97 protein-coding genes, 1 pseudogene and 1 riboswitch (1 of these 99 only partly in view) are annotated in these 115,343 nt (G+C 71.7%); of the genes and pseudogenes, 42 read left to right on the forward strand and 56 right to left on the reverse strand.

The genetic code is table 11. The annotated features are described in order from the left end of the window. Positions 1-67 precede the first annotated feature (67 nt). The 3 genes from AC5WRT_RS03220 to AC5WRT_RS03230 all read left to right on the forward strand — a co-directional run bounded on the left by AC5WRT_RS03220 (position 68) and on the right by AC5WRT_RS03230 (position 3,327). Positions 68-505 carry a gamma-glutamylcyclotransferase family protein gene (locus AC5WRT_RS03220; RefSeq protein ID WP_393858931.1) on the forward strand — a complete coding sequence of 146 codons (438 nt, stop codon included), beginning with the start codon at positions 68-70 and terminating at the stop codon, positions 503-505. A 105-nt stretch (positions 506-610) separates the two neighbouring features. Continuing rightward, positions 611-1,435 (forward strand): purine-nucleoside phosphorylase, encoded by an 825-nt coding sequence (locus AC5WRT_RS03225; RefSeq protein WP_496094605.1) that lies wholly within the window; start codon positions 611-613, stop codon positions 1,433-1,435. Between the two features lie 260 nt (positions 1,436-1,695). Next, positions 1,696-3,327, forward strand: a complete 1,632-nt coding sequence (locus AC5WRT_RS03230; RefSeq protein WP_496099905.1) for a phospho-sugar mutase — start codon at positions 1,696-1,698, stop codon at positions 3,325-3,327. A gap of 200 nt (positions 3,328-3,527) precedes the next feature. Here AC5WRT_RS03230 and AC5WRT_RS03235 read toward each other — a convergent pair whose 3' ends face one another. Next, positions 3,528-4,241: a PH domain-containing protein gene (locus AC5WRT_RS03235; protein ID WP_496094607.1), complete on the reverse strand. Its 714-nt coding sequence runs from the start codon at positions 4,239-4,241 to the stop codon at positions 3,528-3,530. A 170-nt stretch (positions 4,242-4,411) separates the two neighbouring features. Between AC5WRT_RS03235 and deoC the strand changes: the two genes are divergently transcribed. The 3 genes from deoC to AC5WRT_RS03250 are packed head-to-tail and all read left to right on the forward strand — an operon-like array spanning position 4,412 to position 7,715. Next, positions 4,412-5,401, forward strand: a complete 990-nt coding sequence (gene deoC, locus AC5WRT_RS03240; RefSeq protein WP_496094608.1) for a deoxyribose-phosphate aldolase — start codon at positions 4,412-4,414, stop codon at positions 5,399-5,401. Positions 5,402-5,407: 6 nt separating this feature from the next. After that, positions 5,408-6,838: an aldehyde dehydrogenase family protein gene (locus AC5WRT_RS03245; protein ID WP_496094609.1), complete on the forward strand. Its 1,431-nt coding sequence runs from the start codon at positions 5,408-5,410 to the stop codon at positions 6,836-6,838. Then, complete coding sequence (locus AC5WRT_RS03250) at positions 6,831-7,715, forward strand: aldehyde dehydrogenase family protein (RefSeq protein ID WP_496094610.1); 885 nt, start codon at positions 6,831-6,833, stop codon at positions 7,713-7,715. Before AC5WRT_RS03245 ends, AC5WRT_RS03250 begins: the two co-directional genes overlap by 8 nt. A 104-nt stretch (positions 7,716-7,819) precedes the next feature. Here the strand turns inward: AC5WRT_RS03250 and AC5WRT_RS03255 are convergent, their stop codons facing one another. Then, positions 7,820-8,221, reverse strand: coding sequence for a hypothetical protein (locus AC5WRT_RS03255; RefSeq protein ID WP_496094611.1), 402 nt, complete (start codon positions 8,219-8,221; stop codon positions 7,820-7,822). A 128-nt stretch (positions 8,222-8,349) separates the two neighbouring features. Here AC5WRT_RS03255 and AC5WRT_RS03260 point away from each other — a divergent pair, with 128 nt between their 5' ends. Then, complete coding sequence (locus AC5WRT_RS03260; RefSeq protein WP_496094612.1) at positions 8,350-8,985, forward strand: uridine kinase family protein; 636 nt, start codon at positions 8,350-8,352, stop codon at positions 8,983-8,985. Positions 8,986-9,120: 135 nt separating this feature from the next. On the opposite strand, the gene AC5WRT_RS03265 is transcribed toward AC5WRT_RS03260, so the two are convergent. Then, positions 9,121-9,903 (reverse strand): SigE family RNA polymerase sigma factor, encoded by a 783-nt coding sequence (locus tag AC5WRT_RS03265; RefSeq protein ID WP_496099906.1) that lies wholly within the window; start codon positions 9,901-9,903, stop codon positions 9,121-9,123. Between the two features lie 242 nt (positions 9,904-10,145). On the opposite strand from AC5WRT_RS03265, the gene afsQ1 reads away from it, so the two are divergent. From afsQ1 to AC5WRT_RS03290, 5 genes are all read left to right on the forward strand, one after another. Continuing rightward, complete coding sequence (gene afsQ1, locus AC5WRT_RS03270; RefSeq protein WP_106980762.1) at positions 10,146-10,823, forward strand: two-component system response regulator AfsQ1; 678 nt, start codon at positions 10,146-10,148, stop codon at positions 10,821-10,823. Continuing rightward, a complete protein-coding gene (locus tag AC5WRT_RS03275) occupies positions 10,820-12,412 on the forward strand; it encodes a sensor histidine kinase (RefSeq protein WP_496094614.1) in 1,593 nt (530 codons plus the stop codon). The genes afsQ1 and AC5WRT_RS03275 overlap by 4 nt, the downstream gene beginning before the upstream one ends. Further along, positions 12,409-13,026: a hypothetical protein gene (locus AC5WRT_RS03280; protein ID WP_496094615.1), complete on the forward strand. Its 618-nt coding sequence runs from the start codon at positions 12,409-12,411 to the stop codon at positions 13,024-13,026. The genes AC5WRT_RS03275 and AC5WRT_RS03280 overlap by 4 nt, the downstream gene beginning before the upstream one ends. Positions 13,027-13,101: 75 nt before the next feature. Beyond that, positions 13,102-13,668, forward strand: a complete 567-nt coding sequence (locus AC5WRT_RS03285; protein WP_496094616.1) for a VanZ family protein — start codon at positions 13,102-13,104, stop codon at positions 13,666-13,668. Positions 13,669-13,789: 121 nt separating this feature from the next. Further along, positions 13,790-13,990 (forward strand): PspC domain-containing protein, encoded by a 201-nt coding sequence (locus AC5WRT_RS03290; RefSeq protein ID WP_496094617.1) that lies wholly within the window; start codon positions 13,790-13,792, stop codon positions 13,988-13,990. A gap of 91 nt (positions 13,991-14,081) precedes the next feature. Here AC5WRT_RS03290 and AC5WRT_RS03295 read toward each other — a convergent pair whose 3' ends face one another. Continuing rightward, positions 14,082-14,450, reverse strand: a complete 369-nt coding sequence (locus tag AC5WRT_RS03295) for an ATP-binding protein (protein WP_496094618.1) — start codon at positions 14,448-14,450, stop codon at positions 14,082-14,084. A gap of 156 nt (positions 14,451-14,606) precedes the next feature. Continuing rightward, positions 14,607-15,794: an adenosine deaminase gene (locus AC5WRT_RS03300; RefSeq protein WP_496094619.1), complete on the reverse strand. Its 1,188-nt coding sequence runs from the start codon at positions 15,792-15,794 to the stop codon at positions 14,607-14,609. 145 nt (positions 15,795-15,939) lie between these two features. On the opposite strand from AC5WRT_RS03300, the gene AC5WRT_RS03305 reads away from it, so the two are divergent. Continuing rightward, complete coding sequence (locus tag AC5WRT_RS03305) at positions 15,940-16,701, forward strand: prolyl oligopeptidase family serine peptidase (protein WP_496094620.1); 762 nt, start codon at positions 15,940-15,942, stop codon at positions 16,699-16,701. 16 nt (positions 16,702-16,717) lie between these two features. Here the strand turns inward: AC5WRT_RS03305 and AC5WRT_RS03310 are convergent, their stop codons facing one another. After that, complete coding sequence (locus AC5WRT_RS03310; protein WP_496094621.1) at positions 16,718-17,680, reverse strand: LysR family transcriptional regulator; 963 nt, start codon at positions 17,678-17,680, stop codon at positions 16,718-16,720. A 63-nt stretch (positions 17,681-17,743) separates the two neighbouring features. On the opposite strand from AC5WRT_RS03310, the gene AC5WRT_RS03315 reads away from it, so the two are divergent. Together AC5WRT_RS03315 and AC5WRT_RS03320 are read left to right on the forward strand one after the other, a co-directional pair. Then, positions 17,744-19,024: an MFS transporter gene (locus AC5WRT_RS03315; protein WP_496099907.1), complete on the forward strand. Its 1,281-nt coding sequence runs from the start codon at positions 17,744-17,746 to the stop codon at positions 19,022-19,024. 121 nt (positions 19,025-19,145) lie between these two features. Continuing rightward, positions 19,146-20,156, forward strand: a complete 1,011-nt coding sequence (locus AC5WRT_RS03320) for a sigma-70 family RNA polymerase sigma factor (protein WP_496099908.1) — start codon at positions 19,146-19,148, stop codon at positions 20,154-20,156. Here the strand turns inward: AC5WRT_RS03320 and AC5WRT_RS03325 are convergent. The 8 genes from AC5WRT_RS03325 to AC5WRT_RS03360 form a co-directional block, all read right to left on the reverse strand. Further along, a complete protein-coding gene (locus tag AC5WRT_RS03325) occupies positions 20,040-20,423 on the reverse strand; it encodes an STAS domain-containing protein (protein ID WP_496094624.1) in 384 nt (127 codons plus the stop codon). The two genes, AC5WRT_RS03320 and AC5WRT_RS03325, sit on opposite strands and share 117 nt — an antisense overlap. Before the next feature lie 34 nt (positions 20,424-20,457). After that, entirely contained in the window at positions 20,458-21,738 is a 1,281-nt protein-coding gene (locus tag AC5WRT_RS03330) for a thymidine phosphorylase (RefSeq protein ID WP_496099909.1), read from the reverse strand. A 75-nt stretch (positions 21,739-21,813) separates the two neighbouring features. Then, on the reverse strand, positions 21,814-22,218 hold the full coding sequence (locus tag AC5WRT_RS03335; RefSeq protein WP_496094626.1) for a cytidine deaminase: 405 nt from the start codon (positions 22,216-22,218) through the stop codon (positions 21,814-21,816). Continuing rightward, a complete protein-coding gene (locus AC5WRT_RS03340) occupies positions 22,215-23,501 on the reverse strand; it encodes an ABC transporter permease (protein WP_496094627.1) in 1,287 nt (428 codons plus the stop codon). Before AC5WRT_RS03340 ends, AC5WRT_RS03335 begins: the two co-directional genes overlap by 4 nt. Continuing rightward, the gene (locus AC5WRT_RS03345) at positions 23,501-24,628 is read right to left on the reverse strand and encodes an ABC transporter permease (protein ID WP_496094628.1); all 1,128 of its coding nucleotides are present in this window, start codon (positions 24,626-24,628) and stop codon (positions 23,501-23,503) included. The genes AC5WRT_RS03340 and AC5WRT_RS03345 overlap by 1 nt, the downstream gene beginning before the upstream one ends. Continuing rightward, positions 24,625-26,151, reverse strand: a complete 1,527-nt coding sequence (locus AC5WRT_RS03350) for an ABC transporter ATP-binding protein (protein WP_496099941.1) — start codon at positions 26,149-26,151, stop codon at positions 24,625-24,627. The genes AC5WRT_RS03345 and AC5WRT_RS03350 overlap by 4 nt, the downstream gene beginning before the upstream one ends. 235 nt (positions 26,152-26,386) lie before the next feature. Beyond that, complete coding sequence (locus AC5WRT_RS03355) at positions 26,387-27,445, reverse strand: BMP family lipoprotein (protein WP_496094629.1); 1,059 nt, start codon at positions 27,443-27,445, stop codon at positions 26,387-26,389. A gap of 319 nt (positions 27,446-27,764) precedes the next feature. Next, positions 27,765-29,000, reverse strand: a complete 1,236-nt coding sequence (locus AC5WRT_RS03360) for an amidohydrolase (protein ID WP_496094651.1) — start codon at positions 28,998-29,000, stop codon at positions 27,765-27,767. Positions 29,001-29,235: 235 nt separating this feature from the next. Here AC5WRT_RS03360 and AC5WRT_RS03365 point away from each other — a divergent pair, with 235 nt between their 5' ends. Then, the gene (locus tag AC5WRT_RS03365; RefSeq protein WP_496094630.1) at positions 29,236-29,925 is read left to right on the forward strand and encodes a class I SAM-dependent DNA methyltransferase; all 690 of its coding nucleotides are present in this window, start codon (positions 29,236-29,238) and stop codon (positions 29,923-29,925) included. Between the two features lie 91 nt (positions 29,926-30,016). On the opposite strand, the gene AC5WRT_RS03370 is transcribed toward AC5WRT_RS03365, so the two are convergent. The 4 genes from AC5WRT_RS03370 to AC5WRT_RS03385 are packed head-to-tail and all read right to left on the reverse strand — an operon-like array spanning position 30,017 to position 34,746. Next, complete coding sequence (locus AC5WRT_RS03370; protein ID WP_496094631.1) at positions 30,017-31,183, reverse strand: hypothetical protein; 1,167 nt, start codon at positions 31,181-31,183, stop codon at positions 30,017-30,019. A gap of 38 nt (positions 31,184-31,221) precedes the next feature. Further along, a complete protein-coding gene (locus AC5WRT_RS03375; RefSeq protein WP_496094632.1) occupies positions 31,222-32,160 on the reverse strand; it encodes an N-acetylneuraminate synthase family protein in 939 nt (312 codons plus the stop codon). Positions 32,161-32,173: 13 nt separating this feature from the next. Further along, positions 32,174-33,403 (reverse strand): cytidylyltransferase domain-containing protein, encoded by a 1,230-nt coding sequence (locus AC5WRT_RS03380; protein WP_496094633.1) that lies wholly within the window; start codon positions 33,401-33,403, stop codon positions 32,174-32,176. 17 nt (positions 33,404-33,420) lie between these two features. Continuing rightward, a complete protein-coding gene (locus AC5WRT_RS03385) occupies positions 33,421-34,746 on the reverse strand; it encodes a DUF6716 putative glycosyltransferase (RefSeq protein ID WP_496094634.1) in 1,326 nt (441 codons plus the stop codon). Positions 34,747-34,944: 198 nt separating this feature from the next. Here AC5WRT_RS03385 and AC5WRT_RS03390 point away from each other — a divergent pair, with 198 nt between their 5' ends. From AC5WRT_RS03390 to AC5WRT_RS03400, 3 genes are all read left to right on the forward strand, one after another. Beyond that, positions 34,945-35,922, forward strand: a complete 978-nt coding sequence (locus tag AC5WRT_RS03390; protein ID WP_496094635.1) for a glycosyltransferase family 2 protein — start codon at positions 34,945-34,947, stop codon at positions 35,920-35,922. Further along, positions 35,919-37,253 (forward strand): alpha-2,8-polysialyltransferase family protein, encoded by a 1,335-nt coding sequence (locus AC5WRT_RS03395; protein ID WP_496094636.1) that lies wholly within the window; start codon positions 35,919-35,921, stop codon positions 37,251-37,253. The genes AC5WRT_RS03390 and AC5WRT_RS03395 overlap by 4 nt, the downstream gene beginning before the upstream one ends. A gap of 386 nt (positions 37,254-37,639) precedes the next feature. After that, positions 37,640-38,794, forward strand: a complete 1,155-nt coding sequence (locus tag AC5WRT_RS03400) for an acyltransferase family protein (protein WP_496099910.1) — start codon at positions 37,640-37,642, stop codon at positions 38,792-38,794. Between the two features lie 113 nt (positions 38,795-38,907). On the opposite strand, the gene leuE is transcribed toward AC5WRT_RS03400, so the two are convergent. Together leuE and AC5WRT_RS03410 are read right to left on the reverse strand one after the other, a co-directional pair. Continuing rightward, positions 38,908-39,558: a leucine efflux protein LeuE gene (gene leuE / locus AC5WRT_RS03405; protein WP_496094638.1), complete on the reverse strand. Its 651-nt coding sequence runs from the start codon at positions 39,556-39,558 to the stop codon at positions 38,908-38,910. A gap of 137 nt (positions 39,559-39,695) precedes the next feature. Further along, positions 39,696-41,276: an acyl-CoA mutase large subunit family protein gene (locus tag AC5WRT_RS03410; RefSeq protein WP_496094639.1), complete on the reverse strand. Its 1,581-nt coding sequence runs from the start codon at positions 41,274-41,276 to the stop codon at positions 39,696-39,698. Positions 41,277-41,354: 78 nt separating this feature from the next. On the opposite strand from AC5WRT_RS03410, the gene AC5WRT_RS03415 reads away from it, so the two are divergent. Beyond that, the gene (locus AC5WRT_RS03415) at positions 41,355-42,170 is read left to right on the forward strand and encodes a L,D-transpeptidase family protein (RefSeq protein WP_496094640.1); all 816 of its coding nucleotides are present in this window, start codon (positions 41,355-41,357) and stop codon (positions 42,168-42,170) included. Positions 42,171-42,787: 617 nt separating this feature from the next. Here the strand turns inward: AC5WRT_RS03415 and AC5WRT_RS03420 are convergent. The 6 genes from AC5WRT_RS03420 to AC5WRT_RS03445 form a co-directional block, all read right to left on the reverse strand. After that, complete coding sequence (locus tag AC5WRT_RS03420) at positions 42,788-43,873, reverse strand: hypothetical protein (protein ID WP_496092900.1); 1,086 nt, start codon at positions 43,871-43,873, stop codon at positions 42,788-42,790. After that, positions 43,873-44,535 carry an RNA polymerase sigma factor gene (locus AC5WRT_RS03425; protein ID WP_496092901.1) on the reverse strand — a complete coding sequence of 221 codons (663 nt, stop codon included), beginning with the start codon at positions 44,533-44,535 and terminating at the stop codon, positions 43,873-43,875. The genes AC5WRT_RS03420 and AC5WRT_RS03425 overlap by 1 nt, the downstream gene beginning before the upstream one ends. A gap of 570 nt (positions 44,536-45,105) precedes the next feature. Beyond that, a complete protein-coding gene (locus AC5WRT_RS03430) occupies positions 45,106-45,735 on the reverse strand; it encodes an RNA polymerase sigma factor (RefSeq protein ID WP_496092902.1) in 630 nt (209 codons plus the stop codon). A 445-nt stretch (positions 45,736-46,180) separates the two neighbouring features. Continuing rightward, entirely contained in the window at positions 46,181-46,567 is a 387-nt protein-coding gene (locus AC5WRT_RS03435; protein WP_496092903.1) for a hypothetical protein, read from the reverse strand. A 207-nt stretch (positions 46,568-46,774) separates the two neighbouring features. Then, a complete protein-coding gene (locus tag AC5WRT_RS03440) occupies positions 46,775-47,326 on the reverse strand; it encodes a hypothetical protein (RefSeq protein WP_496092904.1) in 552 nt (183 codons plus the stop codon). Positions 47,327-47,417: 91 nt separating this feature from the next. After that, entirely contained in the window at positions 47,418-49,076 is a 1,659-nt protein-coding gene (locus AC5WRT_RS03445) for a beta-N-acetylhexosaminidase (protein WP_496092905.1), read from the reverse strand. A gap of 154 nt (positions 49,077-49,230) precedes the next feature. Here AC5WRT_RS03445 and AC5WRT_RS03450 point away from each other — a divergent pair, with 154 nt between their 5' ends. The 7 genes from AC5WRT_RS03450 (at position 49,231) to AC5WRT_RS03480 (ending at position 54,734) form a co-directional block, all read left to right on the forward strand. Beyond that, positions 49,231-49,803, forward strand: a complete 573-nt coding sequence (locus AC5WRT_RS03450) for a 2-oxo-4-hydroxy-4-carboxy-5-ureidoimidazoline decarboxylase (RefSeq protein ID WP_496092906.1) — start codon at positions 49,231-49,233, stop codon at positions 49,801-49,803. Between the two features lie 194 nt (positions 49,804-49,997). Continuing rightward, a complete protein-coding gene (gene sdhC, locus AC5WRT_RS03455) occupies positions 49,998-50,378 on the forward strand; it encodes a succinate dehydrogenase, cytochrome b556 subunit (protein ID WP_496092907.1) in 381 nt (126 codons plus the stop codon). 5 nt (positions 50,379-50,383) lie between these two features. Further along, positions 50,384-50,866, forward strand: coding sequence for a succinate dehydrogenase hydrophobic membrane anchor subunit (locus AC5WRT_RS03460; RefSeq protein ID WP_496092908.1), 483 nt, complete (start codon positions 50,384-50,386; stop codon positions 50,864-50,866). 19 nt (positions 50,867-50,885) lie between these two features. Beyond that, a complete protein-coding gene (gene sdhA / locus AC5WRT_RS03465; protein WP_496092909.1) occupies positions 50,886-52,640 on the forward strand; it encodes a succinate dehydrogenase flavoprotein subunit in 1,755 nt (584 codons plus the stop codon). Then, a complete protein-coding gene (locus AC5WRT_RS03470) occupies positions 52,640-53,419 on the forward strand; it encodes a succinate dehydrogenase iron-sulfur subunit (RefSeq protein ID WP_496092910.1) in 780 nt (259 codons plus the stop codon). The genes sdhA and AC5WRT_RS03470 overlap by 1 nt, the downstream gene beginning before the upstream one ends. A 103-nt stretch (positions 53,420-53,522) precedes the next feature. Further along, positions 53,523-53,933 carry a VOC family protein gene (locus tag AC5WRT_RS03475; protein ID WP_496092911.1) on the forward strand — a complete coding sequence of 137 codons (411 nt, stop codon included), beginning with the start codon at positions 53,523-53,525 and terminating at the stop codon, positions 53,931-53,933. 39 nt (positions 53,934-53,972) lie between these two features. Beyond that, a complete protein-coding gene (locus AC5WRT_RS03480; RefSeq protein WP_496092912.1) occupies positions 53,973-54,734 on the forward strand; it encodes a TetR/AcrR family transcriptional regulator in 762 nt (253 codons plus the stop codon). Here AC5WRT_RS03480 and AC5WRT_RS03485 read toward each other — a convergent pair whose 3' ends face one another. Further along, a complete protein-coding gene (locus tag AC5WRT_RS03485) occupies positions 54,735-56,294 on the reverse strand; it encodes an ABC transporter substrate-binding protein (protein ID WP_496092913.1) in 1,560 nt (519 codons plus the stop codon). Between the two features lie 211 nt (positions 56,295-56,505). Then, positions 56,506-56,745, reverse strand: coding sequence for an SCO4848 family membrane protein (locus AC5WRT_RS03490; RefSeq protein WP_361982437.1), 240 nt, complete (start codon positions 56,743-56,745; stop codon positions 56,506-56,508). Between the two features lie 172 nt (positions 56,746-56,917). On the opposite strand from AC5WRT_RS03490, the gene AC5WRT_RS03495 reads away from it, so the two are divergent. After that, positions 56,918-58,138, forward strand: a complete 1,221-nt coding sequence (locus AC5WRT_RS03495; protein ID WP_496092914.1) for a D-alanyl-D-alanine carboxypeptidase family protein — start codon at positions 56,918-56,920, stop codon at positions 58,136-58,138. Here the strand turns inward: AC5WRT_RS03495 and AC5WRT_RS03500 are convergent. Beyond that, positions 58,086-59,009 carry a YihY/virulence factor BrkB family protein gene (locus tag AC5WRT_RS03500; protein WP_496092915.1) on the reverse strand — a complete coding sequence of 308 codons (924 nt, stop codon included), beginning with the start codon at positions 59,007-59,009 and terminating at the stop codon, positions 58,086-58,088. The genes AC5WRT_RS03495 and AC5WRT_RS03500 overlap by 53 nt on opposite strands. 148 nt (positions 59,010-59,157) lie before the next feature. On the opposite strand from AC5WRT_RS03500, the gene dprE2 reads away from it, so the two are divergent. Continuing rightward, positions 59,158-59,892 carry a decaprenylphospho-beta-D-erythro-pentofuranosid-2-ulose 2-reductase gene (gene dprE2 / locus AC5WRT_RS03505; RefSeq protein ID WP_496092916.1) on the forward strand — a complete coding sequence of 245 codons (735 nt, stop codon included), beginning with the start codon at positions 59,158-59,160 and terminating at the stop codon, positions 59,890-59,892. Positions 59,893-59,916: 24 nt separating this feature from the next. On the opposite strand, the gene AC5WRT_RS03510 is transcribed toward dprE2, so the two are convergent. The 3 genes from AC5WRT_RS03510 to AC5WRT_RS03520 all read right to left on the reverse strand — a co-directional run bounded on the left by AC5WRT_RS03510 (position 59,917) and on the right by AC5WRT_RS03520 (position 63,201). Next, complete coding sequence (locus AC5WRT_RS03510; RefSeq protein ID WP_496092917.1) at positions 59,917-60,492, reverse strand: 2'-5' RNA ligase family protein; 576 nt, start codon at positions 60,490-60,492, stop codon at positions 59,917-59,919. A gap of 182 nt (positions 60,493-60,674) precedes the next feature. Next, on the reverse strand, positions 60,675-61,688 hold the full coding sequence (gene trpS / locus AC5WRT_RS03515; RefSeq protein WP_496092918.1) for a tryptophan--tRNA ligase: 1,014 nt from the start codon (positions 61,686-61,688) through the stop codon (positions 60,675-60,677). 67 nt (positions 61,689-61,755) lie between these two features. Beyond that, positions 61,756-63,201 carry a glycine hydroxymethyltransferase gene (locus AC5WRT_RS03520; RefSeq protein ID WP_496092919.1) on the reverse strand — a complete coding sequence of 482 codons (1,446 nt, stop codon included), beginning with the start codon at positions 63,199-63,201 and terminating at the stop codon, positions 61,756-61,758. A gap of 32 nt (positions 63,202-63,233) precedes the next feature. Then, positions 63,234-63,322: riboswitch (ZMP/ZTP riboswitch) on the reverse strand. Positions 63,323-63,415: 93 nt separating this feature from the next. Between AC5WRT_RS03520 and rocD the strand changes: the two genes are divergently transcribed. Then, positions 63,416-64,621, forward strand: a complete 1,206-nt coding sequence (gene rocD, locus AC5WRT_RS03525) for an ornithine--oxo-acid transaminase (RefSeq protein WP_496092920.1) — start codon at positions 63,416-63,418, stop codon at positions 64,619-64,621. A gap of 197 nt (positions 64,622-64,818) precedes the next feature. Here the strand turns inward: rocD and AC5WRT_RS03530 are convergent, their stop codons facing one another. Further along, complete coding sequence (locus tag AC5WRT_RS03530; RefSeq protein WP_496099911.1) at positions 64,819-65,163, reverse strand: hypothetical protein; 345 nt, start codon at positions 65,161-65,163, stop codon at positions 64,819-64,821. A 141-nt stretch (positions 65,164-65,304) separates the two neighbouring features. On the opposite strand from AC5WRT_RS03530, the gene AC5WRT_RS03535 reads away from it, so the two are divergent. After that, complete coding sequence (locus AC5WRT_RS03535) at positions 65,305-66,135, forward strand: DMT family transporter (RefSeq protein ID WP_496093077.1); 831 nt, start codon at positions 65,305-65,307, stop codon at positions 66,133-66,135. Positions 66,136-66,297: 162 nt separating this feature from the next. Here AC5WRT_RS03535 and AC5WRT_RS03540 read toward each other — a convergent pair whose 3' ends face one another. Beyond that, entirely contained in the window at positions 66,298-66,762 is a 465-nt protein-coding gene (locus tag AC5WRT_RS03540; RefSeq protein ID WP_496099912.1) for a hypothetical protein, read from the reverse strand. Positions 66,763-66,770: 8 nt separating this feature from the next. Then, positions 66,771-68,192, reverse strand: coding sequence for a MocR-like pyridoxine biosynthesis transcription factor PdxR (gene pdxR / locus AC5WRT_RS03545; RefSeq protein WP_496092923.1), 1,422 nt, complete (start codon positions 68,190-68,192; stop codon positions 66,771-66,773). Between the two features lie 47 nt (positions 68,193-68,239). Between pdxR and AC5WRT_RS03550 the strand changes: the two genes are divergently transcribed. From AC5WRT_RS03550 to AC5WRT_RS03560, 3 genes are read left to right on the forward strand one after another with little or no spacing between them, the layout of a single operon-like run. Beyond that, entirely contained in the window at positions 68,240-68,743 is a 504-nt protein-coding gene (locus tag AC5WRT_RS03550) for a carboxymuconolactone decarboxylase family protein (RefSeq protein ID WP_496092924.1), read from the forward strand. Further along, positions 68,740-69,183 (forward strand): carboxymuconolactone decarboxylase family protein, encoded by a 444-nt coding sequence (locus tag AC5WRT_RS03555; RefSeq protein WP_496092925.1) that lies wholly within the window; start codon positions 68,740-68,742, stop codon positions 69,181-69,183. The genes AC5WRT_RS03550 and AC5WRT_RS03555 overlap by 4 nt, the downstream gene beginning before the upstream one ends. After that, positions 69,180-69,902: an isocitrate lyase/PEP mutase family protein gene (locus AC5WRT_RS03560; protein ID WP_496099913.1), complete on the forward strand. Its 723-nt coding sequence runs from the start codon at positions 69,180-69,182 to the stop codon at positions 69,900-69,902. The genes AC5WRT_RS03555 and AC5WRT_RS03560 overlap by 4 nt, the downstream gene beginning before the upstream one ends. Before the next feature lie 28 nt (positions 69,903-69,930). Here AC5WRT_RS03560 and AC5WRT_RS03565 read toward each other — a convergent pair whose 3' ends face one another. From AC5WRT_RS03565 to AC5WRT_RS03585, 5 genes are read right to left on the reverse strand one after another with little or no spacing between them, the layout of a single operon-like run. Then, positions 69,931-70,887 carry an ABC transporter substrate-binding protein gene (locus AC5WRT_RS03565; RefSeq protein WP_496092927.1) on the reverse strand — a complete coding sequence of 319 codons (957 nt, stop codon included), beginning with the start codon at positions 70,885-70,887 and terminating at the stop codon, positions 69,931-69,933. A gap of 1 nt (position 70,888) precedes the next feature. Beyond that, positions 70,889-72,835, reverse strand: coding sequence for an ABC transporter permease (locus tag AC5WRT_RS03570; protein ID WP_496092928.1), 1,947 nt, complete (start codon positions 72,833-72,835; stop codon positions 70,889-70,891). Beyond that, the gene (locus AC5WRT_RS03575) at positions 72,835-74,034 is read right to left on the reverse strand and encodes a quaternary amine ABC transporter ATP-binding protein (protein ID WP_496092929.1); all 1,200 of its coding nucleotides are present in this window, start codon (positions 74,032-74,034) and stop codon (positions 72,835-72,837) included. Before AC5WRT_RS03575 ends, AC5WRT_RS03570 begins: the two co-directional genes overlap by 1 nt. Beyond that, entirely contained in the window at positions 74,031-75,563 is a 1,533-nt protein-coding gene (locus AC5WRT_RS03580; RefSeq protein ID WP_496092930.1) for a GMC family oxidoreductase, read from the reverse strand. The genes AC5WRT_RS03575 and AC5WRT_RS03580 overlap by 4 nt, the downstream gene beginning before the upstream one ends. Before the next feature lie 43 nt (positions 75,564-75,606). Further along, positions 75,607-77,127: an aldehyde dehydrogenase family protein gene (locus tag AC5WRT_RS03585; protein WP_496092931.1), complete on the reverse strand. Its 1,521-nt coding sequence runs from the start codon at positions 77,125-77,127 to the stop codon at positions 75,607-75,609. A gap of 477 nt (positions 77,128-77,604) precedes the next feature. On the opposite strand from AC5WRT_RS03585, the gene AC5WRT_RS03590 reads away from it, so the two are divergent. Both AC5WRT_RS03590 and AC5WRT_RS03595 read left to right on the forward strand, forming a co-directional pair. After that, positions 77,605-78,267, forward strand: coding sequence for a DUF2637 domain-containing protein (locus AC5WRT_RS03590; RefSeq protein WP_496092932.1), 663 nt, complete (start codon positions 77,605-77,607; stop codon positions 78,265-78,267). A gap of 34 nt (positions 78,268-78,301) precedes the next feature. Then, positions 78,302-78,406 (forward strand): annotated as a pseudogene (locus AC5WRT_RS03595) (GNAT family N-acetyltransferase); the annotation flags it as partial. 489 nt (positions 78,407-78,895) lie between these two features. On the opposite strand, the gene AC5WRT_RS03600 reads toward AC5WRT_RS03595, so the two are convergent. The 4 genes from AC5WRT_RS03600 to AC5WRT_RS03615 all read right to left on the reverse strand — a co-directional run bounded on the left by AC5WRT_RS03600 (position 78,896) and on the right by AC5WRT_RS03615 (position 83,370). Continuing rightward, a complete protein-coding gene (locus tag AC5WRT_RS03600; RefSeq protein WP_496092933.1) occupies positions 78,896-79,885 on the reverse strand; it encodes a malate dehydrogenase in 990 nt (329 codons plus the stop codon). Between the two features lie 346 nt (positions 79,886-80,231). Then, entirely contained in the window at positions 80,232-81,608 is a 1,377-nt protein-coding gene (locus AC5WRT_RS03605; protein ID WP_496092934.1) for a helix-turn-helix domain-containing protein, read from the reverse strand. Between the two features lie 453 nt (positions 81,609-82,061). Next, entirely contained in the window at positions 82,062-82,526 is a 465-nt protein-coding gene (locus AC5WRT_RS03610) for a DUF3017 domain-containing protein (RefSeq protein ID WP_496092935.1), read from the reverse strand. After that, positions 82,516-83,370 (reverse strand): bifunctional methylenetetrahydrofolate dehydrogenase/methenyltetrahydrofolate cyclohydrolase, encoded by an 855-nt coding sequence (locus tag AC5WRT_RS03615; RefSeq protein WP_496092936.1) that lies wholly within the window; start codon positions 83,368-83,370, stop codon positions 82,516-82,518. Before AC5WRT_RS03615 ends, AC5WRT_RS03610 begins: the two co-directional genes overlap by 11 nt. A 260-nt stretch (positions 83,371-83,630) precedes the next feature. Between AC5WRT_RS03615 and AC5WRT_RS03620 the strand changes: the two genes are divergently transcribed. The 4 genes from AC5WRT_RS03620 (at position 83,631) to AC5WRT_RS03635 (ending at position 87,237) form a co-directional block, all read left to right on the forward strand. Continuing rightward, the gene (locus AC5WRT_RS03620; protein WP_496092937.1) at positions 83,631-84,197 is read left to right on the forward strand and encodes a hypothetical protein; all 567 of its coding nucleotides are present in this window, start codon (positions 83,631-83,633) and stop codon (positions 84,195-84,197) included. A 150-nt stretch (positions 84,198-84,347) separates the two neighbouring features. Beyond that, positions 84,348-85,106: an FHA domain-containing protein gene (locus AC5WRT_RS03625; RefSeq protein ID WP_496092938.1), complete on the forward strand. Its 759-nt coding sequence runs from the start codon at positions 84,348-84,350 to the stop codon at positions 85,104-85,106. Continuing rightward, entirely contained in the window at positions 85,103-86,635 is a 1,533-nt protein-coding gene (locus AC5WRT_RS03630; protein ID WP_496092939.1) for a protein kinase domain-containing protein, read from the forward strand. Before AC5WRT_RS03625 ends, AC5WRT_RS03630 begins: the two co-directional genes overlap by 4 nt. 122 nt (positions 86,636-86,757) lie before the next feature. Beyond that, entirely contained in the window at positions 86,758-87,237 is a 480-nt protein-coding gene (locus AC5WRT_RS03635; protein WP_496092940.1) for a hypothetical protein, read from the forward strand. Here the strand turns inward: AC5WRT_RS03635 and AC5WRT_RS03640 are convergent. From AC5WRT_RS03640 to purN, 3 genes are all read right to left on the reverse strand, one after another. Continuing rightward, positions 87,183-87,650, reverse strand: coding sequence for a hypothetical protein (locus AC5WRT_RS03640; protein ID WP_496092941.1), 468 nt, complete (start codon positions 87,648-87,650; stop codon positions 87,183-87,185). The two genes, AC5WRT_RS03635 and AC5WRT_RS03640, sit on opposite strands and share 55 nt — an antisense overlap. Before the next feature lie 67 nt (positions 87,651-87,717). Further along, complete coding sequence (purH, locus tag AC5WRT_RS03645) at positions 87,718-89,286, reverse strand: bifunctional phosphoribosylaminoimidazolecarboxamide formyltransferase/IMP cyclohydrolase (protein WP_496092942.1); 1,569 nt, start codon at positions 89,284-89,286, stop codon at positions 87,718-87,720. After that, positions 89,283-89,921 carry a phosphoribosylglycinamide formyltransferase gene (gene purN, locus AC5WRT_RS03650; protein WP_496092943.1) on the reverse strand — a complete coding sequence of 213 codons (639 nt, stop codon included), beginning with the start codon at positions 89,919-89,921 and terminating at the stop codon, positions 89,283-89,285. The genes purH and purN overlap by 4 nt, the downstream gene beginning before the upstream one ends. 304 nt (positions 89,922-90,225) lie before the next feature. On the opposite strand from purN, the gene AC5WRT_RS03655 reads away from it, so the two are divergent. After that, the gene (locus AC5WRT_RS03655; RefSeq protein WP_496092944.1) at positions 90,226-91,140 is read left to right on the forward strand and encodes a hypothetical protein; all 915 of its coding nucleotides are present in this window, start codon (positions 90,226-90,228) and stop codon (positions 91,138-91,140) included. 15 nt (positions 91,141-91,155) lie between these two features. Here AC5WRT_RS03655 and AC5WRT_RS03660 read toward each other — a convergent pair whose 3' ends face one another. Together AC5WRT_RS03660 and AC5WRT_RS03665 are read right to left on the reverse strand one after the other, a co-directional pair. Further along, positions 91,156-91,863: a hypothetical protein gene (locus AC5WRT_RS03660; RefSeq protein WP_496099914.1), complete on the reverse strand. Its 708-nt coding sequence runs from the start codon at positions 91,861-91,863 to the stop codon at positions 91,156-91,158. Between the two features lie 5 nt (positions 91,864-91,868). Continuing rightward, entirely contained in the window at positions 91,869-98,885 is a 7,017-nt protein-coding gene (locus tag AC5WRT_RS03665; protein WP_496092946.1) for a polymorphic toxin-type HINT domain-containing protein, read from the reverse strand. 365 nt (positions 98,886-99,250) lie between these two features. Between AC5WRT_RS03665 and AC5WRT_RS03670 the strand changes: the two genes are divergently transcribed. Then, a complete protein-coding gene (locus tag AC5WRT_RS03670; protein ID WP_496099915.1) occupies positions 99,251-103,912 on the forward strand; it encodes a LamG-like jellyroll fold domain-containing protein in 4,662 nt (1,553 codons plus the stop codon). A gap of 462 nt (positions 103,913-104,374) precedes the next feature. On the opposite strand, the gene AC5WRT_RS03675 is transcribed toward AC5WRT_RS03670, so the two are convergent. The 7 genes from AC5WRT_RS03675 to AC5WRT_RS03705 all read right to left on the reverse strand — a co-directional run. Beyond that, a complete protein-coding gene (locus tag AC5WRT_RS03675) occupies positions 104,375-106,192 on the reverse strand; it encodes a cell division protein PerM (RefSeq protein WP_496099916.1) in 1,818 nt (605 codons plus the stop codon). 529 nt (positions 106,193-106,721) lie between these two features. Beyond that, positions 106,722-107,606: a succinate--CoA ligase subunit alpha gene (gene sucD, locus AC5WRT_RS03680; RefSeq protein ID WP_496092949.1), complete on the reverse strand. Its 885-nt coding sequence runs from the start codon at positions 107,604-107,606 to the stop codon at positions 106,722-106,724. A 28-nt stretch (positions 107,607-107,634) separates the two neighbouring features. Beyond that, on the reverse strand, positions 107,635-108,813 hold the full coding sequence (gene sucC, locus AC5WRT_RS03685) for an ADP-forming succinate--CoA ligase subunit beta (protein ID WP_496092950.1): 1,179 nt from the start codon (positions 108,811-108,813) through the stop codon (positions 107,635-107,637). A 426-nt stretch (positions 108,814-109,239) separates the two neighbouring features. Further along, complete coding sequence (locus AC5WRT_RS03690) at positions 109,240-111,048, reverse strand: hypothetical protein (RefSeq protein ID WP_496099917.1); 1,809 nt, start codon at positions 111,046-111,048, stop codon at positions 109,240-109,242. A 223-nt stretch (positions 111,049-111,271) separates the two neighbouring features. Further along, complete coding sequence (locus AC5WRT_RS03695; RefSeq protein ID WP_496099918.1) at positions 111,272-112,222, reverse strand: hypothetical protein; 951 nt, start codon at positions 112,220-112,222, stop codon at positions 111,272-111,274. Between the two features lie 118 nt (positions 112,223-112,340). Next, positions 112,341-113,504 carry a VWA domain-containing protein gene (locus AC5WRT_RS03700; protein WP_496093078.1) on the reverse strand — a complete coding sequence of 388 codons (1,164 nt, stop codon included), beginning with the start codon at positions 113,502-113,504 and terminating at the stop codon, positions 112,341-112,343. 11 nt (positions 113,505-113,515) lie between these two features. Continuing rightward, positions 113,516-115,343, reverse strand: the 3' portion of a protein-coding gene (locus tag AC5WRT_RS03705) for a DUF5682 family protein (protein WP_496099919.1). 749 nt of this gene lie beyond the right edge of the window; the window shows 1,828 of its 2,577 coding nt (coding positions 750-2,577); its start codon lies beyond the right edge, outside the window; the stop codon is at positions 113,516-113,518.

Raw genomic sequence — 115,343 nt, forward strand, 5'->3', positions numbered from 1 at the left:
CGGGGGCGCACGGAAGCTTCCGATCGGGACACGAGTGACGCACGTCCCCCTGCCGTACCCTCTCCCCATGTCGCTCTATGCCGCGTACGCCGGCAACCTCGACGCGCGCCTGATGTCCCAGCGCGCCCCGCACTCGCCGCTGCGCGCCACGGGCTGGCTGAACGGCTGGCGGCTGACGTTCGGCGGCGAGCAGCTGGGCTGGGAGGGCGCGCTGGCGACGATCGTCGAGGACCCGCTCGCGCAGGTCTTCGTCGGCCTGTACGACATCGCACCCCTGGACGAGGAGTCCCTCGACCGGTGGGAGGGCGTGGGCCTCGACCTCTACCGGCGCGTACGCGTGCGGGTGCACACCCTCGACGGCGAGGAGGCGGCGTGGACGTACGTCCTCAACGCCTACGAGGGCGGGCTTCCGTCGGCGCGCTACCTCGGGGAGATCGCCGACGCGGCGGAGTCGGCGGGGGCACCGCACGACTACGTGATGGAGCTGCGGAAGCGGCCCTGCTGAGCACCGGGCGGTGCACGGGTTCGTCGGAAACGACAAGACAACGAAAGCAATCCCGTGACGTCTGTCATCTACGCGCGTAGGCGAAGAGCGGCTACCCTCGTGCACGTGAACGCATCTCTTCTTCCGGACGACATCCAGGGCGACCCGTACGCCGCCGCCGACGCCGCCGCCGCGCGCCTGCGCACCCTCACCGGCGCCGAGACCCACGACGTCGCCCTCGTGATGGGCTCCGGCTGGGCGCCGGCCGTCGACGCCCTGGGCGCCCCCGACGCCGAGTTCCAGGTCACCGAGCTGCCAGGCTTCCCGCCGCCGGCCGTCGAGGGGCATGGCGGCAAGGTCCGCTCGTACTCCTTCGGTGACAAGCGCGCCCTGGTCTTCCTGGGCCGCACGCACTACTACGAGGGCCGTGGCGTGGCCGCCGTGGCCCACGGTGTGCGTACTGCCGTGGCGGCGGGCTGCAAGACCGTCGTCCTCACCAACGGCTGCGGCGGCCTGCGCGCGGGCATGCGCCCCGGCCAGCCGGTCCTGATCAGCGACCACATCAACCTGACGGCCACCTCCCCGATCGTCGGCGCGAACTTCGTGGACCTCACCGACCTGTACTCCCCGCGTCTGCGCGCCCTGTGCAAGGAGATCGACCCCACCCTGGAGGAGGGCGTCTACGCACAGTTCCCCGGCCCGCACTACGAGACCCCGGCCGAGATCCGCATGGCCCGCGTCATGGGCGCGGACCTGGTCGGCATGTCCACCGTCCTCGAGGCCATCGCCGCGCGCGAAGCGGGCGCCGAGGTCCTGGGGATCTCCCTGGTCACCAACCTGGCGGCAGGCATGACCGGCGAACCCCTGAACCACGAGGAGGTCCTCCAGGCGGGCCGCGACTCGGCGGCGCGGATGGGCGAGCTGCTGGGACAGGTACTGGGCAAGCTGTAGGCGCGGCACAGGCCTCGGCTCCGGGAGGGGCAGGGGGGCCGACGCCGGGCGCGGCGCGGGGACCGGACCACCGGGTGCCGGACGAAGGCCGGAACATGCCGGACGAAGGCCGGAACACCGGGCGCCGGGCGAAGGCCGGTGGGGCGCAAGTTCCCTCGGCCCGCCCAGCCGACCGAGCCGGGTGGGCGAGGTCGGGCGAAACGGTCCACTGGGGGCAAATCCCCAGTGGACCAGGCAAACACGGAGAGGTTGATCCCAAGGTGCACGACGATCTCATCGCCCGGGCCGAGGCTTGGCTCGCCGAGGACCCCGACCGGGAGACTCGCGACGAACTCGCCGAGCTGATCGGGGCCGGCGACGTCAAGGAACTGTCGGCCCGCTTCAGCGGCACGCTGCAGTTCGGCACCGCCGGTCTGCGGGGCGAACTCGGCGCGGGCCCCATGCGCATGAACCGCAGCGTCGTCATCCGGGCCGCCGCCGGCCTCGCCGCGTACCTGAAGAAGAACGGCGGGACGGGCGGCCTCGTCGTCATCGGCTACGACGCCCGCCACAAGTCCGCCGACTTCGCCCGCGACACCGCCGCCGTGATGACCGGCGCCGGCCTGCGCGCCGCCGTACTCCCCCGCCCGCTCCCCACCCCCGTCCTGGCGTACGCCGTACGGCACCTCGGCGCAGTCGCGGGCGTCGAGGTCACCGCCAGCCACAACCCGCCCCGGGACAACGGCTACAAGGTCTACCTCGGCGACGGCTCCCAGATCGTGCCGCCCGCCGACGCGGAGATCGCCGCCGAGATCGCCGCGATCGCGAGCCTGCACGACGTACCGCGTCCACGGTCCGGCTGGGAGACCCTGGACGAGTCGGTCCTGGAGGCGTACCTGGCGCGTACGGACGCCGTCCTGGACGCCGGCTCCCCCCGCACCGCCCGCACCGTCTACACGGCCATGCACGGCGTCGGCAAGGACGTTCTGCTCGCCGCCTTCGCCCGCGCCGGCTTTCCCGAGCCGGCCCTGGTCGCCGAGCAGGCCGAGCCGGACCCGGACTTCCCGACGGTCGCCTTCCCGAACCCGGAGGAGCCGGGCGCGATGGACCTGGCGTTCGCCCGGGCCCGTACGACCGAGCCCGACCTGATCATCGCCAACGACCCCGACGCCGACCGGTGCGCCGTGGCCGTCAAGGACGGCGAGGACTGGCGGATGCTGCGCGGTGACGAGGTCGGCGCGCTGCTCGGCGCACATCTCGTGCGGCGCGGAGCCACCGGGGTGTTCGCCGAGTCGATCGTCTCCTCCTCCCTGCTGGGCCGTATCGCCGGGAAGGCGGACCTGCCGTACGAGGAGACCCTGACCGGCTTCAAGTGGATCGCCCGCGTGGACGGCCTGCGCTACGGCTACGAAGAGGCCCTGGGCTACTGCGTGGACCCCGAGGGCGTGCGCGACAAGGACGGCATCACGGCGGCCCTGCTCGTCACCGAGCTGGCTTCGGTGCTGAAGGAGGACGGCCGTACCCTCCTCGACCTGCTGGACGACCTCGCCGTGGAGCACGGCTTGCACGCCACCGACCAGCTCTCGGTCCGCGTCCAGGACCTCTCGCTCATCGCGGACGCGATGCGCCGTCTGCGCGAACAGCCGCCGACCGAGCTGGCGGGCCTGGCCGTCGTCCGTGCCGAGGACCTCTCACAGGGCACGGACCGGCTTCCGCCGACGGACGGGCTGCGGTACACCCTCGAGGGCGCCCGTGTGATCGTCCGCCCGAGCGGCACCGAGCCGAAGCTGAAGTGCTACCTGGAGGTCGTGGTTCCGGTCCCGGACCGCACCACCCTCCCCTCCGCCCGCACCCGAGCGACGGAGCTCCTCGACGCGGTCAAGCGAGACCTGTCGGCAGCGGCCGGCATCTGAGCCGGGGACGCGCACGGACGCGGGGCAGGGCTGGGGGCGCTCCTTCGGGGGCGCCCCCTTCTCACCGTTCCCAGCCGTCGGCGGATCACTGGAGTCCCAGCAGTCACAGGGAATCGAGCCATGGGGGTTCGGGTTCGGCCATCCCGCGTCGGTCGCCGGGCCCCTTGCACCTCACCGCGTGCTCCCGTCCCGGCCGACCCTCACCCCGAACCCAGCAGGATCCCCAGGAGCACCGCGCCCGCCGCCGCCGGAGCGATCACCTCGTAGGCCCAGCGCACGGTGACCTCGCCCTGGGCCGTCTCCTCCTCGCCCCGGCGGTCCAGGAATTCGCGGAGTTCGTCCATGACCTGGTCGCCCTCGGCGCGGGCCGGGCCGGACGGGGCCGCGGCCGCGCCGCTGAAGGAACCCATGCCGCCGAAGCCGCCCGCGCCCCGCATGCCGCCGAAGCCGCGCCGCGTCGGGTCCGCGCCCCGCGCCGCATCCGCCGCCGCCCGGGCCTTGCGCATCTCAGCCTTCTTGCGGGCCCGCAGCGACACCGGAATCGACCAGAGCTGGTACTTGGTGCCGGACTTCGCCACGACCTCGTTGGAGAAGCCGGAGCGCAGCGAGGCCACCTCGCCCCAGGGGAGGCTGATCACCCGGAACGGGTTGCGCACCCGCAGCCGGTCCTCGCCCGCGAAGACCGCCGGGCGGAGGGTGAAGGCGATCACCAGCGGCACGATCAGGATCAGCGCGGCCAGCGCCAGCCACGGCGTGCGGCCATGGCCCTGGAACAGCGCGTCGAAGCCGAGCCAGCCGATGACGAGCAGCAGCAGCACGCCGCCGATCAGCGCCAGGGGCGAGCGGTAGATCCGGTCCTTGGTTCCGGACGCCGACGGCTGTGACGCGGGTGACGGGTGGTCGGGGGTGGTCATGGGCCAAGTCTGCACGACACCGTCGGCGACGCCGTCACCTGCCCCGCAACCGGCGCTCATCCGTGATCTCCGAGCGCCGGAGGGGGCGCGAGGCGGGAGGTGGGACGGGCCCGGATGCCCTTCGGGGGCTATACATCCGCTACGCGCGTAGATATGCTCGTGTGGTGACCATGCCCACCTCTGCACTCACAGCACACTCCCCCACGGCTGAACGCGTGGGCGGTACCCCCATCGCCGACGTCACCGCGTCCGACAGCACGCTGCGCCGCTTCCTGCACGGGCTGCCCGGCGTCGACGCGGTCGGTCTGGAGGCGCGCGCCGCGTCTCTCGGCACCCGTTCCATCAAGACCACCGCGAAGGCGTACGCCATCGACCTCGCCATCTCGATGGTCGACCTGACGACGCTGGAAGGCGCGGACACCCCGGGCAAGGTCCGGGCGCTCGGCGCCAAGGCGGTCCGCCCCGACCCCACGGACCGTACGACCCCGGCCACGGCCGCCGTCTGCGTCTACCCCGACATGGTGGCCGTCGCCAAGGAGGCCGTCGCCGGTTCCGGCGTGAAGGTCGCCTCGGTCGCCACAGCCTTCCCGGCCGGCCGCGCCGCCCTCGACGTGAAGCTGGCCGACGTGCGCGACGCCGTCGCCGCCGGCGCCGACGAGATCGACATGGTCATCGACCGGGGCGCGTTCCTCGCCGGCAAGTACCTGAAGGTGTACGACGAGATCGTCGCCGTGAAGGAGGCCTGCGGCGCGTCCGCCCGGCTCAAGGTCATCTTCGAGACCGGCGAGCTGTCGACGTACGACAACATCCGCCGCGCGTCCTGGCTGGGCATGCTCGCGGGCGCCGACTTCATCAAGACCTCCACCGGCAAGGTCGCGGTCAACGCCACCCCCGCCAACACCCTGCTGATGCTGGAGGCCGTGCGCGACTTCCGCGCCCAGACCGGGGTGCAGGTGGGTGTGAAGCCCGCCGGCGGCATCCGGACCAGCAAGGACGCGATCAAGTTCCTAGTCCTGGTCAACGAGACCGTGGGCGAGGACTGGCTGGACAACCACTGGTTCCGCTTCGGCGCCTCCTCGCTGCTGAACGACCTGCTGATGCAGCGCCAGAAGCTGGCCACCGGCCGCTACTCCGGCCCCGACTACGTGACGGTGGACTGATCGATCATGGTTTTCGAGTACGCACCCGCGCCCGAGTCCCGCTCGGTCGTCGACATCGCGCCCTCCTACGGCCTTTTCATCGACGGCGAGTTCGTCGACGCGGCCGAAGGCAAGGTCTTCAAGACCGTCAGCCCGTCGACGGAGGAAGTCCTCTCCGAGGTCGCCCAGGCGGGTGCCGAGGACGTCGACCGCGCCGTCCGGGCCGCACGCAAGGCCTTCGAGAAGTGGTCGGCGCTGCCCGGTTCCGAGCGCGCCAAGTACCTGTTCCGCATCGCCCGGATCATCCAGGAGCGCAGCCGTGAGCTGGCCGTCCTGGAGACGCTGGACAACGGCAAGCCGATCAGGGAGACGCGCGACGCCGACCTCCCGCTGGTCGCCGCGCATTTCTTCTACTACGCCGGCTGGGCCGACAAGCTCGGCCACGCCGGCTTCGGCCCGGCCCCGCGGCCCCTCGGCGTCGCCGGCCAGGTCATCCCCTGGAACTTCCCCCTGCTGATGCTCGCGTGGAAGATCGCCCCGGCGCTCGCGACCGGCAACACGGTCGTCCTGAAGCCCGCGGAGACCACCCCGCTCTCGGCCCTCTTCTTCGCGGACATCTGCCGCCAGGCGGGCCTGCCCAAGGGCGTCGTCAACATCCTGCCGGGCTACGGCGACACGGGCGCCGCGCTCGTCGCGCACCCGGACGTCGACAAGGTCGCCTTCACGGGTTCGACGGCCGTCGGCAAGGAGATCGCCCGCACGGTCGCGGGCACGAGGAAGAAGCTCACCCTCGAACTGGGCGGCAAGGGCGCGAACATCGTCTTCGACGACGCCCCGATCGACCAGGCCGTCGAGGGCATCGTCACGGGCATCTTCTTCAACCAGGGCCAGGTCTGCTGCGCGGGCAGCCGGCTGCTGGTGCAGGAGTCCATCCAGGACGAGCTGCTGGAGTCCCTGAAGCGCAGGCTCTCCACCCTGCGCCTCGGCGACCCGCTGGACAAGAACACCGACATCGGCGCGATCAACTCCGCAGAGCAGCTGGCCCGGATCACCGCGCTGGCCGAGCAGGGCGAGGCGGAGGGCGCCGAGCGCTGGTCCCCGGCCTGCGAGCTGCCGTCCGCCGGCTACTGGTTCGCTCCGACGCTCTTCACGAACGTCACCCAGGCGCACACCATCGCCCGCGACGAGATCTTCGGCCCGGTGCTGTCGGTCCTCACCTTCCGCACCCCGGACGAGGCCGTCGCCAAGGCGAACAACACGCAGTACGGCCTGTCGGCGGGCATCTGGACCGAGAAGGGCTCCCGGATCCTGGCCGTCGCGAACAAGCTGCGCGCCGGTGTCGTCTGGTCCAACACGTTCAACAAGTTCGACCCGACCTCGCCGTTCGGCGGTTACAAGGAGTCGGGCTTCGGCCGCGAGGGCGGCCGCCACGGCCTGGAGGCTTACCTCGATGTCTGACCGTTTGAGCGTCTTCAAGACCTACAAGCTGTACGTCGGCGGGAAGTTCCCGCGTTCCGAGAGCGGCCGGGTGTACGAGGTGACGGACAAGAAGGGCAACTGGCTGGCGAACGTGCCCCTTTCGTCCCGCAAGGACGCCCGTGACGCGGTCGTGGCCGCGCGCAAGGCGTTCGGCGGCTGGTCCGGCGCGACGGCGTACAACCGCGGCCAGGTCCTCTACCGCGTCGCGGAGATGCTGGAGGGCCGGCGCGAGCAGTTCGTGCGCGAGGTGGCCGACGCGGAGGGCCTTTCCAAGTCGAAGGCGGCGGCGGTCGTGGACGCGACCGTCGACCGCTGGGTCTGGTACGCCGGGTGGACCGACAAGATCGCCCAGGTGGTCGGCGGCGCGAACCCGGTCGCCGGGCCGTTCTTCAACCTCTCCTCGCCCGAGCCGACGGGTGTGGTGGCCGTCGTGGCCCCCCAGGAGTCGTCGTTCCTCGGCCTGGTGTCGGTGCTCGCACCCGTGGTCGCCACCGGGAACACGGCCGTCGTGATCGCGAGCGAGAAGGCTCCGCTGCCCGCCCTCTCCCTGGCCGAGGTGCTGGCCACCTCCGACGTGCCGGGCGGAGTGGTCAACATCCTCTCCGGCCGCACGGCCGAGATCGCGACGCCGCTGGCCGCGCACCAGGACGTCAACGCGATCGACCTCGCGGGTGCGGAGGAGACGCTGGCAAGGGAGCTGGAGATCGCCGCGGCCGACAATCTCAAGCGCGTCCTCCGTCCACAGGCTGTGGATTACTTCGAGACGCCGGGGATCGAGCGACTGACGGCGTTCTTGGAGACGAAGACGGTGTGGCATCCGACCGGGGCGCTCGGCGCGACGGGGTCGTCGTACTGACGGGGTCCGGGCGGGGAACTGCGCCGCTTGGCCGACCGCGGGTTGTCCGTGGCTGATCGCGCAGTTCCTCGCCCTCTTGTCGGTCCGCCCCCCTTCGGGGCGCCTCAGTGACCCAGCACTCCGAGTGCCTGTCCCACCACCGGCACCGCCCCCAGCGACCGGGCCTCCGCGACCGGGGCCGTCAGCATCCGGGTGCCCACCGGCTTGAAGTCGGCGACCTGGGTGCCCACTCCGTTGTCCAGGGGGTCCACGCCCGTCCCCGCCAGCGGATTGGGCTTCAGGCCCGCCAGCGGGCCCGTGACATGGCCCACCGTGTCGGTGACGGCCGTGAGGCCCGTCTGGGGGTCGATCCTGCCGAGGGAGGTCGGGCGCCACGGCATGTCCAGGGCCCGGGCGGTGTCGGCGTGGGCCGTCGCCGCGCCCGCGCCCAGGGCTGCTCCGGCGGTCGCGAGAGCGATCAGGGCGCGCTGCGCGACGGGGTGCTGGGAAGAGGTGTGTCGGGCCATCGCTGGGTGCCGCCTTCTGGTGCGCAGGGTAATGCTGTCGACACGTAGGGTAGTTGAGGCGGGAGTCACGCTCAAAAGCCGACCCGCGGGGTCGGCAGGCGACTCGCCGTACGTCAAACTGGTGTTCCGTGAGCATTCATCCCCCGGTCCCCGCCCGTGTCGTGCTGCTGTGCGGCCCCTCGGGCTCGGGCAAGTCCCTCGTCGCCGCCCGTTCCGGGCTCCCCGTCCTGCGTCTGGACGACTTCTACAAGGAGGCCGACGACCCGACTCTGCCCCTGGTGGAGGGGAGTTCGGACATCGACTGGGACCACCCGGAGTCGTGGGACGCGGACGTCGCGGTCGAGGCCATCGCCCGGCTGTGCGCGACCGGTTCGACGACGGTGCCGGTGTACGACATCGCACTGAGCGCCCGTACGGGCGAGGACACGCTGCACATCGGCCGTACCCCGCTGTTCATCGCGGAGGGCATCTTCGCCGCGGAGATCGTCGAGCGCTGCCGGGAGCGGGGCGTGCTCGCGGACGCGCTGTGTCTGACCCGCGGGCCGGTCGTCACCTTCCGCCGACGGTTCCTGCGGGACCTGAAGGAGGGCCGCAAGTCGGTGTCGTTCCTGCTGCGCCGGGGCTGGCGGCTGATGCGCGCGGAGCGGTCCATCGTCGCCCGCCAGGTGTCGCTGGGCGCCCGTCCGTGCGACCGCGACGAGGCGCTGGGGCGGCTGGCGGCAGCGGCGGCGGGGCGGCAGGACCGGCAGCGGACGGTCGCATAGGAGCCGTGGAGGCCAAGGGCCTCCACGGCGCGCAAAAGCGGGACTGGACAGGCCCCCCGGCCCTCCAGTCCCGCTCCTCGCTCCCCCGGTTTCCCCCGTGTCCCCCTCGGGCCACCCCCCCCGTGGCCCCGGCCTTCAGGCGACCAGTTCGCCGAAGGCGTTCTCCTCGTCACGGCCGAAGCTGAGGACCTCGTCCTCGCGCAGTCGGCGAAGCGACCGCCAGATGCTGGACTTCACCGTGCCGACGCTGATGCCGAGGATGCTCGCGATCTCCGGGTCCGTACGGCCCTCGTAGTAGCGCAGGACCAGCATGGTGCGCTGGAGCTCGGGCAGCCGGGCCAGGGCCTGCCACAGGACCGCGCGCAGTTCGGTGCCGCGCATCGCGTCCGTGTCGGAGGCCGTCTCCGGAAGTTCCTCGGTCGGGTACTCGTTCAGCTTGCGCCGGCGCCACGCGCTGATGTGCAGGTTCGTCATGGTGCGGCGGAGGTAGCCCCCCACCGCGGCCTTGTCGCTGATCCGGTCCCACGCCCTGTACGTCGAGAACAGTGCGCTCTGCAGCAGGTCCTCGGCCTCGAAGCGGTCGCCGGTCAGGTGGTACGCGGTGGCGTACAGGGAAGCGCCACGCTCCTGGACGTAGGCGGTGAACTCCGCCTCCGTCAGGGAACGGCGCTGCTCCCCCGATTCCTCCCTGTACGCGCTTCCCCCGTGCGTCTCCCCCGTGTGCGCGTCAACCACCGCCATGTACGCGGTGTGCTGACGCCCGGTACCGCGAGCGCACCCCCGCCCTCCCCCGCGCTCGAACGCGCTCGCGCGGGAGGGACCCCCCTCGGCACCGGACTTCTCGGAACCCCGGTGCGCGTTCACGTCGTGCAGGCGCGTGATCACTGCGCTGGTGCTGATGCTGTGCAGCGTGTTCATCTCGCGCTCCCCGTCGTGTACTTCCGGCGATTCGGTCTTCCCCGGGCCGGCTGCGGCTCCCCCGTCCGGCCCGTGCCCAAAAGACTGCCGGGGTGACTTCATGGCCGTGTCCGCCGACTGTCACAGACCTGTCACAGGGGCGAGTCCCGGCGTCGTCACAGGAAGTGCACAGATGGTGGCGGTAGGGAGGGCCCGGCGCCCACGGGTCGTACGACGGCCCGTCCATGGGCCAGAATGAGCCCGTGCCTTCCCTGTTGCTGATCGAGGACGACGACGCCATCCGCACGGCCCTGGAGCTCTCCCTGACGCGCCAGGGCCACCGGGTGGCGACCGCTGCCAGCGGTGAGGACGGTCTGAAGCTGCTGCGTGAGCAGCGGCCCGACCTGATCGTGCTGGACGTGATGCTGCCCGGTATCGACGGCTTCGAGGTGTGCCGGCGCATCCGGCGCACCGACCAGCTGCCGATCATCCTGCTGACCGCGCGCAGTGACGACATCGACGTGGTGGTCGGCCTGGAGTCCGGCGCCGACGACTACGTGGTCAAGCCGGTGCAGGGCCGGGTGCTGGACGCCCGGATCCGGGCCGTGCTGCGGCGCGGGGAGCGCGAGTCCAGCGACTCGGCGACGTTCGGCAACCTCGTCATCGACCGGTCGGCGATGACCGTGACGAAGAACGGCGAGGATCTCCAGCTGACCCCGACCGAGCTCAGGCTCCTCCTGGAGCTGAGCCGGCGGCCCGGTCAGGCACTCTCCCGCCAGCAGCTGCTGCGGCTGGTGTGGGAGCACGACTATCTCGGAGACTCGCGCCTCGTGGACGCCTGTGTGCAGCGGCTGCGCGCCAAGGTCGAGGACGTGCCGTCGTCCCCGACCCTGATCCGGACCGTCCGTGGGGTCGGATACCGCCTGGACGCGCCTCAGTGACCGACACGCAAGGGGGGCTGCGCGGCTGGTCCGCGCGGCGCAAGGGAAGTGTGTCGCGGCTGAGGTTCACCAGTCTCCGGCTCCGGCTGGTCGTCGTCTTCGCGCTGGTGGCCCTGACGGCCGCCGTCTCGGCGTCCGGCATCGCCTACTGGCTGAACCGGGAGGCGGTGCTCACCCGGGCCCAGGACGCGGTGCTGCACGACTTCCGGCAGGAGATGCAGAACCGCGCGGGCGCCCTGCCCGCGCACCCCAGTCAGGCCCAACTCCAGCACGCGGCGGGCCAGATGGCGGCCGGCAGCCAGCACTTCAGCGTGCTCCTGGTCGGCCAGGGCGCCGACGGCAGACCGGTGTACGGCAACTCGGGCGGGATCAACGGCTTCTCGCTGGAGGACGTGCCCGCATCGCTGCGCGCCGCCGTGAACAAGCGGCAGAAGGTCACCGGCACCAACACGGAGCCGTACCACCTGTACTGGCAGCGGGTCGTGGAGCACGGCACGCCCTATCTGGTGGCCGGTACGCGCGTGATCGGCGGCGGCCCGACCGGCTACATGGCCAAGTCTCTGGAGCCGGAGGCGAAGGACCTCAATTCGCTGGCCTGGTCGCTGGGCATCGCCACCGGGCTGGCACTGATCGGTGCCGCGCTGCTCGCGCAGGCCGCCGCGACGACCGTGCTGAAGCCGGTCCACCGGCTGGGGGTGGCCGCGCGGCGGCTCGGTGAGGGCAGGCTGGACACGCGGCTGCGGGTGTCGGGGACCGACGAACTCGCCGATCTGTCCCGCACGTTCAACAACGCGGCCGAGGCGCTGGAGAAGCGGGTCGCGGAGATGGCCGCCAGGGACGAGGCCTCGCGCCGGTTCGTCGCCGACATGAGCCATGAGCTGCGCACCCCGCTGACCGCCATCACCGCCGTGACGGAGGTGCTGGAGGAGGAGCTGGACTCCGAGACCGGCGGCATCGACCCGATGATCGAGCCCGCGGTACGGCTCGTGGTCAGCGAGACCCGGCGGCTGAACGACCTGGTCGAGAACCTGATGGAGGTCACCCGCTTCGACGCGGGCACCGCCCGGCTGGTCCTGGACGACGTCGACATCGCCGACCAGATCACCGCCTGCATCGACGCCCGGGCCTGGCTGGACGCGGTCGAGCTGGACGCCGAGCGCGGCATCCACGCCCGGCTCGACCCGCGCCGGCTGGACGTCATCCTCGCCAACCTGATCGGCAACGCGCTCAAGCACGGCGGGTCGCCGGTGCGGGTGTCGGTGCGGGTGGCCGACGAGGAGATCGTGATCCAGGTCCGCGACCACGGGCCCGGCATCCCCGAGGACGTCCTGCCGCACGTCTTCGACCGCTTCTACAAGGCGAGCGCCTCCCGGCCGCGCTCCGAGGGCAGCGGGCTCGGCCTGTCCATCGCCATGGAGAACGCCCACATCCACGGCGGCGAGATCACGGCCGCCAACTCGCCCGACGGCGGCGCGGTGTTCACCCTGCGGCTGCCGCGGGACGCCTCCCGGCTGACGGAAGAGGCCGACGACACGACGAGGAACGACACGTCCGACAGCGACGACGGTCCCGGAAAGGAGGGGTCATGACCGTACGACGCCCGGCCGTACGCCACCTGCTGGCGCTGCCCCTCCTGGGCCTGCTGCTCACCGGCTGCGGCATCCGCGCCACCGAGGTGCCGACCGACTTCGGGGCGGCGCCGTCCCGGGTGCCGTGCTCGCTGGCCGGGCCCGACCTGGCCACGCAGTCCGCGCAGGGCGTGCCGGTGCAGGTCTTCCTGCTCTGCGGGGCGTCCCTGGTGGCAGTCGACCGGACGGTCCGCGTCCCGGAGGGCACCCCGGACGCCCGCCGCCGGGTGATCGTGGCCCAGGGCCTGCTGGACCAGCTCGCCGCGTCCCCGTCCGCCGCCGAGCGCTCGGCGGGCTATACGACGTACGTGCCGGGCGGTGTGACGGTGCGCGGCCCCGGCCCCGGGGAGCCCGAGGACGCCCTGCGCCTGAGCACGGCCCCGTCCCGGCTCACCGCCTACGCGCTGGCCCAGCTGGTGTGCACCCTCTCCGACTCGGCGGCCACGGAAGGCGACGGCTCGGTCGTCCTGGGCGGCCCGGACGGCCGCCCCCTGCGCCGCTACGCGTGCACGGACGGCGTCCGCGACCGTCCGGGCAGCACGACACCGCCGTCCAGCGAGGTCGAGGGCGGATAGCGGGCCCCGCACGGCCGCGGACCCGGTGGGCGCCTGCCCGGAACCGATCGTGTCCGGTCGCGCGTCTAGGGGTGTGTGCAGCGTCAAGGCTCCATCGGCGGCGGCAGCGCCGCGATCCACGTCCGGCTGACAGGGGGTGTCCTCCTCGTCGCCCATCTCGCCCTCGTCGCCTGGCTGATGCTGCGGCCCCTGGACGTCCCCTGGGTGACGCCCCCCAACCTGCACCCCCTCGCCGGCATCCGGGCCGACCTGGCCCTGGGCTGGCCGCAGGCCGCGAGACCCCTCGGCGAGGGCCTGGCCCTGCTCGCCCCGCTGGGCGTGCTGCTGCCGACGGCCCACGGCAGGCTCGACGCCTCCCCGCTCGGCTCGCTGATCCGCACGACCGCCTCGGGCGCCCTGACCTCCACCGGCATCGCCCTGCTGCAGACCGGCGTGCCCGGCAGGGTGGTGGACGTCGACTCGCTGCTCCTGAACACCGCGGGCGTCGCACTGGCCCACCTGGCCGTCGTACCGGCGGCCCGCGCCTGGCTGCGCCGCCGGGACGCGAGGCCGGCCGGCCCTGCGCAGGCGTCCGTCACCGTGCCGGGGGAGCTGCCTCAGGGTCGTACCCCGACGATTCCCAGGGTCGGGATCGCCCCGTAGAGCGACGCTTCGCCCGCTTCGTGTCCCTACCGTGGAAGACAGACGGAAGACAGTCGAGGGACGCCAGCGGGGCGCCCCGAGCCCGGCTCCCGAGCGAGCCGACGACCACGGAGGAGCCGCCATGTCCGCCCTTGCCCGCCCCACCCACGGCCGCATGATCGGCGGCGTCTGTGCCGCGCTGGCACGGCGTTTCGGCACCTCCGCGACGACGATGCGGGTGATCTTCCTGCTCTCCTGCCTGCTGCCCGGCCCGCAGTTCCTGGTCTACATAGCGCTGTGGATCCTGCTGCCGTCCGAGGACAGGGCGCGCACCGCCTGGTGAGGTCTCGCGCCTGAACGCCGCTGGGGCGCCCCGGAGCAGTCCGGGGCGCCCCAGCGGCGCGTCGTACGGCCGTACGCCTCGGTCGGCGGCGTCAGCCGAGCGGGATCCCGTTCACCGGCACACCGTGCGTGGGCAGGCCCGTGTTGTGCAGCGGCAGTCCGCCGAGCAGCCCGGCGACCGGCGCGGTCGGGCCCTTGGCGAGCACGTTCTGGACGGCCGGCTGCGCGGCGGCCAGCCCGGAGCCCACGGCACCCTGCCCCTGGGTGAGGGCCTGGGTGGCGCCCGGCACCGCCCTGGAGACGTTCTCGGCCGGCAGCGTCCGGGCGACGGCGCCCAGGGCCTGCGTGGCCTGGCCGGCGTCCGGGACGGCCGGGGCCGCGTTGGCCGCGCCCGCGCCGACGGCGGCGAAGGCGGCACCGAGGGCGGCGACACCGAGGGTCTTGGCAGCAGACTGCTTCATGGTGAATGCGTCCTTGAACTTGAATGCGGAGACGGACATCACAAACGATCCGAGCGGTCCACGACCGTAAACATGCCGGACCGGCCGCCGCAAACACCGAAATGCGGACGCCTTGTGAAAGCGCGTCCGCATTCCGGTCCTCGACCTGAGGTGCGCTCAACCCTTGGAATCGACAGAACCGCTGGTCGAGGCCGTCTGCTGGAACAGCCATTCGGCTTTCAGTTCTGCATATCCGGGCTTGATGACGTCATTGATCATGGCGAGTCGTTCATCGAAAGGAATGAACGCTGATTTCATCGCATTGACGGAGAACCACTGCATGTCGTCGAGCGTGTAACCGAACACTTCGACGAGATGCTCGAATTCCTGGCTCATGGTCGTGTGCGACATCAGCCGGTTGTCGGTGTTCACGGTGGCCCGGAAGTGCAGCCGGCGCAGCAGCCCGATGGGGTGCTCGGCATAGGAGGACGCCGCCCCGGTCTGGAGGTTGGAGCTGGGGCACAGCTCCAACGGGATCCGCTTGTCCCGGACGTACGAAGCGAGCCGCCCGAGTGAGACGGAGCCGTCCTCGTGGACCTCGATGTCGTCGATGATCCGCACCCCGTGGCCCAGCCGGTCGGCGCCGCACCACTGCAGCGCCTGCCAGATGGACGGCAGCCCGAAGGCCTCGCCGGCGTGGATGGTGAAGTGGTTGTTCTCGCGCTTGAGGTACTCGAACGCGTCCAGGTGGCGGGTGGGCGGGTAGCCGGCCTCGGCACCGGCGATGTCGAAGCCGACCACGCCCGAGTCCCGGTAGCGGTTGGCGAGTTCGGCGATCTCCAGGGAGCGTGCCGCGTGCCGCATGGCGGTGAGCAGCGCGCCCACCCGGATCCGGTGCCCGTTCTGCCGGGCCAGCCGCTCGCCCTGCCGGAACCCCTCGTTGACGGCCTCGACGACCTCCTCGAGGGCGAGCCCCTGGTCGAGGTGCTGCTCCGGGGCGTACCGCACCTCGGCGTAGACGACCCCGTCCTCGGCGAGGTCCTCGGCGCACTCGCGGGCGACCCGGACGAGCGCCTCCCGGGTCTGCATCACGCCGACGGTGTGCCGGAAGGTCTCCAGATACCGTTCCAGCGAGCCGGAGTCGGCGGCCTCGCGGAACCAGATGCCCAGCTTGTCGGGGTCCGTCTCCGGAAGGTCGGAGTAGCCGGTCGCCCGGGCGAGTTCGACGACGGTGCCCGGGCGGAGCCCGCCGTCGAGGTGATCGTGCAGCAGAACCTTGGGCGCCCGGCGGATCTGGTCCGGCGTCGGCATGTGCGCCGGGACGGTCGCCGGAGCGGTCCCGGTCCGTGCGGTCTGGCTCGTCATCTCCGCACTGTAACTCCTACGCGCGTAGAGAACCCGGTGAACGCGGCAGCTCTTTCACAGCACTTTTCCGGCGCTTTCCCGTCGATACGCAACGGTGACCGCGAGGACGGGTTTCGTCCACCGCCTCTTCTGACACTGTTCTGTCATGGGACAGCAAGCGACACCGGTCCGAACGGCCGGGCTGGGGAAGGCAGTCGGACCGGTGCCGACGGCGGTCAGCGGAGCGGTGCTGCTGCTCCCCGGCGGGGAGGAGGTCTCCGCCCGCAGGCCCTCCCCCGTGCGGACGGCGTTCGCCCTGCGTTCCCTGGGCCGCAGGCTCGCCCGCGCGGGCCGGGCGGAGGGGCTCGCCGTCCATCCCGTCCACTACCGGTACCGGGGCTGGAACGGCAGCGAGGCGCATCTGGCGGCGGACGCCGAGTGGGCGGCCGACGAGGTCGTACGGCGGTACGGGGACGTTCCCGTGTGCCTGGTCGGGGTGGACATGGGCGGCCGGGCGGCGCTGCGGGCCGGCGGGCACGAGGCCGTCAACTCCGTGGTCGCGCTCGCTCCCTGGCTGCCGGAGGACGATGTCGCCGCGCCCGCCGAGCCGGTGAGACAGCTCGCGGGGCGGCGGGTGCTGATCGTGCACGGTACGAATGACGAGCGGACCGATCCCGAACTGTCGTTCCGGTTCGCGGCGCGGGCGAAGAAGGCGAACCGGGAGGTGTGCCGGTTCGAAGTGCACTCCGACGGACACGGGTTGTACGGGCACCGGGACGAGGTCGCTTCCCTGGCCGTCGACTTCATGATGGGCGCGTTGTTCGGGCACTCCGTGTCCCGCCCCGTCGAGGACGCGCTTGCGGCTCCGCCGCCCATCGGGTTGCGGATGCCGTTGGCGGCGGGGTTCGGGAAGACTTTGAAGCGGTAGGACTCGGGGCCGCTCGTCACGCCGGGAGCAGGTTGCCCCTTCTGGAGAGCAGGAACTTCTTGAAGGCTGCCACCGGTGGGGTGTCCGGGCGGTCGGCCGGCCAGGCGACGCCGATCTCCCGTACGGCCCGCGGGGCGGTGACCGTCAGCTCCACGACCCCCGGCCTCGGGACCGTCGGCGGGGGCAGGAGGGCCACCCCCAGGCCGGCCGCCACCAGACCCCTCAGGGTTTCCGCTTCCTCTCCCTCGAAGGCGACCTTGGGGCGGAAGCCGGCCTCGCGGCACAGGGAGTCGAAGATGCGGCGCAGGCCGTAGCCGGGTTCCAGGGTGACGAAGGTCTCCTCGGCGGCCTCGGCCAGGCGGATGCGGCGGCGGGCGGCCAGGCGGTGGTCGGCGGGGACGACCAGGCGGAGTTTCTGCTCGTCCAGGCGGCGGGCGACCAGGTCCGGGGCCTCCGGGACCGGGGAGGTCAGGCAGAGGTCCAGTTCCCCCGCCCGCAGCCGCTCCAGCATCGCCTCGCCGTAGTTCTGGACCAGACTGAAACGGACGCGCGGATGGTCCTCGCGGAAGGCGTGCAGCAGACCGGGTACCGTCTCGGCGCCCATGGTGTGCAGGAAGCCGAAGGCGACCTTCCCGGTGGCCGGGTCCGCGTCGGCGCGCACCTCCTCGGCAGCCCGCTCGATCTCTGCGAGGGCGCGTTCGACGGAGGCGAGGAAGGTGCGGCCGGCCGGGGTCAGGGAGACGGTGCGGCCGTGCCGGGCGAACAGGTCGACGCCCATGTCCTGCTCCAGGCGGGCCATCGCACGGGAGAGGGTGGACTGGGGGACGTTCATCTCCAGGGCGGCCCGGGTGACGTGCTCGGTGCGGGCCACGCCGGCGAAGTACGCAAGGCGCGGCGCCAGCACCCTTGACATCCCGGACATGTCTTCTGTGTCACTGCTCGGTGACAGGCGGGCCTGTGAGCTTCGCTGATGCGTCATGGGAACGATTATGACGATTCCATGCATTGGACGGATCAGACGTGCCGTACATACCGTCGAGCCATGTCTCCCGCCAGTACCGGGGCGTCCACCAGCGTGGGCGCCGTCACGTCCGTCACCGCCGCCGACTCCACCGCAGACTCCCGTATGACTCCGGGCGGCCCCGGCTACCGCCGGATGAGCCTCGCCCTCTTCCTCGCCGGAGTCGCGACCTTCGCCCTGCTGTACTCCACGCAGGCCCTGCTCCCGCTCATCTCCGGGGAGTTCGGGGTCGCGGCGAGCGAGGCGAGCTGGACCGTGTCGGCCGCGACCGGCGGGCTCGCCCTGTTGGTGCTGCCGATGAGCGCCCTGTCGGAGCGCTTCGGCCGCCGTACGGTGATGACGGCCTCGCTGGCCGTCGCGGTGAGCGTCGGGCTGCTGGTGCCGTTCGCGCCGTCCCTGGGCGTGCTGGTGGTGCTGCGGGCGGTGCAGGGCGCGGCGCTCGCCGGGCTGCCCGCCTCCGCGCAGGCCTATCTGGCCGAGGAGGTCCGGCCGAGGGCGCTGGTGACGGCGATCGGCCTGTTCGTCGCGGGCAACAGCGTCGGCGGCATGAGCGGCCGGGTGATCACCGGCTGGGTGGCCCAGGAGTGGGGCTGGCGGGTCGCGGTCGGCGTGATCGGCGTGGTCGCGGTGGTCTGCACGGCCGCCTTCCGGCTGCTGCTGCCGGTTCCGCGGCACTTCACGGCGGGCTCACTGCGGCCCCGCGTGCTGCTCGGCACGGTCCGCGACCACCTCTCCGACCCGCTGCTGCGGCGCCTGTACGCGATCGGAGCGCTGTTCATGACGGTGTTCGGCGGTGTGTACACGGTGATCGGCTACCGGCTGACGGGTGCGCCGTTCGGGCTGCCGCAGGGCATCATCGGCTCGATCTTCCTCGTCTACCTGGTGGGTACGGTGTCGGCGTCCACGGCGGGCGGGCTCGTGGGGCGGTTCGGCCGCCGGGGCGCGCTGTACCTTGCGGGCGGTACGACGACGGCGGGCCTGCTGCTGTCCCTGGCCCCCTCGCTGCCGCTGGTCCTGCTCGGCCTGGTGCTGATCACGGCGGGCTTCTTCGCGGGCCACGCGGTCGCGTCGTCGGCGGTCAGCAGGACGGCCACCGAGGGCCGCGCGCAGGCCTCGGCGCTGTACCAGTCCATGTACTACGTGGGCTCCAGCGTCGGCAGCACGGTCGGCGCGACGGCGTTCCACGCACAGGGCTGGGCCGGCACGGTGGAGGTCGGTCTGCTGGCGGTCGTGGGGGTCGTCACCCTCACGGTGCTCGGCTCGGTGGCGGCCCGGCGCACGGTCCCGGCGCACGCCCACTGAGCCGCGCCCGCCCCTCACCTGCGCGTCTGCGAGCTCCCGGGGCCGTTGTCAGTCCCCTGCGGTAGCTTCCCCCGTAGGCGCGAAGGAGCGCCCATGGGACGGCCACAGGGGTGGGTGGACGATGGGAAACGGCACCGCGACGGCGGACCTCGACGTCGCACTGGAGAGGCACCGGACCGAGCTGACCGGTTACTGCTACCGGATGCTCGGCTCCTCCTTCGAGGCCGAGGACGCGGTGCAGGACACCCTGGTGCGCGCCTGGCGGAGCTACGACACCTTCGAGGGCCGCTCCAGTCTCCGCTCGTGGCTGTACCGGATCGCGACGAACGTGTGCCTGGACATGCTGGCGGCGGGCAACAAGCGGGCGCGGCCGATGGACCTGACCGAGTCGACCCCGCTCGCCCGGGCCGCGCTGGCGCCCCGGCCGGACAACACCTGGCTGGAGCCGGTCCCGGACGCGCGCGTGCTGCCGACGGTGGGCGACCCGGCGGAGGCCGCCGTGGCGAAGGAGTCGATCCGGCTGGCGTTCATGGCGGCGCTGCAGCGCCTGCCGCCCAAGCAGCGGGCGGTGCTGATCCTGCGCGAGGTGCTGGCGTGGAAGGCGAGCGAGGTCGCCGAACTGCTGGGCACGTCGGTCGCCTCGGTCAACAGCGCGCTGCAGCGGGCGCGTGCCACGCTCGCCGAGCGGGACCCGGGCTCCGAGGGCGCGGTGTCCGACCCGCTGGACGAGGAGCAGCAGAAACTCCTCGAGCGCTATGTCACAGCCTTCGAGGGGTACGACATGACGGCGCTGACCGCGTTGCTGCACGAGGACGCCGTCATGACGATGCCGCCGTTCGACCTGTGGCTGCGCGGCCCGGCCGACATCACCGGGTTCATGTCCACGCTCGGCGCCTCCTGCGCCGGCTCCCGGCTGCTGCCGGTGCGGGTCAACGGCCTGCCGGGGTTCGCGCACTACAAGCCGGACCCGGAGCAGGGCGGCTTCGCCCCCTGGGCCGTACAGGTGCTGGAGCTGTCAGACGACCGGATCACCGGTTTCCACTGCTTCCTCGACACCAGGCGCTGGTTCCCGCTGTTCGAGCTGCCGCTCCGTCTGGAAGCGGAGCCCGACGAGGTCGAGAAGGGCGTGTAGGGCGGGATCGGGGTCCCGCAGCCGGATCCGCCCGCCGGCCCGGCGGGCGGCCAGCTCCAGCCGGGCCAGCAGGTCCACGACCGCCAGTCCCGGTGGCCCGAGCCCGCCCACGTCGCACACGACGACCCCGCCCCCGTCGCCCAGCAGCAGCCGCACGCGGTCGCACAGCCCCGCCACCTCGTCCCGGGTGACGGGGCCGGCCGGCACGAGCACAGCGGGTTCGTCGGCGTTCACGTGCGGTAGACCGACGGGCCGGGAGGAACTCATCGGTGCCGCGGCGCGCCTTCGGGCGCGGGCAGGATCAGGCGATACGCTCCAGGACCACCGGGGACGGGGTGAAGTCGGTGTCCGGGGCGATGTCGTAGGAGCCCTCCACCGCCTCCAGCGCGTACCCGAAGCGCTCCGGGGCGTCGGTGTGCAGCGTCAGCAGGGGCTGGCCCTCGGTCACCGTGTCGCCCGGCTTGGCGTGCATCTCGACGCCCGCCGCGGCCTGCACCGGGTCCTCCTTGCGGGCGCGGCCGGCGCCCAGGCGCCAGGCGGCGATGCCGATGTCGTAGGCGTCCAGGCGGGTCAGCACGCCGGACGCCGGCGCCTTCACCACGTGCTGTTCCTTCGAGGTGGGCAGTTCGACGTCCGGGTCGCCGCCCTGTGCCGCGATCATCCGGCGCCAGACGTCCATCGCCGAGCCGTCGGCCAGCGCCTTCGCGGGGTCGGCGTCCTTCACACCGGCCGCGTCCAGCATTTCGCGGGCCAGGGCGAGCGTCAGTTCCACCACGTCCGCCGGGCCGCCGCCCGCCAGGACCTCCACCGACTCGCGGACCTCCAGGGCGTTGCCCGCCGTGAGGCCCAGGGGGGTGGACATGTCGGTCAGGAGGGCCACGGTCCGCACGCCGTGGTCGGTGCCGAGGCCGACCATCGTGCTCGCCAGTTCGCGGGCGTCCTCGATCGTCTTCATGAAGGCGCCCGTGCCGACCTTCACGTCCAGGACCAGGCTGCCCGTGCCCTCGGCGATCTTCTTCGACATGATCGAGGAGGCGATGAGCGGGATCGCCTCGACGGTACCGGTCACGTCCCGCAGGGCGTAGAGCTTCTTGTCCGCCGGGGCCAGGCCGTCGCCCGCGGCACAGATCACCGCGCCGGTCCCCTCCAGCACGGACAGCATCTCCTCGTTGGAGAGCAGGGCACGCCAGCCCGGGATCGACTCCAGCTTGTCGAGCGTGCCGCCGGTGTGGCCGAGGCCCCGGCCCGAGAGTTGCGGGACGGCGGCGCCGCAGGCGGCCACGAGCGGCGCCAGGGGAAGGGTGATCTTGTCGCCGACGCCGCCCGTGGAGTGCTTGTCGGCGGTCGGGCGGGACAGCGACGAGAAGTCCATGCGCTCGCCGGAGGCGATCATGGCGGCCGTCCAGCGGGCGATCTCACGGCGGTTCATGCCGTTGAGCAGGATCGCCATGGCGAGCGCGGACATCTGCTCGTCGGCGACCTCCCCGCGGGTGTACGCGTCGATGACCCAGTCGATCTGCTCGTCGGTCAGCTCGCCGCGGTCCCGCTTCGTGCGGATCACGGAGATGGCGTCCATGGCCATGGCGGGTGTGGTTCCTTCCGGGAGGTGCGAAGTGCGCGGCCCCCCTGCGAGCGGGGCAGGGGGGCCGTACGGGGGTTACGAGGAGAGGTGCCCGGGCCCGAAGGCCTGGGGCAGCATCTCCGAGAGGGGAAGGACGCCCTGCGGGGTGTCCAGGAGGAGGTCCGGGCCGCCGAACTCGTACAGCAGCTGGCGGCAGCGGCCGCACGGGACGAGCAGGCCGCCGGTGCCGTCCACGCAGGTGAAGTGCGTCAGCCGGCCCCCGCCGGTGCGCTGCAGGTCGGAGACCAGGCCGCACTCGGCGCACAGGCCGAGGCCGTAGGAGGCGTTCTCCACGTTGCAGCCGGTGACCGTGCGACCGTCGTCGACCCGGGCCGCCACGCCGACCGGGAAGCCGGAGTAGGGGGCGTACGCGTGGGACATCGCCTCGCGCGCCACCGCGCGCAGCGCCTCCCAGTCGAAGCCGACCGTGTCCCGGGTCACTTGCCCTGGCCCTTCCGGTAGCGCATGCCGTCCGCCTTGGGCATCCGCAGGCGCTGCGCCGACAGGGACAGCACCAGCAGGGTGACGACGTACGGGGTGGCACCCACGAAGTCGCTCGGGACCTCGTCGGTGACCAGGTACCAGACCAGCACCAGCGCGGCCACCAGGAGGCTGACCCCGCCCTGCCACAGGGTCTTGCGGTACAGCTTCCAGCCGGCCAGGGCGACCAGCAGGATGACCAGCAGGAGCAGCAGCGCGTGCACGGTCGTGCCGCCGTTGCGCAGCTGGAGGGCGTCGGAGTAGCCGAACAGTCCCGCGCCCATCGCGAGGCCGCCCGGACGCCAGTTGCCGAAGATCATCGCCGCGAGGCCGATGTAGCCGCGGCCACCGGTCTGGCCCTCCAGGTAGGTGTGCGAGGTGACCAGCGCCAGGAAGGCGCCGCCGAGGCCCGCGAGGCCGCCGGAGACGGCGACGGCCGCGTACTTGTAGGTGTAGACGTTGACGCCGAGCGACTCGGCCGCGACCGGGTTCTCGCCGCAGGACCGCAGCCGCAGGCCGAACGGGGTGCGCCAGAGCAGCCACCAGCTGCCGACGAACAGCACCGCGGCCAGGATCGTGATCACGGACAGGTTGGTGATCAGACCGCCGATGATGCCGGCGAGGTCGGAGACCAGGAACCAGTGGTGCTTCTCGATCGAGGCGAGGCCGTCGGACAGGCCGGGCACGGTGACCTGCGGCAGCGAGTCCACGGGCGGGGACTGCTTGGGGTTGCCGCCCGCGTTCGCCGCCGCGCCGTTGGTGAAGAAGAGCTTGGCGAGGTACTGGGTGGCGCCGAGTGCGAGCAGGTTGATCGCGACACCGGAGACGATGTGGTCGACGCCGAAGGTGACGGTGGCCACGGCGTGCACCAGGCCGCCGAGGACACCGAAGCCGATGCCGCACAGCAGGCCGAGCCAGGGGCTGGACTGCCAGCCGACCCAGCCGGCGCCGAAGGTGCCGAGGATCATCATGCCCTCGAGGCCGATGTTGACCACGCCGGACCGCTCGGACCACAGGCCGGCGAGGCCGGCGAGGCCGATCGGCACGGCGAGACCGAGCGCGGCGCCGACCTGGCCGGCGGAGTCGAGCTGGTCCGAACCGGTGATCACGCGGACCGCGGCCAGGAGCAGCAGCGCGCCCGCGACGAGCAGGAGGCCCTGGCCGAAGGAGCGGCCCGAGCGCTGCGGCGCGCCCGCCGCCTTGGGCGCCGCGGGCGGCGGCGCGTCGGTCATCGTGGCAGTCATCACGCCACCTCCTGCTTCGTCGTCGGGGCGGCGGCCTGGGCCGCGAGTTCGGCGCCGACCTTCTGCTGCTGGCGCTTGAGGCCGTAGCGCCGTACGACCTCGTAGGCGATCACGACGCACAGGACGATCACGCCCTGGATGACGCCGAGGATCTCCTTGTCGTAGCCCTGGAACTCCAGGTGGTTGGTGGTGCGCTCCAGGAAGCCCCAGAGCAGGGCGCCGAGCGCGATGCCGACCGGATGGTTGCGGCCGAGCAACGCGATGGCGATGCCGGTGAAGCCGATGCCGACCGGGAAGTCGTTGCTGAACGCGTACGAGTCGTTGAGCAGGGTGGGCATGCCGATGAGACCGGCCACCGCACCGGAGATGATCATGCTGGTGGCGACCATCTTCTTCACCGACACACCGCTCGCGGAGGCCGCGCTCTCGGACTGGCCGACGGTGCGCAGGTCGAAGCCGAAGCGGGTGCGGCCGAGCACGAACCAGTACGCCACGCCGACGATCGCGGCGATGAAGATGAAGCCCCACAGCTCGCCGGCGGGGCCGGTGTTGATGCTGAAGAAGTACGAGGACGACGGCAGCGGCTTGGTGGAGACGACGGTGCCGCCCTGTTCCAGCTCGGCCAGCTTCCCGGGCTGCAGCAGGTAGGCGATGATCGCGGTGGCGATCGAGTTCAGCATGATGGTCGAGATGACCTCGCTGACGCCCCGGGTCACCTTGAGGATGCCGGCGATGGCCGCCCACACGGCGCCGGTCGCCATGGCGCACAACAGGATCAGGATGATGGAGAGCCAGCCGGGCGTGCTCAGCGCACCGCCGAGGACGGCGGCGAAGAACGCGGCGAGCCGGTACTGGCCGTCGACACCGATGTTGAACAGGTTCATCCGGAAGCCGATGGCCACCGAGACACCCGCCAGGTAGTACGTGGTCGCCTTGTTCAGGATGTAGACCTGGCTGTCGCTGGCGAAGCCGTAGGTCACCATGTCGCTGAACGCGTCGCCGGGGTTCTTGCCGGTCGCGAGGATCACCAGGGCGGTGACGACGAGCGCGGCGACGACCGCCAGCACCGGCGCGGCGAGGCCGAGGAGCAGCCGCTCCTTGTCGATCCGTGAGGTCAGCTTGTTCATCGCTCGTCGTCCTCTGTGTGCTCCAGGTGGCCGGTGGCCGCACCCGTCATGGCGGAGCCCAGCTCTTCGGGGGTGATGGTGGCGGGGTCGGCGTCGGCGACCAGGCGGCCGCGGTACATCACCCGCAGGGTGTCGGAGAGCCCGATCAGCTCGTCCAGGTCCGCGGAGATCAGCAGCACCGCCAGGCCCGCGCGGCGGGCCTCGCGGATGTGGTCCCAGATGGCCGCCTGGGCGCCGACGTCCACGCCTCGGGTGGGGTGGGCGGCTATGAGCAGCTTGGGGTCGTGGCTCATCTCACGGCCGACGATCAGCTTCTGCTGGTTGCCGCCGGACAGCGAGGCCGCGGTCACGTCGATGCCGGGGGTGCGGACGTCGTACGCGCGCACGATCCGCCCGGTGTCGGCGCGGGCCGCCTTGATGTCGAGGAGCTGGCCGCGCGCGTTGGGCTTTTCGGTGACGTGGCCGAGGATGCGGTTCTCCCACAGCGGGGCTTCCAGCAGCAGGCCGTGGCGGTGGCGGTCCTCGGGGATGTAGCCGATGCCGGCCTCGCGGCGGTCGCGGGTGGCGGTGTGGGAGATGTCGGTGCCGTCGAGCGTGACGACGCCGGCGTCCGGCTGGCGCATGCCCATGATCGCCTCGACCAGCTCGGACTGGCCGTTGCCCTCCACGCCGGCGATGCCCAGGACCTCGCCCTTGTGGATGGTGAATGAGATCTGGTCCAGGATGATCCGCTCGATGCCCTCGAGGTCGGTCTGCGCGAGGTGCAGCCCCTCCACCTTGAGCATGGGGACGTCCGTGACGGTGGACTCCTCGGTCTCCGGGGTGGGCAGTTCGCTGCCGACCATCAGCTCGGCGAGTTGCTTGGGGGTGGTGCCGCGGGGCGCGACCGTGCCGACGGTGGTGCCGCGCCGGATGACGGTGATCTCGTCGGCGACCGACAGCACCTCGCCCAGTTTGTGGGAGATGAAGATGACGGTGAGGCCCTCGGACTTCAGATCGCGCAGGTTGTCGAAGAGCGCGTCCACCTCCTGCGGCACGAGCACGGCGGTCGGCTCGTCGAGGATGAGGGTCTTGGCGCCGCGGTAGAGGACCTTGAGGATCTCCACACGCTGGCGGTCGGCGACGCCCAGCTCCTCCACCAGCACGTCCGGGCGGACGTTCAGGCCGTACGCGTCGGAGATCTCCTTGATCCTCGCGCGGGCCTTGTTCCCGATGCCGTACAGCTTCTCCGCGCCGAGGACGACGTTCTCCAGCACGGTGAGGTTGTCGGCGAGCATGAAGTGCTGGTGCACCATGCCGATGCCGCGGGCGATGGCGTCGCCGGGGTTGTGGAAGACGACCTGTTCGCCGCCCACGGTGATGGTGCCCTCGTCCGGCTGCTGCATGCCGTAGAGGATCTTCATGAGGGTGGACTTGCCGGCGCCGTTCTCACCGCACAGGGCGTGGACGGTGCCCGTGCGGACCGTGATGTCGATGTCGCGGTTGGCGACGACGCCGGGGAAGCGCTTGGTGATGCCGCGCAGTTCGACGGCAGCGGGAGGGCTGGACGCGTTGATGGCGCACTCTCCTCGGGGAAAGGGGCTGCGGGGGGAGGTGGCGGGCGTCGGCGACGCTAGCGCGGCAACTCAGCGCTACACGCGTAGAGTTGACACATTGTTATGGCTCGGCGGGGGGCTGGAGGAAGCCGCCCCCACGCCGAGCCTCAGGTCCCGCGGTGCGGCCGGACCGCCTGGTCGGCGGCCGGCCGCACCGGTGGGGTCACGGGGTCGTCTTGACCTTGATCTGGCCGTCGACGATCTTCTTCTTCGCGGCGTCCAGCTTGGGCTGGATGTCGCTGATGAAGCCGCCGCTGGTGGCCAGCGAGACGCCGTTCTTGGCGAGCGAGTAGACGTTGTTGCCGGTCAGCGGCTTGCCGTCGTGGACGGACTTGATGAAGTCGTACACGCCGACGTCGACGTTCTTGACCATGGAGGTCAGGATCGAGTTCTTGTACTTGGCCAGACCCGGGATGTTGTACTGGTCCGAGTCCACACCGATGGCCCAGGCACCCTTGGTGCCGCTGACGGCCTCGATCGCGCCGTTGCCGGAGGAGCCGGCGGCCGAGTAGACCACGTCGGCGCCGTTGTCCAGCATGCCCTGCGCGGCCTCCTTGCCCTTGTCGGGGCTGGAGAAGCCGGACAGGTCGGTGCCGTGGCTCAGGTACTGGACGTCGACCTTCACCTTCGGGTTGGTGTCGTGGACGCCCTGGACGTAACCCGCCTCGAACTTCTTGATCAGCGGGGTGTCGACCCCGCCGACGAAGCCGACGTGGTCCTTCTTGGTCTTCAGCGCGGCGGCCACACCGGCGAGGTAGGAACCCTGCTCCTCGGTGAAGGTGATGCTGTCGGCGTTCGGCGCGTTCACGACCGAGTCGACGATGCCGAAGCTGGTCTTCGGGAACTGCTTCGCGATCTTGTCGACGGCCGAGGCGTAGGAGAAACCGACCGCCACGATCGGGTTGTAGCCGGCCTGCGCCAGGTCCGACAGCCGCTGCTCGCGGTCGGCCTCGGTGTCGGAGGTCTTGGCGGTCAGCTCCTTGATGGAACCGCCGAACTCCTTCTCGGCCTTGTCGGCGCCGCGCGCGGCGGAGTCGTTGAAGGAACGGTCACCACGGCCGCCGACGTCGTAGGCGAGGCCGATCTTGATGCCCTTGCCGCCGCCCGCGGAGGCGGAGGAGGAGGCGTTGTTGTCGGAGGACGTGCTGCCACACGCGGTGGCAGTCAGTGCGAGGGCTGCGGTGGCGGCACACGCAGCGGAAAGCTTGGCTACCCGGCGCACGGGAGGCTCCTTCACCTGACCTGAGCGCCGTGTCGGCGCTTGATGTGAGCACCATGCCGGTGCTCGAGCCGAAACGCCCCGGCGGCGTCGGCTTCGCGGCATCGTAACGCGCGTAGATGTCGCAAAAAACCCCCCCTCGAAGCCGTTATCGATTCGAGGCAAACAGCGTCTGAACTCGCGCTCTCGACTCGTCGCGCGCCTGTGTTGCGGAGCGTGCACGAATGGCTTACGACTGTGTTGCGCCGGTCGGCGGGGCCGCCCCCGGGCCCCGGGCCCCGCCTCGGGGCGCGATCCAGGGGCCCCACAGGGGGCCGGGACCTCAGCCCTGTGATCCGTTGGGCTCCAGGAAGGCCGCCGCCGTGAACATCTCCACACCGACCGTGATGGCGTGCTCGTCGGCGTCGAAGTCGCCCTGGTGGAGATCGCGTACGATCCGCTCCCCCGGGCGCCGCACGCCGAGGCGGGCCATGGCGCCCGGCACCTGCTCCAGATACCAGGAGAAGTCCTCGCCACCCAGGCTCTGCTCGGTGCCCTCGACGGAGTCCCGGCCGCGACGGGCGGCCATGGCCCGGCGCAGCAGGTCGGTGGACTCGCGGTCGTTCACGACCGGCGGCACCCCGCGCACGTAGGTGATCTCGGACTTGGCGCGGTGCAGGGTGGCGATCTCGTCGATGGCCGCGTGCACGATGTCGGGGGCCTGCCGCCAGGCCTCCAGGTCCAGGCAGCGGACGGTCCCGGACAGCTCGGCGTGCTGCGGGATCACGTTCGGCGCGTGGCCCGACTCGATCCGGCCCCAGGTGAGGGCCAGCCCGGCGCGGGTGTCGACGCGGCGGCCGATCAGCGCGGGCACGTCGACGGCGACACGGGCGGCGGCGGTGACGAGATCGGTGGTCAGGTGCGGTCGGGCGGTGTGCCCGCCGGGCCCGTCGAGGGCGATCTCCAGCCGGTCGCACGCGCTGGTGATCGCCCCGTGCCGCAGCCCGATCTTCCCGGCGTCCACCCTCGGGTCGCAGTGCACGGCGAGGATCCGGCCGACCCCCTTGAGCACCCCTTCCTCGATGGCGTCCAGCGCGCCGCCGGGCAGCACCTCCTCGGCGGGCTGGAAGATCAGCCGTACCGGCCGGGGCAGCAGGCCCTTTGCGTGCAGGTCGGCGAGGACGAGCCCGGTGCCGAGCACGACGGTCGTATGCACGTCATGACCGCAGGCGTGCGCCCGGTCGGGCACGGTCGAGCGGTACGGGCAGTCGTTCTTGGTGTCGGGGATGGGCAGGGCGTCGATGTCCGCGCGCAGCGCGAGCAGCGGTACGGCCGACTGCTCGCCCTCCGCCAGGCCGATGTCGCACACGAGTCCGGTGCCCTTGGCGAGCACCCGGGGCCTAAGCCCGGCCGCCTCCAGCCGCTCCTTGATCGCGGCGGTCGTACGGAACTCCTGATTGCCCAGCTCAGGGTGCATGTGCAGGTCGCGACGGAAGGCGACGAGCTCGGCGTGCAGGGCTTCGCTCAGCACGCCGGGGAGCACATCCCCCGCGAGGCCGGCCTCGGACTCTAGGGACATCAATTGCTTCACCCTCTGAAGGGTAGGACGCCCGGCTGATCAACTACCCCTCGATCAACAAAAGTTCAGCCCGTTAGGGGAATAAAATCTGACCGGCGGACGCATGGCGACGGACACTGATGGGTAGAACCCTGACTTTCCTTCTTCCACGGATACCACGCCTCACTACAGTCACGCTCGCCATGTCCACGAACCGGACTACAACGCGGTCCTCCTCCGGCTAGGGTCCGCATGCGTGACCGACGCGACCGAGAACCTCCTCACCGACGCGAGCGAACCCTTCCTCGACACGACCCGCGCCTCCTACGACGCGATCGCCAAGGAGTACGCCGCGCAGTTCCCCGACGTCCACCCGCATCCCCTGGACCGCACGGTGATCACCGCCTTCGCCGAGCTGGTCACCCGCCACGGCACGGCCCCCGTGGCCGACCTCGGCAGCGGCCCCGGCCACGTCACCGCACTCCTCGACGAGCTGGGTGTGCCCGCCTTCGGCGTCGACCTCTCCCCCGCCATGGTGGCGCTGGCCCGCGAGAGCCACCCCCGGCTGCGCTTCCACATCGGCTCCATGACGTCCCTGGACCTGCCGGACGCCACCCTGGGCGGCATCCTCGCCCTGTACTCGACGATCCACGTCCCCGACGCCCACCTGCCGGCGGCGTTCGCCGAATTCCACCGCACCCTGCAGCCCGGCGGCCACGCCCTCCTCGCCTTCCAGACCTCCGAGGCGCCCGGCCGTCTGCACCTGCCGGAGCGCTTCGGCCACGAGATCGACCTCCAGTACTACTGGCGCACCCCGGAGCAGATCACCGCGTTCCTGACGGACGCCGGCCTGGAGCTGGTGGCGACGATCCGCCGCGAGCCGGCCGGCGAGGAGACCCGGGCCCGCGCCTTCGTCCTGGCCCGCAGACCGGACGCCGAAGTCTGACCCGCTCGTGCCCCGCTGGCCGCTGCAGTCGCACAGGTGCCCCCGCCCGACGGCCGCTGCCCAGTCGCCGCCGGACGGGGGCCCGGAGCCGCTACGCCGGGAGCACCGCCGCCAGCCGGTGCACGTCCCGCGCCGTGCCCGTCACGCCCGACAGGAAGCCCTGGGCGCGTGGCGAGGCGTTCTCCGCGAGCCAGGCCGGGTCGATGTCGCACACCGCGACCCGCACCCCCGTGCCCGCCAGCGCGAGCGGCAGGGTGTGGACGACCGTGGAGGGGAAGCTGAGGATCGTACGGCCGACGGGGCCCCGGCGGGCGATCAGCTCCAGCGGGAGGTCCGGGCGGACGATCTCCAGGCCGGTCTCGGCGGCCAGCCGGTGGAGTTTCTCGGCACTCTCCCGGCGGTGTGCGAAGTAGCGCGTCGCGCCGTGCGTCTTGCACAGGGTGCGGACCGCCTCCAGGTACGCCTCGCCGTCCACAACTCCGGTTTCCACCAGGGACGTTCCCACCATGTCCGCGCCCTTGGAGATGCGCGGCGGCCCGAAGCGGGCCCGGGTCCAGGAGAAGTCGTTCGCGGTGACCGTCACACCCTTCGGGGTCTCCGTCACCGGCATGGAGGAGAAGACCTCCACCCTGCGGTGCGTGCTCGGCGTGAGCCGGCGGCGGGCCGAGGAGGACACCGGGGCGAAGAGCAGGTCCCGCGGCCCGGGGCGGCCGCCCTTGCGGTGCCAGCGCACCAGGCGCTCGCCGCGGGCGAGTTGGGCGACGAACTCCATCGTCGCCGTGCCGTCGTCGACCACGACCAGGTCCTTCGCCCGCGTGATCGTCAGCAGCAGCTGCACATACCGGGAGAACGGGTCTCCCATGACGATCCGGCCGGCCTTGCGCAGCGAGCCCGCGAGGCCGCCGATGGTCGAGAAGGGCGCGGTCGCGCCGCCCCGCGCGTCCTCCCAGCGCACCCGGTACCCCTCGTCCCGGGCCAGGTCCGCCATGCGGCGCAGCTGACCCCGCGTCATGGGGTCGGTCGGGGACAGGACGACGACCGTGAGGTCCGCGCCGGCCGCGGCAGGGTCGCCGGCCACCGTCCGCCGCACCTGCGCCGGCACGGAGGGCAGCGGCTCGGCGCCCGGCAGCGGGTGCGGGTCCGCGCCGCGCAAACCGTGCAGGTGCGCCCACTCCAGCACGTTCAGCAACTGGACGGGGCTCTCCACGAAGGCGAGCGTGCGGGGAGGATGGCCGGTGTGACCGGCGCGGGGGCTCATCGGTGTACGACCGTCCCGTCGTAAGGGGATCAGAACACTCAGACCGTGACCGGCTCGCCCGCCGCGGCCGCGATCTCCGCCTCGGCGACGACACCGGCGACGCGGCGCAGCTTCTTCATCGGGCCCAGCTCGGAGTCGTAGACCTTCTTGACGCCGTCGCCCAGCGAGGCCTCGATCACGCGGATGTCGCGGACCAGGCGCTCCAGGCCCTGCGGCTCGACGGAGGCGGCCTGGTCGGAGCCCCACATGGCGCGGTCGAGGGTGATGTGGCGCTCGACGAACACGGCACCGAGCGCCACCGCGGCGAGCGTGGTCTGCAGGCCGGTCTCGTGCCCGGAGTAGCCGATCGGGACGTTCGGGTACTCCTTCTCCAGCGTGTTGATCACGCGGAGGTTCAGCTCGTCGGCCTTCGCCGGGTAGGTCGAGGTGGCGTGGCACATGAGGATGTTGTCGGAGCCCAGGACCTCGACCGCGTGGCGGATCTGCCTCGGGGTCGACATGCCGGTGGAGAGGATGATCGTGCGGCCGGTGGCGCGCAGGGCGCGCAGCAGCTCGTCGTCGGTCAGGGAAGCGGACGCGACCTTGTGGGCGGGCAGGTCGAACTTCTCCAGGAAGGCGACGGCCTCGGTGTCCCACGGGGATGCGAACCAGTCGATCCCCTTCTCGTTGCAGTACTCGTCGATCTGCCGGTACTCGTCCTCACCGAACTCCACGCGGTGCCGGTAGTCGATGTAGGTCATCCGGCCCCAGGGGGTGTCGCGCTCGATGTCCCACTGGTCGCGCGGGGTGCAGATCTCCGGGGTGCGCTTCTGGAACTTGACCGCGTCGCAGCCGGCCGCCGCGGCCACGTCGATCAGCTTGAACGCGTTCTCCAGCTCACCGTTGTGGTTGATGCCGATCTCGCCGCAGATGTAGACGGGCTCGCCGGGGCCGACCTCGCGGGAACCGAACGTACGCAGACGGGAGTTGGTGCTCATCAGGGAGATGTCCTTACTTGGGGAGGGAATCGAGAGAGGGGCCGAGGATCCAGCTGGCGATCTCTCGGATCGCGCCGTCACCGCCGGGGACGGTGGTGACCGCGCGTGCGGCGCCGCGTACGACGTCGTGAGCGCTCGCGACCGCCACGGGCCAGCCGACGAGGGCGAAGCACGGCAGGTCGTTGACGTCGTTGCCGACGTAGAGCACGCGCTCCGGCGCGATGTCCTGCTCCTCGCACCACTGCTTCAGCGCGAGGTCCTTGCGGTCGATGCCGTGCAGCACCGGGAGCTTCAGCTTCCGGGCGCGGGCGGCCACCACAGGGTTCTGTTCCGTGGACAGGACCAGCATCTTCAGGCCGCTTCTGCGCAGGGCCGCGATGCCGAGTCCGTCGCCGCGGTGCACGGAGACGAACTCCCGCCCTTCGGAGTCGATCAGCACCCGGTCGTCGGTCTGGGTGCCGTCGAAGTCGAGGACCACGGCGTCGATGTCGTCGTGGGCGGGCAGCGCACCGGGACGGTCCGCGTCGAAGAAGGGGGCCAGCGCGCGGGCGCGGGCCAGGTCGTGCGGGTCGTCGATCTCCAGGACCCGGGCCGGGTCGGTGCGGACGAGTTCCGTACGGCCGAAGAAACGGTGCTGGTGCTTGCGGAAGCCGGCCGCGTCCATCGCGTAGGCGGCGCCGGTCTCCAGGAAGTCCTGGGGGCGGTCCTGGCGGCGCGGACGGTAGGACTTGTCGTGGTTGACGCCCACCCCGCCCTCGGACTCCGTGTCGGCCTCCCGCCAGACGAAGCCGTGGAAGGGCGCCACGGTGACGGCCGTGTCGGCGCCGTTCTCCACGACCGCGCCGGCCACCCCGTCGATGTCCTCGCGGACGATGAAGGGGCTGGTGCACTGCACGAGCAGGACCACGTCGACGGCCGCGCCGTGCAGCGCCTCATGGGCGTCCATGGCGTGCAGGACCGCCGCCTCGGAGGTCGCGGTGTCCCCGGCGATGGCGGCGGGCCGCAGCACGACCTCGGCGCCGGCCTCACGGGCGGAGGCGGCGATGGCCTGGTCGTCGGTGGAGACGACGACGTCGGTCACCAGCCGGGTGGCCCGGCACTCGCGGACCGCACGGGCCACCAGCGGGACCCCACCGACGGGCGCGAGGTTCTTCGCGGGCACGCCCTTGGAGCCGCCGCGGGCGGGGATCACCGCGAGCACACGGCGCACCGTCGCGCCTCGGCCCGCTTCCGGGTTGGACATGAGGTCTCCTTGGATGGTCACAGCTCCCCCATCCGGCGGATCACCGGGGCGACCCGCTGTACGCCGTGGCGGTAGGCGCCACGCGCGGCGCGGCGCACGATCTGGCGGACCGGTCCGGGCTCCTTGTCGGCGGCGGGCGCGCCGGGCAGCGGGACGCCGTCGGGGCCGAGGTGGTGCCGGACGAGGATGCCCGGCAGATAGCCGGGCGCGGTCTCGGGGGTGTAGTAGGGGTTCAGGGGCGGCAGGCCGCCGGGACGGTCGAGCAGCTCGGCAATGCGTCCGCGGGCGGTGTCGAACGCGGTCTCGTAGGAACCTGCCCCGGCGGCGACGCCCTGGCGGGACACCCACTCCTCGTCCGGCACCGGCCGGTGCCCGGCGTCGAGCTGGTCCCAGGAGGCCAGACAGCCGGAGCCGGTGAAGTGGTGGTTGCCGAGCACCTCGCGCACGCCCAGATCGGTCAGGATCACCGTGGGGATGCGGCGGTGCAGGGCTTCCAGGGCGGCCGTGGAGCTGACCGTGACCAGCAGGTCGGTGCGGTCCAGCACCTCGCCCATGTGGCCGTACACCAGACGGAAGTTGCCGGGCAGGTCCTTGCCCTGCGTCAGCTTCTGGTACGGCAGCTCCTCGATGTGGGTGGTGTGTTCGCCCGGCTTGGAGCGCAGCTTCAGCAGCACCTCGCGCTCGGGGTGCCGGCGGGCGTGCTCGATCAGCCGGCCCAGCAGGTAGGCGCGGTCCCTGCGGCTGTCCGGTACGGACGGCTGGGCCGCGAACACCACGGTGTACGGCTCGTGTTCACCGGTGTACGGCGTCCCGCCGAGGAAGGGCAGCGCGACCTCGGTGACCGAGGAGGCGTCGGCGCCCATCCCCTCGTACACGGCCCGGAAACGGTCCGCGTCGTGACGGGAGTTGGCGAGGACGAGGTCGGCGCCGTGCCGCAGCAGCAGTCCGTCGGCGAGCTTCTCGTAGACGACACCCACGTATCCGGTGACGACGACGGGACGCCGGGCGGCACCCGCCCAGGCGGCGCGCAGTCCGTGCAGCATGGCCTGGACGCCGCCGCCGACGAGCGCGAGGATGAGGACGTCGTACGGGTCCTCGCCGGCTCCGCCCATCACACGCAGGAATTCGACGCCGGTGACCTCGCGGAGGGAGTCCGCCCGGACACCGACCTCCTTCAGTTGACGGGCCGTCGGGGTGGCGCGCCCCCGCAGGAGGTAGCCGTCGAGCCGGATCTCGGCGTCCGTGGGGGCGAGGCGCTGCGCGGTGAGCGCGCCCCACTTCCATCGGGTGTCGGAATCGGCGAGGACGGCGACCCGCAGGGACTTCGTAGCACTTGCTGGCACGCCGAAGACGCTAGGAAGCCATTCCGAGGATCCGCCCAACCCGAATGCAACAAACGGTTAACAGCACGTCGCCGAATGGCGAATCGGGCCGCCGGAGCATGCGAAAAAAGCCTGGTTCACTGCTTCGCCACATGCCGTTCACTCAGCATCAAGCAGGCGGTCAAGACGAATGACGGGCTTCGCCCTAACGTTCAAGCCGTGGTCAAGCTCTCCGTCATCGTGCCGTTCTACAACGTGCAGCAATACGCGCCCGACACGCTCAGAAGCCTGAAGGCGAACGCGCGTGAGGACTTCGAATTCATTCTCGTCGACGACTGTTCGCGCGACGGGACACCAGAGATTCTCGCGCGCGCGGAGCGCGAGCTGCCCGGGGCGGTCCTCGTCCGGCACGAGCAGAACGGGGGGCTGGCGACCGCCCGCAACACCGGTATCGACCGGGCGCGCGGCGCGTACCTGACCTTCCTGGACGGCGACGACTGGCTCGCCCCGGGCTACTTCGCGCAGCTGGTGGCGGCCATCGAGGACCTGGACTGCGATTTCGTCCGCACCGACCATGTGCAGTGCACTGCGCGGTCGCGCACCGTGAACCGGGTGCCGGTCGGCCGGCGGAACGTGGTGATGGACCCGCGCGCGGCGATCCTCCCCGCCGACCGGTCGACGTCCGTGGACTACGCCTTCGCGTGGGCCGGCGTCTACCACCGCCGGCTCGTGGACAAGGGCCTGCTGCACTTCACCGACGGGCTGCGCACGGCCGAGGACCGGCCGTGGATCTGGAAGCTGCACCGGGAGGCGGAATCCTTCGCCGCGGTGAACATGCTCGGCGTGTTCTACCGGCGTGGGGTGGCTTCCTCGCTGACCCAGATCGGAGATGTCCGACAACTCGATTTCATTCGGGCGTTCGATCAGGTCGTCGCGGAAACCGCCCAGGACCGGGATGCGGAACAGTTGTTGCCGAAGGCCGTCCGCACCTATTGCGCCATCATTTCCCATCATCTGGGATCCATCGAAAGGTTCGAGCCCGCGGTGGCGAAGAAACTGAAATCCCTGAGTGCCGCGGCCCTGCGGCGGATGCCGCAGGACATACTGGACGAGGCGCTGGACTCCATGGACCTCCAGCGTGCCACCAAGCTGCGCCGGCTGCGCCGCCGTCCCGCCCCCGCGGGGGCCGCCGCGTGACCACCCAGATCTTCCAGGCGTCGACGCTGTACGGCACGGCCACGCTCGCCGCCGCCCTGGACTCCGGCTGCTTCCGCCCGGCCGACCGACGGATCCTGCTGGTCTGCAACAACGCGGTCACCCCGGAGACCACGCCCGCGCTGGACGAGGCGCCCGGCTTCGAGAGGCTGCGCGACCGGTTCGACGAGGTGATCTCGTACAACGAGACCATCTTCCCGTTCCATCCCGGTGGCTGGACGCCCCGCGGGGACGACCTGCCGCTGTGGGAACGCTTCCTGCGCCACGAGTGGCGGCTCGCCGACGACGACGTGGAGCTGGCCGTCGAGTCGATCCAGGTCAACCCCGCGCTGGGCCTCGCGCAGATCTTCACCGGCGCCCCGGTGACCGTCTACGCCGACGGCCTGATGAGCTACGGCCCCACCCGCAACAAGATCGACCCGCTCGTCGGCACCCGCGTGGACCGGGTGCTGCACCTGGACCTGGTCCCGGGCCTGAAGCCGCTGCTGCTCACCGAGTTCGACGTGCCCGGCGAGCTGGTACCGACCGCCGCCTTCACCAAGGTCCTCGACGAACTGGCTCCGGCGGACGTCGCGTTGCCGGCGACCGAGGAGCCCGCGCTGCTGCTCGGCCAGTACCTGTCGGCGCTGGAGATCCTCACCGCCGAGCAGGAGGAGGACCTGCATGTGCGGATGCTGAAGGGGGCCGCCGCGCTCGGCCACACCAAGGTGGTGTTCAAGCCGCACCCGTCCGCGCCGGCCCGCTTCACCCGCCTGCTGGAGCGGGAGGCGGAGCGGCTGAAGGTGGAACTGACCGTGCTCGACACCCCGGTCCTCGCCGAGGTGCTGTACCAGCGCATGCGTCCGGCGCTGGTCGTGGGCTGCTTCTCCACCGCCCTGCTCACGGCGCAGGCGCTGTACGGCCTGCCGGTCGCCCGGATCGGCACCGAGGTGCTGCTGGAGCAGCTGACGCCGTACGAGAACAGCAACCGGGTCCCGGTGACCATCGTGGACGCGCTGCTGCCCGACCTCCGCGACCGTGCCGCGGTCACCGAACAGCGCGCCGGGACGGACGTGGAAGCACTCGGCGAGCTGATCGGCGCGGTGGGCTTCGCGATGCAGCCGAAGATCTACCCGCGGATGCGCGGGCACGCAGAGATCTGGCTCGCGCGGAACCTGAACCAGCGCACCATGCGCTACTTCAAGCGCCGGCGGCTGACCTCGCTGGCCCTGCCCGGCGGGGTGCCGGCGCAACTGGCGTTCATCCCGCGCAACGCGACGGTGCGCAGGGTGGCCCGCAAGGCGCGCAGTCTGCGCCGGGGCGCACGCGAGTAGTGCCGCGGCAGGCAACGTTTGCCCGTCGAGGAGCGGCGTCCGGTGCGTGCTCTCGGCGTGCCGGGTGCGAGCCCTCGTACTGGCTGTACTCGGGTTCGTGCCCGGTGCGGCGAGTGGGGGCACCTCCCACGCCCTTGAGGCAGTGGGGGAGCGTGCCGGGCGTGGCGACGGGGCGGACGTTGCCTGTTGCGGCACCAGCGCCCCGGCAGGCCGGTGCGGCGAGTGGGGGCACCCCGCACGCCCTTGAGGCAGTGGGGGAGCGTGCAGGACGCCGCACCGCACCCGGGAATGGTCGGACAGGCCCCAGCAGGGGCGGGACAGCGGGCCGCACACCGCCGGTGAGCCCAGCGGCCGACCGCGCAACCACACCAGGAAGGAAACCGCACATGGCTGCTTCACCCACCGGCCTCACCGCCGCTCCCGGCCCGCTGATATCCAGGACGGCCGTGCCCCGCGCGTCGTCGGGCGGGCACGGAAGCCGTCTTCTGGCCCTGGACGGTCTGCGGCTCGTCGCCGCCCTGATGGTCTGCCTCTACCACTACACCGGGCGCGGCGGCACGATCTCCGCGTCCTGGCACGCGAGCCCCGCCCACCTGTTCCCGGTCCTGTCCCGGGCGACCGTCTACGGCAACCTCGGTGTGCAGTTCTTCTTCGTCATCAGCGGTTTCGTGATCTGCATGAGCAGCTGGGGCCGCACCCTCGGCGACTTCTTCCGCTCCCGGGTCGCGCGGCTGTACTCCGCCTACTGGGTGGCCCTGGTGCTGGTCACGGCGGCGTCGTTCGCCCTGCCGGTGGTGGTCCGCCCGGTCCGTCTCGACGAGTTCCTGGTCAATCTGACGATGCTCCAGCAGCCGATGGGCGCGACGCGGGTCCTCGGCGTGTGCTGGACGCTCTGGGTCGAGGTCCGTTTCTACGTGTTGTTCGCGCTGCTCGTCGTCGTGCGTGGAGTGACCTACCGCCGGGTGGTGCTGTTCGCCGGTGTCTGGACGGCGGCGGCCGTCCTGGTCCGCTCTTCCGGGGACGCGCTGCTGAACCAGGTGGTCATGCCGGACTACGCCCCTTTCTTCGTCGGCGGTCTGGCGCTGTACCTGATCCACCGCTTCGGCGGCGACCTGCTCGCCTGGGGCATCGTCGCGATGTCGTGGCTGCTCGCGCAGAGCGCGGCCACCCACGGGCTGTGGGGCCCGCATCCGCACCGCGACCCGTACGTCGTCATCCTGATCGTCACCGCCGCCTTCGCCGCCGTCGCCGCGGTGGCGGTGGGCTGGACGCGGTGGGCCTCCTGGCGCTGGCTGGTCACGGCCGGGGCGCTGACGTACCCCTTCTACCTGGTCCACGAGCACCTCGGCTGGTTCGTCGTGCGGGTGCTGCACCGGGGGCTCGGCCTGCCGGCGTGGCCGACGCTGGGGGTGACCGTGTGCGGGATGCTGCTGCTGGCCTGGCTGATCCACCGGTTCGTGGAGCGGCCGTTCGGGCCCCGTCTGAAGCGGGCGCTGAAGGAGCGGACGCCGGACAGCCGGTCACCTCGCCCCGGGTTGTGAACCGGGCGAACGACCGGCTGTGGAGGCTGCCCGGGACGGAATGCGTGTGCCGGGCCGGGGCCTTCGACGGGGCCGAGGCACCGGCCGTTTCCCGGACGCCCCGGGCCGGCGACTCAGGCGCCGGCCAGCGTCAGCCTCACCGCGAAGCCCAGGAACAGCGCGCCAGCCACCGAAGTGGCCGTCGCCGACAGCCGCTTGCGGCGCCGGAAGGCGCCGGCGAGGCGGGTGCCGCCGAATATCAGCGCGCTGAGGTAGAGGAAGCTCGCCAGCTGGGCGAAGGTGCCGAGGACGACGAAGGACAGGCCCGGGTAGGCGTAGTCCGGGTCGACGAACTGCACGAAGAAGGCGACGAAGAACAGGATCGCCTTGGGGTTGAACAGACTGACGACGAGGGCCCGCCGGAAGGCCCGCTCGCGTCCGGCACCGGACGGGGTGTCCTCCTCGACTGCCCTCTCCCTGCGGGTCCGCCACATCTGCCGGGCGGCCCTCATCATGCCGATCGCCAGCCAGGTCAGATACCCGGCACCGGCGTACTTCACGATCCCGAACAGCACCGCGTCGGCCTTCAGCAGGGAGGCGACTCCGGCGGCGGACAGCGTCATCAGCACGGTGTCCCCGCACCACACACCGGCGGCAGCGGTGTAACCGGCCCGCACACCGCGCCGGGCGGCCACGGACAGGACGTAGAGGGAGTTGGGCCCGGGCAGCAGGACGATCAGGACGAGTCCTGCCAGATAGGTGGGGAGATCGATCACGCCGAACATGGGAAGGAGTGTCGCACGGGGGTACGACACTGCGGTCCGGGGTGGGCCGGCCCTCACCACCGGGGAGGGTGTCCACGCGGAGGCCGAGGGCGACTGCGACGGGGTCCGGCACAGGCACGTTCCCAAACGGCCGGCGCTCAGAACGCATCGCTCGGCACGTGACTCCCCCACACCCCGCGAAGCGCCCCGCACACCTCCCCCACCGTCGCCCGGGCCCGCAACGCCTCCTTCATCGGGTACAGGACGTTGTCCTCGCCCTCCGCCGCCTTCCGCAGTGCGTCCAGTGCCGTCTCCACCACCCGCTGGTCGCGTTCTGCGCGGAGCTTCTCCAGGCGCTCTGCCTGGCGGGCCTCGATGGCGGGGTCGACGCGCAGGGGCGCGTAGGGCTCCTCCTCGTCCAACCGGAAGCGGTTGACGCCTACGACCACCCGTTCGCCGGAGTCGGTCTCCTGGGCGATGCGGTACGCGTTCTTCTCGATCTCGGACTTCTGGAAGCCCCGCTCGATCGCCGCGACCGCGCCGCCCAGGTCCTCCACCCGCCGCATCAGGTCGACGGCCGCCTCCTCGACCTCGTCCGTCATCCGCTCCACCGCGTACGACCCCGCGAAGGGGTCGACCGTCGCCGTCACGTCCGTCTCGTGAGCCAGTACCTGTTGCGTGCGCAGGGCGAGGCGCGCGCTCTTGTCCGTCGGCAGCGCGATCGCCTCGTCGAAGGAGTTGGTGTGCAGGGACTGGGTGCCGCCCAGCACCGCCGCCAGCGCCTGCACCGCGACCCGGACCAGGTTCACCTCCGGCTGCTGTGCCGTCAGCTGGACCCCGGCGGTCTGGGTGTGGAAGCGGAGCATCAGGGACTTCGGGTTCCGGGCGCCGAACTCCTCCCGCATCACCCGGGCCCAGATCCTGCGGGCGGCGCGGAACTTGGCGACCTCCTCCAGCAGTGTCGTACGGGCCACGAAGAAGAAGGACAGCCGCGGGGCGAAGTCGTCCACGGGCATGCCCGCCGCCACTGCCGTACGCACGTACTCGATGCCGTCGGCGAGCGTGAACGCGATCTCCTGGACGGGCGAGGCACCCGCCTCGGCCATGTGGTAGCCGGAGATCGAGATCGTGTTCCACTTCGGGATCTCGGCGGTGCAGTACTTGAAGATGTCCGCGGTCAGGCGCAGGGAGGGCTTCGGCGGGAAGATGTAGGTGCCCCGCGCGATGTACTCCTTCAGCACGTCGTTCTGGATCGTGCCCGTCAACCGGTCGGCCCGCGCCCCCTGTTCCTCCGCCACCAGCTGGTAGAGGAGCAGCAGGAGCGCGGCGGGGGCGTTGATCGTCATCGAGGTCGACACCTGGTCGAGCGGGATGCCGTCGAACAGCACCCGCATGTCGTCGATCGAGTCGATCGCCACGCCCACCTTGCCGACCTCGCCGTGCGCGAGGGGCGCGTCGGAGTCGTGGCCCATCTGGGTGGGCAGGTCGAAGGCGACCGAAAGGCCCGTGGTGCCGTGCGCGATCAGCTGCCGGTAGCGGGCGTTCGACTCGGCCGCCGTGCCGAAGCCGGCGTACTGGCGCATGGTCCAGGGACGGCCGGTGTACATGCTCGGGTAGACGCCCCGGGTGAAGGGGTACGTGCCCGGTTCGCCCAGTTTCTCGGCCGGGTCCCAGCCCTGCAGAGCCTGCGGTCCGTAGACCGGCTCGATCGGCAGTCCCGACTCCGACTCACGTGTCATGGATGCCTCCGCTGTCGTCCTGTCACCCCTCACCATGCCCCGTCGTTCGGCGGCGGTCACGCTGGGAAGCATCCGGGCATGAGGAAATCGGGAAGACCCGCCGCCGTGCTCGCCGCGGCCGCCGCCCTCACCGCGCTGTGCGGCTGCACCGTGCGGCCCGTGGACACCGACGGAAGACCTCCGGCACCCACGCACGTCCGGACCCCGGGAGGCCGGGCGGCGGATCCCACCCGGACGGCCCAGCGGCCGTCGGCAGCGCCCGTCCGGGTGCTGTGGTCACGCGGGGACAGCGGGCCTGGCGTACGAGAGCTGCAGGCCCGGCTGCGCCAGCTGGACTGGCTGTTCGACGGGCCGACCGGGTCGTACGACGATCCGACCGAGCGGGCCGTCCGGGGCTTCCAGGGCAAGCGCGGGCTGCCGCGGACCGGGCGGACCGACACCGTCACCTGGCAGCGGCTGGTCGCCATGACACACCCGCCGGGGACCTGGGGGCTGTACCTGATGGGTGGTCAGCCGGTGGGGGCGCCCGACCCGCGCTGCATGGCCGGGCGCGTCCTGTGCATCGACAAGACGACGCGCACGCTGCGCTGGATGGTGGACGGGCGGACGATCTCGACGACGGCGGTCCGGTTCGGGGCGCGGTACACGCCGACCCGGGAGGGTGTGTTCCACGTCGACTGGAAGGCGCGGAACTGGGTGTCCACGCTCTACCACTCGCCGATGCCGTACGCGATGTTCTTCAGCGGGGGCCAAGCCGTGCACTACTCCCACGACTTCGCGGCGCGCGGCTACGCGGGCGCCTCGCACGGGTGCGTGAACGTGCGGGACGAGACGGTGATCGCCGAGTTGTTCGCGCAGGTGAGGGTGGGCGACAAGGTCGTCGTCCACGGGTGACGCGTCCACGGCCCGAAGTGGGATTGCGGGGCGCGGGCGGGACCGGGGGAACGTGTCCCGCCCGCGCCGGGTGCACGAGCCGTGGGTACGGGGGGAACCCCGGCTCGGTGCGACGGCCGATGACCAGTCGGCTCACTCAGTACTGCGTACCGGGCGCCAAAAACGTCACACCCCGCACGGAGAATTTTTCGTGACCGCGAATCAGCAGGTCAGGCGGGGTGCAGGAAGGGAGGGTGGAAGAGGCGGGGACCGCCGCCGGCGGGTCGAGGGGGCCGGGCCGGCGGAGGCGAGGGCATCGTGCCGGCAGGGTGCGGAGGTCGTGCCCGTCGCGCTCGGAGCACCGGGGCGACCGGCGCCAGGGCACCGAGTCGGCAGGGCACGCAGGGCCGCGCCGGTCGGAGTCGAACAGCCACGGCCGCCCCACTCCACCCCGCGAAGTGCCCGCATCGGTCACACACCCGCAACCCTGCCCGTCGCGCTCGGAGCACCGGGGCGACCGGCGCGAGAGCACCGTGCCGGCAAGGTGCGCAGGGCCGTGCCGGTCGGAGTCAGAGCGTCGGAGCGGCCGGGGTCAGGACTCCGTGTCGGCAGGGTGCGGATTGCCGTGCCGGTCGGGGTCAGAGTGCCGTGTACGTCGGGCTCGGGGTCGGGCCGAGGGTGGTGGCGGTGGTGTGGGCCGAGTGGGTCGGGCCGAAGGCGGTGGGGGCGGGTGCGGCTGCCTCGCCGTGGTGGCCCTTGCCGCCGCCCTTCCCCTGACCGTTGCCCGCGTGGCCGTCGCCGCCCCGGCCGGGGTTGCCGTCGTCGCCGCCCTGGCCGTTCTCGTCGCCCCTGCCCTTGCCGTCGCCGTTTCCGCCGCCGTTCGCGGCGCCCTTGCCGCCGTCCGTCGCGCCCTCGTCCGAACCGACCGTGGCCAGGACGGTCTTGCAGTACCCACTCACCCGGGGACCGCCGCCGGCCAGGTTCTCCAGAGCGCGTCGGCGGCCGGGGTCCAGCCTGCCGTCCCGGAGGTCGCGGCAGGCTCCGACCGTGTCCTTCCACCGGTTGCCGGAGGTGCCGGTGGGCGCGCCGGAGCCGGAGGGGCTGTTCGTGCCGGTGCGGTCGTCCGGCCCCACGGCCTCGCCGGTGCCGCCGCGGCCCGCGCCCGCGCTGCCGCTCGGCACCGCGGGCCCCGGGGGCGTGCCCGGGGTGGCCTGCGGCGAGGCCGAGGACAGCGGTGGGCCGGAGGTGCCGTCGGCGGAGACGGAGGCGGCGGGTCCGGGGCGCTCGGGCGCGAACGGCGTGGGCAGGATCCCGGTCCCGGCGGCCATGGCGACCCCGCCGACCGTGCCCACGGCCACCACGGCGGCGAGCGCCAGGCGCACCGGGCGGCCCCAGCGGGTGCGGCGGGCCGGGATTCCGGTACGGGCCGGGGCGCCGATGCGGACCAGGCCCGCCCCGGTGCCGTGGACGCGGGAGCCGGAGGTGCGGGTGGCGGCCGGTTCGGCGTCGGCGGCCTCGCGGGCCTTGCGGAACGCGGCGAGGGCGGCCTGTTCGCCGGGGAGTTCGCCGGGGGCGGGGGCCGCCTCCGCGGACAGCGCGCCGAGCGCCGCGGAGAGACGTTCGGCCTGGTCACGGGCGGAGGCGTCGACGGCTTCCAGCGACTCACCGCGCAACAGGCGTTCCGCCGTCTCACGGTTCAGCCACTTGTACTGCTCGTCGGCCATCACATGTCCTTCTGCGTCCGCGCACGCGTATCCGTCACAGTTGCGGACGACACCGCGCCACGGCGCGGTTCTCGCTGGGTCGGGAGCGCGCCGAGCACGCCCGCCGATTCCGGATCGTCGCCGAGCAGCTCGGCGAGCCGCTTCAGGCCCCGGTGCGCCGCGGTGCGTACGGCGCCGGCGCGTTTGCCGAGGGTCTCGGCGGCGCTCTTGGCGTCGAGGCCGACCACCACGCGCAGGACGACCGCCTCGGCCTGGTCCTGCGGGAGCCGCGCGATGAGGGAGAGGGCACTGCCGGTGGTCAGGGCCTCGATGGCCTCGCCCGCCGTGTCGGACTCGGCGGGCCGGCCGTTCAGTTCCGTCTCGTCGCCGCCTATGGCAGGGCGGCGGCCGCGCATGCGTATGTGGTCCAGGGCGCGGTTGCGGGCGATCCGTGCGGCCCAGCCACGGAACCGGTCGGCGTCTCCGCTGAACCGGTCGAGGTCGCGGGCGATCTGCAGCCAGGCCTCGGAGGCCACGTCCTCGGCGTCGGCGTCACCGACCAGTGTCCGCACGTATCCGAGCAGCCGTGGATGCACCGCGCGGTACACAGTACGGAACGCGGTCTCGTCACCGTTCTGTGCCGATCGCACCGCGGCGGTCAGCTCCGCGTCGTCCCCCAGCACCTGACTCCCTTTACGCCTGTATCCCGGTCGGCGCGAAAGGCACGTTACGGCGTGAAACCGCTCCTCGTCCATGTCCGTAGAAGATGCAACTAACTCGTGACCGGGTACGGATGTGCGCAGGGTGAGGGCCGGCGGTGGCCAGGTGTGACAGAAAGGGCACGCACGGCGCTGTAGAGGGTACGGGCCGTGCGCGGCCCGTCCGCGCGACGGCCGGGGCCTCTCCTGTGGGGGGTGGCGGCCCCGGCCGTTGCCTTTCCCGGACGGCCACCGGTCGTCGACGCCCGTCACCGGCCCCGCTCGGCGGCCACTGACCGCCTGCGCCTTCGAGGTCCCGCCGTTCGGGGCCGACTCGGCACCCGACTTACCCGATTTATCGGCGTTCCTCTGCTTTTCGCCGCTGCCGGTCGTGGCGTTCGCCACCTCGGTCGCACGGTGAGCCGCGACCCTGTTTCCGCCGCCCGCCTCGGTGGCGAGCCGCCGCCGGCTCGTCGAGGCCGACGCGTGCCCTCGCGAGGAGCGCCGTCACCGCCTCCGTACGGATACGGCTCGCGGCGGTGTCGTCCAGTCGGCTCACCCGGCGTCCGAAGGCCGTCGTCCGTCCCGCCCACCGTCCTCGTGGGCCGTGTCCGTCTCTCCCAGGTGCCGGGCGAGACGTTTCAGCCCGCGGTGTGCGGCCGTCCGGACGGCGCCGGGGCGTTTGCCGAGGACGCGCGCGGCGGCGGGGCCGTCGAGGCCGACGACCACCCGGAGCAGAACGGCCTCGGCCTGGTCGCGCGGCAGCCTGCGCAGCAGCTCCAGCGCCCGTTCGGTGGACAGCGACTCCAGGGCCTGGTCGTGGGTGCTCAGCGGACCGGGCACGTTCAGCGCGTCCTGCTCCAGGGGTGCGGCCTGCGGCCGTATCCGCCGGCGGCGCAGATGGTCCAGGGCCCGGTGCCGGGCGATGGTCGCGGTCCAGCCGCGGAAGCCGGCGCCGTCCCCCCGGAACCGGCCCAGGTCGCGGGCGATCTCCAGCCAGGCATCGGACGCCACGTCCTCGGCGTCCTCGCCGACCAGGCCCCGCAGATAGCCGAGCAGTCCCGGCTGCACGAGCCGATAGGCCACGGCGAAGGCGGTCTCGTCGCCGTCCTGGGCCCGCGCGACGGCCGCGCCCAGCTCGCCGTCGTACGCCTGCCGACGGCGTGGTTCCCCTCCGTGACCCAAGAACCGTCCTCGTCCGTACCCAGCCCAGGACCCGTTCCCGCGCTCGCACCGGATCCACGTCGTGCGACACGGCCGCACGCGCTCCATGTCCCACGGTGATCAGCGCCGACGCCCACGGATTTGTCACAGCCGGCGGCCGGCGACGCCGGCGGCGTTCGCCGGCCTTCGGCGTCACAGCCGAAATCACCGCGGAGCCAGGTGAGTTGGCTGCAGCACCGAATTCCTGTCCGGCTTTCCGGGTGAGTAATTCACCTTTCCCGTATTCCAGTTGGCTGTCGGTTGAACCGCTGACCACACCGAGAGCGGCAAGCGGCTCGGTACGGCGGTGTCGCTGACCGTCCTGTCCTCGGCACGCCCCCCGACACGCCCACCGACGCGGCCCTCGGCACCGGCCCGACCCGTGACGCTCCCGGGGGCCCGCCGCGCGTGCCGGGCCTCCGGCCGGTCAGCGCGAGCCGGTCGCGTCCCGGCAGAGCAGGCGCAGCGAGCCGTGGCCGTCGTAGGCGCGCCGGGCCTCGTCGAGGGGGTCCCAGAGCCGGCCGTCGGGGGTGCGCACCCAGTGCTCGCCGCCGCTCGCCCACCACTCGGCGCCACTGTGGCGGACGATCACCTCGCCCGCGTAGGCGCCGAAGCCGCGCAGCACGCTCTCGACGGCCGCGAACGGCGGTTCCTCGCGGCGTATCTCCTCGATCATCCGGTCGATCCGCCACAGGCTCTGCGCCGAGTAGTCGAGCCGGATCCGGGCGCCCTCCCGCATCGTCGCCACGGCGTCCGCGGCCCAGCGCGCGGGCTTCGCCGCCGCGTGCGGCCTGGTCTCCTGCTGTGCTGTCACGTATTGGGTCGTCACATAGGGAAGAGCGAGGCGCTCCGCTCCGGCGTCACCGGGTTCCCAGGCGTTTCGCCGAACGTGCGGAACTACCCCACATCCGCCGCAGCACAGTCACAGGACTTGCGCACGGCAGGGGTTTGACCTGCGCCGCCCCGCCGGGACGCGGCGGACCGCGCGCGGTCACCCGGACGCCACCGGTGCGGCTGCCTGTCAGGACCCGGCGCGTTCCCGGCGCGAGACGACCGCCCGCAGTACCCGCCGCCCCTCGATCGACAGGTCCAGGGCGCGGCGCAGGCCCTGCACCCCGTGCTCGGCCAGGAGTTCCAGCACCGCCGTCTGCCGCCGCAACTCCGCCGCGACCAGGGGAGGCAGGTCCGCCGTGTCCCCCGCGCGCCCGGCGTCGAGGCCGTCCGTCGACGCGCCGTCCGCCGCCGGGTCGAGGAGCCGGTGGATGCGCAGGGAGGCGACCGAGCAGGCGTCGGCCCACTGCCGTACCGCGTCGGCGGTCCGGTCGTCGGGGGCGGCGTCCAGCATGCGGCGGGCGAGCAGCGCGGCCTCGCTGTCCGGCTCCCCGGCGGGGACCGCGGCGCGTGCCTTGTCCAGGCTCGCCCCCCAGTCGGAGCCGTCGGCGAGGCTCGCCCACAGAGGCCGCAGCAGCTCGTCGTCGGCGCCGAGCAACGGCAGACACCGATCCAAACAAGCCAACCCGCCGGCGGCCAGTCCACGTTCGTCGGCCTGTGCGATCAGTTCCACCAGGCTCATGAAATGTCTCCCTCGCCGGGGCACCGACCGTTACGGAGCCCGCACTTCCCTTTACTGCGTGGTACGGCGCGGGAGTGTCACAGTACCTTTTTCAGCCAAGCCGGTTCGCGAGACTCCGAAAGTCGGCCCAGGACAACGGGGGCGTGCCCGGGTCCCACAGTCTCTGCACGGTGGCCCGCAGCGGCATCCGGATGCCGGCCGCGACCTGGGCCTCGGTCTGGGCGTTCGGGAAGTCGCCCCACACGGCGAACGAGCCGCCGAGGATCTGGCCGTCGTACCGGGCCGGCACGGCCGTCGTACCGCGCAGCACCCGCGGGTTCCACTGCTGGTAGATCCGCTGACCGGTCGGATAGACGAAGGTCTGCGGCTGGCCGAGGACGTAGTAGAGGAACTCGTCGTTGTAGTTGAGCACCCTGCGGCCCGCGCTCAGGTACTCCTCCGGCTGCCGGGCGCCGATCTCCTTACCGGTCCAGTACGCGACCTGGAGGTCCTTGGCCGCCTGCACGGACGTACCGCGGTGGAAACCGTCGTTCCAGGCCCGCATGGTCCTGCCGTGGGCCCGGACGGTGTTCGCGCGGTCGTCGAGCCAGGCCGTGGTCAGGTCGGCGACGGTGCCGCCGGCGCCGAACCTCTGCCGGGCGGCGGCCGCGAGCCCGGGATAGGAGGCCTGCGGGTCCTTCACGGTCAGTGCCTGGTACTCGTCGCCACCCAGATGCCACTGGCTGCCGGTGAACAGGCCCGCGTACTCGTCCAGCAGGTCGTCGACGAGCTTCGCGGAGGCGGGGTCGGAGATGTCGATGGCGCCCTTGGTGACGACCCCGCTCGCGTTGCGCAGCCGCAGGTCGGGGTGGGCCGCGAGGACGGCGCCCAGGTGCCCCGGCGAGTCCAGCTCGGGGACGACGGTGATGTGCCGGCTGTTCGCCAGGGCCACGATCCTCCTGACCTGCGCCTTGGTCAGATGATCCTTGGAGACGATCTCGGGGTGCGTGCTGGACTCGATCCGGAACGCCTGGTCGTCGGAGAAGTGCAGCCCCAGCTCGTTGAACTTCAGGTCCCCCAGCTCGCGGATCCGGTCCTCGATCCAGGTCTCGGAGAACGGCTTGCGCGCGATGTCCAGCACGAACCCGCGCACCGGCTTGGCCGGCTCGTCGCGCACGACGCCCTCCGGAGCCGTACCGCCGCCGTGGACCTCCTGCTTCAGCGTACGGGTGCCGTAGAAGACGCCGGCCTCGCCCGGCCCGCTGATGTCGACCCGCCCGTGGCGGACGGTCATGGTGTACGACTCCTGGTTCCCGCCGCCGCCGAGCGCGAGCCGGACGTCCCCCGCCCGCACGTCGTCCTTCTCGCCCGCGTAGGTGAGCCCCAGCTCACCGGCGATCAGCCGGCCCTCGTCGGCCAGCTCGCCGTCACTGACGACCACCCGGTCCGTCTTCCGCGGCTTCCAGCCCGGTCCGCGCGCCGCGGTGTGGGAGCGCACGGCGGGGATCGTCCGCGGTGCCCGGGACAGCGGATAGGACCTGGTGCGGCCCGCCGGGGTCCTGGCCGCCGTGCCCGGTGCCGTACCGGCCGCGCTGCCGGACGACGACTCCGGCGGGGCCGCGCCTCCGTCCGGCCTGCCGCCGCCTCCGCCCGAGGAGGCCCACACGCCGACCCCCGTGCCGAGCGCGACGGTCCCGACGACCGCTACGGCCACGACCGCACGCTTCCGCATCACCTGCTGCACCGGAGCACGGCGCCTGTGCTGGATCATCCTGCCAACGTAGGGCCGGTCCGGCCGTCAACCGTCATCGAGACGCTCGGAAACTCTTCCTTCCGAGTGAATTTCAGGTACCTCACCGATACACAGTGACCACTCTCGATAACCTGACGACACACATTTCACAGCATCCCCTGCCACGCCCCCTGTGACGCGAGGACCCACGCTGGCCGCCCACCGTCTCCCCTCGATCCCCAAGCCCCTCGACGCCTTCAACGCGGCTCCCGCCGACGAGGCGCGGGCGCTCCTGCTGCACTGCCTGCGCAGCCTGCGCTGGGCCCACCGCGTCGCGTACCACCGCCCCTATCCGGATCTGGGCTCCCTCCTGGCCGCGGCGGACGAGGCGGCGTACGACCTGGCACCGGCGGATCTCACGGAGGCTCTGGCGGGAGAGTCCCTTCCCGAGCTGCCGGCGGACGCCTACTCGGCCGCCCACATGGCGCTGGGCGCGGCCCACGCGGCCTACGAGGCCCGGTTCGGGCACGCGTTCGTCATCTATCTGGGTGATGCCCCGCCGGAGGAATCCCTCGACCGCGTCCTCGAAGGCATCCGGTCACGATTGACGAACGATCCCGAGGAGGAACGGGTCAGGGCGGCGGACGAGCTCCGGCGCCTCGCGAGGGCGAGACTGACGGCGTCCCTCAGCGGCGCGGGGCCGGCTCGGCCGGCGACCGCTCCGCGGGGCGTGATCGGCGCGAACGCACCCGCACACGGCCCGTGACGGGGCCCCGCGGCCCGGCGGCCGCCAGGCCGCTCCCCCATCCGGTGCCAATTTGATCACACCAGGTAGGCCCCCCGTAAAGCACGGCGCGGCGTCTCGCTACGATGCTGGGGGCCGGTGGACCGTACCCGGCCGGGCCCGACCGACACCGAAGCCGGCGCGGCCCTCAGTCCCCGCTCCCGGAGGGTTCTTCCGTGCCGGCTGGAACGCTGTACCGCGGCCGGGAAGGAATGTGGTCCTGGGTGGCTCACCGAGTCACCGGCGTCCTCATTTTCTTCTTCCTGTTCGTTCACGTGCTGGACACCGCTCTCGTGCGTGTCTCTCCCGAGGCCTACGACAAGGTCGTAGCCACGTACAAGACGCCGATCGTCGCGCTGCTGGAGTACGGCCTCGTCGCCGCCATCCTCTTCCACGCGCTCAACGGCCTGCGCGTCATCGCCGTCGACTTCTGGTCGCAGGGCCCGCGCTACCAGAAGCAGATGTTCTGGGCCGTGATGGGCGTCTGGATCGTGCTGATGCTCGGGGCGATCTACCCGGTCCTCGGCCACGCCGCCCGTGTCCTGTTTGGGAGCTGACGCCGATGTCCACGACTGAAACCCCCGCTTCCGGAGTCGGCCCCGTCGAGGGGACCGCCGGTTACTCCGTCGACAACCCGGCCCCGCTGATCGAGGCGCCGCGCAAGCGCACCAAGAAGACCCCGAAGTCGACCCGGGGCAACTTCGAGCTGGCGGCCTGGCTGTTCATGCGCCTGTCCGGCATCGTGCTGGTCGTCCTGGTCATCGGTCACCTGCTGATCCAGCTCGTGCTGGACGGCGGTGTGTCCAAGGTCGGCTTCGCCTTCGTGGCCGGCCGCTGGGCCTCCCCCTGGTGGCAGGTCTGGGACCTGCTGATGCTGTGGCTCGCGATGCTGCACGGCGCCAACGGCCTGCGCACGGTCATCAACGACTACGCGGAACGCGCGAGCTCCCGCATGTGGCTGAAGGCCCTGCTGTACACCGCCACGGTGTGGACCATCCTGCTGGGCACGCTGGTGATCTTCACCTTCGACCCGAACATCCGCTAGGCACGGGGCTGCGAGAACTATGAAGATCCACAAGTACGACACCGTCATCGTCGGCGCCGGTGGCGCGGGCATGCGTGCCGCCATCGAGGCGACGAAGCGCAGCCGCACCGCCGTGCTGACCAAGCTCTACCCCACCCGCTCCCACACGGGCGCCGCGCAGGGCGGCATGGCCGCCGCGCTCGCCAACGTGGAGGAGGACAACTGGGAGTGGCACACCTTCGACACGGTCAAGGGCGGTGACTACCTGGTCGACCAGGACGCCGCGGAGATCCTGGCGAAGGAGGCCATCGACGCCGTCCTCGACCTGGAGAAGATGGGCCTGCCGTTCAACCGGACCCCGAACGGCACCATCGACCAGCGCCGCTTCGGCGGTCACTCCCGCAACCACGGCGAGGCCCCGGTCCGCCGGTCCTGCTACGCCGCGGACCGCACCGGCCACATGATCCTCCAGACGCTGTACCAGAACTGCGTCAAGGAGGGCGTGGAGTTCTTCAACGAGTTCTACGTCCTGGACCAGCTGATCACCGAGGTCGACGGGGTCAAGCGCTCCGCCGGTGTGGTGGCATACGAGCTGGCGACCGGCGAGATCCACATCTTCCAGGCGAAGGCCGTCATCTACGCCTCCGGCGGCTGCGGCAAGTTCTTCAAGGTGACCTCCAACGCACACACCCTCACCGGTGACGGCCAGGCCGCCGTCTACCGCCGGGGACTGCCGCTGGAGGACATGGAGTTCTTCCAGTTCCATCCGACCGGCATCTGGCGGATGGGCATCCTGCTCACCGAGGGCGCCCGCGGCGAGGGCGGCATCCTGCGCAACAAGGACGGCGAGCGCTTCATGGAGAAGTACGCTCCCGTCATGAAGGACCTGGCGTCCCGTGACGTCGTGTCCCGCTCCATCTACACCGAGATCCGCGAGGGCCGGGGCTGCGGTCCCGAGGGCGACCACGTCTACCTCGACCTCACCCACCTGCCGCCGGAGCAGTTGGACGCCAAGCTCCCGGACATCACCGAGTTCGCGCGGACCTACCTCGGCATCGAGCCGTACACCGACCCGATTCCGATCCAGCCCACCGCGCACTACGCGATGGGCGGCATCCCGACGAACGTCGAGGGTGAGGTCCTGGCGGACAACACCACCGTCATCCCGGGTCTGTACGCGGCCGGCGAGGTCGCCTGTGTCTCCGTGCACGGCGCCAACCGTCTCGGCACCAACTCGCTGCTGGACATCAACGTCTTCGGCCGCCGCGCCGGCATCGCCGCCGCCGAGTACTCGGCGAAGGCGGACCACGTCGAGCTGCCGGAGAACCCGGAGTCCTTCGTCGTCGAACAGCTCGAGCGGCTGCGCAGCTCCACCGGCAACGAGCGCGTGGCCACCCTGCGCCGGGAGCTGCAGGAGACCATGGACGCCAACGTCATGGTGTTCCGCACCGAGCAGACGATCAAGACGGCCGTGGAGAAGATCGCCGAGCTCAAGGAGCGCTACAAGAACGTGGCGATCCAGGACAAGGGCAAGCGGTTCAACACGGATCTGCTGGAGGCCATCGAGCTGGGCAACCTGCTGGACCTGGCCGAGGTCATGGCGGTGTCGGCCCTGGCCCGCAAGGAGTCCCGCGGCGGTCACTACCGCGAGGACTATCCGAACCGCGACGACGTCAACTTCATGCGCCACACCATGGCGTACCGCGAGGTCGGCGCCGACGGCTCGGAAACCGTCCGTCTCGACTACAAGCCGGTCGTCCAGACCCGCTACCAGCCGATGGAGCGTAAGTACTGATGGCTACCCCTGTTCTGGACAAGGAAGAGGCGGCCGGCAAGCCCGAGCCCGGTTTCGCCGACTCCCCCTACATCACGGTCACCTTCCGGGTCCGCCGGTTCAACCCGGAGGTCTCGGCGGAGGCGACCTGGGAAGACTTCCAGCTGGAGATCGACCCGAAGGAACGTGTCCTCGACGGCCTGCACAAGATCAAGTGGGACATCGACGGCACCCTCACCTTCCGGCGTTCCTGCGCCCACGGCATCTGCGGTTCGGACGCGATGCGGATCAACGGCAAGAACCGCCTCGCCTGCAAGACGCTGATCAAGGACATCAACCCCGAGAAGCCGATCACGGTCGAGCCCATAAAGGGCCTGACGGTCCTGAAGGACCTGGTCGTGGACATGGAGCCGTTCTTCCAGGCGTACCGGGACGTCATGCCGTTCCTGGTCACCAAGGAGACGAACGAGCCCACGCGCGAGCGGCTGCAGTCCGCCGAGGACCGCGAGCGCTTCGACGACACCACCAAGTGCATCCTGTGCGCCGCGTGCACGTCGTCCTGCCCCGTGTTCTGGAGCGACGGCCAGTACTTCGGTCCGGCCGCGATCGTGAACGCCCACCGCTTCATCTTCGACAGCCGTGACGAGGCGGGCGAGCAGCGCCTGGAGATCCTCAACGACCGTGACGGCGTGTGGCGTTGCCGTACGATCTTCAACTGCACGGACGCCTGTCCGCGCGGTATCGAGGTCACCAAGGCGATCCAGGAAGTCAAGCGCGCGCTGATCACGCGCCGCTACTGATCGTCCCGGCCGTCCCCGAGGGCCCTGCCTCCGATCCTCCGGAAGCAGGGCCCTCGGGCGTTTTTGCCGGGAATTCCACGCCTTGCGGCTCTAATCTGACGACATGTCAGACGAAGCGTCCTGCGAGCTGCTCGGCTTCGACAACGTCCTGCTTCCCGTCGGCGACCTCGGGAAGGCCGTCGAGTTCTACGAGCGGGCCGGGTTCCGTGTGGGGTTCCGGTTCGACGAGGGCGGGATCGCGTTGCTGAGGGTCGGTGCGGAGACGCCGGGGATCCTCTTGCGCCTGGAGGAGGAGCTGGGGCGGCGGACGCCGCCCTGGCCCGCGCCGCGGGTCTGGCTGGAGGTGCCGGACGCGCGGCTGGCGGCGCGGGAGCTGGCCGCCGCCGGGATCGAGCCGCTGGACGGTGTGTTCCCGGTGGCCACCGGCTGGACCGTGGAGATCGCCGACCCGTGGGGCAACATCCTCGGCCTCACGGACTACACCAAGCGTCCGGAGCTGGGCCGCCGGGGCTGAGCACCCCGGGTGCCCGTGCCACTCGTTAGGCTCGGCACCGTGCCCGCGAAGAACGACGGCCCCAAGGCGGCCGGCCCCACCAGCAGCAAGTCCGAGCAGACCCGCGCGCTGATCCTCGAGACCGCGATGCGGTTGTTCCAGGAGCGCGGGTACGACAAGACCACCATGCGGGCCATCGCCCAGGAGGCCGGGGTCTCGGTCGGCAACGCCTACTACTACTTCGAGGGCAAGGAACACCTGATCCAGGGCTTCTACGACCGGATCGCCGCCGAGCACCGGGCGGCGGTCCGCAAGGTCCTGGACCGGGAGACCGACCTGGAGGCGCGGCTCGCGGGCGTGCTGACCGTCTGGCTCGACATCGCCCGGCCGTACCACGAGTTCGCCGTACAGTTCTTCAAGAACGCCGCCGATCCCGACAGCCCGCTCAGCCCCTTCTCGCCGGAGAGCGAGCACGCCCGCGAGCAGGCGATCGCCGTCCACCGGGAGGTGCTGGCCGGGTCGAGGACCAAGGTTCCCGCCGAACTCCGGGATGTCCTCCCGGAGTTGATGTGGCTCGCCCAGATGGGGCTGGTGCTGTACTGGATCTTCGACCGGACGGACGAGCGCGAGCGCAGCTACCGGCTGGCCCGGCGCGGGGCCCGGCTGACCAGCCGCGGTGTGGCGCTCGCCCGGTTCCGGGTGCTGCGCCCCCTGGTCCTGGAGATCCACGAACTGTTCACGGACTTCCTGCCCGGCATGACGAGAACGCTGCCGGATCCGCGCAAGGGGCGGACCAAGGGGGCCGAGGAGAGCGCCGGTTGATCAGATCCAGGTCAGGCGCCACAGGCGGAAGACGCCGGTGCCGTCGTCCAGGTACTGCCCGCCGCCCACGTCCTCGGTGCTGACCACGTACTCCTTGCGCTGCCACAGCGGGATCAGCGGGACGTCCTGGGCGACGTCCCCCTGGATGTCCCGGAAGTCGTTCACGGCCCGGCTGCGGTCGGCGTACTGCTGGCTGTCCAGGATGAGATGGTCGACCAGCTTGTTGCTGTAGCCGGTGCTCATCGTGGAGCCGGTGCCGACGAGCGCGGCGCCGAAGGTGTCCGGGTCGGGGTAGTCGGCCACCCAGCCGACCGCCCACGCGTCCATCTTCCCGGTGGCCCAGCGCTTCTGGAAGTCGGTCCACTCGTAGCCCTGGACGTCCACCTTGAACAGGCCGCCCGCCTCCAGCTGCCGCTTCAGGGCCGCGGCCTCCTCCTGGCCCGCGCCGCGGCCGACGCCGTAGCCGAAGGTGAAGCGGACCGGCAGGCTGACCCCGGCCTGGGTGAGCAGCTCGCGCGCCTTCTTCACGTTCTGGGTCGGGTAGTCGTCGAAGAAGGAGGTGGTGTGGCCGATGATGCCGGTCGGGATCAGCGAGTACAGCGGGTCGACCGTGCCCTCGTAGACGGTACTGGCCAGTTCCTCGCGATTGATCAGCCAGGCCATCGCGCGGCGCACCCGGACGTCGTGCAGGGGCGAGTTCGCGCGGGTGTTCAGGTAGAGGTTGCGGGTCTCGGCGCTGTCGGACTCGTTGACCCGGTTGTCGGGGTCGCTCGGGTTCAGCCGGGAGAGCACGTCCGGCGGCAGCGTCCGGGTGGCGACGTCGACCTCCCGGTCCTTCCAGGCGGCCTCGAGCTTCGCGGAGTCGGGGTAGTAGCGCAGCTCGATCGGGCGTCCGGTGCCGTCGAGGTAGCCCTTGTAGCGCGCGTTCGGCTTCAGGACGGCCTTCTGGTCCTTCGTGTACGACGCCAGCGTGTACGGGCCGGTGCCGTCGACGGTGGTGCCCTTGCGCAGGGCATCGGCCGGGTACTCGTCCTTGTCCACGATCGAGCCGGCGCCCGTGGCCACCTTCGAGGGGAAGGTGGCGTCCGGGGAGGACAGGTGGAAGGTGACGGTCGTCGCGCTGTCGGCGGTCACCGAGGCGAGGTGGGAGAACAGCGACGCCGGGCCGACATCGGAGTTGATCTTCTTGACCCGGTCGAAGGAGTACTTCACGTCCTCGGCCGTCATCGCGCGCCCGCTCGGGAAGGTGATCCCGGACCGCAGCGTGCACTGGTACGTCCTCAGGCCGCTGCCCACGAAGGCGCAGCTCTTCGCGGCGTCCGGTACCGGCTCCACGCCGCCCGGCTCGAAGGTCAGCAGCGACTGGAAGACGTTGCTGAACAAGGCCCAGGAACCGGCGTCGTAGGCGCCGGCCGGGTCGAGGTCCGTGACGGCGTCCGTCGTACCGACCGTGATGGTCCTGTTCTTGTCGCCCTGCGACGGCAGCAGTTGCCAGCCGCCGATTCCCACGATCGCGAGCACGAGCAGTGCCACGACGACGCGCATGCGAACAGATCGCATGGTGGTGCCCTCCCCAGGCCCCTCACAGGCCCTACCCCTGGCCAGCACGAATGCGCCACTCCCCTAGTGGCGCGGCTCACCTAATCACACCTGTTTCAGCTGGGGGAAGGGCTTTCTGACCAGATGTGCAAGAACTTACCCAGGCGTTGTTCTCCTCGGGTTTCACAGCGTCTTCACAGGGGCCGGGGTGCGGGCTCCCTCCGGGTCGCCGCTATGAGGTCCGGCGCAGTGCGCGCAGACCGCGCAACCCGATGACCCCGATGACCGTCCCCAATACGAAGGAGACGACCGCCAGCAGCAGATGCACCCAGAAGTACGCGGTCGGGTGACCGTTGTCGAAGGCGAGCCCGCTGCTGTCCTTGACCAGGTTCTTGACGAAAGTGACCCAGATGACCCAGGACCACACCCCGAAGGCGAGCAGGAACCAGGAGACCGGGCGGCTGAGTTTCACGGGGTCAGACCTTTCCAGGCATCACCGGGCGCCCGCGGGCGCCCGGGGGTCCGGGGGGTGTCCCCCGGGCGAGCACAGCTTGCGTCCAGTATCGCCGTTCGCTGGTCGGTCCCGTGTCGGGGGTGAGGCGGGTCATGGGACATCAGAGCAGACAAAAGGTACGTTTCCGGTCGTGCCTGCACTGAAGAAGACCGGACGGCGATCCTTGCTGATCACGTCGGCCACCCTCCTGACCCTGTCCGCCACCGCGCCCGCCGCCCTCGCCGCCCCCACCCCGCTCCCGACGGCCACGCCCCCGGCCGGCATGTCGACCGTGGGCGGCGCCCGGCTGGGACAGCCCGGCACCCAGGTCGATCCGGCGCCGGGCGTCCCAATGCTGCCCAAGGACATCACCGCCCGTTCCTGGATCGTCACCGACGCCGAGTCCGGCGAGGTGCTCGCCGCGCACAACGCGCACTGGCGGCTTCCCCCGGCGAGCACGCTGAAGATGCTGTTCGCCGACACCCTGCTGCCCCGCTTCCCCAAGGGCTCGACGCACAAGGTGGTGCCGTCCGACCTCGCGGGCATGGGCGCCGGCTCCAGCGTGGTCGGCATAAAGGAGGGCCACACCTACGACGTCCACGACCTGTGGCTCGGGGTCTTCCTTCGCTCGGGCAACGACGCGGTGCACGTCCTGTCCTCGATGAACGGTGGCGTGGAGCAGACCGTCAGGGACATGCAGGACCACGCCGACGAGCTCCAGGCCCGGGACACGCACGTGGTCTCCCCCGACGGCTACGACGAGCCGGGCCAGGTGTCCTCGGCGTACGACCTGACGCTGTTCGCCCGGTCCGGGCTGCAGAAGAAGGACTTCCGGGACTACTGCTCGACCGTGCGTGCCACCTTCGGCGCCCGCGAGATCCAGAACACCAACCGGCTGCTGAGCGGCGACACCGACGTGCCCGTCTACCAGGGCATCGCGGGTGTGAAGAACGGCAACACCACCAACGCGGGCGCCACCTTCACCGGCGTCGCCGAGCGCAACGGCAAGGTGCTGCTCGTCACGGTGATGCACCCGGAGAAGGCCGTGCACAACGAGGTCTACAAGGAGACGGCCAAGCTGTTCGACTGGGGCTTCCAGGCGGACGGCAAGGTCAGGCCGGTGGGCGAGCTGGTGCCGCCGAAGAACGCCCTGCCGAGCCCGGGGGCCGGCCCCTCCGCCGGGAAGTCCGCGGGCGACGGCGGGTCCGGTGCCAGGCCGGTGGCAGGGGCGAGCGCGCAGTCCGGCTCCCGGGGCGTCGGCACCGCCGCGGCCGTCTCGGGCGGGCTGCTGGTGCTGCTCGCCGGCGCGGCGTTCCTGGTCAACCGCCGGTGGCCGCTGCCGGACCTGGTGCGCCGCCGCTCGCGTCCGTGACGCCGCCCCCGGGCCCCGCGTCCGCACTGCGCGTGGCCGTCCAGGCGGCGCAGAACAGGACCAGCTTCGCGGTGAAGTTGATCCACAGCAGCAGCGCCACAGGGACGCCGAAGGCGCCGTACATGCTCTTCGCGGCGACTCCCTGGATATAGCCGCTGAGCAGCAGTTTCAGCAGTTCGAAGCCGACCGCGCCGAGCAGCGCGGCCACCACCAGGCGGCGGCGCGGCGGCTCGACCCCGGGCAGCAGGGTCAGGACGTAGAGCAGGACGAGGAAGTCGGCGAGGACGGCGACGGCGAACGCGGCGACCCGCAGCAGGACACTGCCCCAGCCGTAGGCGGCCAGGCCGAGGTGGCGGGAGACCACGCCGACGGCGGCCGACGCGAACGTGGACGCGGCGAGCGTGACCAGCAGGGCCCCGCCGAGGCCGAGCAGGATGCCCGCGTCCTTGGCCTTGGCCACCACCGGGTTCTGCTGCTGGTCGGGCAGCTCCCACACCGCGCGCAGGCAGTCCCGCACCTGGCTGACCCAGCCGATGCCGGTGAGCAGCAGAGCGGCGCCCGCGATGACGCCGACGGTGCCCGCGTTGTCGACGAGCGAGGTGAGGTCCAGGTGACTGGACAGGACGCCGGGGAACTGCTCGGCGATCTTGTGCTCGACCGTCTTCTGCCGGGCCGGGCTGAGCGTGGCGGCACTGACCGCCGCGGCCACGGTCAGCAGTGGGAACAGGGCGATGAAACTCACGAACGTCATGGCGGCGGCCAGCCGCGTCCACTTCACCCGGTCGAGCCGCTCGTAGCAGCGCCAGGCGTGCGTCTCCGTCAGCCGGGCGACGAGCGGCCCGATGCCGGGGAGTCTCTTCAGCCAGTCCATGGTCCGTCCTTGCCCCGCCGACACGCTCGTATGACATCCCACTAATCACCCATTGTGCGGAGCGGCGAATGTTCAGTGACTGATCACCCATATACCGGCGATACGGTCACCGACATGCCCGGAGACACCGCCGCATCAAGGAGCTGACGTGAAGGACGCATTCGGTCTCCCCCGGTCCCTGCTCGTCCTCGGCGGCACGTCCGAGATCGCCCTGGCCACCGCGCGCCGGCTGATCGCCCGCCGCACCCGCACGGTGTGGCTCGCGGGGCGCCCGTCACCGGCTCTGGAGGAGGCCGCCGCGAGCCTGCGGGCGCTCGGCGCCGACACCCGTACCGTCGCCTTCGACGCCCTGGACCCCGCGGCCCACGAGACGGTCCTCGGCAAGGTCTTCGCCGAGGGCGCCATCGACCTGGTGCTGTTCGCCTTCGGCGTCCTCGGCGACCAGGCCCACGACGAGCGGGACCCGCTGCGCGCCGTCCAGGTCGCCCAGACCAACTACACCGGAGCCGTCTCGGCGGGGCTGGTCGTCGGCTGCGCGCTGCAGGCCCAGGGGCACGGATCCCTCGTGGTGCTGTCCTCCGTCGCCGGCGAGCGGGCCCGCCGTGCCGACTTCATCTACGGCTCCAGCAAGGCCGGCCTCGACGTCTTCACCCAGGGTCTCGGCGACGCCCTGCACGGCACGGGCGTGCACGTCATGGTCGTACGCCCCGGACAGGTACGGGGCGAGGGGCCGCTGTCCACGACCCCGGAGGCGGTCGCCACGGCCATCGAACTGGGCCTGCGCAGGCGCTCGGAGGTGGTGTGGGTGCCGGGGGTCCTGCGGGTGGTGATGGCGGCGCTGCGGCACACGCCGAGGGCACTGTTGCGCCGGCTGCCGCTGTGATGCGGCGCGGCGCGGAGCCCGGCCCTACGACACCGTGCTGTGCCCCACCCCGCGGAGCGCCTGGGGCGGCACCACGGAACCCCCGAACGTGTACTCCCGCAGCTTGCGCCACACCCCGTCCGCGCCCTGCTCGTACAGGGCGAACCCGGTGCAGGGCCACTGCGCGTCGAACCCGGCCAGCTCCTCGAAGGCGCGGTCCATGGCCGCCTCGTCGATGCCGTGCGCGACGGTGACATGCGGGTGGTACGGGAACTGCAGCTCGCGCGCCACCGGCCCCGAGGCGTCCCGCACCCGCTGCTGCAGCAGGGTGCAGTCCTCGGCGCCCTGAACGACGCGGACGTAGACCACCGGGGACAGCGGCCGGAAGGTGCCCGTGCCGGAGAGCCGCATCGGGAACGGCCGGCCGGCCGCGGCGACCTCGGTGAGGTGCGCCTCGACGGCGGACAGCTCGGCCTCGTCGACCTCGGTCGGCGGCAGCAGCGTGACGTGCGTGGGGATGCCATGAGCCGCGGCGTCGCCGAAGCCCGCGCGCCGCTCCTGGAGCAGGCTGCCGTGAGGCTCCGGGACCGCGATCGACACGCCGATCGTTACGGTCCCCACGTCGTCTCCTGTCGTCGCGTCTGTCGTCTTGTTCAGGCCGTCCCGTTCGTCACGTTCGGGCCGTCGGCTATCGACTGTACGGCTATGGAAGTCCTGTGGGCAGGCGCAGCGGAAGTGATGTGCAGCGCTCCACCCACCCGGACGTGTGTACGGTCGTGCGCCTCAGCGCCGGTCCGTGCCTCTCAGTGCTTCGCCGGCAGGAAACCCACCCGGTCGTAGGCCTGCGCGAGCGTCTCCGCTGCGACCGCGCGGGCCTTCTCCGCGCCCTTGGCCAGGATCGAGTCGAGCGTCTCGGAGTCGTCCAGGTACTGCTGGGTGCGCTCCCGGAACGGCGTCACGAACTCGACCATGATCTCGGCGAGGTCGGTCTTGAGGGCGCCGTACATCTTGCCCTCGTACTCGCGCTCCAGCTCGGCGATCGACTTGCCGGTGAGGGTGGAGTGGATGGTGAGCAGGTTGCTGACACCCGGCTTGGCCTCCGCGTCGTAGCGGATCACGGTGTCGGTGTCGGTGACGGCGCTCTTGACCTTCTTGGCGGTGGTCTTCGGCTCGTCGAGCAGGTTGATCAGGCCCTTCGGCGTGGACGCCGACTTGCTCATCTTGATCGACGGGTCCTGCAGGTCGTAGATCTTCGCCGTCTCCTTGAGGATGTACGGCGACGGGACCACGAACGTCTCGCCGAAGCGGCCGTTGAAGCGCTCGGCCAGGTCGCGGGTCAGTTCGACGTGCTGACGCTGGTCCTCGCCGACCGGCACCTCGTTCGCCTGGTACAGCAGGATGTCGGCGACCTGCAGGATCGGGTACGTGAACAGACCGACGGAGGCCCGGTCGGCGCCCTGCCGGGCCGCCTTGTCCTTGAACTGGGTCATCCGGCTCGCCTCGCCGAAGCCGGTGAGGCAGTTCATGACCCAGGCGAGCTGGGCGTGCTCGGGCACGTGGCTCTGGACGAAGAGGGTGCAGCGGTCCGGGTCGAGGCCGGCGGCCAGCAACTGGGCGGCGGCGAGCCGGGTGTTGGCCCGCAGCTCCGCGGGGTCCTGGGGGACCGTGATCGCGTGCAGGTCGACGACCATGTAGAACGCGTCGTGGGAATCCTGCAGGGCCACCCACTGTCGGACGGCGCCGAGGTAGTTGCCGAGGTGGAACGAGCCGGCGGTGGGCTGGATACCGGAGAGCACGCGGGGTCGGTCAGTGGCCATGCCCACCATTCTCTCAGGTGCGGAGAGTGGTGAGGGCACAGCTCCGGCCCCGCGTTCCGGACCGGTTTCAGCCCAGGTCCACTTCCGGGTACAGCGGGAAGCCCGCCACCAGGTCCGTCGCCCGCTGGGCGATCTCCTCGGCGACCTTCTCGTCCAGGACGTGGGCCGCCTTGGACGGGGCGCCCGATTTCGTCGTACCCGGCTCCGTGGTGGTCAGGACGCGGTCGATCAGGCCCGCCACCTCGTCCATCTCCGCCGTGCCGAGGCCGCGGGTGGTCAGGGCGGGGGTGCCGATGCGGACGCCGGAGGTGTACCAGGCGCCGTTCGGGTCGGCCGGGATGGCGTTGCGGTTGGTGACGATGCCCGAGTCGAGGAGGGCCGCTTCGGCCTGGCGGCCGGTGAGGCCGTAGGAAGTGGCCACGTCGATCAGGTTGAGGTGGTTGTCGGTGCCGCCGGTCACCAGGGTGGCGCCGCGCCGCATCAGCCCCTCGGCCAGGGCGCGGGAGTTGTCGACGATGCGCTGGGCGTAGTCCCGAAAGGCGGGCTGCCGGGCCTCGGCGAGGGCGACGGCCTTGGCGGCCATGACGTGCGGCAGCGGGCCGCCGAGGACCATCGGGCAGCCGCGGTCCACCTGGTCCTTGAGGGAGTCGTCGCACAGCACCATGCCGCCGCGTGGGCCGCGCAGCGACTTGTGGGTGGTGGTGGTGACGATCTGGGCGTGCGGGACCGGGTCGAAGTCGCCGGTGAGGACCTTGCCCGCGACCAGGCCCGCGAAGTGGGCCATGTCGACCATGAGCGTGGCGCCGACCTCGTCGGCGATCTCACGCATGATCCGGAAGTTCACCAGCCGGGGGTACGCCGAGTAGCCCGCCACGATGATCAGCGGCTTGAACTCGCGGGCCTGGGCGCGCAGGGCGTCGTAGTCGATGAGGCCGGTGGCCGGGTCGGTGCCGTAGGAGCGCTGGTCGAACATCTTGCCGGAGATGTTCGGACGGAAGCCGTGGGTGAGGTGGCCGCCGGCGTCCAGGGACATGCCGAGCATGCGCTGGTTGCCGAAGGCCTGACGCAGCTCGGCCCAGTCGGCCTCCGAGAGGTCGTTGACCTGGCGGACGCCGGTCTTCTCCAGGAAGGGGGCCTCGACACGGTCGGCGAGGACGGCCCAGAAGGCGACGAGGTTGGCGTCGATGCCGGAGTGCGGCTGGACGTAGGCGTGGCGGGCGCCGAACAGCTCGCGGGCGTGCTCGGCGGCCAGCGACTCGACGGTGTCGACGTTGCGGCAGCCGGCGTAGAAGCGGCGGCCGACGGTGCCCTCGGCGTACTTGTCGCTGAACCAGTTGCCCATGGCCAGCAGGGTGGCCGGGGAGGCGTAGTTCTCGGAGGCGATCAGCTTGAGCATCGCGCGCTGGTCGGTGACCTCCTGGCCGATGGCATCGGCCACGCGCGGCTCGACGGTGCGGATGACGTCCAGGGCGGCACGGAAGGCGGTGGACTCGGTGGACAGGGGCTCTGGCATGAGGACCTCCGGACGGCGTGCGTACAGCGTTCACGTTCGGCCCAGGCGCACGGCACTGTTTCCCGCCGGGCCGCTCCCCGATGGTCCGTCCCATCCCAGCGCGCCAGTCACGGCCCGCTGATCAGCCTACCGGGCGGGGCGTGCGGCCAGGTTCCGCGGTCCACCATGCGAGCGACGGTAGGAAGGAGATCCCCCCTCGACACCGGAGGCCGCCGTGACCGCTGCGGAAGACCTGATCGCCGCCGCCGACGCGCACAGCGCGCACACCTACCGTCCCCTGCCGGTCGTCGTCGCCACCGCCGAGGGCGCCTGGATGACGGACGTGGCGGGCCGCCGCTACCTGGATCTGCTGGCCGGTTACTCCGCGCTGAACTTCGGGCACCGCCACCCGCGGCTGGTCGAGGCCGCGAGGGCCCAGCTGGAGCGGGTGACACTGACCTCCCGGGCCTTCCACCACGACCGGTTCGCCGCGTTCTGCACCCAGCTGGCCGAGCTGTGCGGGATGGAGATGGTGCTGCCGATGAACACCGGAGCGGAGGCGGTGGAGACCGCGGTGAAGACGGCCCGGAAGTGGGGCTACCGGGTGAAGGGCGTGCCCGCGGAGATGGCGAAGATCGTGGTCGCGGGCGGCAACTTCCACGGGCGTACGACGACGATCATCAGCTTCTCCACCGATCCGGAGGCCCGCGCGGACTTCGGGCCGTACACGCCGGGGTTCGAGATCGTGCCGTACGGCGACCTGACGGCGATGCGGGCGGCGATGACGGAGAACACGGTCGCGGTGCTGCTGGAGCCGGTCCAGGGCGAGAACGGGGTGATCGTGCCGCCGTCCGGCTATCTGCCCGCGGTGCGGGAGCTGACGCGCGAGCGGAACGTGCTCTTCGTCGCCGACGAGGTCCAGTCGGGCCTCGGCCGGACCGGGCGGACCTTCGCCTGTGAGCACGAGGGCGTGGCGCCGGACGTGTACGTGCTGGGCAAGGCGCTGGGTGGCGGGATCGTGCCGGTGTCGGCGGTCGTGTCGAGCGCGGAGGTGCTCGGGGTGTTCCGGCCGGACGAGCACGGGTCGACGTTCGGCGGGAACCCGCTGGCCTGCGCGGTGGCGCTGGAGGTGATCGCGATGCTGCGCACGGGCGAGTTCCAGGCCCGCGCCGCCGAGCTTGGCGAGCGGATGCACCGGGCGCTCGCGGCGCTGCCGGGCACGGGCACGGTGACGGCGGTGCGCGGGCGCGGGCTGTGGGCGGGGGTGGACGTCGCGCCGGGGGTCGGGACGGCACGGCAGGTGGCGGAACGTCTGATGGACCGCGGGGTGCTGGCGAAGGACACCCACCGAACCACCGTGCGGCTCGCCCCGCCACTGATCGTTTCCGAGGAGGACCTGGACTGGGGGCTGGAGCAGTTCCGGGCGGTGCTGAGCGGCTGAGAGAGGGCGCGTCAGGACCTTCCGACAGTTCCCGTCTGCCGCGCTTCGGGCCACGACGCGAATCGTCGGGCAGGCCCTGGAGGATCACATGGGGCAGGAAGCGGGCGTACTCGTCGGTGATCAGACCGGAGGACTCGCGGAGGCGCTGCCAGCCGGGGCGGGGGGTGATGGTGCGGCGTTCCGTGGGCGGGTGCCGGTCAGCCGCCGGAGCCGTGGTGGCCGCCGCCGAAGCCGCCGCGGTGCACTCCACGGCCGGAGGAGCCGCCGGAGCTCCTGTGGGGCCTGGTGAACGAGCCGCCGCTCACCCGGGAACCCTTCTTCTTGCCGCCGTAGTACCATTCGCCGTCCACCGAGGTCTTGAGGGAGGAGGTCTTGCAGTTCTTGTCGGAGACGACCTTGTAGCCCTTGGCGTAGTTGTGGCTGTCGCGGTCGACGCAGCGCTTGTCCGGGTCGCATGAGCAGGCGGTGAGGGCGGCGGCCAGCAGGCCCATGCCGCCGAGGACGACCGTGCCGGAGCGCAGCCGCTGCCGGGTGTCAGCCATGTTCGTGTCTCCCCCGTGTCCGTGTGCGTGGACGTGTCCGTGTGGCGTGATGCCGGCGGCCGGCCTAGAGAACGGTAAGAGCGCAGGCCACAGGGGGTGGCGGAATCGACCGTCTCCTAGAGTCCCTTTGTGCTCTTCGGAATGGTGTGCGCCCTCGGCGCGGCGGTCTGCTTCGGCACCGCGACGGTGTTGCAGGCGGTGGCCGCGCGGGCGGCGGCCACGGACGGGGCCGGCGGCGAGGCGGCCCTGCTGCTGCGGGCGCTCGGACAGTGGCGGTATCTGGCAGGACTGGCGCTGGACGGGCTCGGCTTCCTGTTCCAGATCGCGGCGCTGCGATCCCTGCCGATCTATGCGGTCGGCGCGGCCCTGGCGTCGAGTCTCGCGGTGACCGCGGTGGTGGCGGCCCGCCTGCTGCGGGTGCGGCTGAGCCGCACGGAGTGGAGCGCGGTGGCCGTGGTGTGTGCCGGGCTGGCGATGCTCGGACTGGCGTCCGGCCCGGAGGGCAAGGAGGGCGGCTCGGACGCGTTGGGGTACGTGATGCTCGCCGTGGCGGTGGGGATGCTGCTGCTGGCCCTCGCGGGCGGGCGGCTGTCCGGTCCGGGGCGGGCGCTGGCGCTCGGGCTCGGGGCCGGGTTCGGGTTCGGGGTGGTGGAGGTGTCGGTCCGGCTGATCGACAGCCTTGCGCCGCTGGACCTGTTGACCAACCCGGCGGCCTACGCGCTGCTGATCGGAGGCGGCGCCGCGTTCATGTTGCTGACGTCGGCTCTTCAGCGGGGCTCGGTGACCACCGCGACCGCCGGGATGGTGATCGGGGAGACGATCGGGCCCGCGGCGGTGGGGGTGGTGTGGCTGGGAGACCGCACGAGGGAGGGGCTGACCTGGCTGGCGGTCCTGGGGTTCGTGGTGGCCGTGGTGGGGGCGATGGCGCTGGCGCGGTTCGGGGAGGCGCCCGTGCCGGCCGAGGAAGGCTGAGGTCGCCTCCTCGGGCCGGGGTGCCCTGCGAAGACCGGACGGCGTGACCTCCCGTGACGTGATCTCCAGCTCGCTCCTCGCGGCGAGATGCACGAGGCCCCCGCCCGGGGAATTCCTCCGGGCGGGGGCCTGCCCATTGCCGGGTCGCTCGGCTCGGCGCGCTTACCTCTCGCCGGTGGTTCGGCGGCGCCTGAACCGGAGCAGGACGGTTCCGGCCGCGAGGAGTGCGGCGGCGGTCCCGGCGATGCCGAGTACCCGGGTTCCGGTGCTCGCGAGGCCACCGCCCTTGTCGTCATCGGTGGGCAGGGAGGCGGGCGGTGTGTGTCCCCCCGCGGGGGTGGAGTGTCCCGGCGCCGGGCTGTGGCCGGTGGGTGACGTGGTGGGCTGGTGGGTGGGCGTGCCGGTGTGCGTGGGGGCCGGGGTCGGGTTGTCCGCACCGCCGGTGCCGGTGGACTCGTTGCCGCCGCCGAGGAGGGCCGGCTCCGGGTTGTCGGCGCTTTCCGCCTGGGCCTGAGTGGCGATCCTGGTCGTCTTCTTCAGGTGCGGTGCTCGACCTGGAACTCGACGGGGTGACGTTGCGGCGGGGGCCTCACCGAAGTCCACGCCGCCCATGATCGCGTCGGACACCCGACCTGCTACGGCAACACCCGGCACAAGGCCTCCAGCGTCCCCGCCCACGCGCTGTCCGGGGGTGTCGCGTACCCCACGACCAGCGCGTCCAGCGCCTCGGCGACGGCGTGCGGATGGCGGTGGAAGGACAGACCGTGCAGGGCCAGGCCCTGCCAGGTCGCGGCCTGGATCACCGACTGCTCCGTGCCCGGCGGCAGGCGCAGCACCGCGTGCAGGCCCGCGGCGACACCGGTGACCGTGACCTCCGGGGCGCGGGCGGACACGGCGGCAGCGAGGGCGTCGCGGCGGCGCCGGTAGCGCAGCCGGGAGGACCGGACGTGGCGGTCGTACGCGCCGGAGGTGACGAACTCGGCCAGGGCGAGCTGTTCGAGCACCCCCACGGTGTCGGCTGCGCCCTTGGCCGCGGCCGCCTCCTCGACGAGGGACGGCGGCAGCACCATCCAGCCCAGCCGCAGTCCGGGGGCCAGGGACTTGCTGGCGGTACCGAAGTAGAGCACCCGGTCGGGGTCGAGGCCCTGGACGGCGCCGACGGGCTGGCGGTCGTAGCGGAACTCGCCGTCGTAATCGTCCTCCAGGATCAGTCCGCCGGTGCGCCGCGCCCAGTCGACGACGGCGGCCCGCCGTTCGGGATGCAGGGGCGTGCCCATGGGGAACTGATGGGCGGGGGTCAGCAGCACCGCTCCCGCCTCCCCCACCTCTCGTGGGTCGGTGCCCAGGCGGTCGTACGGCAGCGCGGGCGTGGCGAGTCCGCTCCGCTGGAGCACGCCCCGGTACGCGTCGACGCCGTACGACTCGACCGCCACCGTGCGCACCCCGCGCGCCCGCAGCAGCGTGCCGGTGATCCGCAGGGCGTGCGCGAAACCGGAGGTGATCAGCACGGACTCGGGGCCGGTGCGCACGCCTCGCACCCGCGCGAGATAGCCGGCGAGGGCGCTGCGCAGCTCGGGGCGGCCGCGGGGGTCGCCGTAGCCGAGGACGTCGTACGGGGCGGTGGCGAGGGCGCGGCGGGCCGCCCTGAGCCACTCGGTGCGCGGGAACGCGGCGAGGTCGGGGCTGCCGGGGACGAGGCTGTAGGCGGGGCGGGCCGGTGCGGTGCGGCGGGCGGCCGGACCGCTGCCGGGCGCGCCCCGGGCCGTCGTACCGGACGGCGGTACCGCGGCGGCCCCTTCCGCCACCCGGGTGCCGGAGCCCTGACGGGCGGTGAGCCAGCCCTCGGCGACCAGGTCCGCGTACGCCTCGGCGACGGTGTTGCGGGCGATGCCGAGGTCGGCGGCGAGGGTGCGGGAGGAGGGCAGCCGGGTGCCGGGTGCCAGCCGGCCGGTGCGTACGGTCTCCCGGAGCGCGTCGGTCAGGCCCCGGCGCAGTCCGCCGGAGCCGGCCGGTTCCAGATGCAGGTCGACGCCCAGAGTGGCCCAGGATTCCGCCATGGAAATGGACCATACTCCTGGGCTGCCTCACCCCTAGGGTCGACGGCATGAACACTGCACAGGAGAACACCGAGTACGCCACCGAGCAGGCCCCGCGGCTCGCCTGGACCAAGCACGCCCCCGAGGTCTACAAGGCGATGATCCGCCTGGACGCCGCGGCCAGGCAGGGGCTGGACCCCAAGCTGCACGAGCTGGTGAAGATCCGCGCCTCGCAGCTCAACCACTGCGCCTTCTGCCTCGACATGCACACCAAGGACGCGCTCGCCGCCGGGGAGAGCGTCGAGCGGATCGTGCAGCTCAGCGCGTGGGAGGAGTCGCGGCACTTCTACACCGAGAAGGAACTGGCGGCGATCGAGCTGACCGAGGCGATCACCGTCCTGGCTGGGGGAGGCTTCGTGCCGGACGAGGTGTACGAGAAGGCCGCCAGGCACTTCGAGGAGGCCGAGCTGGCCCAGCTGATCGCCGCGATCGCGGTCATCAACACCTGGAACCGGTTCGGTGTGACCACCCGGATGACCCCGGGCCACTACCAGCCCGGGCAGCACGCGTGAGCCGTACGCAACTGCTGGACCCGGAGGTCGGCCGGGCGATGTCCGCGCTCAGCGCGACCGCGAAGAAGGGACTCGGCGATCCGCTCCTGGCCGAGCTGGTGATGATCCGCGCCTCGCAGATCAACCACTGCGCGTTCTGTCTCGACATGCACCTCCGGGTGGCCCGGAGGAACGGCGAGTCGGAGGACCGGATCCAGCTCCTGAACGCCTGGGAGGAGACCGAGGACCTCTACAGCGAGCGGGAGCGGGCCGCGCTGGCGCTGACCGAGGCGGTCACCCTGCTGACCGAGGGGTTCGTGCCGGACGCGGTGTACGCGCGCGCGGCCGAGCACTTCGCCGAGGCGGAACTGGCCCATCTCATCGCCCTGATCACCGGCATCAACGGCTGGAACCGGATCATGGTCAGCCGCCGGATCCCACCAGGGGGTTGTCAGCCGTGACCAAGGTGGACACGTTCCGCGCACTGCACCGCAACCGCCCGCAGGGCGACCCGCTGATCCTGCCGGGCCCGTGGGACGCGGCCAGCGCGCGCGTCTTCGTCGAGGCCGGGTTCCCGGCGCTGGCCACGCCGAGCGCGGGAGTGGCCGCATCCCTGGGGTACGCGGACGGGGGCACTCCGGCCGACGAGATGTTCGCCGCGGTCGCCCGCATCGCGCGGGCGGTGGACGTGCCGGTGTCGGCGGACGTCGAGGGCGGCTACGGGCTCCCGCCGAAGGAACTGGTGGAGCGGCTGCTGGAGGCCGGCGCCGTCGGCTGCAACCTCGAGGACTCCGACGGGGGTGTCCTCAAGGACCCGCACGAGCATGCCGGGTACCTCGCGGAGGTCCGTTCGGCCGCCGCCGACCGGCTGTTCGTCAACGCCCGCGTGGACACGTTCGCGCGGGGTGACAAGGACCCCGAACGGGCCATCGAGCGCGCGGCGTTGTACGTGGCGGCGGGCGCGGACTGCGTCTATCCGATCCTCGCCCCCGCCGCCGTACTTCCGCTGCTGCGGGCCGGGATCCAGGGCCCGCTGAACATGCTGGCCCGCCTGGACGGCGAGGGCCCCTCGCCCGCCGAACTCGGCGAACTCGGGGCCACCCGCGTCACGTTCGGGCCGGGGCTCCAGCGGCGGGCCGCCGCGGCGCTCCGGGACATCGCCGACGCCCTGCAGCCGTAGGAGCGAGGCCCCCGGGTCATCGGGTCGCTCAGGGCAGCCACTTCTTCCACACGCCGGGGTGGCTGTCCACCCACCTCTTCGCCGCCTGGTCGGGCGACAGCTTCTGGTCGGCGATCATCAGGGAGACCTCGTTCTGGTCGTCGGTCGTCCACCGGAACTTCTTGAGGAAGGCCGCCGCCTTGCCGCCCGACCTGGCGAAGTCCGCGTTGAGGTACTTCTGCAGCGGGGTGTGCGGGTAGGAGCAGGCGACCTTGGCCGCGTCCGCGTCGCAGCCCTCCTTGTACGGCGGCAGCTTCACCTCCGTCATCGGGACCTTCTCGAACAGCCACTGGGGCGAGTACCAGTACGTCAGGAAGGGCTTCTTCTCCTTGGCGGACTGCTTCATCTGGGTGATCTGGGCGGCCTCGGAACCGGCGAAGACGACCTCGTAGTTCAGCTTGAGGTTCTTCACCAGGGCCTTGTCGTTCGTGACGTACGACGGGGAGCCGTCCATCAACTGGCCCTTGCCGCCGCTCTCCGCGGTGCGGAAGAGCGAGGCGTACTTGTTCAGGTTCCGCCAGTCGGTGATGTCCGGGTGCTGCTTGACCAGGTAGGTCGGCACGAACCAGCCGATGTGGCCGGTCACCCCGAGGTCGCCGCCCCGCGCGATGGTCTTCTTGTCCTCGACGTACCGCTTCTCCTGGTCCGGGTGGCCCCAGTCCTCCAGGATGGCGTCGACCCGGCCCTGGCTGAGCGCGTCCCAGGCGGGCACCTCGTCGACCTGGACGGTGTCCACGTGGTAGCCGAGCTTGTGCTCCAGGAGGTACTGGGCGACGGCCACGTCGGCCTGCGCACCCACCCAGGACTGCACGGAGAGGGTCACGGACTTCGTGCCGCCGGCGTTCGCGAACGGCGAGGCCTGCTTGGTCATGTCGGCGGCGCCGCAGCCGGTCGCGGTCAGCAGCACCAGCGAGCCCAGCACGGCGGTGGTCGTACGGCGTCGCATGTCAGGCTCCCTTCCCCGTGCGCCGCCGGGTCGGCTGGGTCACCCGGTCCAGCATCAGCCCGAGGCAGACGATCGCGGCACCGGCCACCAGGCCGGTCGCCAGGTCGCCCTGGGCGAGGCCGAAGACGACGTTGTAACCGAGGGCGCCGCCGCCGACCAGGCCGCCGATGATGACGACGGCGAGGACCAGGACCACGCCCTGGTTGACGGCGAGCAGCAACGACCGCCTCGCCAGCGGGAGCTGGATCTGCCACAGCTGCTGCCGGCCGGTCGCGCCGAGCGAGCGCGCCGACTCCAGCGCGGCCGGGTCCACCTGGCGCAGGCCCTGCGCGGTGATCCGGACGACGGCCGGCAGGGCGTAGACGACGGCCGCGGCGACGGCGGGCGCGCGGCCGACGCCGAACAGGGCGACGACCGGGATCAGGTACACGAACTGCGGCATGGTCTGGAAGACGTCCAGGACCGGGCGCAGGGAGCGTTCGACGCGGTCGCTGCGGGCGGCGGCGATGCCGGTCGCGAAGCCGAGGACGAGCGTCACGGCCACGGCGGCCAGCACCTGGGACAGCGTGTCGAGGGCCGGTTCCCAGACGCCGAGCACCCCGATCGCGGCCATGGCGAGGACGGCGGTCAGCGCGGTGCGCCAGGTGCCGATCGACCAGGCCAGGGCGGCGACGATGAACAGCACCGACCACCAGGGCAGCCACTCGAGGCCGCCGCGCACCGGGTCCAGGACCCAGGTGGTGAAGTGGCCCGCCCAGTCGGCCGTACCGCCGACGACCGGGACGCCGGAGTAGAGGTGGTTCGTCATCCAGTCGACGGCGCGGTCGACCGGCGCGGCGATGTCCAGGGCCCAGCCCGACGGCCAGTCGAGGCAGCCGAGGAGGCGGGCGGCCAGGGCGACGGCCACGGGGACGGCGAGGGCGTAGGCCCAGCCGATGGTCTTCGGGCGCGCGGTGCCGTCGTCCGCCGCTCCGGCCGCCGCCGTCACGCGGTCCAGGACGATCGCCAGCAGCACGATCGGGATGCCGGCGGCGAGGGCCTGGCCGACGTCGACGGAGGCGAGCGCCTGGTAGACGCGGTCGCCGAGGCCGCCGGCACCGATGACCGAGGCGATGACGGCCATGGACAGCGCCATCATGATCGTCTGATTGAGGCCGAGCAGGAGTTCGGCCCGGGCCAGCGGGATACGGGCGGTCAACAGCCGCTGGCGGCGGGTCGTGCCGAGCGACTCCACGGCTTCCAGGACCTCGGGGTCGGCGCCGCGCAGGCCGAGCGCGGTGAGGCGGGCCATCGGCGGGGCGGCGTACACGACGGTGGCGAGGACGGCCGCGGGGACGCCGATGCCGAAGACCAGGACGACGGGGAGGAGGTACGCGAACGCGGGCAGCACCTGCATGGTGTCCAGGACCGGGCGCAGGGCGCGGTCCAGGCGGTCGGACAGACCGGCGCCGAGCCCGAGCAGCGCGCCGACGACCACGGAGGTGAGGACCGCGACCACCATCAGCGCGAGCGTCTGCATGGTCGGGACCCACATGCCGAGGGCGCCGCAGGCCAGGAAGGCGATCGCCGTGCCGGCGGCCAGGCGGGGTCCGGCGACCCGCCGGGCGACGAGGGCGCCGAGGACCGTGACCCCGGGCCAGCCCGCGGCGAGGAGGGTGAGGTAGACGGCGCGCACGGCCAGGACGACGGCGTTGCTGATGTAGCCGAAGAAGTACAGGAACAGGGGGTGGCTGTCCCGGTTGTCGATGACCCAGTTACTGGCGCCGGTGAGGGGTTTGGAGACGCCGACCGTCAGGTCGTGGGGCCAGGTGGCGCCGGGCCAGTGGCCGGCGGCCCAGGGGGCCAGGACCGCGGCGAGGAGCGCGAGCAGGAGGAGTTTGCCCGCGGTACGGCTCTTCAGGACGCGCGGTTCGGCGGTACCGGAGGTCGGGACGGTGAGCGTTGCCATCAGACGGCCTCCGGGCTGGTGCGGGGGCCGGGCGGGGTCGCTTGCCCGCGTTTGCGAGGCGCCGCCGTCCGTGGGAGAGGCGCCGTCCCGGCGGTACGGCCGCCCGCGGCTACGGCGGTGTCGGCCACCGGAGCTGCCGCGGGTACGCCTGCCACGACACCGAGCAGGTGCGCGTGGTCGACCACTCCCAGGCATCGGCCCTCGTCCATCACGCGGGCCGGGGCGCCCGCTCGGGCCACCGCTTCGATCGCCTCGGCGACCGTCGCATCCGGGTGGATCGCGGGGCCGTTCTCCGGGTCCTCGGCGGAGGCCGGGCGCATGGCCGTGCGGCAGGTCATGACCTGTTCGCGCGGTACGTCGCGGACGAACTCGCGGACGTAGTCGTCGGCCGGGGCGCCGACGATCTCCTCCGGGGTGCCGAGCTGCACGACCTTGCCGTCGCGCATCAGGGCGATGCGGTCGCCGAGCTTCAGGGCCTCGGAGAGGTCGTGGGTGATGAAGACCATCGTGCGGCCCTCCTCGCGGTGCAGGCGGGCCACCTCGTCCTGCATGTCGCGCCGGATGAGCGGGTCGAGGGCGCTGAACGGCTCGTCGAACAACAGAACTTCGGGGTCGACGGCCAGGGCGCGGGCGAGGCCCACCCGCTGGCGCTGGCCGCCGGAGAGCTGGCCGGGGCGGCGGTGTTCCATGCCTTCGAGGCCGACCTTGGCGACGACCTCGGCGGCCCGCTCGCGTCGCTCGGCCTTGCCGATGCCCTGGATCTGCAGGCCGTACGCCACGTTGTCGAGGACCGTGCGGTGCGGGAGCAGGCCGAAGTGCTGGAAGACCATGGCGGCCCGGTGCCGGCGCAGTTCGCGCAGGCGGGCGCGGTCCATGGCGCGGACGTCCTCGCCGTCGATGGAGATGGTGCCCGCCGTCGGTTCGATGAGGCGGGTGAGACAGCGGACCAGGGTGGACTTGCCGGAGCCGGACAGGCCCATGACGACGAAGACCTCGCCCTTGCGCACGTCGAAGGAGACGTCCCGGACGGCCGCCGTGCAGCCGGTGCGGGCGCGCAGTTCGGCGGGCTCGAGGGCGGCGAGTCCGGGGTCGGCGGGGATCCGGTCCGGTTTGGGGCCGAAGACCTTCCACAGGCCGGAGACGGAGAAGACGGGAGTGCCGCCGGTGGGCGGCTTGCGGGTGGGGCCGGTGAGGGTCATCGGACGTCACCTCCGATCAGGTCGACGGCCTTCTCCCCGACCATGAGCACCCCGATCATCGGGTTCACGGCGGTCATGGTCGGGAAGACGGACGCGTCGGCGATGCGGATGCCGTCGAGGCCGCGGATTCGCAACTCCGGGTCCACTACGGCGAGTTCGTCGTCGGCGGCGCCCATCTTGCAGGTGCCGGCCGGGTGGTAGACGGTGTGGGCGACCTTGCGGGCGTAGTCGCCGAGTTCGGCGTCGCCCCGTATCTCGGGGCCGGGGCACACCTCGCGCCTGAGCCAGCCCGCGAGCGGCTCGGTGCCGGCGATCTCGCGGGCGATGCGGATGCCGTCGACCAGGGTCCTGCCGTCGTAGTCGTCCTCGTCGGTGAAGTAGCGGAAGTCGAGGGCGGGTTTGACGGACGGGTCGGCGCTGGTGAGGTACAGGCGGCCGCGGCTCCTCGGCTTGGGGATGTTCGGGGTCATGGAGACGCCGTACTGCGGGCGCTCGTAGCCGAGGCGCTCCGGGTTGTCCGTGAACGGGACCTGGTAGAAGTGGAACATCAGGTCGGGTCCCGCGTGTCCGGGGTCGCGGCGCACGAAGAGGCCCGCGTCGGAGTCCATCGCGGAGTTCTCCGGTATGGGCCCGTGGGTCTCCCAGACGATGACCGACTCGGGGTGGTCCAGCAGATTCTCGCCGACGCCCGGCAGGTCGTGCACGACCGGGATGCCGAGGGCCTCGAGGTCCGCGCGGGGGCCGATGCCCGAGTGCAGCAGCAGGCGCGGGGAGTCGATGGCGCCCGCGCACAGCACGACCTCGTTCCGGGCCCGGATCAGCAGGTCCTCGCCGTCCCTGGTGCGCACGTGGACGCCGTCGGCGCGGGTGCCGTCCAGCTCCAGCCGGTACGCCCAGGTCTCCAGCATGATCGTCAGGTTGGGCCGCTCGTCCATCACCGGGTGCAGGTACGCCACCGACGCCGAGGACCTCCTGTTGTTCTCGGGGTGGTAGGCGAGGTCGAAGAAGCCGACACCTTCGGTGAACGGCTTCTTGTTGAAGCCCTCGATGCGCGGGACGCCGAGCGCGGCCTGGGCCGCGTCGACGAAGTCGCGGGCGACGGCGTTCCGGTCCTTCTCGTCGACGGAGACGATGTTGTTCTTCAGACGGGCGTAGTAGGCCTCCATGGGGACGGCCCCCCAGCCCTTGGCGCCGGCCTCCTCCCACTCGTCCCAGTCGGACGGCAGCGGCTTGAAGGAGATGAGGGTGTTGTGGGAGGAACAGCCGCCGAGGACGCGGGCGCGGCTGTGCCGGATGTGCGAGTTGCCGCGTGGCTGCTCCACCGTGGGGTAGTCGTAGTCGAGTTCGCCGCCGAGCAGGCCCATCCAGCGGCGCAGGGTGAGGACGTCGTCGCGGCCGACGTCGCTCGGGCCGCCCTCGATGACGGCGACGGTGGCGTCGGGGTTCTCGGTGAGTCGGGAGGCGACGACGGAGCCCGCGGTGCCGCCGCCGATGACGACGTAGTCGTAGACGTGGGGGATGTGGGACATGGGGTACTGCTCCAGGAGGTGTTTTCCGGGGACGAGGTGGGGCTCAGCCGGCGAACCAGCGCACCGGCCTCGGCGCGAGGTTCTGGTAGACGTGTTTGGTCTCGCGGTACTCGGCGAGCCCGGCGGGCCCCAGCTCGCGGCCGGTGCCGCTCCTGCCGAATCCGCCCCACTCCGCCTGTGGCAGGTAGGGGTGGAAGTCGTTGATCCAGACGGTGCCGTGACGCAGGCGGGCCGCGACGCGCCGGGCCCTGCCGGGGTCGGACGTCCACACGGCGCCGGCGAGGCCGTACTCGGTGTCGTTGGCGAGGAGGACGGCCTCGTCCTCGGTGCGGAAGGTCTCCACGGTGAGGACCGGGCCGAAGACCTCTTCCCGTACGACCTTCATCTCGCGGTGGCAGGCGTCGAGGACGGTCGGCTCGTAGAAGTAGCCGGTCTCGGGGCGCTCGGGTGAGGGCTCCGGGCGCCTGCCGCCGCAGCGCAGTACGGCGCCCTCGGCGAGCGCGGAGGCCACGTACGCCTCGACCTTGGCGCGCTGCTGCTCGGAGACGAGCGGGCCGCACTCGACGCCGTCGGCGGTGCCGCGGCCGAGCCTGATCCGCCGCGCCCGGCGGGCGAGTTCGGCGACGAAGCGGTCCCGGACCGACTCCTCGACGATCAGCCGGCCGCCGGCCGAGCAGACCTGGCCGCTGTGGATGAAGGCGGCGTTCAGGGCCTGGTCGACGGTGGTGTCGAAGCCCTCCTCGGTGGCGCAGGCGTCGGCGAAGACGACGTTGGGATTCTTGCCGCCGAGTTCGAGGGCGACCTTCTTCACGGTGGGGGCGGCGGCCTGGGCCACCCGGGTGCCGCTGACCAGACCGCCGGTGAAGGAGACCAGGTCGACGTCCGGGTGCTCGGCGAGACGGGCGCCGACGGTGTGGCCGGGGCCGGTGACGAGGTTGGCCACGCCCGCGGGCAGGCCGGCCTCGGTGAGCAGTTCGATCAGGGCGACGGTGGTCAGCGGGGTGATCTCGCTGGGCTTGACGACGAACGTGTTGCCGGCCGCGAGGGCCGGGGCGATCTTCCAGCTGGCCTGGAGGAGAGGGTAGTTCCAAGGGGTGATGAGCGCGCAGACGCCGACCGGCTCGTGCACGACGACGCTGTGGATGTCGGGGGACCCCGCGTCCACGACCCGTCCGGGCGCCTCGGCCGCGACCAGGTCGGCGAAGTAGCGGAAGGCGTCGGCGACACAGTCGATGTCGATCCGGCCCTCCTCGACGGTCTTGCCCGCGTCCCGACTCTCCAGCAGGCCGAGCTCCTCGCGGTCGCGGACGAGGAGGCCGGCGACGCGGCGCAGCAGGGCCGCACGTTCGGCGACGGGGGTGCGGGGCCAGGGGCCGTGGTCGAAAGCCTGCCGGGCGGAGGCCACCGCGCGCTCGGCGTCCTTCTCGTCACCCTCGGCGACCACGGCGAACGGCCGGGCGTCCGCGGGATCGAGGATCTCGCGGGTCGCGCCGGAGATCGCCGGCAGCCACTCACCCCCCGCGTGAATGGTCGCCCGGGGCTGTCGTTCGGTTCTGTCCGCCATGCTCGGTGTTGCCTTCCGTTCCTGATCGATGCCCCTGCGTCACAGGCGTGTCACGCTCGGGGACCGTCGGCGCCTGCCCGGGACCGGAGCGTCGCATGCGCAATCGATGACCAAAAGTGCGCGGCATCACATCAGCAGATGCACCGATCATCAACAGGCCGGGCATTTGATTCCCGCCCACTCAGGGAATATTTAAAGAGTGCGATTACCCCCCTTCCGGGTTACCCGCATTCCCCCGAATGCCCCAAAGCCGACCTCCGTCGATCATCGTTAAGCGACCGTGATGCGATTGGACTGGCACACGAGCGAGGATCATCCGACGACCACGCTGTACTGGGGAACCGACACGGATCCCACGTCCTGCTCGGACCTGCTCGATGATTTCCTGAAGAGAATCAATACGATGGAAAATGAATATCGGCGGACAATGACAGACCTGTGCACGGCGTCCTGAGTCAGGTACGGAAGGATTTACCGATGGACAGAATTCAACAGGACGCCGGTCTCTACGAGCACACCTGGAACGTCGTCCCGGAACCGGGCATCGCGCAGAACGACTGGGACCCGGTCGAGGAACTGGCCCAGATGCTGTCCGCGCCGACCTCCGTGAGCCCCGTCACCACCCCGCTGAACATTCCCTCCCCGCGCAGGAGCAGCCGCCGGCGCCTGCGCCAGGAATCCCATCTGCTCGACGGCGGCCGGCGCTTCACCCACATCACGCTGCTGATCGCGACGGTCACGCTGTGCGCACTGGGCATGCTGGGCTGGTCCGTCTGCTACTCCTACGGGCAGCTGCAGGAGACCGCCTCCGCGGTGCTGCCCACCCGCCTGGCGCAGTGCTGGCCGCTGATGGTGTACGGGCCGTGGTTCGTGGCGGCGCTCTCCGTCGTGCGGGCCACCGCCCAGCGCCGGAGCGCGCGGCGGTCCTGGTGCATCGTGGTGGCCGCTTCCGCGATGGCCGTGGCGTTGTGCGTCAGCCACTCGTCCCATGCGCTGCTCTCGTTAGTGATCTTCGGCATCCCGCCGGTCACCGCTCTGGTGTGCTTCTGGGAACTCGTCGGCCAGATCTCCGCCAAGAGCCGGCCGAGGCACGGCACCCGCGCGGACGCGCGGCCACAGTCCAAGAACGGCAACCTTTGACCGGAGTCAAGGAACTCCCGTCCGCGCGGCGGACGTGTCCGCCGTCCGCCGGTTCAACCGGTACCTCACCCGCCGCATCGGCGGCCTGGACGACCGCTACCTCGGCCAGGACCGTCCGTGCGGCGCGGCCCGGCCGCTGCCATGCCAGCCATTGGTTCGAGAAGCGGCTGGGTCCGCGGGACGGCGCGGGACGCCTCGGTCGTCGACCCCCGCACGCGCATCTCGGCCGGGGGCGTCGGCCGTCGAGCGGCCGCAGGAGGTGATCGGGCCGATCAGGCCGACGGCGGCGCGGGCGAACCGCGAACCGCCCCTCCGGCGGCGGGTGTCAGCGCAGCCGGATGCCGGGCGCCTCGCGGGCGGCGGTGCGCGAGGAACCGCGCGGGGCGACGCAACGGACCGGCACCCGGAAGCGAGCACGCACTCCCACGGCGAGCGGCAGAAACGCACCCGCGCACGACGAAAGCCCGGCCCCCTGCGGCGGGATGCCGGGCTTCGGCCGTGTCGCGGGACTCCTAGTGCCGCAACAGGCAACGTTCGCCCCGTCGCGACGCCCGGCACGCACTCTCGCCGCACCGGGAGCACGCACCGGACGCCGCTCCTTGACGGGCAAACGTTGCCTGCCGCGGCACTAGATCAGGCCCAGGCCGCGCACCGCCTCGCGCTCCTCCTCCAGCTCCTTCACCGACGCGTCGATGCGGGCGCGGGAGAACTCGTTGATGTCCAGGCCCTGGACGATCTCGTACTTGCCGTCCTTGCAGGTGACCGGGAAGGAGGAGATCAGACCCTCCGGAACGCCGTAGGAACCGTCGGACGGGATGCCCATGGACGTCCAGTCACCCTCGGCCGTGCCGTTGACCCAGGTGTACACGTGGCCGATCGCGGCGTTGGCGGCGGAGGCGGCCGACGAGGCGCCACGGGCCTCGATGATCGCGGCACCGCGCTTGGCGACGGTCGGGATGAAGTCCTCGGCCAGCCACTTCTCGTCGCCGACGACCTCGGCGGCGTTCTTGCCGGCGACGGTGGCGTGGAAGATGTCCGGGTACTGGGTGGCGGAGTGGTTGCCCCAGATGGTCAGCCGCTTGATGTCGGCGACGGTCGAACCCGTCTTCTTCGCGAGCTGCGTGAGCGCGCGGTTGTGGTCCAGGCGGGTCATCGCGGTGAAGCGCTCGGCCGGTACGTCCGGCGCGGCGGCCTGCGCGATGAGCGCGTTGGTGTTGGCCGGGTTGCCGACGACGAGGACCTTGATGTCGTCCGCGGCGTGGTCGTTGATGGCCTTGCCCTGGGGCTTGAAGATACCGCCGTTCGCCTCGAGCAGGTCGCCGCGCTCCATGCCCTTGGTCCGGGGGCGGGCGCCGACCAGGAGTGCCACGTTGGCGCCGTCGAAGGCGACGTTCGGGTCGTCGGTGATGTCGATGCCCTGGAGCAGCGGGAAGGCGCAGTCGTCCAGCTCCATCGCCGTGCCCTCGGCGGCCTTGAGCGCGGGCGTGATCTCCAGGAGGCGCAAGCGGACCGGAACGTCCGCGCCGAGCAGCTGGCCGGAGGCGATGCGGAAGAGCAGGGCGTAACCGATCTGGCCGGCCGCGCCGGTGACGGTGACGTTCACGGGAGTGCGGGTCATGGCGTTCTCCGTATGACAGCTGGCGGTGGGGCGTCCCTGCCCCGGGCGGATGATCGATCTCTTGGCGTCAAGAGATCGATCCAGCGGTCAGGCTATCGCGCATCCGGCATGCGGGAGGTCCGGGGCCGTGTGGATCACCCCACAAGTCGGACACGTGGCGAATCCAGAGGGCGGCCGCCCGTCCGGGAGAGGGGGAGAGGACGGAGGCGGCCGCCGGGTGGGGGGACCGGATGACCGGACTCCCGTGGGGGGGTACGGGGCCGCGTGCCCAGAATCCGGGCTGCCATGCGCACCCCGGGGAAATTTCCCCCGCAGGATCTCCGGCGCCCGCTTCACCCCGCTCCCGCTACTTCGTGCAGCCCGTCCGGCCGGACGCCAGCGTGGCGCAGGCCTTCGCCTCCGTCGCGTTCTTGACGGCGACCATCGGGGTGTACGCGATGGTGTCGCCGACCCCGGAGGTCCGGCCGGTCTGCCGTATCTTCCCGGCGAGGACCCGCACTTGGTCGCCCGCGGCGGCTCCGGTGATCCGGCCCCAGGCGGTGCCGCAGGTCTTGCTGTACCGGACCTCCAGGGTGGTGGTGCCGACGGTGGCGGTCTTGGCGGTGGTCACCAGTTCGCCGCTGCACCCCATGGCCTCGGCGTCCTTGCCGTCGCAGGCGGAGCCGGTGCACTTGACCCCGGGCGGCGGACTCACGTGCGTGGTGGCGGTCGGGGACGACGACTTGGCGGCGGTCCTGTGCCTCGTGCCGCCCCGGTCGGTGAGGAAGAAGACGACGCCGATGACCACGGCGACGCCGACCAGCCCCGCGAGAAACATGATCATCCGCTGCCGTGCGGGCCCCGGGGCCGGGGCGGCCCCGGCGGCAGGGTGCGCGCCGGGCCCGCCGTCGTACGGGGTCGAGGCGGTCGGGGTCCAGCCCGGGCCGCCGGCCGGGACACCCGGCCGCACACCGCTCACGGCGCCCGCGCCCGCCCCGGCCGCCCCGGCGCCCGGTCGGCCGCTCGCCTGGGACGGCCCCTGATACCCGGCCAGCCCCCAGGAGTTGCCCTTCGAGCCCGAACCCTCGCCCGGCCCCCGGCCCCCGGCGTCTTCCGGCCCCTGATCCGCCCCGTCCACCGACCGGCGCCCCGACCCGTCGACCGCTCCACGGCCCAAGCCGTCGGCCGGACCGCGGGCCGGCCCCCGCCCCGAGCCATCGGCCCCGACCCGCCCGCCTCCGCCGGCCCCGTCGCCGCCCGCGCCGTCCCGGGCGTCGGCGTCAGGAGCCGTCGGCTGGGTGGGGATCGTCGGGGAGACGCCGGACGGGCCGGCGATCCCGGTGAACGCGCTGCCGCCGTCGGCCGCCTTGCGGCCGGACGGGCCACCGGCCGCCTCCGCCGCCCCGAACTCCCCCAGCGCGGCGCGCGCCTGGGCGATGCGGATCGCCTCCATCGTGCGGTCGTGCCGCATCTCGGCCCGGCTCCAGGCGCGTTCGGCCAGCTCCCACATCGTCGTCAGATGCACGGGATCGGTGCCGGTGACCTCGGCGAGCGCGACGACCGCGCCCTTGGGCGCGAGGAGGCGGCCGCCCAGGTAGCGCTCCCAGGACGTCTTGCTGTAGCCCGTGCGGTCGGCGAGTGCCGCGACGCTCAGCCCGCTGCGGTCCACGAGCCGCCGCACCTGGCTGGTGAACTCCCTGATCTGCGAATCCAGATCCTCGGGCAGGTCTTTCCAACGAGGCATCGCTTCCCCCCTGCTCTCGCCCCGGCATTCCCCGTCCTGGCTACCCACAAGGATGCACTGCCTGAGGATCCCAGTTCCCGCGGTGGGGGCGCGCGGGTGCACGGACGGAGCGCGCGGACACCGTAGCGGAACGGTCACTTCCGTGCCACAGCGCGAGGACAGGCGTTGAACAGGCGGTTCCTGGACGGAAGGCTGTGTCACCTGGCGGCGGTTCGCCCTTCCTCGGGGGAGAGGGCGAGCCGCCGCGTCAGCCGGTCCGGGTCACCGGTCCCGCCTCGTGGGCGCGTACGACCGCCCAGCCCCGCTGCCCGGATCGAGCCTGCCCATCGTGCGGTCGAGGCGGGTCTCGGGGCCGCCGTGCCCCCGGCGCCACCAGAGGTACGGGATACGCCGGTGGCCCGTGTCCCTGGGGCAGGCGCGGGCCACCGGCGGCGTGCTCGTCTCTTCCCGGCGCTACTTGTTGTTGCTGAGCGTGACGTGCAGGAAATCCTTCAGGAACGGGATCTGCAGCCACGGATTCGGCTGGGCCATCATCGCGAGCAGCACGATCGCGAGGCCGAGGATGCCGTAGGTGGCGATGTCCGTGAAGCGGGAGCGGACCGCGAGCATGCCGACGCTCGGCAGTGTCCAGCGCATCACCGCGCCGGCCAGCAGGGCGGCACCCATCAGCAGCGTGCCGGCGCGGAACAGGTCGAGGGCGGTCAGCAGCAGGCCGACCGCGACCCCGATGAGCACGATCAGCAGAGGCCACTGCCGGGCCGGGGCCGGAGCGTCACCGGATGCGGCCCGGCCGCCGCCCTCGGGCCGCGCGGTGTCCCTGGTGATGCGCGGAAAGCGGCGGCCGGGCCGCTCCGGACGCTCCCCGGCGCTGTGCGTACCGCGGGTGGACGCCCCCGCCCGGGCGCCCTCAGCCGGCACTGCGCTCCGCCGCCTCGACCACGTTGACCAGCAGCTGCGCCCGGGTCATCGGGCCCACACCGCCGGGGTTCGGGGAGATCCAGCCGGCCACCTCGACGACATCCGGGTGGACGTCACCGACGATCTTGCCCTCGGCGTTGCGGGAGACGCCGACGTCCAGGACGGCCGCGCCCGGCTTGACGTCCTCGGCGCGGACCAGGTGCGGGGAGCCGGCCGCCGCGACGATGATGTCGGCCCGCTTGAGGTGGGCGGACAGGTCGCGGGTACCGGTGTGGCACTGGGTCACGGTGGCGTTCTCGCTGCGCCGGGTGAGCAGCAGCGGCATCGGACGGCCGATGGTCACGCCGCGCCCGACCACGACGACCTCGGCGCCCTTGATCTCCACGCCGTGGGCGCGCAGCAGGGAGAGGATGCCGTTCGGGGTGCAGGGCAGCGGCGCGGGCTCGTTCAGCACGAGCCGGCCGAGGTTCATCGGGTGCAGGCCGTCGGCGTCCTTGGCCGGGTCCATCAGCTCCAGGATGCGGTTCTCCTCGATGCCCTTCGGCAGTGGCAGCTGGACGATGTAGCCGGTGCAGGCCGGGTCCTCGTTCAGCTCCCGGACGACCGCCTCGATCTCCTCCTGGGTGGCGGTGCCCGGCAGCTCGCGCTGGATGGAGGCGATGCCGACCTGCGCGCAGTCGCGGTGCTTGCCGGCGACGTACTTCTGGCTGCCGGGGTCGTCCCCGACCAGGATCGTGCCGAGGCCGGGCGTGACGCCCCTCTCCTTCAGCGCCGCCACGCGGGCGGTCAGATCGGACTTGATCGCGGCTGCGGTGGCCTTGCCATCGAGAATCTGGGCGGTCATACCCCCATCCTCGCGGATGACCCCGGCCCGGTTCCAATCCGGGTGGCCCGTGGTGTTCCCGCCGCCGTGTCACAGCATGATCAGTGATGTTGCACTTGCACAACACCTCCCGCTTCCGGCTGGACAAGCAAGTCCCGGCTGAAGAACGATGAGCACACAGTGCCGCGGGCAGTACCGGGGGGACGGACCGCATCTGTAGAACCCTCCTCCGAACCGTGCCGCGCGTCGTCCCCGCACTTGAACAACGGAGGAGGACCGCCATGAGCTTTGGCGACCCGAACAACCCCTACGGCCCGCCGCCCCAGCAGTCCGGCTACGGCTACCCGTCCCAGCCCCAGCAGCCCGGTTACGGCTACCCGGCCGCGCCCGCGGTGCAGCAGCAGTACGGCGCCGGCGCCCCGATGACGGCCATGCCGAGCAACGTCAGCGCGGCCCGCGTCATGCTGTGGGTGATCGTCGGCCTGCAGGTGATCGGCCTCGCGCTGTTCGCGCTGGACGCGGCGGTCGTGAACCACGCCAGGAACGACAGCGCCATGCAGGACAACGCCTCCTTCCAGAAGCTCATGGACTACGGGTCCGGCGTCCTGGTGGCCTTCGCGGTGTTCGCCCTCGCCTGGGGCGTGTTCGCGGCCGTGCTCGCGGCGAAGTTCAACACCGGCGGCAACGGCGTCCGCGTCACCACCCTGGTGTTCGGCATCATCACCGCGGTCCTCGGGCTGTACCCGTTCGTCATCGTGGGCCTCGTCCACCTGGTCCTCGGCATCCTCATCGCCTGCTTCGTGGGCGGCGCCAACGGCAAGGCCTGGTTCAACCGCGCGCGCTACTGAACCCTCCGGCGTCACGGAACAGTTCGCGCCATTCACCGCCAAGGGCCGTGTCTCACCCGTCCAGGGGAGGCACGGCCCTGGTGTGTCCCCCTAACCTGACTGAGGTGGCCGTTTCGGCCCGGGTGGCCGTCAGGCACGGGGAGAGGCACCTTGTACAGCATCATCGTCGTACCTCCGCCGACCACGGAGGACCGACAGGACCGCACCGCCCAGATCCGGCTCGCCCCGGGTGAACGGCTCAGCTTCGGGCGGGCGCCGGAGAACGATCTGACGATCCCGCACGACGGGGTCTCCCGCCGGGCCGGCGAGCTGGGCGCGCAGGGCGCGTTCTGGATACTGAGCAACCTCTCCGCGCGGCAGACGTACGTCGTGGAGAACCCGGAGGGCGCCGGCGAGCACGTCAAGGTCGGCCCCGGCCGACTGGACGCGCCGATTCCGTTCGAGTTCTCCCGGATCGTGCTGCCCGCCGCCGGGGACCTGCTGGCCGTCGAGGTGTGGGCGCCGCGCCACGACTATCTGCGCGAGGGCGCCGGACCGGACGGCGACACCACCGCACCAGCCTTCTCCGTCGACCGCACCAAGCGCTACTTCGCCGTCCTGGCCGCCCTGTGCGAGCCCCGGCTGCGCGGCGACCCGCACGCCCCGCTGCCCACGGTCGACCAGGTCGCCGACCGGCTGCGTCCCGCCTGGCCGGCCGCCTCGCGCGCCTCGGTGCAGTGGAACATCGACTATCTCGCGGTGAAGCTGCGGCTCAAGCCCGGCCCGGAGACCGCGGACACCGGCCCGCGCCTCAACGGCAAGAAGGAGTCGCTGGTGTCCCTGGCGCTCCGCTTCGACCTCGTGCGGGAGGACGACCTGGTCGTGCTGTCCGCCTCCGCGTCCGGGTCGGCGAGCCGGGCGGTCCGGTGACCGAGCCGTACGCCGTGCCGGTCCCCCGGGGCTACCGGGTCGGCGGCTGGGAGGTGCGCGAGCCGATCGCGACCGGCGCCTTCGGCAGCGTGTACGCGGGCCGGCGCACCGAGGGCTCCGGGGACCTGCCTCGGACCGCCGCGCTGAAGTTCCTGCCCACCGGTACCGGCACCCCGCGCCAACTGGCCCATCTGCGCGACCTCATCGAGCGCGAGGTCGGCCTGCACCGCAGGCTGAGCCGGCCGCGGCTGATCCGGATGTACGAGTCCCTCGTGGTCGACGACCCGGACCGCCCCGAACTCGACGGCGCCACCGTGCTGGTGCTGGAACGGGCCGAGGGCTCCCTGGCGGGGCTGCTCGCTGCCGCGCCCCGCCCGCAGGCCGGGCCCGCCCTGCTCGCCCAGGTCTGCGAGGGGCTGGCCCAGCTGCACCGGGCGGGCTGGGTGCACGGGGACCTGAAACCGGCCAACGTGCTGCTGATGGCGGACGGTTCGGCCCGCCTCGCCGACTTCAACATGGCCGCCGAACTGGAGGGCACCCACGCCTACACCCCCGCCTTCTCCACCCCGGACTACACCCCGCCGGAGCTGCTCTGGTCGGAGATCGGCGAGCGCGGCCGCCGTATTCGCCCGTCGGCCGACGTGTGGGCCTTCGGCGTGCTCGCCCATCTCGTCCTCACCGACTCCTTCCCGCTGTCCGGCGCCACCCCGACGGCCCGCCGGGACGCGGCCGCCGCCTACGCGCGCGGCACCGACGAGCTGCGCCTCTCGCCCGGACTGCCGCACTGCTGGCGGGAGATCGTGCGGGACTGCCTGGCCCGTACGCACGAGGCACGCATCGGCACCGAGGCACTGTCGCGCCGGGTGGAGGCGGCCGCCGGCACGGGGCGCCCGCCGGGCCCGTCCCGGCTGTTTCCGCCTCGCAGACGCCGGCGGACGCTCGTCGCGGGCGCGGCGCTGACAGCCGCCGCCGTGGCGGCCCTCGGCTACGGCATCGGCGGCCGGCCCGGCACCGGCGGCACGGACGACAAGGCCCTGGCCGGGTACGGCGCGTCCGAACTGCGCACGGACAGGGGCGTCCCGGTCGTCTACCGCAAGCTCATCGTCGACGCCGCTCACGGCTGCTCCCGGCCCGAGGTCACCCCCGTGCTCATCGCCGCGATGCTGAGGTCCGAGAGCGACTTCGACCCGAACCTCTCCGACCCCGAGAACCAGGAGTACGGCATCGCCCGCTGGACCCCGTCCGTGCTGCGCTGGTGGATGCAGGACAACGGCGTCCCCGCGTCCGCGACCCCCACGCCCCCGTTGTCCCCCTCCGTCTCCATCCCGGCCATGGGCCGCTACCTGTGCTTCATCGATCCCCGGCTGAAGCCCGGCCTGCCCGGCGACAAACGGGTCCTGATCGCCGCCGCCTACCGGACGTCGTACTCGAAAGTGAACGACACGGGCGGAGTCCCCCCGAGGTACCGCGCCTACTGTGCCCGTGTCGCCCACTACCTCAAGGAGTACGCGCCGCCGGGAAGGAAGTGACCCTGAGACTTCCGAGGTACCGGCGAAAGGCCACGGGTGGGACGGTGGGACCACTTCGCCAGGAACGCAGGAGCGGATGAACGCGACGGCGTCCCGGCAAAGCGACCACACCGTTCGTTCACATGGGGGAACACGTGAACATCGTCAAGCCCGCCGCGCTGCTCGTCGCGGCCACCGCCCTCCTCGCCGGCTCCACGGTCGCGGCGACCGCCGCCGTGCCGGACGGCACCCGGGTCACCGGCGTCCAGCAGGTGGCCGACCAGGTCCTCGCGGGCCACCCGAAGCCGCTCTCCGTCTCCGCCGACCAGGTCCGCTACGACGGCCTCACCCTGACCAGGGCCCCGAAGCTCGCCGCCAAGAAGGACCTGGACTGCGCCTACGGACACCTCTGCATGATCGTCCGGGGCACCAAGTTCGACTTCTACAAGTGCCAGACGTGGACCGTCTCCAACTGGACCGGCGACGGCCCCTACACCAACAACCAGACGCCGGGCACGGTCGCCCGCTTCTACAACCGGGACGGCAGCGTGCGCTGGACCTCGACGGCCTACGACGCCGGCACCGCGACCTGGGACCCGATCTGGTCGCTGCGCCCCTGCTGACCCGACCCGACGGAACGGGTGGTCTCCGGCCCCCTCGGGGGAGGGCCGGAGACCACCGACGAAGAAGCACTCGCTCGGTGCGGGGCCACGAGCGCCTCGGCCGCCACCGTGCGGGCGTACAGGATGCTGCGGCCGGGCCGGGTGGTGCGGAGCAGGCCCGCGCGGCGCAGTGCCGTGAGGTGCTGGCAGGCGCCGCCGACCGTGAGTCCGGCGAGCGCGGCCGACTGGGTGGTGGTCGCAGGTTCGCCGACCACTCGGGCGGGCGCGTCCGAGGGGAGAGCCGGATCCGGCTCCCAGACGGTCGCGGTGCCGCGCGCCGGGTAGCGCAGGAGCGGCTGCCGGGCAGGCGCGGCGAGCCGCCACACGCGGGGCCGGGCGAACGCGGAGAGGCTCCCCCGCGGAACGTGCCTCACCTGGAGGGACCGCACGTGCTCGGCACCGGCAGCCGACACCTCGTGACGGCTGCCGGTGCCGGGCCACTCAGTGGAAGAAGTGCCGCGTGCCCGTGAAGTACATGGTCACGCCCGCCTTCTGCGCGGCCTCGACGACCTGCTCGTCACGGATCGAACCGCCCGGCTGGACGATCGCCCGGACACCGGCGGCGATGAGGATCTCCGGACCGTCCGGGAAGGGGAAGAAGGCGTCGGAGGCCGCGTAGGAGCCCCGGGCGCGCTCCTCGCCCGCCCGCTCGACGGCCAGCTTGCAGGAGTCGACGCGGTTGACCTGGCCCATGCCGACACCGACCGAGGCGCCGTCCTTGGCGAGCAGGATCGCGTTGGACTTCACCGCGCGGCACGCCTTCCAGGCGAAGGCGAGCTCCCCGAGCTCGTCGGCACCCAGCGCCTCGCCCGACGCCAGCGTCCAGTTCGCGGGGTCGTCGCCCTCGGCCTGGAGCCGGTCGGTGACCTGGAGCAGCACACCGCCGTCGACCTGCTTGGCCTCGACCCGGTTGCAGGGCGCACCGGGGGCCTTCAGGACACGGATGTTCTTCTTCTTGGTGAGGGCCTCCAGGGCCCCCTCCTCGTAGTCCGGGGCGACGATGACCTCGGTGAAGATCTCCGCCACCTGTTCGGCCATCTCCTTGCTGACCGGGCGGTTGACGGCGATGACACCGCCGTACGCGGAGACCGGGTCGCAGGCGTGCGCCTTGCGGTGCGCCTCGGCGACGTCCGAACCGACCGCGATCCCGCAGGGGTTGGCGTGCTTGATGATCGCGACGCAGGGCTCGTCGTGGTCGTACGCGGCACGGCGCGCGGCGTCCGTGTCCGTGTAGTTGTTGTACGACATCTCCTTGCCGTGCAGCTGCTCGGCCTCGGCGAGCCCGCCGGTGCCGTCGACGTAGAGCGCGGCGCCCTGGTGCGGGTTCTCGCCGTAGCGCAGGGTGTTCTTGCGCTCGTAGGTGGCACCCACGAAGTCGGGGAAGCCCGACTCGTCGACCGGCGCGTACGAGGATGCGAACCAGGAGGCGACGGCCACGTCGTAGGCAGCCGTGTGCCGGAAGGCCTCGGCGGCCAGACGCTTGCGGGCGGCCAGGTCGAACCCGCCGTCCTTCACGGCCGCGAGCACGTCGGCGTACCGCTCGGGGCTGGTGACCACGGCCACGGAGGGGTGGTTCTTGGCGGCGGCGCGGACCATCGACGGACCGCCGATGTCGATCTGCTCCACGCACTCGTCGTCGCTCGCGCCGGAGGCGACGGTCTCACGGAAGGGGTACAGGTTGACCACGACCAGGTCGAACGGCTCCACACCCAGCTCGGCGAGCTGCTCGCGGTGGCTGTCCAGACGCAGGTCGGCGAGGATGCCCGCGTGCACCCGCGGGTGCAGGGTCTTCACCCGGCCGTCCAGGCACTCGGGGAAGCCGGTCAGCTCCTCGACCTTGGTGACGGGAACGCCGGCGGCGGCGATCCGGCCGGCCGTGGACCCGGTGGAGACCAGCTCCACGCCGGCCTCGTGCAGTCCGCGCGCGAGGTCTTCCAGGCCGGTCTTGTCGTAGACGCTGACGAGCGCCCGGCGAATCGGCCGCTTGTTGCTCTCGGCGGTGGCGGTCACTGGATAACTACCTTTCGTCCCTCAATGCGATAGCCGTTGCGGGCGAGCCGCCCCACGACCTCGACGAGCAGCCTTCGCTCGACTTCCTTGATGCGCTCGTGCAGCGCGCTCTCGTCGTCCTCGTCCCGGACCTCGACCACGCCCTGGGCGATGATCGGGCCGGTGTCGACGCCGTCGTCGACGAAGTGGACGGTGCAGCCGGTGACCTTGGCGCCGTACGCGAGCGCGTCGCGGACGCCGTGGGCTCCGGGAAAACTGGGGAGCAGGGCGGGGTGGGTGTTCACGAGCCGCCCGCCGAAGCGTGCGAGGAACTCCTTCCCCACGATCTTCATGAACCCGGCGGAGACGACGAGGTCGGGTTCGTACGCGGCCACGGCCTCGGCGAGGGCTGCGTCCCACGCCTCCCTGCCGTCGTAGTCCTTGACCTTGCGGACGAAGGTCGGCAGCCCGGCCCGCTCGGCGCGGCCGAGCCCCTCGATGCCCTCTCGGTCGGCCCCTACGGCGACGATCCGGGCGCCGTACTGCTCGGCTCCGGTGCGCTCGATCTCGTCCAGAAGCGCCTGCAGATTGGTGCCGGATCCGGAGACCAGCACGACGAGACGCTTGACCGCTGGGTCAGCGGGGGTGGCGGCCACTGTGGGGCCCTTTCTCGGATGGCGACGGTACCGGCCGACGCTTTGCACCGCGCTTTGTACATTCATACGAATGCTTCGCGTCCCTCGATACAGGGAAGTCTACGAAGCGGCCGACCGTCAGCAACGATACCGGCACACGGGAAGACCCCCACGGGACGGGGGCGTGGCCGGAAGGTAGCGTTCGCAAGGAACCACGGAGGGCAGCCCCGGGAACGCGGTGGTCGTACGGCGCGTTGTCGGGGTGGAGCCCATATCGGACTGCCGTGTTCACAGCCGTATTCGCCTAGGGGAAGACGCTCTTTTGATGCCCGATCGCAGCCTGCGACTCCGCACGTTCCCTCCGACTCCGGCCCAGGGGGGCGAGCGTGGCTTCGCGCTGCTGCGGGAGCGGCCGGCGTCGCCCGCCGAGGCGGGAGCCGAGCAGGGGCACGCGAGGCAGGGGAGCGGTCAGGGGGCCGGGCGGGGCAGCGCTCCGGGTGCCGGGCAGGGTGGGCACGCGGGGCCGGGCGGGCCCGGTGGGCATGGCGGGACCGGCGGGAGCGCTGGGCCCGGCGGGTCCGGCGGGCGTGGCGGTTCCGGTGGGCAGCAGGACGACAATCCCTTCGCGCCGCCGCCCGAGGGTGCACCGGACCAGCCGTGGCGGCCCCGCCACCCGGAGGGCTCGCAGGGCTCCGGCCGAGGACAAGGCGGCGGCTCCCCGTGGGGCGGCCAGTGGAGCGACCGCCAGCCCGGGCGCTCATCCGGCGGCTTCGGCGAGCGGCCCGGTGGCGTTCCCCAGGGCCCCGGCGGACCGGCCGGCTCCGGCATGCGCTGGGACCCGACGGACCCCGCCCAGCGCCGCGCGCGCTACGCCCTCCTGTCCGGCATGTGGGCCGTCTTCTTCGCCCTGTTCAGCTGGACGTACGTCGCTCTGCTGCTGGGCGTGCTGGCCCTGTACTGGGGCACCAGCGCGCTGCGCACCAAGCCGCGCCGACCGGGCCCGGACACCCCGTCGCCCGCGCCGGGGGCGGCGGTCCGGCCCCAGGTGACGGCGGCGGTCGGCGGTCTGGTCACCGCCTCCCTGGCCCTGGTCCTGGTGGCCTCGACCTTCACGGTCCAGTTCGTCTACCGCGACTACTACACCTGCGTGAACGACGCCCTGACCCACGAGGCGAAGCAGTCCTGCCAGCAGTTGCTGCCGCAGCAGCTGCGAGGGGTTCTGGGGGCGGGGAACAGCTGAGGCGACTCCGGCGCCTCATAGCGCCAGGCCGCCGCCTCCACGAGCGACTTCCTCCCAGGAAACCTGAGCAAGTCCGCGGATTCTCTCAGGCAGTTGTTCAATCAGGTGTCCCAACTGGTCATCGCCGGCTACGACAACACAGCCGCCCCATGGGTGATGATCAAGAGGAACTACGCATGCGTACCCCAGCCTCGAACATTCCACGAGATACTGCCACGTGGCCAACTGATGCGCTTTTTCTACATGCACGTCGCTTTGAGCTTCCACCGCCAGCACCGCACGCCCCACCATGCCCATGGACAATGCGTACCAATTGCGCGTCGATGTTCCAGACGGAAGGAGCGCCAGGCACATCCCCTTCCCTCTCGCCCTTCGGGCGGACGCCATGAAATCTTTGATTTCTGCCGACTCGGAATGTACGGCAGACCACTCTGCACGCACTTTCAGGCCACGCGGCGTCTTCATTTCAGTCTGAGCAACAGTCTCGCGCACCATCCCCGGATACCGCTCCGCAAAACCGCTCGGCGCAAGCGCAGACGAACCAGTCGCATACCACGTCCCCAGCGCAACCCATTCAAGGGAGCCCCAGGAAGCGCTGAGCTCAGAGATCAGGACTCGTTCGTCGTCCGAGTGCGCCGGCAGCCAGAGCGCACCAGGCCCTGCGGACGCACTGTCGGGGCTCGCCCACAGGACGCTCAGTTCAGCCCCACCGAGCACCTGCAAGGCGCTTACCATATGCGACTCCCATAGAAGTAATGCTCCCCGTCGGGACCATGATAGTGGGGCAACGCGTATGTGTTGTTGTCCTCGAAGTAGTGGCCGTTCGCATGGTGGTCGATGGTGACGAGCTCACCCTCGTCGTTGACAGCATCAAGCTGTTCCCACGGTTCACCGGCGGGGCCGCGCAGGTTCGGGTTGTTCTTCCCGTAGATCGTGCGAGTCTCCACGAGCGACTCATCAGAGACGCCGTGCGCTCGAAGCGCCGCAGAACGGGCCTCTTCCTGGGTCTCAAAGTACTTGTCGGCTTTTTTCGAAACGATGTTTGTTGCGTCTTCGGCGCCACCGGGGCAGTTGTGAACGAGTACCGGTGTCCCGCCCGCCAGCACGTAATACGTGTGGAGTTCCTGGACCGTCAGGTTCCAGCGGTGTGCCGCACCAGGGGTCGTGCGGACGGCGACGACGTAGGCGTGGCTGTTGCCGACGGTGTTGAGGGCGTCGCCGCGGTGGAGCTTTGCGGCGAGGACCCACTGGTGGACGGTGTCGTCCCAGAAGGGATGCCTGGCCGTGGTGTGGACGGTGGCGGTGTGGCCGTCCTTGGTGCGGATCGTGACGTCGAGCAGGTCGTGGTCGTGGTTGATCCAGACGTGCTGGACAGTGCGTGGGCCCTGGTGTTTGCCGGTGCTGGGGTTGCCGGCTTCCACCTTGTCGCCCGGTTTGATCTTGGCGATGGCCTCGGTCTTGCCGTGGGCCATCAGCACCCGGGTCGACGGACTGAAGCTGAGCTTGCAGCCGACGCCGAGGAGCTCGTCACCGCCTGAGGTGGCCAGATCGGCCGCGCCGTCTTCGAGTGCGTCGGCGCCCACCATGACGACCTCGTCCTCGCCGCCCGTGCCCACGGTGACGACCACCATGAAAGCGGCCTTGGTGCAGCCTCCCCAGGTCGGGTTCTCTACGCAGCCGACGACGTCCGAGGCACCGGATGCGTGGTAGAGGAACTTGCCGGCGTCGCCGAGGAAGGAGACGGCGCTCTTCCACCACGCGGTGCCCTTGCTGTGCGGCGCCGAGGGGACGGGAGCGGGGACGTAGTCGTCGAGGTGATCGTTCTCGCTGGTGGCTGGGTAGGGGCCGGGCCAGTGGCCGGTGCTCTTGCCGTCGTACTCGGCCGGGGTGAAGCCGTAGTCCTGCCAGGGCAGGCAGTCGCCTTCACAGGACGTGTCGTCACTCTGGGTGACGTCGACGCTGCCCGGTCCGCACTCGTTCCAGCCGCCGCTGCACTGGTTGCCGTCCGGGTCCCACTTGATCATTCCGGTCGGGTCGGAACTGTTGACCGGGTTGTCTCCGGCGTAGCTGTAGCCCGCGATCTGCTGGGGGTCGGTCGCCTCGAAGAGGGGGTCGAGGCTGATGAAGCGGCCGGTGGTGGGGTCGTACTGGCGGGCGCCGATGATGGTCAGGGCGGTGCTGGCTTCGGTGGGGGCGTTGAGGAAGCCGCGGTTGTCGCTCCAGGTGACGGTGGTGCCGCGGGGTGCGCCGTAGGGGGTGAACTCGCGCCAGGTGGGGGTCTGGGCGGTGGAGTCCAGGGACAGGCCCGCGGTGCCGTGCTGGTCGGGGATCTCGAAGGTGTAGGTGCTGGTGCTGCCGGTGGCGGTGGATCCCGTGCGGACGGCGGAGCCGCCCCCGGGGAGGGGGTAGTAGCGGACGCCGTTCACGGTGCCGCTCGCGGTGTCGAGCGTGAGCTGCTCGCCGGGCAGGTAGAGGACGGTGCTGGACGGGCCCTTCTGGAGCAGGAGGTTGCCGTCGGCGTCGTAGAGGTAGTGGCTGTCCCCGTGGGTTCCGCCGGTGATGCCGGTGAGGCGGCCGGCGTCGTCCCAGGCGAAGGTCTGGGTGCCGTTGGCGGAGGTGGTACGGGTCCGGGTGTTGCCGGCGCTGTCGTAGGTGGCGCTGGTGGAGGAGGTCGATCCGCCCGTGGTGTCGGTGGACGTCAGGGTGTGGGGCTGGCTGGCCAGGTTGCCGTTGTAGGTGTAGCTGGTGGTGGTGTCGGTGCCGCCGGTGGTGGAGTGCTGCACCTCGCTCTTGCGGTTGCCGAGCGCGTCCAGGCTCCAGGAGGTCCAGTAGGCGGCCTTCGTGTCCAGGGCGTCACCGACCATGGACGAGTCGGTGCTGGAGGGGGTGGCCGCGCAGGAGTCGGTGGCGGTCCAGGCCTGGGTCAGCCGGTCCAGCTTGTCGTACTGGTAGCACTGGGTCTCGGTGGACGACGTCGAGCCGAGCCGGGTGGAGATCTGCTTGGTGATGTTGCCGGCCGGGTCGTAGGTGTACGCCTGCTCGTCCACGTTCGTCGGCGTGGCCGTGGAGCGCGTCACCAACTGGTCCGTCAGCCTGCCGGTGTGCTGGTCGTAGGTGTCGGTGATCCAGGCCTCGTTGGAGCCCGCGCCGATGGTCTCCTGCTGGATGCGGCCGAAGGCGTCGTAGGCCGTGGTCTGGGCGTAGCCGGAGGTGCTGCCCAGCCCGGAGGGCAGGTCGAGGGCACCGGAGTAGGTGTGGGTGACCGCCTCGGACGGCAGGCCGCCCGAGGCGGGGTAGACGTCGCGGTAGGCCAGCCCGGTCGTGGTCGTGTAGATGTGCTGGAAGGTGTAGCTGGTGCCGAGCGTGCTTCCCTCGGTGGAGGACGGGATGGTTACGGTCTCGCCGAGTGACTCGCCGAAGACGTTGAAGCCCTTGGACTGCGTGACGTAGGCGGCACCGCCCGAGTGGGCGGTCTCCGTGGTCACGTGACCGATGGCGTACTTCATGCCGGTGACGGCGTTGTTGGAGTTGTCGTACACCCAGGAGACGAGCTGGTTCGAGGACGACTGGCCGGTGGTGGGTGCGTCGTACTCGCCGGTCTTACGGCCCAGGGCGTCGTAGGTGAAGCTGATCGTCTTGTTGCGGGAGTCGGTGCTCTGCAGCAGGTTGCCGGAGTTGTCGTAACTCATGCTGCTGTGGCCGGCGTCGGGATCGTCCTTGGCGATGACGTGGCCCAGCAGGTCGTAGGTGTTGCTCCAGGTGCTGCCGTCGGCGGTGACCTTGCTCTGGTTGCCGTGGCTGTCGTAGCCGTAGGTGGTGGCCTGGCTCGTGCCGCCCGTGACGGACCAGATCCCGGTGAAGGTGTTCGACGGGGTGTTCAGCGTGGGTGCGCTGGTGTACTCGTCGAGTTCAGAGGTGCGGCCGAGGGGGTCGGTCACCGTGGTCTTGGTGACGCCCCCGGCCGGGGGTATCACGGTGGTGCGGTCGCCGTTGTGGACGGTGGTGGTCCGCGAGACCTCCACGTTGTCCTTCTCGGACAGGTCGATCAGGGTCCGGCCCAGGCCGTCGTAGGTGAAGTAGTCCTGGTTGGGCACCTCGTCCTTGAGGTCGGCCGCGGAGACCAGGGTGGTGTCGGGGGTGGTGGCCGAGTCCCACCAGCCGTTGTAGGTGGCGGACTTCCAGCCGCGGGTGTCGTAGAAGGTGTCGGTGACCAGGCGCCCGCCCTGCGGGGTGGGGGCCTGAGTCTGCCGCACGCGCATCAGTGCGTCGTAGAGGGCGGTCGACGTCTGGTAGCCGGACGAGTCGTTGAGCTTGTTCGTGGTGACCGCGGTGATGCCGCTGTTGGAGATGGTGTAGGCGTAGGTGTAGTTCGCCGGCGATGTGGTGGCGCGGGAGTCCAGCCACGCACTGGTCGTGCGGCCCAGGGTGTCGAACTGCACCGTGGTGACGACGCCGTTGGCGTCCGTCGTGGTCAGGGGCAGGCCGCGGGCCGGGTCCAGGGTGGTGGTGGTGCTCTGGTTCAGGGGGTTGGTCGTGGTCGTGCCGGTCACCGAGCCGTAGGCGTCGTCGGTGAAGGCGGTGGTGGTCTTCTTGCCGTTCGCGTCGTAGGCCGCGGTGACCCGGCCGCGGGAGTCGTAGACCTGTGTCTTGGTGGTCTGCCAGGTGAAGGAGCCGCCGCTGTAGTCGGACGCCTGCTGCGTGACGGAGGCCTCGCCCTTGGTGGGCGCGCTGGTCTGCGGGAAGGTCGGGGACGCCGGCTGTGGCCAGGTGGTGGCCAGACTCTGGTCGTCGTAGAAGGTGCGGGTGGCGGAGACGACCTGGTCCGGGCGGTTGACGCTGAGGGGGGCGGTGAGGGTGTTGACCGAGCCGGGAACGCTGCTGGTGCCGCCCTCGGTGAAGCCGCCGCAGGCGACCGAGTCGGTTTCCGTGCTCGCGACCAGGCCGACCAGGTTCTCACCGGTGTTCGGGGCCGCGTACGTGGTGGTGGTGCATCGATCGTACGCACCGTCCGCCGGGACCGTGTGACTGTACTCGGCGGTCTTCAGGCCGAAGTCGGCGTCCGTGGGGGTGGCGTCGTAAGAAGTGTCGGTCTCGTTGATGCGCCAGGTGGTGGTGCCGTTGTCGGTCAGCGCCTGGCGGGTCCAGGTCTCGACGGGCTGCACGGTGTTGGCGGTGAGGTCGGGCAGGCCGGAGCGGGTGCGGGTGGCGGTGGCGGGAGAGACCCAGTAGGAGGTGATGGTGGAGTGGTCCACCGGGCCCCCGTTGCCGAGGTAGGAGGTGGACTCCAGTGGCTGCCCGGTCAGTTGATTCAGATCCTCGTGGGTGCCGCCCTGGGAGTCGGTCAGACTCACCTGGGTGGTGTTGTTGTCGTCCGACATGCCCTGGTAGTACGTCGTCTCCGCCAGGGTCTGCTTGTCGTTGACGCCGTCACCGGTGAGGGTCTTGACGTCCTGGTAGCCGCGCCACTGCCCGTAGGTGCGGTACTTCTTCTGCACGACCTCGTTGTCGTCGAAGTGCCAGGCGGGCTTGGCGTACTGGTAGGAGGTGGCCATCGTCGGCGCGCCACCGGTGGGGTCGGTCTGGGTGACCTTGTTGGCGACGTACTTGTTGAACCAGTCCAGGATGGGTGCGCTGTAGCCCTGCGGGGTCCAGTACACCGGGTAGCAGGAGGAGGTGTTCGACGACGGGGTGACGGTCACCGGGGCCGAGCAGGCCGCGGTCTGTGTGTACTGCACGCCGATCACGGAACCGGTCTCGGTGGTGATCGAGGAGATCCGGAAGCGGTCCAGCGGCGGCAGGCCGTCGGTGACGGTGTCCACCCGGTTCTGCAGGTCCACCGCGGCGAAGGACACGGTGGGCAGGGTGATGGGCGTGGTGCTGCCTCCGCCGGCGGTGTCCTGACCGGTGCGGGCGATGCCGGACAGCCACAGGGTGGCGTTGCCGTCACCGGAGGTGGGCATCGTCTGCGTCAGCGCCCAGGTGTCCGCCTTCGCGTACGAGGAGGAGGCGGCCGCGTACTGCTCGGTGGTCACCGACGTCAGCCGCACCGTGGAGAAGAACGACGGGCTGTGCGCGGTGCAGGTCGTGCCGGAGGCGCAGACCAGGTCGTAGGGGACGTCCGGCCAGTTCGCCTTGGTCGTGGAGTTCAGCGGGTCGCAGGTGCCCGACACGCACCGGTCGCCGGTGGCGAACAGGACCTTGTCCGGCACCGTGCCGTAGGCGTTGCCGTCGGTGAAGCCGTAGTCGACGTGGTCCAGGTGCGAGTCGCGGACGTAGGAGACGTCGTGGGCGCCGTTGTCCTCGCCGTAGTAGTTGGTGTCCTGCTTGTAGTAGTAGGACATCGCGTCGCCCTGCACGTCGGTGACGTAGTCCAGGTTCCAGCGGTAGGCCATCGTGCACACCGAGGAGGTGAACCCCGACGAGCTGTAGCAGGGGTCACCGGAGTGCGCCGAGTAGACCGGCTCCGAGTCGACCGAGTTCGTCGTCGCCTTGCCCGAGGCCCAGCCCGGAAGTTCGTTGCGGCCGAAGGAGTAGACCTTGCCGTCGCGTTCGGTCACCGTCCAGTAGTCGGTGTTGTACGTGCCGGTGCCGTTGTTCGAGTTGGTGACGTGTTTGACGACCGCGCCGTTGTCGTTCTGCGGCTTCCACACGTTCTTCGACGAGTCCCACACGAGCGAGGTCGTCGAGCCGTTGAGAGAGAGCGTGAGGACCGGCCCGTCGTAGCACTCGTCCGACGTCGCAACCGGCGACGCGGTGCCTTCCGGGCTGTCGCTGCAGGAGACGAAGGACTGCTCGATGAAGGACTGCGGGGTGCTCCAGCCGTCACCCACCCAGGACGACTGCGCCTGGGTCGCCGCGGTCTGCCCGTCCACCGATCCCGAGTCGTAGTCGAGGGACAGCTTGGGGGTGAGGGAGGACGCCGACGAAGGGACGGACATCGGGTAGGAGTACGTGAACGAACCCGAGGAGCCGCCCGCCGACCACGAGCCCGAGGGCTTCAGCGTGGTCGCCGCGTACGAGCCCGACGGGCCGCCGCCGTCGCCGCCACCCGATCCGGACACCGCGGCCATCACCATCATCGACGAGCCGGAGGACGTACCGCCCAGAGGCAGCGATGCGGAGACCGACTCCTTCCGCGCGTCGTTCTTCGACCGCAGGGGCGTCTGGGTACGGCACGCCGCACGCTGCGGTGACGTCAACGCACAGGCGGGGAGCGTCACCAGGTGCAGCCGGGAGCCGAAGCCGCCGCCGTAGGCCTGGGCGAAGCCCGAGTAGTCCACGCTGAGTTGGGCCCTGCCCCGACGCTTCCCGGAGGGGGTGAGGGTGAACAGGACGCCGTTCACGCCGGCCTTCGCGGCCTGTGCGCGTGACGTGACCGTCACGGCGGCGGAGGAGGGCCCTCGGTACGCGGCGGTCTTGACCGCGACCGGCTGGAGCGACACCGGTATGCGGGCCCGCGTGTGGGCGGTGGAAGGCGACTTGTGTGCCGGGGCGACGGGAACGGTGGCGGTCTGGGGCTTCGGCAGGGTCGTCGCGGTGGGCCGGTAGCGCCGGGTGGCCTGGTCGTGCGGCTTGGCGAAGTGCGTCGCCACCGGCTCGACACCCTTCACCGCCGGCGCGGCGTGCACATGCGGTGCTGAGGCGTGCCGATGCGCGGAACGCTGCACCGCGTCCGCGCCGGCCGTGCCCGCGGAGGCGAACAGTGATCCTACGGCGAGGAAGACGACCCATCCGGATCTGCGCACGCGGCCGGCACGCCGCTTCCCACCCCACACGGACATCGGTTGACCCCTTGTCAAAAAGGCGTTTCAAGTCGCACACAACAGTGCAGAGTTGAACGCCTTCTGCACACGTGAGGTCAGAGATTTCCACGGAGGGCCATACGTACGAAGAAAGAACCGTCTACAAGATCGCAAAGGGTTCCCCGATCAAGAAAAGAATCGATCAATTGTCCCGGGGCTCCCTGCACACCCGGAGGCGGGCATGTGCCGGTCAACTACCTTGACGCTGGCCCGGGAGCCGCCCGGCCACAGCAGAAGGGTCCGACGTGTCCTCCTCCCCTCCTCAGAGACAGGCGACATGGCGCGCCGTCAGCACACCCATCGTGGTCATGGCGCTGGCGGCAGGCATCAGCGCGCTTCCGGCGGCTTCGGCCTCCGCCACTGCCGTCTCGTCCTCCACCCACAAGGCGCGCAAGGCCACGAGCTTCGGTCTGACCGCCGAGGAGGCGTCGGCCAGGGCGCGGAAGACGGGCAAGGACACCGCGGCGACCGCCGCGACGACCGACAGCAGTACGCTGACCGCCCATCCCAACGGCACGCTCACCCTCACGCAGTCACTCGCTCCGGTCCGCAAGCGGGTCGGGCGCACCTGGAAGACTCTCGACCCGACACTGCGCAAGAACGCCGACGGCAGCATCTCCACCGTCGTCACCAGCAGTGATCTGACCCTGTCGGGCGGCGGCTCGGGCCCGCTGGCCGTCATGGACAGCCGTGGCAGGAGCCTGGCGCTCAGCCTGCCCATGCGGCTGCCGGCCCCGACGCTCTCCGGCGCCACGGCCACCTACCGAGACGTGCTCAGCGGAGTCGACCTGATCGTCACCGCCAATGCGCAAGGCGGCTTCTCCGAGGTCCTGGCCGTCCAGAACGCCAAGGCGGCGGCCAACCCCGCGCTCGAGCAACTCACCCTGGCCACCCGGGCCCACGGGGTGTCCGTCTCCGCCGACCACGCCGGGAACATCACCGCGGCCGACCGCGGCCGACACCCGGTCTTCACGGCGTCCGCGCCCCAGATGTGGGACTCCGCCTCCTCCCGTGTCGCCGCCGCTTCGGTGGTCCACGACCCGCTCACCGGCCGCAGCGTCGACCGTGCCAGTGGCCAGCCCGTCGCCTCCTCCGCCGCCGGGCCCGGCAAGGGCGCGCACCACGCCCCCATCGCCACCAGGGTCACGGCCAAGGGGATCGCGCTGACGCCTCCCGGGTCACTGCTGAGGGGCCATGGGACGGTGTACCCGGTCTACATCGACCCCTCCTTCGACGCCCCGTCCGCCTCCAGCCCCCGGCAGGCCTGGACGCAGACCAACTCCTACTACCACGGATCCAGTTACTGGAAATCCAGTGACCTGCTTCGGGTCGGCGACCAGTACTGGGACTCCCCCACCTTCACCGCACGCTCCTTCGTGCAGATCGGTGTGCCCTCCCAGATCTACGGCTCCACCGTGCTGTCCTCGCAGCTCAACTTCACCGAGGAATGGTCCCCGTCCTGCACGGCCACACCGGTGCAGCTGTGGAAGACCGGCACCATCTCCTCGGGCACGACCTGGGACAACCCGCCCAGCATGATCAGCGAGGTCGACTCGCAGACCGTCGCGCACGGCTGGGACTCCTCGTGCCCCGCCGCCGGCGTCGGCTTCGACATCGGCAGCGTCATGCAGAGCGCGGCGAACGCCAAGACGGGCAACCTCACCTTCGGCCTGCGGGCCGGGGACGAGACGGACAAGTACGGGTGGAAGGAGTTCGCCAACACCATCAGCGTGTCCACCACCTACGACCACAAACCGGACACTCCCACCCACCTGACCACGTCGCCGTCCACGTCCTGCCAGGACGACGCCGTCATCGGTGACGGCAGTGTCACCCTCTACGCGGGCATGTCCGACACCGACGGCGGCACGCTCGGCGCGCACTTCCAGCTCTTCCCGCACGGCAGCAGCAGCGCCATCGCCCAGTCCGACTCCAACTCCCTGACCGGACAGTCGGGTTCGACGGCCGTCTATGTGATCCCGAAGGCCACCCTGGAGCAGGCAGCGGGCGGCAAGGTCACCGAGTTCGACTGGAACGTCGCGGTCAGCGACTTCAAGTACTGGGGCAACTCCTCGGCCACCTGCCATTTCTCCTTCGACCCCACCCGGCCCGGCACCCCTGTCATCACCCAGCCCGGAAGCACCACCATCGGGCAGCCGCTCACCGTCGCCATCGCCCCGCCGGCCACCGGCACCACGCCGTCGAGCTACGAGTACCAGCTCAACGGCGGCGCTCCGGTGAACGTCACTGCCGATTCCTCGGGCAACGCCACCATCTCGGTCACCCCCAGCCGGCACACCAACGTCCTGTCGGTGTCCAGCCTGTCCGCCGGGGCCAACTACGGTGACACCGCGTCCGTCACCTTCAACTCCGCCAATCCGGCGAGCCCGCAGGGCGACGGCGATCTGACCGGCGACGACGTCCCCGACCTGCTGACCGTCGGCCACCAGAACGGACTGCCCTCCGGGCTGTGGCTGGCCGGTGGCAAGGCCGACACGGGCAAGACCACCGGTGACGGGCACGTGGTGTCCTCGCCGAGCGACATCGGTGCCAACGGCAGCGGACTGAACACGGCCGGCTCACCGTCGGACTTCGACGGCGCCACCGCGTTCACCGGGCCCTTCACCGACAGCGGATTCCAGGACGTCCTCGTCTACTACCCCTCGGGCAGCAATGCCGGCGGCGGAGCGATCATCAACGGCAACGGCGACGGCTCCGCTCTCGCCACCCGCTACAACGAGAACGTCCACAACATCACACCGCTGAGCCTCCAGGACTTCAACGGCGACAGCCCCCTCCAGCTCGCCGCCGCGGGCACGACCTCAGCCGGCGGCAGCCCGTACCCGGACCTCATCGGCATCTCCGGTGACACGACCAACGGCTACGCGCTGAACATCTACCAGGCCCAGGGCATCCTCGGCAGCTGGATGGCCTGGCCGCTCACCGTCAACAGCCCGGACGGCACGGCCGACTGGAACGACTGGCAGCTGGCCACCGTGCAGGTGCCCGGCAGCAACGGCAGCAGCACGGCCATGTTCCTGTGGAACAAGTCCACCGGTCGGCTCGACCTGTGGGAGAACCTCTCCGCCGACCCCTACGGCGGCACCCTGACCTACACCGACTACCCGGTCGCCACCGGCTTCCACACCGGCGCGGCCCTCACCCTGCAGGCAGCCGACATCAACGGCGACGGCACCCCCGACCTGTGGACCACCGGAGCCGGCGCCGCCACCACCGCGAACCTGTTCACCAACCTGTCCACCACCGCGTCGGCCACGCTCACGCAGAACCTCGACACCCTCACCGCCGCCCACGACGCCTGGCCCCTCAACGACGCGCAGACCGGCGCCATCGCCACGGCCCAGGACACGACCGGCACCCTGAACGCCACCGGCAGCGGCGGCGCGACCTGGGCCAGCGGAGACCTGTTCTCCGCCGCCGCCCACTTCGACGGCACCGGCACGCTGAAGACCAACGGCCCCGCCGTCACCACCAACGGCAGTTTCACCGTATCCGCGTGGGTCGAGCCCGAGTCCCTCGGCGGCACCGTCCTCAGCCAGAAGGGGTCCAGCACCTCCGGCTTCGCCGTCTACTCCGACGCGGCGTCCAAGACCTGGCGGTTCCGGATGCCGCAGAGCGACTCCACCTCCGCCACCATCGACACCGCCACGGCCAATGGGCTCACCGCCCAGATCGGCGCCTGGGCCCGGCTGACCGCCACCTACGACGCGTCGGCCGGCACCATGACCCTCTACGTCAACGGCAAGCAGGCGGCCACCGCCACCCACACCACCAAGTGGAACGCCACCGGCGCCTTCGTCATCGGCAACGGCAGCACCGCCTTCACCGGCGGCGTCGCGGACGTGACCACCTACCAGCAGGCCCTCACCGCCCCGCAGATCGCCGCCCTGGCCGACGTCCCCTACGTCCCCGCCGGCTCGGTGATCGCCCAGGCGACCGGGGACTTCAACGGCGACGGCAAGGCCGACGTCGCCCACCTCATCGACGCCGGCGGCGGCCATGACGCCCTCACCGTCGCGCTCGCCGACTCGGCCGGTGACGGTGGCTTCCAGCCCGTCCGTCTCGTCTGGGACGACCCCGTCTTCGGGCCGGGCATCACGTCCATGGCCGCGGGCGACTTCAACGGCGACGGCAAGACCGACCTCGCGCTGTACTACAACTACAGCGACGGTCAGCACGACGCGATCTTCACGCTCACGGCGACGGGAGGCGGCGGATTCACCTCCCCGGTCAAGCAGTGGGACGACACCGCGTTCGGTCCGGGCACCAAGTTCATGGCGGCCGGTGACTTCAACGGCGACCACGAGAGCGACCTGGCCCTGTACTACACCTACAGCGACGGTCAGCACGACGCCGTGTTCACCCTCACCGCCGCGTCCTCCGGCAGCGGCGCCCTGGCCACACCGGTCAAGCGTTGGGACGACACCGTCTTCGGCCCCAACACCAAGATGCTGACGGCCGGTGACTTCAACGGCGACGGCAAGGCCGACCTCGCCCTGTTCTACAACTACACGGACAACAACAACCAGCACGACGCGATCTTCACCATGACCGCGGGCACCGCCGGTGCCCTGTCCGCGCCGGCCAAGATCTGGGACGACACCAGCTTCGGCCCCAACACCAAGTCGATGACCGCGGGTGACTTCAACGGCGACGGCAAGGCCGACCTCGCCCTGTTCTACAACTACACGGACAACAACAACCAGCACGACGCGATCTTCACCATGAACGGCGGCACCTCCTCCTCCCCCACCGCCGTGTGGTCGCAGAGCGATTGGGGACCGAACACACAGTTCATGACAGGCGGTGACTTCAACGGCGACGGCAAGGCCGACCTCGCCCTGTACTACGCCTACCCGACCCAGATCCCGGCCGAGTTCACCCTGACCGCCGACAGCAACGGCGACGGCGGCCTCGCCTCGCCGGTCCGCCGCTACACCGACCAGTAACGACACGCCGACCCCGACCGGACCGGGCACCCCGCACGGGGCCCGGTCCGGCTCGTTCCCGAGGAGGAACGGGTGGCCCGGCACCCTGAGGAGCGGATGCATCGCGGTCGCCGCGGTATGCGCCCCGCTTCGGGGGCCCTGCCCCCGTCCTCGGCGACGGCCTCGGCCGACACACCCGGTGGCCCGCCTGAGCACCGGCAACGGCGCCGGCCAGGTGGTCCGGTCGCCCGGCACGAGCGGCGACTCCGGTGCGTACGCGGTGATGTAGACGGACGGCAACCTGGTGATGTACCGCCGACGTCACGACGCCGCCCTCTGGTCCAGCCGGAGCTACGGCCCTCCGGGCGCGTAGGCCGTGATGCAGCACCGGGGTCGGGCAAGGGCGGCGCCCTGTGGGCCGGCGGCACGAACACGACGGCACGACAACGGGGTGGTGAGCCCGGGCCGGGGCTGGTGCGGGGGTCACCCGGCTTCTTCGGGATGCTCCTGGTCGCCCGGCGGAGGGACCGTGGGGTCCGCCGGCCGGTCCGGGAGATCCGCCCCGGGTCCTGTGACGCCCGTCCCGGGCTCCGGACCGTCCGCGTGGGACGGCACGTCAAAAATCCCCAGTGGGTCGTCCGGTGCCGGAGAGTCCTCGTCGGACGCGTCGGCGTGGCGTGCGGCGGCCTCCCGCAAAGCCGCCCAGCGGGAGGCGCGGGTCCGGTCGTCGTGCCAGGCCTCGGGGAACGGGGCGCCGGCGGAAAGGACGTCGTACCGCTCGTCGTCGGTGAGTTCGACGGTGCCGGGTGCGGCCTCCGGCCGAGGGGGCGTCTTCGGCCCGGTCGGGGCCGGCTCCTTCGCCCCGGACCTGCCGGCGGTCGCCTCCTTCGGCTGCGCCTCCTTCCCCTTCCCGGATGCCGGCGCGGAGCCCTCGGCCTTCCGGCCCGCCCTTGTGCCCCGCGCCGGAGTCACCCCGCCCGCCGCGCGTCCGCGCCACAGCCGCCACGCCCGTACGATCAGCGCCACCGGCATCCCGAACACCGCCGTCCACGCGGCCGACGCTCCTCCGGTCTGCCACCACACGGGTCCGAAGCGGGCCAGCGCGGACACTCCCAGCGGGCCTCCGGCCAGGTCTGCGAGGAGGGCACAGACCGCCGCGCAGAGCGTCGCCGTCAGCAGCACCACACCGGCGGTACGGGGGGCCGACCAACGGGCCGCCGCCGCGTCCGGCCCCGACCGCCGTACGGCCCCGCGCGCCACGAACCACCCCGCCGTCATCCCGGCCACCCCGGGCACCAGCCCCGTCGCCCAGTTGGACAGCGTCCCGGCGCCCGCGTCCGGCACCGCCGCCAGCAGGGGGAACGGCGGCAGCAACGGCGCCGGATCGGAGACGAAGGGGTGTACCGCGTGCCCGACGCCGAGGAGGAAACCGGGGCCGAGGGCGTAGGAGGCGGCCCACACCGCCGCGTTCGGGACCAGCGCGAGACCGAGGAGCAGCACCGCGAACCGCCCCGTCCACCCCTGCGTCAGCTGGAGGAAGGACGCCCGCGCCGGTCCGGCGTGCCACACCAGCGACACGCCGAGCAGCACGGCCCCGCCACCGAAGAGCACCGCCGCGGCCGCACCGGTGGCCCGTAGGGCCGTACCCAGCCGGGCGCGTCCGTCGCCGCCGGACATCACCTGCCGCACCGGCCCCGGCAGCACCTCCAGCGCCCTGAGCACCGGCTCGCGCGGGCAGCCGTACGCCGACCACACCCCGGCCGCCGCCGAGCCTGCCGCGACCAGCGGCAGACAGGCCGCCACCCACAGCCAATCGGGCCGCAGTTCGCCGCCGGAGCAGTAGAGGGCGACCGCGCCGCTGACGCCGAGGTAGCCGAGGACGACGCCCGTCCACGCCGTGCGCGCAGGCACGGGAGGCGGGCCGTCGGCGTCGGCGGGCGCGTCCACCGCGTCCCGGGCCGCCCGGTACAACCGCCACACGGGCAACGCCAGCAGCAACAAGGGTGTCACGCCCACCGGCATGGGCGCGCCGGAGAGCGTGTCGGTGCGGATCAGTTCGACGCCGTGCGTCAGCAGCCACAGCGCGGCGGCGGTGTGCAGCGCGCCGGCCGGACCGCTGTCGGGGTACGGCGAACTCACCCACAGCACCATCAGCAGGGCGGCGAACGAGGCGAAACCGAGTCCGGCCGCCACGGCGCCGCTCAGGAGGCTCGCGCCGAGCCCGGGCTCGTGGTCCCGCATCCGGGTCAGCAGGGGTGACAGCGACGGTCGGCGAGCGGTCATCAGATTCACGCACGCCATGGTCCCAATGGCACGTGTTTTCCTGCTGTAACAGGCAAACCATCGAAGTGTCGCTGAATATACGTTTATGTTCCCGTTCGCCGGAGCGCCAGGTGACGACGCAGAAGAGTGCCGGCCCACTGCCACCGCCGACGGAACGCCGACGCCCGCGCAGTCCCGGTCACTGACGCGTGCTCAGCCGGCCGCGCGCGTCGGCGTCAGCCCCTCACCCCTGCGTGCGGGGGAATCCGGCCGCCATGTTCCGTCGGGGAAGGGAGGGCAAGGCGTACGCCGAGCTGCGGACGGAACTCGCCGTACCGGGTCCGGGCGGTGCAGCGTTCCACCGGTGGGAGTAACGGGTCCACTGTCCCCGGAGCAACAGGCGCTGCAGGCAAAGCTGCCGATGGCTGCCGCCAAGGGCCCCGAGAGACTGACGCCGCCGACCGGATGACCGCACCGCCTGCGGACACCCACCCAGCGCAGCGAGCGGGAACGCCGGTAGGCCCGCCCCGGCCAAGGGGACGGGCCTACCGACGCTCGGTCAAGAAGCTCAGGCGCCCAGGATCTCGCGGGCGAGCTTGGCCGTCTCGGTCGGGGTCTTGCCGACCCTGACGCCCGCGGCCTCCAGGGCCTCCTTCTTGGCCTGCGCCGTGCCGGAGGAGCCGGAGACGATGGCGCCGGCGTGACCCATGGTCTTGCCCTCGGGCGCCGTGAAGCCCGCGACGTAGCCGACGACCGGCTTGGTCACGTTCTCCTTGATGAACGCCGCGGCACGCTCCTCGGCGTCGCCACCGATCTCACCGATCATCACGATCAGCTCGGTGTCGGGGTCGTCCTGGAACGCGGCCAGGGCGTCGATGTGGGTGGTGCCGATGATCGGGTCGCCACCGATGCCGACGGCGGTGGAGAAGCCGATGTCACGCAGCTCGTACATCATCTGGTACGTCAGCGTGCCGGACTTCGACACCAGGCCGATGCGGCCCGGCTTGGTGATGTCGCCCGGAATGATGCCGACGTTCGACTGGCCGGGGGTGATGATGCCGGGGCAGTTCGGGCCGATGATGCGGGTCTTGTTGCCCTTCTTGCCGGCGTACGCCCAGAAGGACGCCGTGTCGTGCACGGCGATGCCCTCGGTGATGACGACGGCCAGCGGGATCTCGGCGTCGATGGCCTCGACGACCGCGTCCTTGGTGAACTTCTCCGGCACGAAGATGACGGAGACGTTGGCGCCGGTCTTCTCGACGGCCTCCTTGACGGTGCCGAAGACGGGTACCTCGGTGCCGTCGAAGTCCACGGTGGTGCCGGCCTTGCGCGGGTTCACGCCGCCCACGACGTTGGTGCCGTCACCGAGCATGAGCTTGGTGTGCTTCATGCCGGTGGCGCCGGTCATGCCCTGGACGATGACCTTGCTGTCCTTGTTGAGCCAGATAGCCATGGTGTGTTGGTGTCCTCGTCCTGAGTGCTTACTTGGCGGCGGCCAGCTCGGCGGCCTTGTCGGCCGCGCCGTCCATGGTGTCGACGCGCTGCACCAGCGGGTGGTTGGCGTCGGTGAGGATCTTCCGGCCCAGCTCGGCGTTGTTGCCGTCGAGGCGGACGACGAGCGGCTTCTCGACCTTCTCGCCGCGGTCCTCCAGGAGCTTCAGGGCCTGCACGATGCCGTTGGCGACCTCGTCGCAGGCGGTGATGCCACCGAAGACGTTGACGAAGACGGACTTGACGTCCGGGTCGCCCAGGATGATCTCCAGACCGTTCGCCATCACCTGGGCGGAGGCGCCGCCACCGATGTCCAGGAAGTTGGCGGGCTTGACGCCGCCGTGCTTCTCACCGGCGTACGCGACGACGTCCAGGGTGCTCATGACGAGACCCGCGCCGTTGCCGATGATGCCGACCTCGCCGTCCAGCTTGACGTAGTTGAGGTTCTTCTCCTTGGCGGCGGCCTCGAGCGGGTTGGCCGCGGCCTTGTCGTGGAGCTCCTCGAACTCGGGGTGGCGGAACTCGGCGTTGTCGTCGAGCGACACCTTGCCGTCGAGGGCGATGACGTCGCCGGAGGCCACCTTGGCCAGCGGGTTGACCTCGACCAGCAGGGCGTCTTCCTTGATGAAGACGTCCCACAGCCTCACGAGGACGTCGGCGACCTTGTCCGCGACCTCGGCCGGGAACTTGGCGGCGGCGACGATCTCCTGCGCCTTGGCCTTGTCCACGCCGTCGATGGCGTCGATCGCGATCTTCGCGACGGCCTCGGGGCGGGTGGCCGCGACCTCCTCGATCTCCACGCCGCCCTCGACCGAGGCGATGGAGAGGAAGGTGCGGTTGGCGCGGTCGAGGAGGAAGGAGACGTAGTACTCCTCGAGGATCTCCGGAGCGGTCTCGGCGATCATGACCTTGTGGACCGTGTGGCCCTTGATGTCCATGCCGAGGATGTCCGTCGCACGGGCGACGGCCTCGTCCGGCGTGCCGGCGAGCTTGACACCGCCGGCCTTCCCGCGACCACCGACCTTCACCTGAGCCTTGACGACGGACTTGCCGCCCAGACGCTCGGTGATCTCGCGCGCCGCCTCAGGCGTGTCGATGACTTCACCGGCCAGCACCGGTACATCGTGCTTGGCGAAGAGGTCCCTCGCCTGGTACTCGAACAGGTCCACGCGCTTCCGTCCCTATCAGTGATCTCGCGGTTCGTTGGATGCGTGGGCGTGCCGCGAAGGGCAACGTGACGTCCGCTTGTCACAGGGGAGGCGCACACGGTGTCCGAGCGCGCGGCATGTCCGTCTCGCAGGTTATCGCCGCTTGCGGGGGCTCCCTAAATCGAGGGTCACACACGAGCGGTGATACCTGTCACATAATGCCGGTTTTCCTGGCACGGCGTGCCGCTGTCGGGGTGATGTGCGAGGCCTCACCGGGCTGGGGTTGACCCGGTGAGGCCTCTGGGGCGGCCCCGGTGGTTCCGGGGCCGGGGCGGTTGATCCCCACCCCAATGGGGACCACCCGCCCGTGCCGCGGGGCGCCGGCCGGACGTGCCGACGGCATTCGGCCGCCCGCCTCCGGACGCCCCGCGGAGCGGTTCCGGGCGCTCAGCCCTGGTATCGGATGCCCGGCGCGGAATGCCGCACGCCGTACGGGTGATCCCCGTGCACGTCCTGGAGATACGCCGGTACGGCCGCACGGGCGGCTCCCTCGGCCCCGCCCACGGCGTGCCAGGCGAGCGGAACACCGTCGTCCCGCACCGTCCCGTCCAGGCCGTACGCGAAGCCCTCGGCGCGCGGGACCGGCGCCCCGGTGCCACCGGTGACGCCGGCGGTGAAAGGCGGTACCTGGGCGGCGAGTCCCTCGGCGAAGGCGGTGGTCCGCGTGGTCACCCCCTCCGTGAAGGCGGCGCTCCGAGCGGTCGCACCCTCCGCGACACTGCCGGTCCGTGCGGTGACGCCGTGCGCGAGCGGCGGTACGGCGCCGGCGGTACCTGTCGCGAAGGAGCGGGCGTCGCCGGCCACGCGGTGGCCGAGGACGCCCGCGTCCGCGACGGCCCGACCGGCGACCGGCAGGGCCCCGTGCACGGCGGCGGAGGCCACCGGCGGCAGCACCGCGTCCGTGGCGTCCCGTGCGACCTCCCTGTCGATCCCGCCGGCGTACGACATCGCGCCGGAGGCCACCGGCCGCACACCGCCGACGGCACCCGTCACCGCCTCGTGCAGGCCGTGGACGGCGCCCTCGGCGGTCCCGTAACCACCGGACACGGCGCCCTCGGCGACGCCCAGCGCCCGGCCGACAGCACGGCCGGCCACCGCGCGCACACCGGAGACAGTGCCCTGCGCGGCGTCGTACGCGCCCGCCGCCGCGTACCCGCACGTGCCCCGCACGCCGGTCAGCGTCCGCCCGGCGACCGGTACGGCGCCGTTCGCCGCCGTGGTGGCCACCGGCGGGACGGCCCCGGCGGCCGTCTCGTCCAGCGCCTTCTCCAGCACCGGAGTGACCGCGCCGGGCACCGCCCGGACCGTGCCGACGACGCGCTCCTCGACGCCCGTGGTCGTACCGGTGACGCGACCGGGCACACCGGCGACGGAGGCCTCGGCCGCGCCGGTCGCCTCGGCGATGGTGGCGCCGACGGCGTGCGCGGCACCGGCGGTCCGGCCCTGCGCGCCGGCGACGGTCTGCTGCTCCCTCGTCCGTACGACGCCCTCGACGCCCTGCGCCTTCGGTCGGGCGGCCGTCCGGGTGGCCTGGAGCTTGGTCTGGGCGGCGGCCAGGGCCTCCTCCACCTCCGGGGCGAAGGAGGAGAGCGGGCCGAAGAGGTAGTCGATCGCGTCCTGGGGGTCGTGGGGAAGGGTCCCGGACGCGGTGGAAGCTGCCTGCGCCGCACTGCCGGAGACGCGGTCGGCGCGGACCGTGAGCCGCGTACCGTCGGCCTGGACGCGTGCCTCGGCCCCACGGGCCGCCTGAGCACCCCGGACGGCCTCGGCACCCCGGATTTTCGCGGCGGCCGGCACCTCGGCACCGGCGGCGCGGCGGGCCTGGGCGGCGGCGCCGACGCCACCGGTCGCGGTGTGCGTCGCCGTCTGCGCGGGCCGCGCGGCCTGGGCGGCGGTTCCCGAGACGGTGGACGTGAGCGAGGCGACCGAGCCGGACGTGCCCGACACACCCGACGTCCCGGACGCGCCGGTCAGTCCGGAGACGGTCTGGCCGACCGTGTTCTGGAGGCCGGGGACGGTGTCGTGGACGCCGGTGAGGACGCCGTCCACCGTGCCGGCGACCGAGTCGGTGCTCGCGTCCGGGACGGACACGGAGCCGGTGGACAGTTCGTCGGCACTGGCGACGGCCGAGCCGAGCGCCCACGCACCGGTGACACCGGCGGCTATCACGATCGAACGGCGGATGTTCTTGTTCATGGTGTGCGTCAAGTCCTTTGGAGAACGCCGGAAACGGCTGGAATCGGCTGGGGACCGTCCAAAGCCCGCTGGACGCCGATCATGTGAGAACGGAGGGCGTGGACCCGGATGCCGTGCTGCCGTGACCAGGGATCACGCGGGTCAGCGAGGTGGGGCCGGACGGGCGGGCGGGGCTGATCCGCCCCGCACGACAGAGCCGTGGCGGGGAGGTCGGCCCTGCCGCCTAGCCGGGGAAGACCGGGATGCCCCGGTGCCGTTCGCGGGTGCGGGGCGCGTCGACGCGCGCGACGGCGCCGGGCGCGAGCCGCACGGGCGCCCGGACGTCGAGGCTCACGGCGTACGCGTCCCCGTGCCGCGACACGCTGCCGTCGGCGGCCTGCTTGCCCAGCACGCCGTCGGGGTCTTCGGTGGGCGAGGGCCGGCCGGGCACGCCCACGGCGCCTGCGCCGTGCCGTGCACCGGTGTACGCCACCGGCTGCGGCACCTCCATGGCCCGCGGGCCGTACACGACGGCCACCGTCGGCGCGCCGACGACCGTACGACGCCCGGCACCGGCGTGCTGCTGCCTGTGCTCCGCCAAAGCCGACACCGCCGCGCCGCCGTCCCGCTGTGTGCGGGGCGGCGCGGACTTCGGCGCCGCCATCCGGACGGGCACGTCCGTGATGGGGGTGAGGTCGGGCAGCGGCAAGGACGGTGCGGTGGCCGGGGGCTGTCCGACGACGGGGCCGGCCGTCTCCTGGACGGACCGGGAGACGGCGGTGAGGACGTCGCGCACGGAGGCGACGGCCTGGTCACCGATCCGCCGCACGGGCATGACGGCCTGCGCGCCGACCGTACGGACGGCGGGGCCGGCGAGCCGCTCGGTGACCGTGCGGACCGGCCCGACCGCGCGTGCCGCGCGTACGGCCTCGGCCGGCCGGACGGCATGTGCGGCCCGTGCCGTCCGGGCAGGGGCCGCCGGCTCGCTCCGTCCGGGTCGTACCGCAACCGAAGTCACCCGCGCCGGCAGCGGGGTTCCGTCGGCCGCGTGTGCCTGCTCACCGCACAGGAAGCCCAGCGCGAACAGTGCGCCGACCAGCAGCGCCAGTTGCAGCGCACGCTGCCCGGCCGCCGTGCGCAGCACGCGCACGGTGGTACCAAGGAGGGCTGCTGGGAAGGTCAAGGAGCTGGACATCCTGGCTCGGTACGACACGGGGCTCCGCCGATCCTCGCACGGCCCGCCCGAGGCCGCGCAAGCCCCCCGTTACCGATCGGTAGTCATGTCCCCTTTCCCTCCTCTTTCGTGGCCGGAGTCACGCCGTGTCCGGTATCGGCAGCGGCCGCTTCTCCAGTGCGGCCGCCATGACCTCGGGGAACAGGTCGGGCGTACAGGCGAAGGCCGGTGCGCCGAGCGCGGCGAGCGCGGCGGCGTGCTCCCGGTCGTACGCCGGCGCGCCCTCGTCCGACAAGGCGAGCAGCGTCACGAACTGCACCCCGGACGCCTTCATCGCCGCCACCCGCTTGAGCATCTCGTCGCGAATGCCGCCCTCGTAGAGGTCGCTGATCAGCACGACCACCGTCTCGGACGGCCGGGTGATCTGCGACTGGCAGTGGGCCAGCGCCCGGTTGATGTCCGTGCCACCGCCCAGCTGGGTGCCGAAGAGGACGTCGACCGGATCGTCGAGCTGGTCGGTGAGGTCGACGACCGCCGTGTCGAAGACGACCAGCCGGGTGCTGATCGACCGCATGGAGGCGAGGACCGCGCCGAACACGGACGCGTAGACCACGGAGGCCGCCATGGAACCCGACTGGTCGATGCAGAGCACGACCTCCTTCCTCACGGACCGCGCGGCCCGCCCGTAGCCGACGAGCCGTTCGGGCACGACGGTGCGGTACTCGGGCAGGTAGTGCTTGAGGTTCGCCGCGACCGTGCGGCTCCAGTCGATGTCGTGGTGGCGCGGACGGCTGATCCGCGCGCTGCGGTCGAGGGCGCCGGTGAGAGCGGCCCGAGTGCGGTTCGCGAGCCGCTTCTCCAGGTCGTCGACGACCTTGCGCACGACCACGCGCGCCGTCTCTCGCGTCGTCTCCGGCATCGCCTTGTTCAGCGAGAGAAGCGTGCCGACCAGATGCACGTCCGCCTCCACCGCTTCCAGCATCTCCGGTTCCAGCAACAGGGAGGCGAGGCCGAGCCGGTCGATGGCGTCACGCTGCATGACCTGGACGACGGAGGACGGGAAGTACGCGCGGATGTCGCCGAGCCACCGCGCCACGGACGGCGCCGAGGCACCGAGCCCCGCCGAACGGTCCCGTCCCGCCCGGGGTCTGTCGCCCTTGCCGTAGAGCGCGGCGAGCGTGCCGTCCATCGCCGCGTCCCTGCCGGACAGCACGCATCCGGTGCCGTCGGCCTGGTCCCCACCGAGCACCAGCCGCCACCGCCGCAGCCGCTCCGCCCCCGGATCGGCCCCGCCCACCGTCATCACCTCGTCCGTCATGTCCCCACCTCCACAAGGCGGTAGTCGTCGATGGCGCCCCCGCGGACCAGAACCCGCTGCCGCGCCGACTCGGGCTCGGCGAAGTCCTCCAGTCCTAGCAGCAGGCGCAGCACCGGTACTACGGCGTCGGCGCGTTCGGCGTCCGGCTCGGTGGCGAAGCCGGCCGTGACGGCGCCATCGGCGGCCCGGCCGGCCGCCCGGGAGCCAGGCCCGCGCCGGACCAGTTCGCCGAGCGTCCTGCGCACCCCCGGCTCGTACACCGCGAACGTGCGGCGCAGCAGCGGCAGTACGTCGGTGAACGCCTCCGCCGACACCCTGGTCAGCCAGCCGTCCACCAGATCCAGCAGCCGCTCGTCGTGCACCAGCAGCAGTCCGCCCCCGCCGCCGACGAACCCCTCGATCCAGGCGGCCGCGTCGGCGGGCGGTGTCCCCGGCGACAGCGCCAGCCCCATCAGCCGTGCCGCCTCCTCGGGCCCCAGAGCACCCTCGTCCAACAGCAGCCGCACCGCCCGTCCGCGCAGCAACCCGGGCACGGTGTCGCGCAGCGCCAAGATCCGCAGGACTCCCCGCCAGCGACCCCGCAGATCCCCGCGCCCGGCACCGCGAACGGCCCAGCCGCCGTCACCACCGGCGACTCCCCCGGCACCGGCGCCTGGGCCCGCGCTCGTCCGGTCCCCGGCGTCCACCCCCCCGCCGGTACCAGCTCCCGCCCCGCCGTGTGCCCCGGCCGGTGTCTCCGTCAGCAGCGCCACCGCCGTGTGCACGGCGTCCACATGGGCGTGCATCTCCCGCGCCGCGTCCGTGTCCAGGCCGGCGCAGGCCGGGGGCAGACCCACGAAGACACGTTCGGCGAGGCCCGCGGCGACGTCGGCCAGCGCGCCGGTGTCGGTGCCGCGCACGTCGCCGTAGCGCAGGGAGCGGACCAGGGCGGGCAGGGCCTGCCCGAGGTGGCCGACGTCGGTGTCGAGCGCGGCCCGGTCGGCGAGGGCCCGCATGACCACGGGCAGGGCGTCCGGCAACCCGGCGAGCAGGCACTGCTCGGCGAGCGCGGTGATGTCGGCGAGGGTGCCCGCTGCCGCCGCGTCCGCCTCCGCCTTGGTCTGTGCGGCGCCCAGTACGGTCGTCCCCCACACCCCCGCCTCGGCGACCCGCACCGACAGCTCCGGCTCCCAGCGCAGCCGCCAGGTCTCCCGGAACGTTCCCGTGCTCCCCCGCGACCGGGCCGGCTCTCCCCAGCCGACACCGAGCAGCCGGAGCCGGTGCAGCAGCCTGCTGCGGCCGGCGTCGGTGCCGCCGCGCAGGTCCAGCTCCAACTCCCGCTCCGCGGCCTGGGGTTTGAGCCGCAGCGAACGCTGCTGTCCGGTCAGGTCGCGCTGCAGCGGCACCGCGGGGGCCGACTCCGGGACCTCCCCGAGGACGTCGCCGACCACCAGCCGGTCGTACACCAGCGCCAGCGGCACGTCCGAGCCGTCGCCCATCACCGCGCGCACGGCGTCGGTGGTCTCGCTCAGCCCCGGCAGCGGGCGTCCGCGCAGCGCCGCCAGGGTCTCGGCGAGCCGGACGGCCTCGATGACGTGTGCGCAGGACACGACTCGGTCCTCCTCGCGGAGCAGCCGCGCCACCTTGGTCAGCCATCGCTCGACCGGCCGGTCGGGGGCGTGGAACAGGTGGCCGTACCATCCCGGAGAGTCGATGCCCGCGCCGTACCCGCCGGACCGGGCGAGCCTGCGGTGGGTCCAGGGCACCCAGGTCAGGTCGGCCTTGGCCCTGGGCAGCCCCTTCAGCAGCGCCCGGTCGGCGGTGGCGGTGGTCCTCCGGCGCAGC

Source organism: Streptomyces sp. NTD91, assembly GCF_059510455.1.

Bases quoted from the DNA above. Each gene is read 5' to 3' on its own strand.
- AC5WRT_RS03220 (WP_393858931.1), top strand. From the start codon at position 68: ATGTCGCTCTATGCCGCGTACGCCGGCAACCTCGACGCGCGCCTGATG.
- AC5WRT_RS03235 (WP_496094607.1), bottom strand. From the start codon at position 4,241: ATGACCACCCCCGACCACCCGTCACCCGCGTCACAGCCGTCGGCGTCC.
- deoC (WP_496094608.1), top strand. From the start codon at position 4,412: ATGCCCACCTCTGCACTCACAGCACACTCCCCCACGGCTGAACGCGTG.
- AC5WRT_RS03245 (WP_496094609.1), top strand. From the start codon at position 5,408: ATGGTTTTCGAGTACGCACCCGCGCCCGAGTCCCGCTCGGTCGTCGAC.
- AC5WRT_RS03250 (WP_496094610.1), top strand. From the start codon at position 6,831: ATGTCTGACCGTTTGAGCGTCTTCAAGACCTACAAGCTGTACGTCGGC.
- AC5WRT_RS03255 (WP_496094611.1), bottom strand. From the start codon at position 8,221: ATGGCCCGACACACCTCTTCCCAGCACCCCGTCGCGCAGCGCGCCCTG.
- AC5WRT_RS03265 (WP_496099906.1), bottom strand. From the start codon at position 9,903: ATGAACACGCTGCACAGCATCAGCACCAGCGCAGTGATCACGCGCCTG.
- AC5WRT_RS03280 (WP_496094615.1), top strand. From the start codon at position 12,409: ATGACCGTACGACGCCCGGCCGTACGCCACCTGCTGGCGCTGCCCCTC.
- AC5WRT_RS03290 (WP_496094617.1), top strand. From the start codon at position 13,790: ATGTCCGCCCTTGCCCGCCCCACCCACGGCCGCATGATCGGCGGCGTC.
- AC5WRT_RS03295 (WP_496094618.1), bottom strand. From the start codon at position 14,450: ATGAAGCAGTCTGCTGCCAAGACCCTCGGTGTCGCCGCCCTCGGTGCC.
- AC5WRT_RS03300 (WP_496094619.1), bottom strand. From the start codon at position 15,794: ATGACGAGCCAGACCGCACGGACCGGGACCGCTCCGGCGACCGTCCCG.
- AC5WRT_RS03305 (WP_496094620.1), top strand. From the start codon at position 15,940: ATGGGACAGCAAGCGACACCGGTCCGAACGGCCGGGCTGGGGAAGGCA.
- AC5WRT_RS03310 (WP_496094621.1), bottom strand. From the start codon at position 17,680: ATGACGCATCAGCGAAGCTCACAGGCCCGCCTGTCACCGAGCAGTGAC.
- AC5WRT_RS03315 (WP_496099907.1), top strand. From the start codon at position 17,744: ATGTCTCCCGCCAGTACCGGGGCGTCCACCAGCGTGGGCGCCGTCACG.
- AC5WRT_RS03320 (WP_496099908.1), top strand. From the start codon at position 19,146: ATGGGAAACGGCACCGCGACGGCGGACCTCGACGTCGCACTGGAGAGG.
- AC5WRT_RS03325 (WP_496094624.1), bottom strand. From the start codon at position 20,423: ATGAGTTCCTCCCGGCCCGTCGGTCTACCGCACGTGAACGCCGACGAA.
- AC5WRT_RS03330 (WP_496099909.1), bottom strand. From the start codon at position 21,738: ATGGCCATGGACGCCATCTCCGTGATCCGCACGAAGCGGGACCGCGGC.
- AC5WRT_RS03340 (WP_496094627.1), bottom strand. From the start codon at position 23,501: ATGACTGCCACGATGACCGACGCGCCGCCGCCCGCGGCGCCCAAGGCG.
- AC5WRT_RS03345 (WP_496094628.1), bottom strand. From the start codon at position 24,628: ATGAACAAGCTGACCTCACGGATCGACAAGGAGCGGCTGCTCCTCGGC.
- AC5WRT_RS03360 (WP_496094651.1), bottom strand. From the start codon at position 29,000: ATGTCCCTAGAGTCCGAGGCCGGCCTCGCGGGGGATGTGCTCCCCGGC.
- AC5WRT_RS03370 (WP_496094631.1), bottom strand. From the start codon at position 31,183: ATGAGCCCCCGCGCCGGTCACACCGGCCATCCTCCCCGCACGCTCGCC.
- AC5WRT_RS03375 (WP_496094632.1), bottom strand. From the start codon at position 32,160: ATGAGCACCAACTCCCGTCTGCGTACGTTCGGTTCCCGCGAGGTCGGC.
- AC5WRT_RS03380 (WP_496094633.1), bottom strand. From the start codon at position 33,403: ATGTCCAACCCGGAAGCGGGCCGAGGCGCGACGGTGCGCCGTGTGCTC.
- AC5WRT_RS03400 (WP_496099910.1), top strand. From the start codon at position 37,640: ATGGCTGCTTCACCCACCGGCCTCACCGCCGCTCCCGGCCCGCTGATA.
- leuE (WP_496094638.1), bottom strand. From the start codon at position 39,558: ATGTTCGGCGTGATCGATCTCCCCACCTATCTGGCAGGACTCGTCCTG.
- AC5WRT_RS03410 (WP_496094639.1), bottom strand. From the start codon at position 41,276: ATGACACGTGAGTCGGAGTCGGGACTGCCGATCGAGCCGGTCTACGGA.
- AC5WRT_RS03415 (WP_496094640.1), top strand. From the start codon at position 41,355: ATGAGGAAATCGGGAAGACCCGCCGCCGTGCTCGCCGCGGCCGCCGCC.
- AC5WRT_RS03420 (WP_496092900.1), bottom strand. From the start codon at position 43,873: ATGGCCGACGAGCAGTACAAGTGGCTGAACCGTGAGACGGCGGAACGC.
- AC5WRT_RS03440 (WP_496092904.1), bottom strand. From the start codon at position 47,326: ATGAGCCTGGTGGAACTGATCGCACAGGCCGACGAACGTGGACTGGCC.
- AC5WRT_RS03445 (WP_496092905.1), bottom strand. From the start codon at position 49,076: ATGATCCAGCACAGGCGCCGTGCTCCGGTGCAGCAGGTGATGCGGAAG.
- AC5WRT_RS03460 (WP_496092908.1), top strand. From the start codon at position 50,384: ATGTCCACGACTGAAACCCCCGCTTCCGGAGTCGGCCCCGTCGAGGGG.
- sdhA (WP_496092909.1), top strand. From the start codon at position 50,886: ATGAAGATCCACAAGTACGACACCGTCATCGTCGGCGCCGGTGGCGCG.
- AC5WRT_RS03470 (WP_496092910.1), top strand. From the start codon at position 52,640: ATGGCTACCCCTGTTCTGGACAAGGAAGAGGCGGCCGGCAAGCCCGAG.
- AC5WRT_RS03475 (WP_496092911.1), top strand. From the start codon at position 53,523: ATGTCAGACGAAGCGTCCTGCGAGCTGCTCGGCTTCGACAACGTCCTG.
- AC5WRT_RS03485 (WP_496092913.1), bottom strand. From the start codon at position 56,294: ATGCGATCTGTTCGCATGCGCGTCGTCGTGGCACTGCTCGTGCTCGCG.
- AC5WRT_RS03500 (WP_496092915.1), bottom strand. From the start codon at position 59,009: ATGGACTGGCTGAAGAGACTCCCCGGCATCGGGCCGCTCGTCGCCCGG.
- trpS (WP_496092918.1), bottom strand. From the start codon at position 61,688: ATGGCCACTGACCGACCCCGCGTGCTCTCCGGTATCCAGCCCACCGCC.
- AC5WRT_RS03520 (WP_496092919.1), bottom strand. From the start codon at position 63,201: ATGCCAGAGCCCCTGTCCACCGAGTCCACCGCCTTCCGTGCCGCCCTG.
- AC5WRT_RS03530 (WP_496099911.1), bottom strand. From the start codon at position 65,163: ATGGCTGACACCCGGCAGCGGCTGCGCTCCGGCACGGTCGTCCTCGGC.
- AC5WRT_RS03535 (WP_496093077.1), top strand. From the start codon at position 65,305: ATGGTGTGCGCCCTCGGCGCGGCGGTCTGCTTCGGCACCGCGACGGTG.
- pdxR (WP_496092923.1), bottom strand. From the start codon at position 68,192: ATGGCGGAATCCTGGGCCACTCTGGGCGTCGACCTGCATCTGGAACCG.
- AC5WRT_RS03550 (WP_496092924.1), top strand. From the start codon at position 68,240: ATGAACACTGCACAGGAGAACACCGAGTACGCCACCGAGCAGGCCCCG.
- AC5WRT_RS03565 (WP_496092927.1), bottom strand. From the start codon at position 70,887: ATGCGACGCCGTACGACCACCGCCGTGCTGGGCTCGCTGGTGCTGCTG.
- AC5WRT_RS03570 (WP_496092928.1), bottom strand. From the start codon at position 72,835: ATGGCAACGCTCACCGTCCCGACCTCCGGTACCGCCGAACCGCGCGTC.
- AC5WRT_RS03575 (WP_496092929.1), bottom strand. From the start codon at position 74,034: ATGACCCTCACCGGCCCCACCCGCAAGCCGCCCACCGGCGGCACTCCC.
- AC5WRT_RS03580 (WP_496092930.1), bottom strand. From the start codon at position 75,563: ATGTCCCACATCCCCCACGTCTACGACTACGTCGTCATCGGCGGCGGC.
- AC5WRT_RS03585 (WP_496092931.1), bottom strand. From the start codon at position 77,127: ATGGCGGACAGAACCGAACGACAGCCCCGGGCGACCATTCACGCGGGG.
- AC5WRT_RS03590 (WP_496092932.1), top strand. From the start codon at position 77,605: ATGGACAGAATTCAACAGGACGCCGGTCTCTACGAGCACACCTGGAAC.
- AC5WRT_RS03600 (WP_496092933.1), bottom strand. From the start codon at position 79,885: ATGACCCGCACTCCCGTGAACGTCACCGTCACCGGCGCGGCCGGCCAG.
- AC5WRT_RS03605 (WP_496092934.1), bottom strand. From the start codon at position 81,608: ATGCCTCGTTGGAAAGACCTGCCCGAGGATCTGGATTCGCAGATCAGG.
- AC5WRT_RS03615 (WP_496092936.1), bottom strand. From the start codon at position 83,370: ATGACCGCCCAGATTCTCGATGGCAAGGCCACCGCAGCCGCGATCAAG.
- AC5WRT_RS03620 (WP_496092937.1), top strand. From the start codon at position 83,631: ATGAGCTTTGGCGACCCGAACAACCCCTACGGCCCGCCGCCCCAGCAG.
- AC5WRT_RS03635 (WP_496092940.1), top strand. From the start codon at position 86,758: ATGGGGGAACACGTGAACATCGTCAAGCCCGCCGCGCTGCTCGTCGCG.
- AC5WRT_RS03655 (WP_496092944.1), top strand. From the start codon at position 90,226: ATGCCCGATCGCAGCCTGCGACTCCGCACGTTCCCTCCGACTCCGGCC.
- AC5WRT_RS03670 (WP_496099915.1), top strand. From the start codon at position 99,251: ATGGCGCTGGCGGCAGGCATCAGCGCGCTTCCGGCGGCTTCGGCCTCC.
- AC5WRT_RS03675 (WP_496099916.1), bottom strand. From the start codon at position 106,192: ATGGCGTGCGTGAATCTGATGACCGCTCGCCGACCGTCGCTGTCACCC.
- sucD (WP_496092949.1), bottom strand. From the start codon at position 107,606: ATGGCTATCTGGCTCAACAAGGACAGCAAGGTCATCGTCCAGGGCATG.
- AC5WRT_RS03690 (WP_496099917.1), bottom strand. From the start codon at position 111,048: ATGAACAAGAACATCCGCCGTTCGATCGTGATAGCCGCCGGTGTCACC.
- AC5WRT_RS03695 (WP_496099918.1), bottom strand. From the start codon at position 112,222: ATGTCCAGCTCCTTGACCTTCCCAGCAGCCCTCCTTGGTACCACCGTG.
- AC5WRT_RS03700 (WP_496093078.1), bottom strand. From the start codon at position 113,504: ATGACGGTGGGCGGGGCCGATCCGGGGGCGGAGCGGCTGCGGCGGTGG.